Annotated in this window: 84 protein-coding genes; 49 read left to right on the top strand and 35 right to left on the bottom strand. The window is 71.8% G+C overall.

Features of this window, described 5'->3' with window-relative positions; all coding sequences use genetic code 11:
- Positions 1-84 precede the first annotated feature (84 nt).
- Positions 85-264, top strand: a complete 180-nt coding sequence (locus tag IEV65_RS05425) for a DUF5302 domain-containing protein (RefSeq protein ID WP_229734921.1) — start codon at positions 85-87, stop codon at positions 262-264.
- A gap of 81 nt (positions 265-345) precedes the next feature.
- Here IEV65_RS05425 and IEV65_RS05430 read toward each other — a convergent pair whose 3' ends face one another.
- The gene (locus IEV65_RS05430; protein ID WP_188428529.1) at positions 346-1,869 is read right to left on the bottom strand and encodes a leucyl aminopeptidase; all 1,524 of its coding nucleotides are present in this window, start codon (positions 1,867-1,869) and stop codon (positions 346-348) included.
- A 78-nt stretch (positions 1,870-1,947) separates the two neighbouring features.
- Between IEV65_RS05430 and gcvT the strand changes: the two genes are divergently transcribed.
- Positions 1,948-3,054: a glycine cleavage system aminomethyltransferase GcvT gene (gcvT, locus tag IEV65_RS05435; protein ID WP_188428530.1), complete on the top strand. Its 1,107-nt coding sequence runs from the start codon at positions 1,948-1,950 to the stop codon at positions 3,052-3,054.
- Positions 3,055-3,158: 104 nt separating this feature from the next.
- Here gcvT and IEV65_RS05440 read toward each other — a convergent pair whose 3' ends face one another.
- Together IEV65_RS05440 and IEV65_RS05445 are read right to left on the bottom strand one after the other, a co-directional pair.
- A complete protein-coding gene (locus tag IEV65_RS05440) occupies positions 3,159-3,713 on the bottom strand; it encodes a bifunctional adenosylcobinamide kinase/adenosylcobinamide-phosphate guanylyltransferase (RefSeq protein WP_188428531.1) in 555 nt (184 codons plus the stop codon).
- A 153-nt stretch (positions 3,714-3,866) separates the two neighbouring features.
- The gene (locus IEV65_RS05445; protein ID WP_229734922.1) at positions 3,867-4,514 is read right to left on the bottom strand and encodes a DUF937 domain-containing protein; all 648 of its coding nucleotides are present in this window, start codon (positions 4,512-4,514) and stop codon (positions 3,867-3,869) included.
- An 88-nt stretch (positions 4,515-4,602) separates the two neighbouring features.
- On the opposite strand from IEV65_RS05445, the gene IEV65_RS05450 reads away from it, so the two are divergent.
- The 4 genes from IEV65_RS05450 to IEV65_RS05465 are packed head-to-tail and all read left to right on the top strand — an operon-like array spanning position 4,603 to position 7,856.
- Complete coding sequence (locus tag IEV65_RS05450; protein ID WP_188428532.1) at positions 4,603-4,818, top strand: hypothetical protein; 216 nt, start codon at positions 4,603-4,605, stop codon at positions 4,816-4,818.
- 52 nt (positions 4,819-4,870) lie between these two features.
- Complete coding sequence (locus tag IEV65_RS05455; protein ID WP_188428533.1) at positions 4,871-5,455, top strand: DUF3043 domain-containing protein; 585 nt, start codon at positions 4,871-4,873, stop codon at positions 5,453-5,455.
- A 51-nt stretch (positions 5,456-5,506) separates the two neighbouring features.
- Positions 5,507-6,892: a dipeptidase gene (locus tag IEV65_RS05460; protein ID WP_188428534.1), complete on the top strand. Its 1,386-nt coding sequence runs from the start codon at positions 5,507-5,509 to the stop codon at positions 6,890-6,892.
- 4 nt (positions 6,893-6,896) lie between these two features.
- A complete protein-coding gene (locus tag IEV65_RS05465) occupies positions 6,897-7,856 on the top strand; it encodes a glutathione S-transferase family protein (protein ID WP_188428535.1) in 960 nt (319 codons plus the stop codon).
- A gap of 146 nt (positions 7,857-8,002) precedes the next feature.
- Here the strand turns inward: IEV65_RS05465 and IEV65_RS05470 are convergent, their stop codons facing one another.
- Positions 8,003-8,533, bottom strand: a complete 531-nt coding sequence (locus IEV65_RS05470; RefSeq protein ID WP_188428544.1) for a hypothetical protein — start codon at positions 8,531-8,533, stop codon at positions 8,003-8,005.
- Positions 8,534-8,721: 188 nt separating this feature from the next.
- Positions 8,722-9,210, bottom strand: coding sequence for a hypothetical protein (locus IEV65_RS05475; protein ID WP_188428546.1), 489 nt, complete (start codon positions 9,208-9,210; stop codon positions 8,722-8,724).
- Between the two features lie 195 nt (positions 9,211-9,405).
- Between IEV65_RS05475 and trpS the strand changes: the two genes are divergently transcribed.
- From trpS to IEV65_RS05510, 7 genes are all read left to right on the top strand, one after another.
- Positions 9,406-10,536, top strand: coding sequence for a tryptophan--tRNA ligase (gene trpS, locus IEV65_RS05480; protein WP_425571169.1), 1,131 nt, complete (start codon positions 9,406-9,408; stop codon positions 10,534-10,536).
- Between the two features lie 11 nt (positions 10,537-10,547).
- Complete coding sequence (locus tag IEV65_RS05485) at positions 10,548-11,642, top strand: glycerate kinase (protein ID WP_188428548.1); 1,095 nt, start codon at positions 10,548-10,550, stop codon at positions 11,640-11,642.
- A 118-nt stretch (positions 11,643-11,760) separates the two neighbouring features.
- Complete coding sequence (locus IEV65_RS05490; RefSeq protein WP_188428550.1) at positions 11,761-12,108, top strand: HesB/IscA family protein; 348 nt, start codon at positions 11,761-11,763, stop codon at positions 12,106-12,108.
- Positions 12,109-12,125: 17 nt separating this feature from the next.
- Positions 12,126-12,857 (top strand): leucyl/phenylalanyl-tRNA--protein transferase, encoded by a 732-nt coding sequence (gene aat / locus IEV65_RS05495; protein WP_188428552.1) that lies wholly within the window; start codon positions 12,126-12,128, stop codon positions 12,855-12,857.
- 40 nt (positions 12,858-12,897) lie between these two features.
- Complete coding sequence (ctaC, locus tag IEV65_RS05500) at positions 12,898-13,779, top strand: aa3-type cytochrome oxidase subunit II (RefSeq protein ID WP_229734923.1); 882 nt, start codon at positions 12,898-12,900, stop codon at positions 13,777-13,779.
- 19 nt (positions 13,780-13,798) lie between these two features.
- Entirely contained in the window at positions 13,799-15,568 is a 1,770-nt protein-coding gene (gene ctaD, locus IEV65_RS05505; RefSeq protein ID WP_188428556.1) for an aa3-type cytochrome oxidase subunit I, read from the top strand.
- A gap of 3 nt (positions 15,569-15,571) precedes the next feature.
- Positions 15,572-15,973, top strand: a complete 402-nt coding sequence (locus IEV65_RS05510; RefSeq protein ID WP_188428558.1) for a cytochrome c oxidase subunit 4 — start codon at positions 15,572-15,574, stop codon at positions 15,971-15,973.
- Between the two features lie 536 nt (positions 15,974-16,509).
- Here IEV65_RS05510 and trpD read toward each other — a convergent pair.
- Together trpD and IEV65_RS15600 are read right to left on the bottom strand one after the other, a co-directional pair.
- A complete protein-coding gene (gene trpD, locus IEV65_RS05515; RefSeq protein WP_229734924.1) occupies positions 16,510-17,613 on the bottom strand; it encodes an anthranilate phosphoribosyltransferase in 1,104 nt (367 codons plus the stop codon).
- A complete protein-coding gene (locus IEV65_RS15600; RefSeq protein WP_229734926.1) occupies positions 17,610-18,056 on the bottom strand; it encodes a response regulator transcription factor in 447 nt (148 codons plus the stop codon). Before IEV65_RS15600 ends, trpD begins: the two co-directional genes overlap by 4 nt.
- Before the next feature lie 126 nt (positions 18,057-18,182).
- Between IEV65_RS15600 and ctaE the strand changes: the two genes are divergently transcribed.
- The 6 genes from ctaE to IEV65_RS05545 all read left to right on the top strand — a co-directional run bounded on the left by ctaE (position 18,183) and on the right by IEV65_RS05545 (position 23,324).
- Positions 18,183-18,836 carry an aa3-type cytochrome oxidase subunit III gene (gene ctaE / locus IEV65_RS05520; RefSeq protein ID WP_229734928.1) on the top strand — a complete coding sequence of 218 codons (654 nt, stop codon included), beginning with the start codon at positions 18,183-18,185 and terminating at the stop codon, positions 18,834-18,836.
- A 58-nt stretch (positions 18,837-18,894) separates the two neighbouring features.
- Positions 18,895-19,698, top strand: a complete 804-nt coding sequence (qcrC, locus tag IEV65_RS05525; protein ID WP_188428562.1) for a cytochrome bc1 complex diheme cytochrome c subunit — start codon at positions 18,895-18,897, stop codon at positions 19,696-19,698.
- A 1-nt stretch (position 19,699) separates the two neighbouring features.
- Positions 19,700-20,773 (top strand): cytochrome bc1 complex Rieske iron-sulfur subunit, encoded by a 1,074-nt coding sequence (gene qcrA / locus IEV65_RS05530; RefSeq protein WP_188428564.1) that lies wholly within the window; start codon positions 19,700-19,702, stop codon positions 20,771-20,773.
- Positions 20,770-22,599, top strand: coding sequence for a cytochrome bc1 complex cytochrome b subunit (gene qcrB, locus IEV65_RS05535; protein WP_188428566.1), 1,830 nt, complete (start codon positions 20,770-20,772; stop codon positions 22,597-22,599). The genes qcrA and qcrB overlap by 4 nt, the downstream gene beginning before the upstream one ends.
- A 64-nt stretch (positions 22,600-22,663) precedes the next feature.
- Complete coding sequence (locus tag IEV65_RS05540) at positions 22,664-23,005, top strand: metallopeptidase family protein (RefSeq protein WP_371870162.1); 342 nt, start codon at positions 22,664-22,666, stop codon at positions 23,003-23,005.
- Between the two features lie 37 nt (positions 23,006-23,042).
- A complete protein-coding gene (locus tag IEV65_RS05545) occupies positions 23,043-23,324 on the top strand; it encodes an Lrp/AsnC family transcriptional regulator (protein ID WP_188428568.1) in 282 nt (93 codons plus the stop codon).
- A gap of 42 nt (positions 23,325-23,366) precedes the next feature.
- On the opposite strand, the gene IEV65_RS05550 is transcribed toward IEV65_RS05545, so the two are convergent.
- Positions 23,367-25,136 carry a DEDD exonuclease domain-containing protein gene (locus IEV65_RS05550; RefSeq protein WP_188428570.1) on the bottom strand — a complete coding sequence of 590 codons (1,770 nt, stop codon included), beginning with the start codon at positions 25,134-25,136 and terminating at the stop codon, positions 23,367-23,369.
- Positions 25,137-25,239: 103 nt separating this feature from the next.
- Between IEV65_RS05550 and IEV65_RS05555 the strand changes: the two genes are divergently transcribed.
- Complete coding sequence (locus IEV65_RS05555) at positions 25,240-25,545, top strand: hypothetical protein (RefSeq protein WP_188428572.1); 306 nt, start codon at positions 25,240-25,242, stop codon at positions 25,543-25,545.
- Between the two features lie 15 nt (positions 25,546-25,560).
- Here IEV65_RS05555 and IEV65_RS05560 read toward each other — a convergent pair whose 3' ends face one another.
- Entirely contained in the window at positions 25,561-27,354 is a 1,794-nt protein-coding gene (locus IEV65_RS05560; protein WP_188428574.1) for an AMP-dependent synthetase/ligase, read from the bottom strand.
- Positions 27,355-27,440: 86 nt separating this feature from the next.
- Here IEV65_RS05560 and IEV65_RS05565 point away from each other — a divergent pair, with 86 nt between their 5' ends.
- On the top strand, positions 27,441-28,487 hold the full coding sequence (locus IEV65_RS05565; protein WP_188428576.1) for an ROK family protein: 1,047 nt from the start codon (positions 27,441-27,443) through the stop codon (positions 28,485-28,487).
- Here the strand turns inward: IEV65_RS05565 and IEV65_RS05570 are convergent.
- Together IEV65_RS05570 and IEV65_RS05575 are read right to left on the bottom strand one after the other, a co-directional pair.
- On the bottom strand, positions 28,438-29,142 hold the full coding sequence (locus tag IEV65_RS05570; RefSeq protein ID WP_188428578.1) for an endonuclease/exonuclease/phosphatase family protein: 705 nt from the start codon (positions 29,140-29,142) through the stop codon (positions 28,438-28,440). The genes IEV65_RS05565 and IEV65_RS05570 overlap by 50 nt on opposite strands.
- 92 nt (positions 29,143-29,234) lie before the next feature.
- The gene (locus IEV65_RS05575) at positions 29,235-29,606 is read right to left on the bottom strand and encodes a hypothetical protein (protein WP_188428580.1); all 372 of its coding nucleotides are present in this window, start codon (positions 29,604-29,606) and stop codon (positions 29,235-29,237) included.
- Positions 29,607-29,696: 90 nt separating this feature from the next.
- Between IEV65_RS05575 and IEV65_RS05580 the strand changes: the two genes are divergently transcribed.
- Genes IEV65_RS05580 through IEV65_RS05595 form a run of 4 tightly spaced genes read left to right on the top strand, consistent with a single transcriptional unit; the run spans position 29,697 to position 33,572 of the window.
- Positions 29,697-30,533 carry a lysophospholipid acyltransferase family protein gene (locus IEV65_RS05580; protein WP_188428582.1) on the top strand — a complete coding sequence of 279 codons (837 nt, stop codon included), beginning with the start codon at positions 29,697-29,699 and terminating at the stop codon, positions 30,531-30,533.
- A gap of 20 nt (positions 30,534-30,553) precedes the next feature.
- Positions 30,554-31,924 (top strand): class II 3-deoxy-7-phosphoheptulonate synthase, encoded by a 1,371-nt coding sequence (locus IEV65_RS05585; RefSeq protein ID WP_188428584.1) that lies wholly within the window; start codon positions 30,554-30,556, stop codon positions 31,922-31,924.
- A gap of 3 nt (positions 31,925-31,927) precedes the next feature.
- Positions 31,928-32,971: a threonine aldolase family protein gene (locus IEV65_RS05590; RefSeq protein WP_229734931.1), complete on the top strand. Its 1,044-nt coding sequence runs from the start codon at positions 31,928-31,930 to the stop codon at positions 32,969-32,971.
- A 4-nt stretch (positions 32,972-32,975) separates the two neighbouring features.
- Positions 32,976-33,572 carry a molybdopterin-dependent oxidoreductase gene (locus IEV65_RS05595; protein WP_188428586.1) on the top strand — a complete coding sequence of 199 codons (597 nt, stop codon included), beginning with the start codon at positions 32,976-32,978 and terminating at the stop codon, positions 33,570-33,572.
- A 4-nt stretch (positions 33,573-33,576) separates the two neighbouring features.
- On the opposite strand, the gene pknB is transcribed toward IEV65_RS05595, so the two are convergent.
- The gene (gene pknB / locus IEV65_RS05600) at positions 33,577-35,571 is read right to left on the bottom strand and encodes a Stk1 family PASTA domain-containing Ser/Thr kinase (RefSeq protein WP_188428588.1); all 1,995 of its coding nucleotides are present in this window, start codon (positions 35,569-35,571) and stop codon (positions 33,577-33,579) included.
- 52 nt (positions 35,572-35,623) lie between these two features.
- Positions 35,624-36,889, bottom strand: a complete 1,266-nt coding sequence (locus IEV65_RS05605) for a lytic transglycosylase domain-containing protein (protein ID WP_188428590.1) — start codon at positions 36,887-36,889, stop codon at positions 35,624-35,626.
- A gap of 178 nt (positions 36,890-37,067) precedes the next feature.
- Between IEV65_RS05605 and IEV65_RS05610 the strand changes: the two genes are divergently transcribed.
- Positions 37,068-37,430 carry an Rv2175c family DNA-binding protein gene (locus IEV65_RS05610; protein ID WP_229734932.1) on the top strand — a complete coding sequence of 121 codons (363 nt, stop codon included), beginning with the start codon at positions 37,068-37,070 and terminating at the stop codon, positions 37,428-37,430.
- A gap of 13 nt (positions 37,431-37,443) precedes the next feature.
- Here the strand turns inward: IEV65_RS05610 and IEV65_RS05615 are convergent, their stop codons facing one another.
- Complete coding sequence (locus tag IEV65_RS05615) at positions 37,444-38,535, bottom strand: polyprenyl synthetase family protein (RefSeq protein WP_188428592.1); 1,092 nt, start codon at positions 38,533-38,535, stop codon at positions 37,444-37,446.
- 274 nt (positions 38,536-38,809) lie between these two features.
- Between IEV65_RS05615 and IEV65_RS05620 the strand changes: the two genes are divergently transcribed.
- The 7 genes from IEV65_RS05620 (at position 38,810) to IEV65_RS05650 (ending at position 46,770) form a co-directional block, all read left to right on the top strand.
- A complete protein-coding gene (locus tag IEV65_RS05620) occupies positions 38,810-39,187 on the top strand; it encodes a DUF6504 family protein (protein ID WP_229734933.1) in 378 nt (125 codons plus the stop codon).
- A 62-nt stretch (positions 39,188-39,249) separates the two neighbouring features.
- The gene (locus IEV65_RS05625; protein ID WP_188428594.1) at positions 39,250-39,699 is read left to right on the top strand and encodes an SAV_6107 family HEPN domain-containing protein; all 450 of its coding nucleotides are present in this window, start codon (positions 39,250-39,252) and stop codon (positions 39,697-39,699) included.
- 8 nt (positions 39,700-39,707) lie between these two features.
- Positions 39,708-43,715, top strand: coding sequence for a DNA polymerase III subunit alpha (locus tag IEV65_RS05630; protein ID WP_188428596.1), 4,008 nt, complete (start codon positions 39,708-39,710; stop codon positions 43,713-43,715).
- A complete protein-coding gene (gene dinB, locus IEV65_RS05635) occupies positions 43,709-45,019 on the top strand; it encodes a DNA polymerase IV (protein ID WP_188429501.1) in 1,311 nt (436 codons plus the stop codon). The genes IEV65_RS05630 and dinB overlap by 7 nt, the downstream gene beginning before the upstream one ends.
- 64 nt (positions 45,020-45,083) lie before the next feature.
- Positions 45,084-45,515 carry an SCO2097 family morphological protein gene (locus tag IEV65_RS05640; RefSeq protein ID WP_188428598.1) on the top strand — a complete coding sequence of 144 codons (432 nt, stop codon included), beginning with the start codon at positions 45,084-45,086 and terminating at the stop codon, positions 45,513-45,515.
- Entirely contained in the window at positions 45,482-46,081 is a 600-nt protein-coding gene (sigK, locus tag IEV65_RS05645; protein WP_229734936.1) for an ECF RNA polymerase sigma factor SigK, read from the top strand. Before IEV65_RS05640 ends, sigK begins: the two co-directional genes overlap by 34 nt.
- A complete protein-coding gene (locus IEV65_RS05650; protein ID WP_188428601.1) occupies positions 46,081-46,770 on the top strand; it encodes an anti-sigma factor in 690 nt (229 codons plus the stop codon). Before sigK ends, IEV65_RS05650 begins: the two co-directional genes overlap by 1 nt.
- Here the strand turns inward: IEV65_RS05650 and IEV65_RS05655 are convergent.
- From IEV65_RS05655 to IEV65_RS05670, 4 genes are all read right to left on the bottom strand, one after another.
- Positions 46,754-47,488: a class F sortase gene (locus IEV65_RS05655; RefSeq protein WP_229734937.1), complete on the bottom strand. Its 735-nt coding sequence runs from the start codon at positions 47,486-47,488 to the stop codon at positions 46,754-46,756. The genes IEV65_RS05650 and IEV65_RS05655 overlap by 17 nt on opposite strands.
- A 7-nt stretch (positions 47,489-47,495) precedes the next feature.
- Complete coding sequence (locus IEV65_RS05660) at positions 47,496-48,248, bottom strand: CHRD domain-containing protein (RefSeq protein WP_188428603.1); 753 nt, start codon at positions 48,246-48,248, stop codon at positions 47,496-47,498.
- A gap of 96 nt (positions 48,249-48,344) precedes the next feature.
- Positions 48,345-48,833, bottom strand: a complete 489-nt coding sequence (locus IEV65_RS05665) for a DUF456 domain-containing protein (protein WP_188428605.1) — start codon at positions 48,831-48,833, stop codon at positions 48,345-48,347.
- A gap of 103 nt (positions 48,834-48,936) precedes the next feature.
- Positions 48,937-49,152: a DUF7455 domain-containing protein gene (locus tag IEV65_RS05670; RefSeq protein ID WP_188428607.1), complete on the bottom strand. Its 216-nt coding sequence runs from the start codon at positions 49,150-49,152 to the stop codon at positions 48,937-48,939.
- Positions 49,153-49,373: 221 nt separating this feature from the next.
- Here IEV65_RS05670 and IEV65_RS05675 point away from each other — a divergent pair, with 221 nt between their 5' ends.
- Entirely contained in the window at positions 49,374-51,473 is a 2,100-nt protein-coding gene (locus IEV65_RS05675) for a DNA gyrase/topoisomerase IV subunit B (protein WP_229734938.1), read from the top strand.
- Positions 51,474-51,503: 30 nt separating this feature from the next.
- Here IEV65_RS05675 and IEV65_RS05680 read toward each other — a convergent pair whose 3' ends face one another.
- The 4 genes from IEV65_RS05680 to IEV65_RS15610 all read right to left on the bottom strand — a co-directional run bounded on the left by IEV65_RS05680 (position 51,504) and on the right by IEV65_RS15610 (position 54,808).
- The gene (locus IEV65_RS05680; RefSeq protein ID WP_188428609.1) at positions 51,504-52,415 is read right to left on the bottom strand and encodes a carbohydrate ABC transporter permease; all 912 of its coding nucleotides are present in this window, start codon (positions 52,413-52,415) and stop codon (positions 51,504-51,506) included.
- Positions 52,412-53,302: a carbohydrate ABC transporter permease gene (locus IEV65_RS05685; protein WP_229734940.1), complete on the bottom strand. Its 891-nt coding sequence runs from the start codon at positions 53,300-53,302 to the stop codon at positions 52,412-52,414. The genes IEV65_RS05680 and IEV65_RS05685 overlap by 4 nt, the downstream gene beginning before the upstream one ends.
- A 110-nt stretch (positions 53,303-53,412) precedes the next feature.
- The gene (locus IEV65_RS15605) at positions 53,413-54,111 is read right to left on the bottom strand and encodes a type 2 periplasmic-binding domain-containing protein (protein ID WP_229734941.1); all 699 of its coding nucleotides are present in this window, start codon (positions 54,109-54,111) and stop codon (positions 53,413-53,415) included.
- A complete protein-coding gene (locus IEV65_RS15610; protein ID WP_229734942.1) occupies positions 54,038-54,808 on the bottom strand; it encodes an ABC transporter substrate-binding protein in 771 nt (256 codons plus the stop codon). The genes IEV65_RS15605 and IEV65_RS15610 overlap by 74 nt, the downstream gene beginning before the upstream one ends.
- 273 nt (positions 54,809-55,081) lie before the next feature.
- Here IEV65_RS15610 and IEV65_RS05695 point away from each other — a divergent pair, with 273 nt between their 5' ends.
- From IEV65_RS05695 to IEV65_RS05705, 3 genes are all read left to right on the top strand, one after another.
- Positions 55,082-57,400: a DEAD/DEAH box helicase gene (locus IEV65_RS05695; protein ID WP_229734943.1), complete on the top strand. Its 2,319-nt coding sequence runs from the start codon at positions 55,082-55,084 to the stop codon at positions 57,398-57,400.
- A 210-nt stretch (positions 57,401-57,610) separates the two neighbouring features.
- Positions 57,611-58,975 (top strand): NADP-specific glutamate dehydrogenase, encoded by a 1,365-nt coding sequence (gdhA, locus tag IEV65_RS05700; protein ID WP_188428613.1) that lies wholly within the window; start codon positions 57,611-57,613, stop codon positions 58,973-58,975.
- Between the two features lie 159 nt (positions 58,976-59,134).
- Positions 59,135-60,688 (top strand): phytoene desaturase family protein, encoded by a 1,554-nt coding sequence (locus IEV65_RS05705; RefSeq protein WP_188428615.1) that lies wholly within the window; start codon positions 59,135-59,137, stop codon positions 60,686-60,688.
- Positions 60,689-60,757: 69 nt separating this feature from the next.
- On the opposite strand, the gene IEV65_RS05710 is transcribed toward IEV65_RS05705, so the two are convergent.
- The 3 genes from IEV65_RS05710 to aroQ form a co-directional block, all read right to left on the bottom strand.
- Positions 60,758-60,940, bottom strand: coding sequence for a methionine/alanine import family NSS transporter small subunit (locus tag IEV65_RS05710; RefSeq protein WP_188428617.1), 183 nt, complete (start codon positions 60,938-60,940; stop codon positions 60,758-60,760).
- Positions 60,937-62,490: a sodium-dependent transporter gene (locus IEV65_RS05715; RefSeq protein ID WP_188428619.1), complete on the bottom strand. Its 1,554-nt coding sequence runs from the start codon at positions 62,488-62,490 to the stop codon at positions 60,937-60,939. The genes IEV65_RS05710 and IEV65_RS05715 overlap by 4 nt, the downstream gene beginning before the upstream one ends.
- 70 nt (positions 62,491-62,560) lie before the next feature.
- The gene (gene aroQ, locus IEV65_RS05720; RefSeq protein WP_188428621.1) at positions 62,561-63,004 is read right to left on the bottom strand and encodes a type II 3-dehydroquinate dehydratase; all 444 of its coding nucleotides are present in this window, start codon (positions 63,002-63,004) and stop codon (positions 62,561-62,563) included.
- Between the two features lie 88 nt (positions 63,005-63,092).
- Between aroQ and IEV65_RS05725 the strand changes: the two genes are divergently transcribed.
- The gene (locus IEV65_RS05725; protein ID WP_188428624.1) at positions 63,093-63,953 is read left to right on the top strand and encodes a DUF429 domain-containing protein; all 861 of its coding nucleotides are present in this window, start codon (positions 63,093-63,095) and stop codon (positions 63,951-63,953) included.
- 77 nt (positions 63,954-64,030) lie between these two features.
- Complete coding sequence (locus tag IEV65_RS05730) at positions 64,031-64,432, top strand: hypothetical protein (RefSeq protein WP_188428626.1); 402 nt, start codon at positions 64,031-64,033, stop codon at positions 64,430-64,432.
- 6 nt (positions 64,433-64,438) lie between these two features.
- Here the strand turns inward: IEV65_RS05730 and IEV65_RS05735 are convergent, their stop codons facing one another.
- Positions 64,439-65,212 carry a helical backbone metal receptor gene (locus IEV65_RS05735; RefSeq protein WP_229734944.1) on the bottom strand — a complete coding sequence of 258 codons (774 nt, stop codon included), beginning with the start codon at positions 65,210-65,212 and terminating at the stop codon, positions 64,439-64,441.
- The gene (locus IEV65_RS05740; RefSeq protein ID WP_188428627.1) at positions 65,209-66,585 is read right to left on the bottom strand and encodes a UTP--glucose-1-phosphate uridylyltransferase; all 1,377 of its coding nucleotides are present in this window, start codon (positions 66,583-66,585) and stop codon (positions 65,209-65,211) included. The genes IEV65_RS05735 and IEV65_RS05740 overlap by 4 nt, the downstream gene beginning before the upstream one ends.
- A gap of 172 nt (positions 66,586-66,757) precedes the next feature.
- On the opposite strand from IEV65_RS05740, the gene icmF reads away from it, so the two are divergent.
- Positions 66,758-69,985, top strand: a complete 3,228-nt coding sequence (icmF, locus tag IEV65_RS05745; protein WP_188429509.1) for a fused isobutyryl-CoA mutase/GTPase IcmF — start codon at positions 66,758-66,760, stop codon at positions 69,983-69,985.
- A gap of 15 nt (positions 69,986-70,000) precedes the next feature.
- On the opposite strand, the gene IEV65_RS05750 is transcribed toward icmF, so the two are convergent.
- Positions 70,001-70,771, bottom strand: coding sequence for a helix-turn-helix transcriptional regulator (locus tag IEV65_RS05750; protein WP_188428630.1), 771 nt, complete (start codon positions 70,769-70,771; stop codon positions 70,001-70,003).
- Between the two features lie 153 nt (positions 70,772-70,924).
- On the opposite strand from IEV65_RS05750, the gene IEV65_RS05755 reads away from it, so the two are divergent.
- From IEV65_RS05755 to IEV65_RS05765, 3 genes are all read left to right on the top strand, one after another.
- Entirely contained in the window at positions 70,925-74,263 is a 3,339-nt protein-coding gene (locus tag IEV65_RS05755) for a DEAD/DEAH box helicase (RefSeq protein ID WP_188428631.1), read from the top strand.
- Positions 74,264-74,300: 37 nt separating this feature from the next.
- Entirely contained in the window at positions 74,301-74,999 is a 699-nt protein-coding gene (locus IEV65_RS05760; protein WP_188428633.1) for a VOC family protein, read from the top strand.
- A 216-nt stretch (positions 75,000-75,215) separates the two neighbouring features.
- Entirely contained in the window at positions 75,216-75,995 is a 780-nt protein-coding gene (locus IEV65_RS05765) for a tetratricopeptide repeat protein (RefSeq protein WP_188428635.1), read from the top strand.
- On the opposite strand, the gene lgt is transcribed toward IEV65_RS05765, so the two are convergent.
- The 3 genes from lgt to IEV65_RS05780 all read right to left on the bottom strand — a co-directional run bounded on the left by lgt (position 75,905) and on the right by IEV65_RS05780 (position 78,576).
- Complete coding sequence (gene lgt / locus IEV65_RS05770) at positions 75,905-76,771, bottom strand: prolipoprotein diacylglyceryl transferase (RefSeq protein WP_188428637.1); 867 nt, start codon at positions 76,769-76,771, stop codon at positions 75,905-75,907. The genes IEV65_RS05765 and lgt overlap by 91 nt on opposite strands.
- Complete coding sequence (locus IEV65_RS05775) at positions 76,768-77,574, bottom strand: NYN domain-containing protein (RefSeq protein WP_371870149.1); 807 nt, start codon at positions 77,572-77,574, stop codon at positions 76,768-76,770. Before IEV65_RS05775 ends, lgt begins: the two co-directional genes overlap by 4 nt.
- Positions 77,575-77,646: 72 nt before the next feature.
- The gene (locus tag IEV65_RS05780; RefSeq protein WP_188428641.1) at positions 77,647-78,576 is read right to left on the bottom strand and encodes an acyl-CoA thioesterase; all 930 of its coding nucleotides are present in this window, start codon (positions 78,574-78,576) and stop codon (positions 77,647-77,649) included.
- Positions 78,577-78,702: 126 nt separating this feature from the next.
- Here IEV65_RS05780 and IEV65_RS05785 point away from each other — a divergent pair, with 126 nt between their 5' ends.
- Genes IEV65_RS05785 through IEV65_RS05810 form a run of 6 tightly spaced genes read left to right on the top strand, consistent with a single transcriptional unit; the run spans position 78,703 to position 84,433 of the window.
- Positions 78,703-79,509 (top strand): L,D-transpeptidase family protein, encoded by an 807-nt coding sequence (locus IEV65_RS05785; protein ID WP_229734946.1) that lies wholly within the window; start codon positions 78,703-78,705, stop codon positions 79,507-79,509.
- A 33-nt stretch (positions 79,510-79,542) separates the two neighbouring features.
- On the top strand, positions 79,543-81,921 hold the full coding sequence (locus IEV65_RS05790; RefSeq protein ID WP_188428644.1) for a xanthine dehydrogenase family protein molybdopterin-binding subunit: 2,379 nt from the start codon (positions 79,543-79,545) through the stop codon (positions 81,919-81,921).
- A gap of 28 nt (positions 81,922-81,949) precedes the next feature.
- Positions 81,950-82,189 carry a hypothetical protein gene (locus IEV65_RS05795; protein ID WP_188428646.1) on the top strand — a complete coding sequence of 80 codons (240 nt, stop codon included), beginning with the start codon at positions 81,950-81,952 and terminating at the stop codon, positions 82,187-82,189.
- Positions 82,190-82,195: 6 nt separating this feature from the next.
- Positions 82,196-82,909 (top strand): TMEM164-related integral membrane acyltransferase, encoded by a 714-nt coding sequence (locus IEV65_RS05800; RefSeq protein WP_188428648.1) that lies wholly within the window; start codon positions 82,196-82,198, stop codon positions 82,907-82,909.
- Positions 82,906-83,451 (top strand): SLOG cluster 4 domain-containing protein, encoded by a 546-nt coding sequence (locus tag IEV65_RS05805; RefSeq protein WP_188428650.1) that lies wholly within the window; start codon positions 82,906-82,908, stop codon positions 83,449-83,451. Before IEV65_RS05800 ends, IEV65_RS05805 begins: the two co-directional genes overlap by 4 nt.
- A gap of 10 nt (positions 83,452-83,461) precedes the next feature.
- Positions 83,462-84,433 (top strand): quinone oxidoreductase family protein, encoded by a 972-nt coding sequence (locus IEV65_RS05810; protein WP_188428652.1) that lies wholly within the window; start codon positions 83,462-83,464, stop codon positions 84,431-84,433.
- Between the two features lie 10 nt (positions 84,434-84,443).
- Here the strand turns inward: IEV65_RS05810 and IEV65_RS05815 are convergent, their stop codons facing one another.
- The 4 genes from IEV65_RS05815 to IEV65_RS05830 form a co-directional block, all read right to left on the bottom strand.
- Positions 84,444-85,148 carry an enoyl-CoA hydratase/isomerase family protein gene (locus IEV65_RS05815; protein ID WP_188428654.1) on the bottom strand — a complete coding sequence of 235 codons (705 nt, stop codon included), beginning with the start codon at positions 85,146-85,148 and terminating at the stop codon, positions 84,444-84,446.
- 13 nt (positions 85,149-85,161) lie between these two features.
- The gene (locus IEV65_RS05820) at positions 85,162-86,100 is read right to left on the bottom strand and encodes an aldo/keto reductase (RefSeq protein ID WP_188428656.1); all 939 of its coding nucleotides are present in this window, start codon (positions 86,098-86,100) and stop codon (positions 85,162-85,164) included.
- A 63-nt stretch (positions 86,101-86,163) separates the two neighbouring features.
- Positions 86,164-87,354 (bottom strand): O-succinylhomoserine sulfhydrylase, encoded by a 1,191-nt coding sequence (locus tag IEV65_RS05825; RefSeq protein ID WP_188428658.1) that lies wholly within the window; start codon positions 87,352-87,354, stop codon positions 86,164-86,166.
- 23 nt (positions 87,355-87,377) lie between these two features.
- Entirely contained in the window at positions 87,378-88,634 is a 1,257-nt protein-coding gene (locus IEV65_RS05830; RefSeq protein ID WP_188428660.1) for a T3SS (YopN, CesT) and YbjN peptide-binding chaperone 1, read from the bottom strand.
- Positions 88,635-88,790: the final 156 nt, after the last annotated feature.

An 88,790-nucleotide genomic window follows, 5' to 3' on the forward strand; every position in this document is an offset into this window, starting at 1 on the left:
TGCCACGCGTAAACCACGAGACACGGGCAGGGGTGCCGTGCGAGAGTGGGCGGGTCGATGTCCCCGAGAGAGAGGAGGCCTGACGTGAGCGATTCTCCGGCGACGGACGACGTCAAGGCGAAGTTCCGCGAGGCCCTGGCCAAGAAGCGTGCCCACGCGGGCACCGACGTGTCGGACCACTCCGAGCACGGGAAGGTGGCCGGCTCCGCAGGTGCCAAGACCTCGGGGGCGCAGCAGATGTTCAGGCGCAAGAGCGGCGGCTGAGCCGACGCCACGTCAACGGAAAGTACGGAAAAGAGGGGCACCTTCCCGCTCGGGAAGGTGCCCCTCGTCCTACCTGAAGGTTCAGGAGGCGTAGCTGCGGGCCAGGGCCACGAGCGTGCGCACGCCGGCCCCGGTCGCGCCCTTGGGGTAGTAGCCCCACGGCGTCTTCTCGTTGAACGCCGGCCCGGCGATGTCCAGGTGCGCCCACGGGATGCGGGGTGCGTCCTCGCCCTCGCCGCGGGCGCCGACGAACTCCTGGAGGAAGGTCGCGGCGACGCTGGCCCCGGCGGAGCGCTCACCGGTGTGTTTCAGGTCGGCCACGGGGGTGTCGAGCGTCGGCCGGATCTCCTCGGGGAGGGGGAGCGCCCACGAGGTGTCACCCACCTCGTTGCCGAGCCGGGTGACGGTGTCGCGCAGCTCGGCGTCGTTGCTCATCACGCCGGTGGTGCGGTCGCCCAGGGCGATGATGCAGGCACCCGTCAGGGTGGCCACGTCGACGATCGCGTCGGGCTGCTGCTCGCTGGCCAGCGCGAGCCCGTCGGCCATCACCAGGCGCCCCTCGGCGTCGGTGTTGATGATCTCGACCGTGCGGCCACCGCGCATGGTCACGACGTCGCCGGGGCGCTGCGCCAGGTCCCCGGTCAGGTTCTCGGCGAGGCAGAGGTATGCCGTGACCTGGACGTTGAGCCCGAGCTCGGCGATCGCGAGCACCGCCGCCGCACAGGTGGCCGCCCCGGCCATGTCCATCTTCATGGTCACCATCGAGGCGCCGGGCTTGATGCACAGGCCGCCGGAGTCGAAGGTGATGCCCTTGCCCACGAGCGCGAGGTGCCGGGTCGCCCCCTCGGGGGCGTAGCGCAGGGTCACGAGGCGCGGACCGCGGCCCGAGCCCTGGCCGACGCCGAGGATGCCTCCGCACCCCTCGGCCGTGAGGCGCTCGACGTCCCAGACCTCGGCCTCGACCGAGGAGCCGGCGGCGCGCTGGGTGACCAGGTCGGCGAAGGACTCCGGGTAGAGCACGTTGGGCGGGGTGTTGACGAGGTCGCGGGTCAGCCGGACGGCGTCGACCACCGCGGTCGTGGCGGCGGAGAGCGCCTCGGCCTCGTCCGCGGACACCCCGGTCACGACCGCCTCGGCGAGGGGCGTCTTGGCCGAGGACGCCTTGCCGACGCCGTGGTGCGCGGTGAAGGCGTAGGCGCCCAGCGCCGCGCCCTCCGCGACGGCCGCGGCCTCCTCCGCGGACGCCTGGCCGAGCGCGAACACGGCGCTCGAGCGTCCGGTCAGGGCCCGGGCGGCGACGCCCGCGGCGCGGCGCAGCCGCTCGACGCGGGACGCGGTGCCGGCCTGCGGCATACCGACCACGAGGACGAGCGGCGCGGCGACGCCAGGCACCCCGGTGAGCCGGGTGACCTCCTCGGCGCCGGCCTCGACGGACAGGGCCGTCAGGGCCTCGCGCAGGTGGGCGACCGCCTCCTCCGGCAGGTCGTGGCCGTCGGCCAGCGTGAGGGTGTCGGCAGCCTTGGAGACGGCGAGGACCAGCGCGTCGGCGGCAGTCTGCGCCGCGCTGTCGTCGCTGAGTCGGAGGGTGGTGTCGGGTGCGGCCATCTGGCAGTCCTTCGGGTCGGAGCTTCGTCGATCTGCCCCCGACACTAAGGCACGAGGGACCGGGCTACGCTCACGAGCATGAGCGAGAACACGACGAAGACCTCACCGCTCCACGACAAGCACGTGGCGCTCGGTGCCAAGATGGCCGACTTCAGCGGCTGGTCCATGCCCATCGAGTACCCCGGCGGCGGCGTCGTCGCGGAGCACACCGCAGTGCGCGAGCGGGTCGGTCTCTTCGACGTCTCCCACCTCGGCAACGCCGAGGTCCGGGGCGAGGGTGCCAAGCACTTCCTGAACGCGTGCCTGACCAACGACCTCGACCGGATCGAGCCGGGCAAGGCGCAGTACACGATGTGCTGCGACGAGAACGGTGGCGTCGTCGACGACCTCATCGCCTACCTGCGCTCGGACGACGACGTGCTGCTCATCCCGAACGCGGCCAACACGGCCGAGGTCGTGCGCCGCCTCCAGGAGGCCGCGCCCGAGGGCATCACGATCGAGAACGTGCACGAGGACTACGCCATCCTCGCGCTGCAGGGTCCCAAGTCCGACGAAGTGCTCGACTCGATGGGGCTGCCGACCGGTCACGAGTACATGAGCTTCGTCGCCGCCGAGTGGGAGGGACACCCCCTGACGGTGTGCCGCACCGGCTACACCGGCGAGCGCGGCTACGAGCTGGTCTGCAAGGTCGAGGACGCCTCGGCCCTGTGGGACGCCCTCGTCGCGGCGATGGAGCCCTTCGACGGTATGCCGTGCGGGCTCGGCGCGCGCGACACCCTGCGCACCGAGATGGGCTACGCCCTCCACGGCAACGAGCTCTCCCTTGACATCACCCCGGTGATGGCGCGCACCGGCTGGGCCGTGGGCTGGAAGAAGGACACCTTCTGGGGCAAGGAGGCGCTCACCGCCCAGAAGGAGGCCAAGGAGAGCCGCCTCTCCGGCGGGCTGCTGGTGACCGGCCGGGGCATCCCGCGCTCGCACTACGCCGTCCTGGACGCCGACGGCAACAACGTCGGCGAGGTCACCTCCGGCACCTTCTCCCCGACCCTCAAGCAGGGCATCGCGCTGGCGCTGCTGGACCGCGAGGTCAACGAGGGCGACAAGGTCACGATCGACGTGCGTGGCCGTCAGATCGAGGCCGAGGTGAGGAAGCCGCCGTTCGTGCAGGGTGGCGCCAGCTCCTGAGCGAGGCTCATCGAGGCGCAGCGCGCCTCGTCCGAGCGAGATCTGCCCCGGGTGCCGCTGGTCGGCCCCGGGGCAGGTCTGTCTTCGTCAGACGCGCAGGTTCGTCAGACGCGCAGGCGGGGGGCGTCGCTGAGGTCGAGGACCCGGCCCGCGAGGATGGCGTGGACCCGGCCGGCGACGGCGGAGACGCGCTGGTTGACGTCGGAGAGCAGGTCGACGAAGAGCCGCTCCGCGGGGTCGTCGGGCAGACGCACCCAGGAGGCGTCGTGCGTCACCACGACGATGTCGTAGGAGAGGGCGGCGAGGGCGACCGTCAGCTCGTCGACACGCTCCTCGACCACCTGACGGGCCCGGTGCGGGTCGTCCGACAGCGAGCCGTGGTCGAGGATCCCCTGGACCCAGCTGCCGAGGTCGTCGATGAGCACCGGCTGGCGGGAGGCCAGCAGGGCCCGGGTGAGGTCGAGCGTCTCGATCGTGCGCCACTGACGGGGCCGCCGCTCCTGGTGCCGGGCGATGCGGGCCACCAGGTCCGGGTCCGCCGAGCGGTCCTGCAGGACGCGGGTCGCGACGTAGGTGACGGTCTTGTGGTCGGAGAGCAGCGCCTCGGCGTGGCGGGACTTCCCGCACCGGGGGCCACCGAGCACAAGGGTGGTCGTCATGAAGGCTCCTCCGTCAGGGTGGTCGGACGCACGAGGCAGGGGGACCCACGCGCCAGGGCGCCAGCATACCCACGTCGTCTGAGCGCGACGACGGCCCTGCGGACGACGCCGGTGGCCCCGCAGGAGGTCCCTGCGGGGCCACCGGGGCCCGTCCTAGCGGCGTCCTCCCAGGAGGCCGCCCAGGACGTCGCCGAGGATGCTGCCGCCGCCGGAGGAGGTGCGGCCGGTGGCGCTGCCCAGGGCCGAGCCGAGGATGTCGCGCAGGATCGACGTCCCGTCGATGCCGCTCGAGCTGTCGGTCGCCGGCGCGCTCTCGGGGCGACCCTGCCCGAGCGGGCCGTCGGGCTGGGAGACGGAGCCGCCGGGTGCGGTGCGGTCGGGCGACGCGGTGCCACGTCCCCCAGCACCGGCGCCGGTCATCTGCTTGGCCAGCCAGGACAGCACGATGGGCGCCAGGATCGGCAGGAGCCGGCGGACCAGGCCGCTGGTCTGAGCCCCGCCGAGGCCCCCGAGCTGGTTCGCGATCCCGTCGATGTTGTTGCCGAAGACGTGGCCCACGATCTTCTCGCCGTCGGTCGTGTCGACCGCGTCCAGGCTGACCTGGTCCGCGAGGCCGTTCTCGTGCTGCCCGAGCGCCTCCAGGAGCGAGCGGGCGCCCTCGTCCGACTCGCTGTTGGCGGCGAGGCCGCCGAGGAGCGCGGGGAGCGCAGCCTGGACCGCCTGCGTGGCGGTGGCCTCGTCGGTCCCGAGGGTGCGGGCGATCTCGTCGGTGGGGATGGCGCGCATGAGCTGGTCGATCATCTGATCACTCCTTGTCCCGGCCCCGGGCGGGGCCGTCGCTGATCCCCGAGCCTAGGACAGAGTCGGTGCCGCGTCCTACGGTACGACCATGAGCGAGACCTACACCTGGATCTTCCAGCAGGCCGACGGGACCCCGATGACGGACCTCGGGCTGGCCTCGAGCACCTTCCCGACCCAGGCGGACGCGGAGGCGTGGCTGGGCCAGGAGTGGCCCGCGCTCGCCGACGCCGGGGTGCAGGCCGTGACGCTGCGCCGTGGGGAGGACGACGTCTACGGCCCGATGAGCCTCTCGCCCGCGGACTGACCGCGTGCGGGAGGCGCCGGGGACGGCATACCGGCTCGCCTAGACTGGGCCGGTGCTGTTCTCGAAGAAGCCGACCGAGCCGACCCCCGCCCCCACCCCCGAGGCGGACGAGACCTCGCGCCCGGCCGGCAAGGGGCGTCCGACGCCGAAGCGTCGCGACGCGCAGGCCGCCAACCGGCGACCGCTCGTGGGGGCGGCGAGCTCGCCGGAGCTGAAGGCGCGCGCCCGCTCCGAGCGCGCCCACGCCCGGGAGGCCATGCTGCGCGGCGAGGAGAAGTACCTGCCTGCCCGCGACCAGGGCCCGGAGCGCCGCTTCCTGCGCGACTCCGTCGACGCCCGGCGCAGCGTGGGGGAGTACCTCCTGCCGGCCATGCTGGTCGTCCTGGCGCTGACCTTCGTCCCGGACAGCCGCGCCGGGGTGGCGTCCATGGTGGCGGCCTACTCGCTCATCGCGCTGACGATCCTCAACTCCTGGCTGCTTTGGCGCTCCGTGCGCGCCCAGTTCGCGCAGGCGTTCGGCCACGAGGCGCCCAAGGGCTCGGGGATGTATGTCGTGATGCGCTCCCTGCAGATGCGCGGCTCCCGCGTCCCGCGCCCGGCGGTGAACCGGGGCGACGCGGTCGTCCGCCGCCGCTGACGCCGCGCGGCGGGCAGGGCGGTCAGCCCGCACCTGGCTAGAGTCGGGCGGGTGACCGACCAGACCCAGAGGCCGACCGCCCAGACCGAGACCAACCCCTCCGACCTCGCCGCCCGCGTGGCCGACCTCATGCCGGGCGTGCGCTCGGACCTGGAGGCTCTGGCGCGCATCCCTTCGGTGTCGCTCGACTCCTTCGACCAGCGGCACGTCGAGGACAGCGCCCTGGCGGTGGCCGACCTGCTGCGCGGTGAGGGCCTGGAGGTCGAGATCGTCCGTGAGGGCGGCCGTCCCGCGGTCATCGGCCACCTGCCCGCGCCGGCCGGCGCACCCACCGTGCTGCTCTACGCCCACCACGACGTGCAGCCCCCGGGGGACGACACCGACTGGGACAGCCAGCCTTTCGAGCCGACCCTCGTGGGTGAGCGGCTCTACGGCCGCGGGGTTGCCGACGACAAGGCGGGCATCATGGCGCACGTCGCGGCGCTGCGGGCGCACGGCGGCCGCCCGCCGGTGGGGGTCACCGTGTTCGTCGAGGGCGAGGAGGAGGTCGGCTCCGAGAGCCTGCCGACGATCCTGGAGCGCCACGGCGACAAGCTGGCCTGCGACGTCATCGTCCTCGCGGACTCGAGCAACTGGAAGGTCGGCGTGCCGGCCCTGACCACCATGCTGCGCGGGCTGGTCCGCGTCGTCGTGGAGGTGCGGGCCCTCGACCACGGCGTCCACTCCGGCATGTCCGGCGGTGCGGTGCCCGACGGCCTCACCGCGCTGTGCCGGCTGCTGGCCACCCTGCACGACGACGCCGGCGACGTGGCCGTCGCCGGCCTGATGAGCTCGGAGGCTCCTGACCTGGACTACTCGGAGGAGGACCTGCGCAGCGAGCACGCCCTGGCCGAGGGCGTGTCACCGATCGGCACCGGCTCGATCCTGTCCCGCCTGTGGACCAGGCCGTCCATGACCGTCATCGGCATCGACGCACCGTCGGTCGACCGGGCCGCCAACCTGCTCACCCCGGTCGGACGGGCCAAACTGTCGATGCGCATCCACCCCGCCGAGGCGCCGGAGACGGCATACCTCGCCCTCAAGGAGCACCTCGATGCGAACGCACCGTGGGGGTGCCAGGTGAGCGTCACCCTCGACGACGAGGGCGCCGGCTTCGCCGCGGACGCGCAGGGGCCGGTGTATGACGTGGCGCGCGCTGCCTTCCGCGACGCGTGGGACGGCGTCGAGCCGGTCGACATGGGCGTGGGCGGGTCGATCCCGTTCGTGGCGGCGTTCGCCGAGAAGTTCCCGCAGGCGGCGATCCTGGTCACCGGCGTCGAGGACCCGGACAGCCGGGCGCACGCCGCCAACGAGAGCCTCCACCTGGGAGAGTTCGAGCGGGTCTGCCTCGCCGAGGCGATGCTGCTGCAGCGGCTGTCGACGATCGAGAAGGAGTGAGGACGTGAGCGAGGAGAAGGGCAAGCAGGGCAGCTACGTCAGCGGGGAGGGCAGCTACGAGCGCAAGACGCGCTACATCCCGACCCGCATCACCCGCGACGGGCGCGACGGGTTCGCCGTGGAGCCGGGGCGCTACCGGCTGGCCGTGAGCCGGGCCTGCCCGTGGGCGCACCGCACGATCCTGACGCGTCAGCTGCTGGGGCTGGAGGACGTGCTGTCGATGGCGGTCGCGGGGCCGGTGCACGACGAGGACTCGTGGACCTTCGACCTCGACCCGGGCGGGGTGGACCCGGTGCTGGGCATCCCGAGGCTCAAGGACGCCTACGACGCGCGGCCCGGCGGCTACCCGGAGTCGGGAGTGACCGTGCCGGCCATCGTCGACACCACGACCGGCCAGGTCGTCACCAACGACTTCCACCAGATCGTCAAGGACCTGGTCACCGAGTGGACCGACCACCAGCGCCCCGACGCGCCCGACCTGTGGCCCGAGGCGCTGCGGGAGGAGATCGAGGCGATGTCGGACCGCAACTACACGGAGGTCAACAACGGGGTCTACCGGTGCGGCTTCGCCGGGAGCCAGGAGGCCTACGACGAGGCCTACGACCGGCTCTTCGCGCGGCTGGACGAGCTCGAGGAGCACCTGGCGACGCGGCGCTACCTCGTGGGGGAGCAGCTGACGCTCGCCGATGTCCGGCTGTGGCCCACGCTGGTCCGCTTCGACGCGGCCTACCACGGTCACTTCAAGTGCAACCGCAACAAGCTGACCGAGATGCCGGTGCTCTGGGCCTACGCGCGCGACCTGTGGCAGACGTGGGACTTCGGCTCGACGGTGAACCTGGAGCACGTCAAGGCCCACTACTACGCGACCCATCTGGACATCAACCCCACCGGGATCGTGCCGAAGGGGCCGGACACGTCCGGGTGGGAGGTGCCGGCCGGGCGCGAGGCGCTCGGGCCGAAGTAGGGCGCGTCGGCGTGAGGCGTCCCGTGGATAGCGTCACGTAGGAGTCGGGAGGGGTCCGGACTTCTACGTGACGATCCTTGCGGGACGCTCTTGCGGGTATGCCGAAGGGCCGGTCCGAGGCGGACCGGCCCTTCGTGCGTGCTGGGTCAGAGTGCCGCAGCAGGGGTGCAGTTCTCGCAGGGAGGCGTGCTGGCAGCGCTGAAGTTCACGATGCCGGAGCCGGACAGGCCGCTCGACGAGGTCCAGGTGAACGGGATGACGCCCGAGATGCTCACGTTGGCGCTGTTGGGCTCGCCCTCGACGGAGATGACCACCACGTCGCACTGCGGGACCGGCAGCGTCTCGTCGTAGTTGATGGGGAGCGGGTCGGGCTGGACGTCCCACCCGGTGGTGGCGGGAGCGCCCCCGAGCGACACGGTCGCATCGGCGAAGCTGATCAGGACGTCGCTGCGCACGTTGCTGCACAGGCGCAGGGCGATCGCGTAGCCCTTGGTCACGCCCCGGTCCTTCTCGCACGAGGCACCTGGCAGCTTGCAGGCGCTCTGGAGGTTCTCGAACCACACCTCCTGCGAGGCGGCGAAGGCGGGCGCGGCGCCGGCCACGGCGACGACGGGCACGCTCCAGGCGGCGCCCTTGACGAGGGTCCGGCGGGTAGGCCGGGTCACGGAACTGGTCATGGGCTGGATGCCCCTTTCCCCGAGTCAGGCCGCCCCCTGCGAAGTCCTCCCGAGACCCCATCCGTGCAGCGGACGCACGCCGAACGTGATGTCGGCACTGTCGAACCGTACCGCACCTGAGAGGTGGCTGAACAGAGGGGAGACGCCGAAGGCCCGATCCGTGGCGGACCGGGCCTTCGGGTACTGCGTCAGTTCAGGGGGATCGCGTCGGCAGGCGGCACGATCGGGCAGATGGCGGAGTCACTGATGTTGTCGGACTTCATCGTCGTGAACTGGAGCGGACCGCCAGCGACGCGGAAACCCACCACCATGTTCACCGTGCAGTTGCTGACGCCCTCGAGGTACACCGTGATGGTGCCCCCCTCGTTCGTGCACTGGCTTGGCTTGACGCTTGTCTTCTCGACGGAGCCGTTGGGCGGCGTCACCGACTCGATGCAGATCGACTCGCCACCGGCGATGCAGTTGTTGGCGTCCGTGACGATGATGTCGACCTTCATCGTCTTGTACGGACCGCTGCAGCACTTGACTGAGGTGGGTGCGGCCGTGAAGACGGGGATGCAGCTGGCCCCGGCGAGGGCTGCGGGAGCGGTAGCCGCGATCACAGGCACGCTCCAGGCGGCGCCCTTCACGAGGGTGCGGCGGCTCGGCGTGCGGGTACTGCTGGTCTGAGAAGTCATGAGGCCCCCTAGGGTCACGGGTCTGTCCGGCGAGTCGCCGACTGAGTTGTCGACCACGCACCGGTGTTCGATGACATGGCCGTGCCGCGAGCACGGATGGCTCGACCTAGCTCACGGCCGGCGACCCCGGGACCCCGTCGGGGAAAGCACGCCTGCGGGCAGCATACTGCACGGCGTCAAGTAGGATCGCCCGACGTGACCGCCCCTACCGACGTGATCCTGGACGACTCCTCCGACGCCCTCGCCGACTCCACCTCCGACGCCTCGCTGGCCCGCAGCGTCGCGCGCAGCCGGGAGATCGAGCGGCAGCTCGAGACCGACCCGAGCGTCTTCCGGATGCTGACGGGCGACCGGCCGACGGGGCACCTCCACCTGGGCCACTACTTCGGCAGCCTGCGCAACCGCGTCGCCCTGCAGGACAAGGGCGTCGACACCTTCGTCCTCATCGCCGACTACCAGGTCATCACCGACCGCGACGAGGTCGACAGCATCCAGGAGCGCGTCTACTCGCTGCTCACCGACTACCTGTCGATCGGCCTGGACCCCGAGCGCACCACGATCTTCACGCACTCGGCGATCCCGGCGCTCAACCAGCTCATGCTGCCCTTCCTCTCCCTGGTCACCGACAGCGAGCTGCGCCGCAACCCCACCGTCAAGGCGGAGCAGGAGGCCACCGGCGGCCGGCCGATGAGCGGCCTCATGCTCACCTACCCGGTCCACCAGGCCGCGGACATCCTCTTCTGCAAGGCCAACGTGGTGCCCGTCGGCAAGGACCAGCTGCCGCACCTGGAGCAGACCCGGGTCGTCGCCCGCCGCTTCGACGAGCGCTACGGCCGCGCCGGTGACAAGAGCGCCCCCGTGTTCCCCCAGCCCGACGCGCTGCTGTCCGAGGTGCCCAACCTGCTCGGCACCGACGGCACGAAGATGAGCAAGTCCAAGGGCAACACCATCGAGCTGCGGATGAGCGCCGACGACACCGCGCGGGTGCTCAAGAAGGCGGTCACCGACTCCGACCGTCACATCACCTTCGACCCGGTCGGGCGCCCGGAGGTCTCCAACCTGGTCCTCCTCGCCGCCCTCACCAGCGGCCGCGACCCGCACGACATCGCCGCGGAGATCGGCGACGGCGGGTCCGGCGCGCTGAAGAAGCTCGTCACGGAGTCGGTCAACGACTACTTCGCCCCCTTCCGCGCCCGCCGCGCCGAGCTTGAGGCCGACCCGGCGGAGCTGCGGCGGATCCTCGCCGCCGGCAACTCCCGCGCGAACGAGGTCGCCGAGGCGACCCTCGCCGAGGTGCGCGAGGCCATGCAGATGGTCTACGCCTGACCGGCCCGGGTATGCCGTCCGCGTCCGGTCCCCGCGTGGTCGTCGTCTCCGACGGCCTCGCGGACCTGCCCGCGCACGAGGCCGCGAAGGCTGTCGCCGAGGGGTGGTCGGCGGCGGCCCCGCACGTGACGGTGGAGACCTTCGCCTCGCACGACGGGGGAGCGGGCTTCGGCGACGTCGTGGCCCGGTCGCTCGGCGCCGTGCGTCACCCGGTCCTCGTCCCCGGCCCGACCGGTGAGGACGTGCCAGCGGAGATCGCCGTGGTCGAGGCGACGGGCACGGCATACCTCGACAGCGCGCAGGCGTGCGGGCGGCACCTGGTCGGCCCGGACCGGCTCGCAGACCCCTCAGGTATGTCGAGCGCCGGCGTGGGCAGGCTGCTGCGCCTCGCGCGCGACCTGGGTGTGCAGCGCATCGTCGTCGGGGTCGGTCCGCTCGCGTGCCACGACGGGGGAGCGGGTCTGCTGGCCGAGCTCGGCGCCGGCGACGACCTGGAGCGCCTGGCCGGGGTGCGGCAGGAGTGGGCCGGCGTGCGCCTGGTGGCCGCCGTCACCGGCGACGGCCCGCTCCTGGGCTTCCACGGGGCGTCCGCCACCCTCACCGAGGAGCACGGCGTCGCGCCGGAGGTCAGCCAGCGCCTGGAGACCGCCTTCGGCGAGCTGAGCGACCGCGTCAACCGCGTCCTTCCCCCGGTGCGCGACCTGCTCACCGGACTCCCGCGGCGGCCCGAGCGGGAGCAGGGCTCGGGAGCCGGCGGAGGCGTGGGCTACGCCCTGCAGCTGCTCGGGGCCCGCACCGAGACCGGCGCGCGGCTGCTGCTGGACGAGCTCGGCATCCGCGCCCGGCTGCCCGGTGCGCTGCTGGTGCTGGCGAGTCCCGCCTACGACGGGCGCACCGTCCACGACGGCGTGCTGGCGGACACGGCGCAGGCGGCGCTGGAGACCGCGACACCCACGGTCGTGCTGGCGGACAGCGTGGCGGTCGGCCGGCGTGAGGGGATGTCGCTCGGGGTGAGCGGGTCCTACGAGCGGCGCGGGGGAGAGACGGCCGGCGAGCTGGCGGCGCGCGTCGCCCGGACCTGGACGCCGGCTCCGCCGTCCGCCTAGCAGCGGGGCGTCGTCGAGCAGCAGCGCGGCGGGCGTACCCTGGATGAGGCGGGAACAACGCCAGCCCCTGCGGAGTTGCCCACCCGTGACGACTTCCCTCACCCGAGAGGACACCGCGATGAGCGAGACCACCACCCAGACCCACGGCGTCCAGCTGACCGACGTCGCCGCGACCAAGGTCAAGAGCCTGCTGGAGCAGGAGGGCCGAGACGACCTGCGCCTGCGCATCGGCGTGCAGCCAGGTGGCTGCTCCGGCCTCATCTACCAGCTCTACTTCGACGAGCGCAGCCTGGACGGCGACCTGTTCCGTGACTTCGACGGTGTCGAGGTCGTCGTGGACCGGATGAGCGCTCCCTACCTCGACGGCGCGACGATCGACTTCGCCGACACCATCGAGAAGCAGGGCTTCACGATCGACAACCCCAACGCGGGCAGCTCCTGCGCCTGCGGCGACAGCTTCAGCTGATCCCAGCGGCCCACCGCGTGCCCGTCGAGCCCCCGCCGTCCCGGTGGGGGCTCGACGCGTCCGGGGCCGAGCCGGGGGAGGACCTCGTCGGGGTGGGAGCCGACCTCGAGCCGGGCACGATCCTGCAGGCCTACCGGCACGGGCTGTTCCCCATGGGCCTCGGTCCCCAGGGCGGACCGCCGCTCGGCTGGTGGTCGCCGGACCCGCGCGGGGTGCTGCTGCCCGGTGACCTGCACGTCAGTCGCTCGCTGCGTCGGTCCCTGCGCGGCTTCGAGATCCGCTACGACACGGCGTTCGCCGACGTCGTGGCCGGCTGCGCGGACCCCGAGCGGGACGGCAGATGGATCACTCCCCGCATCGTGCGCGCCTACACGAGCCTCCACGAGCTGGGCTGGGCCCACAGCGTCGAGACGTGGCGTGACGGGGAGCTGGTCGGCGGTCTGTACGGCCTGGCCATCGGCCGCCTCTTCGCGGCGGAGTCGAAGTTCCACCGCGTCACCGACGCGTCGAAGGCGGCCGTCGTCGGGCTGGTGAGGGCCATGGAGGAGGACGGGGAGCCGTGGCTGGTGGACGTCCAGTGGCGGACCGATCACCTCGGCACGCTCGGCGTACGGGAGGTGAGCCGCGCGGCATACCTCCAGGGCGTCGCGGAGGCGGTCCGGGGGGAGCTTCCGGTGCGCTGGCGGGCGACACCTGTCGCACGTGTCGCCCGCGTGACAGAATGCGGCAGAGGTGACGGTATGGTTTGACCCTGTCATGGCGGGTAGTCGGAAAGTGCGAGGTGTCCCAGTGCAACGGCGTCAGGATTCCCGGCCCACGGCCGGAAAGCGGGTGGGGCTGGTCGCCGTCGCGGCGACGACGGCCCTCGTGCTGAGCGGTTGCGGTGAGGCCTTCACGCGGGGCTACCTTCCCGAGCCGGTCACCGAGGCCGGCACGGACGTCGTCCACTTCTGGAACGCCGTGTGGATCGCCGCGCTCGCGGTCGGCATCCTCGTGTGGGGCCTGATCCTGTGGAGCCTGTTCGCCTACCGGCGTCGCAGCGACTCCGACTTCCCGACGCAGTTCCGCTACCACGTGCCGCTGGAGATCCTCTACACGGTCGTGCCGGTGCTGATGGTCGCTGCCATCTTCGGCAAGACGGTCGAGGTGCAGAACACCCTGCTCGAGCGCCAGGAGAACCCGGACGTCGTGGTCAACGTCGTCGGGAAGAAGTGGAGCTGGGACTTCAACTACGTCAACGAGGACGTCTACGAGTCGGGGGTCCAGGCCCAGGACCTCAACGACGGTGAGCCCGGGTTGCGCGAGACGCTCCCGACGATGGTGCTCCCCGTGGACAGCCGCGTCGAGTTCGTGCTGACCTCGCGTGACGTCATCCACTCCTTCTGGGTGCCCCAGTTCCTCCAGAAGCTGGACATGGTGCCCGGGCGCGTCAACATCTTCCAGGTGACGACGACCGAGGAGGGCACCTTCGACGGCAAGTGCGCCGAGCTGTGCGGTGCCTACCACTCCGAGATGCTCTTCAACGTCAAGGTCGTGCCCCAGGCGGAGTACGACGCCTACATCCAGAGCCTGCGCGACGAGGGTCAGACGGGCCAGCTCGGCCCGGAGTTCGACCAGTACGAGCTGCAGCAGGACCAGCAGGACAAGCTCGTCCAGCCGAACGGCCGATGAGGATAGGGGAACGAGACTGATGGCGATTGCAACCAGGCCGCGTCACGAGGCCCGCACACTCCGGCCCGTCCAGGAGCGCAGCTCCTTCGTCCGCCAGCTGGTCAGCGTGCTGACCACGACCGACCACAAGGTCATCGGCAACCTCTACTTCGCCACCACCATGGCGTGGTTCATCGTCGGTGGCCTCATGGCGCTGATCATCCGCTCCGAGCTGTTCCTGCCCGGGCTGCAGGTCGTGATGAACCCCGAGCAGTTCAACCAGCTGTTCACCATGCACGGCACGATCATGCTGCTGATGTTCGCGACGCCGCTGTTCGCCGGCTTCGCCAACGCTCTGGTGCCGCTGCAGATCGGCGCGCCCGACGTGGCGTTCCCGCGGCTGAACATGCTCGCCTACTGGATGTACTTCTTCGGCAGCCTGATCGCCGTCGGCGGCTTCCTCACCCCCGAGGGCGCGGCGAGTTTCGGCTGGTTCGCCTACCAGCCGCTCGCAGGTCCGACTCACAGCCCCGGCCTCGGTGGTGACCTGTGGGTGCTGGGCCTGGCGCTGACCGGTTTCGCGACGATCTTCGGCGCGGTCAACTTCATCACCACGATCGTCTGCATGCGTGCTCCCGGCATGACGATGTTCCGGATGCCGGTGTTCACCTGGAACATCCTGGTGACCTCGATCCTGGTCCTCATGGTCTTCCCGGTCCTGGCCGCCGCCTTCTTCGGCATGGCCGTCGACCGCATCTTCGGCTGGCACATCTACGACCCGGCGCACGGCGGTGCCATGCTCTGGCAGCACCTGTTCTGGTTCTTCGGCCACCCCGAGGTCTACATCATCGCGCTGCCGTTCTTCGGCATCATCACCGAGATCCTGCCGGTGTTCAGCCGCAAGCCGGTCTTCGGCTACAAGACCCTGGTGATGGCGACCGTCGCGATCGCGGCCCTGTCGGTCTCGGTCTGGGCGCACCACATGTTCGCCACGGGTGCCGTCATGCTCGAGTTCTTCGCCATCATGACGATGCTCATCGCGGTGCCCACCGGCGTGAAGTTCTTCAACTGGACCGGCACCATGTGGCGCGGCTCGATCAAGCTGGACACCCCGATGCTGTGGGCCATCGGCTTCCTCGTCACCTTCCTCTTCGGGGGTCTGACGGGTGTCATCCTGGCCAGCCCGGCCCTTGACTTCCACGTCACCGACTCTTACTTCGTCGTGGCCCACTTCCACTACGTGGTCTTCGGCACCGTGGTCTTCGCGATGTTCGCCGGCTACTACTTCTGGTGGCCGAAGTTCACCGGGCACATGCTCGACGAGCGCCTGGGCAAGATCCACTTCTGGATGCTCTTCCTCGGCTTCCACGGCACCTTCCTCATCCAGCACTGGCTGGGTGTCATCGGTATGCCGCGTCGCTACGCCGACTACATGCCGGACGAGGGCTTCACCTGGATGAACCAGCTCTCCACGGTCTCCTCGTTCCTCCTGGCCGCGTCGATGCTGCCCTTCTTCTACGCGGTGTGGAAGAGCTTCCACACCCCGAAGGTGACCGTCGACGACCCGTGGGGCTGGGGCGGTTCGCTGGAGTGGGCGACGTCCTGCCCGCCGCCGCGGCACAACTTCAACTCCATCCCGCGCATCCGTTCGGAGCGCCCGGCGTTCGACCTGCACCACCCCTCGGTCGGCACGCTGGAGTCCCCCGAGCCGGACAAGTCCATCGCCGAGGAGCTGCTGGGCGGACCGGACACCGACCCCCAGGGGCGCATCGGCACCGAGACCGGTGGCGACACCGGAAAGGAGCACTGACCCATGGGTGTCGAGTCCAAGCTCTTCGGCTTCCTCGTCCCGTTCTTCGTCGTCGTGGCGGTGATCTACGCCTTCGCCACCGACTTCAACGAGTGGGTCGGGATCGTCGGCCTGAGCCTGACCGCGGCCATGTGCGCCTTCGTCGCCTGGTTCTTCTGGCTCTCGGGCCGCAACGTGGACGCCCGCCCCGAGGACGACCTCGAGGGTGAGATCGCCGACCAGGCCGGTGACTACGGTCACTTCGCCCCGCACTCCTGGTGGCCGCTGTGGCTCGGCCTGTCGACCTCGATCCTGGTGCTCGGCGTCGGCGTGGGCTGGTGGCTGGTCGTGGTTGCCCTGCCGTTCGTGCTGATCTCCGTCCTCGGCTGGACCTTCGAGTTCTTCCGCGGCGAGAAGCCCATCTGACTCTTCCTCACCGACAGCACGACCCCCGGTACCGCTTCAGCGGGCCGGGGGTCGACGCATTCAGCCCATATCTACCCCTCTCAACGACCGGACAGGCGTTAGTGCCGCTCCGGTCGTGGGTGCGAGTGACCGGACAGGCGTTAGTGCCGCTCTCGTCGGGGGGTGCGAGTGACCGGACAGGCGTTAGTGCCGCTCCGGTCGTGGGTGCGAGTGACCGGACAGGCGTTAGTGCCGCTCTCGTCGGGCGGGCCTAGGGCAGGACCGGGCAAGACGGCCGGTTGGTCGGGGCATGGAGCGGCACTACGGCCTGTCCGGTCGGGGGTGCCAGCGGCACTACGGCCTGTCCGGTCGTGGGAGGGAGCCGAGGGGTGGCAGTAACGCCTGTCCGGTCGGGGGGGAGCGAGCCGAGGTGCGGCACTAACGCCTGTCCGGTCGGGGAGGAAGCCGAGGGGTGGCACTAACGCCTGTCCGGTCGGGGGGAGGGCGCCCAGGGGCGGCACTAACGCCTGTCCGGTCGGAGGGTGGGGTGGGCTCGGTCAGGCCTGAGGGAGGGCCTGGCTGCTGGCGACCCAACGCTCGACGAGCCGCTGCGCAGAGCCGTCGTCGAGGACTGCCGCGGCACGGTCCATCCCGGCCCGGACCGCGGCGTGCAGCGACGCCTCGTCCGCGGGGTGCTGGCCGGCCTCGCCGGAGGCCAGGAGCGCCAGCGCGGCGCCGGCGTTGAGCAGGACCGCGTCGCGCACGGCCCCGGTGGAGCCCGCGAAGAGCTGACGGGCCACGTCGGCGTTGTGCTCGGCGTCGCCGCCGCGCAGCGCGTCGACCGGGTGGAGCTCCAGGCCCAGTCGGCGGGGGTCGAGCGTCCACGCCTGGATCGCGCCCGTCCCGTCGCCCCACCAGACCTGGCTCGTGGTGGCAGGGGTGATCTCGTCCAGGCCGTCGTCGCCCCGGAAGACCAACGCGCGGGTGCCCCGCGCGGCGAAGACGCCGGCGATGAGCGGAGCCATCCGGGCATCGGCCGAGCCGACCACGGCATACCGGGGCTGGGCGGGGTTGGTCAGGGGACCGAGGAAGTTGAACGCCGTCGCGATGCCGATGTCGCGACGCACGACGGAGGCGTGCCGCATCGAGGGATGGAAGACGTTGGCGAAGGCGAAGGTGATGCCGACCTCGCGGGCGAGCCCGGCCACTTGCTCCGGCGAGAGGTCCAGCCTGACCCCGAGCGCCTCAAGCATGTCGGCGGACCCGGAGCGGCTGGAGGAGGCGCGGTTGCCGTGCTTGACCACGACCGCCCCGGCCGCCGCCATCACGATGGCGGACATCGAGGAGATGTTGACCGTCATCGCGCGGTCACCGCCGGTGCCGACGATGTCGATCGTGGGGCCGTCCACGGTGAAGCGTCGCGCGTGCTCGAGCATCATGCCCGCGAGCCCGGACATCTCCTCGACCGTCTCTCCCTTGCTGCGCAATGCCGTCAGGAACGAGGCCAGCTGGGCGGGGCTCGCCTCTCCGGACATCACCCGGTCCATGGCCCATGCGGCCTGGGCCGAGTCCAGGTCCTCGCCCTGGATGAGGGAGGTGATCAGGTCTGGCCAGGTGTAACCGGCGTCGTTGCCGGGAAGGGGCGTCGGCTCGCCGCTCACCGGCGCACGAGGTCGACGACCGCGGCGGAGAGCCGCTGCGGGTCCAGCGGGCGCGGGACCGCAGCGTCCGCCAGCGACCAGGTCGCCAGCCAGCCGTCGACCGGCCGTCCCGTCAGCAGGACGACGGGCGGGCAGTCGAAGATCTCGTTCTTGAGCTCGCGGCACACGCCCATGCCGCCGTAGGGCTGGGCCTCGCCGTCCAGGACGAGGACGTCGAAGTCCTCCTCGCGTACCGCGGACAGCACCGCGGCCGGGGTGGCGCACTCGTGCCAGCGGGTGACGTGCACGTCCGCCGCGGGCTGGTCGCCCACGCTCAGCCGGACGCTGTCTCGCACTGCGGCGTCGTTGCTGTACAGCAGGACAGAGATGTCCTGGGCGGCGCGTCCGGCGACGTTCGCGGTCTCGGGCGTGGGGCCGTCGTGGAGGTCCTGGGTCGCGGTCATGCGCACGATGGTATTCCAGTCGCGGACGCACCAGACGACCGCGTGGCGCGCCGCGTCGGGGAGGGGCGCGCCTCCGGGCTCTCCATGGGCCATAATGTGCGGGTGGCGACGACTTCAGTGACGACGATGACTGACGCGGAGCGCTTCCATGCGACCGCACACGGGCCGGCGACCAGGCCGAACATGACCGGCGTGGGGACGATGGTCTGGCTCTCCAGCGAGATCATGTTCTTCGCCGGACTGTTCGCGATGTACTTCACGATCCGCTCGACGGACCCGGGGATGTGGGCCGAGCGCACGGAGTACCTCGATCTGACCTTCGCCTCCATCAACACCCTGATCCTCGTCATCTCCTCGGTGTGGTGCCAGTTCGGCGTCTGGAAGGCCGAGCGCGGCATCCCGCACCGGACCGGCAGCCTGTTCCACATCGGCAACCCGCTCGGCGCCACGGGGTGGGGCATGCGCGAGTGGTACGTCCTGACCTATCTGTTCGGTGCGACCTTCATCGCCGGCCAGGTGTGGGAGTACGCGACCCTGACGAGCGAGGGGCTCACGCCGACCGCGGACTCCTACGGCTCCGTCTTCTACATCACGACCGGTTTCCACGGGCTCCACGTCACGGGCGGCCTGATCGCCTTCCTGCTCATCATCGGCCGCAGCTTCACCGCCAAGCGCTACACCCACGCGCAGGCGACGGGAGCGGTCGTCACCTCCTACTACTGGCACTTCGTCGACGTCGTCTGGATCGCGCTGTTCTTCGTGATCTACGTGCTCCGGTGAGCTCGATGACCGACCAGCCCCTGACCGACTGCCCGACCCGATCCGGAAGGACCGACGAGTGAGTTCCCCCGCCGCACTTCGCCGCAGCCCGCTAGCGCTGCTGGTGGTGCTGTTCCTGGGCCTGTGCTTCACCGGCACCGCCTACGCCGCCCTGCAGCCGAGCGCCGCTCCCGGCACCTCCGCAGCCACGATGTCCGCCGAGGACGTCGCCGCCGGCAAGAAGCTCTTCCTCGGCAACTGCGCCACGTGCCACGGGACCAACGGTGAGGGTGTGGACCCGATCGGCCCGTCGCTCGTCGGGGCGGGTGCGGCTGCGGTCGACTTCCAGGTCTCCACCGGGCGTATGCCGCTGCCGGCACCCGGCGTGCAGGCCGACCGCAACGCCTCGCAGGTGAAGTTCTCCGAGGAGGAGATCAGCCAGCTGGCGGCCTACGTCGACTCCCTGGGTCCCGGCCCGGACGTCCCGGCGGCGGAGTACACCGACCTCCAGGGGGCGGACATCGCCGCCGGCGGTGCGGCATACCGGACCAACTGCGCGATGTGCCACAACTCCTCCGGCACCGGTGGCGCGCTGACCCGCGGCAAGTACGCGCCCACCCTGATGGGTGTCGAGCCGCAGCACATCTACGAGGCCATGCTGACGGGCCCGCAGTCCATGCCGGTGTTCAACGACAACAACCTGACGCCGCAGGACAAGGAGAACATCATCGCCTTCCTCAAGAACATGGAAGAGGGCGGCAACTCCTACGGTGGGGCCGGCATCGGCAGCTACGGCCCGGCGGGCGACGCGCTCTTCGTCTGGACGCTCGGCATCGGCACCTTGATCGCTCTGGCGGTCTGGATCGGACGGAAGGCGGCCTGACGTGAGCACGCACCACGACAACCTCCCGGCCACGGCGGAGCCCGCCGAGGACCGGTTCACCAACCCCGGCTTCCCGCCGCACACCCCGCGTCGCTCGGACGTGGACGAGCGGGCGGCCCGGCGGGCGTCCGTCCAGGTCGTCACCCTCTTCACCATCTCGGCGCTCGCGTCGATCGCCTTCCTGGTCGCCTACTACGCGATCGACCCGGAGCTCAAGGGCTCGATCATCGGGATCGGCGAGGTCAACCTCTTCCATGTCGTCCTCGGCCTGACCATGGGCCTGTCCCTGCTCGGGATCGGTCTGGGTGCCGTGCACTGGGCCAAGACCCTGATGCCGGACGAGGAGTCGGTGGAGGAGCGTCACACGATGGCCTCCGCGCAGGAGGACCGCGACGCCGTGGGCCGTCAGCTGTCCCACGGCTGGCGCAGCACCCACCTGAACCGCCGCAGCGCGCTCCTCGGCTCGGCCGGTGGCGCCCTCGGGCTGTTCGCGCTCCCGCTGGTCGTCCCGGTGCTCGCGGGCCTCGGTCCGCGCCCGCGGGGCGAGCTCTACACGACCAACTGGGAAGCCGGTAAGCGTCTGATGATCGATCCCTCCGGCGCGCCGATCCGCGCCGCGGACGTGACGCAGGGCTCGGTCTTCCACGTCATGCCCGACGGGTTCGTGGGGGCCGCCGCGCACGAGCTGGACCCGCAGGACATGATGACGTCCAAGGCGAAGGACCAGGTCATCCTGGTCAAGCTGGACCCGGCGAAAATCAAGAGCCAGAAGCAGCGGGACTGGGGCTACGACGGGATCGTGGCGTACTCCAAGGTGTGCACCCATGTCGGGTGCCCGGTCGCGCTCTACGAGCAGCAGACCCACCACCTGCTGTGCCCGTGCCACCAGTCGACGTTCGACATGACCGACGACTGCAAGGTCATCTTCGGCCCGGCCAAGCGGCCGCTGCCGCAGCTGCCCATCACCGTCGACGACGAGGGCTACATCGTCGCGGTCGACGGTTTCCGTGAGCCGATCGGTCCGAGCTTCTGGGAGCGCAAGCGGCCCGGCATCCTGATGGAGGACGAGGGATGAGCACCAACCACGTGCCCCAGGGGGCAGGCCACCTGCGCGCCGAGACGGCGACCGCCGGCGCCGCCACCGCGACCGCACCGCAGCCCGGCTGGTCCCCGGACCAGGGGTCGAAGGACGCCACCTTCCCCAAGGCTCTCGTCGGCGTCGACGAGAGGCTGGGCGCCGCGAAGATGATGCGCTGGGGTCTGGGCAAGGTCTTCCCCGACCACTGGAGCTTCCTGCTCGGCGAGATCGCCATGTACTCCATGATCATCGCGCTCATCACTGGCACCTTCCTGACCCTGTGGTTCGTGCCCAGCATGGGCCACGTGGTCTACGACGGCTCCTACGTGCCGCTCAAGGGCGTCGCGATGTCGGAGGCCTACGCGTCCACGCTGGACATCAGCTTCGAGGTCAAGGGCGGACTGCTGATCCGTCAGCTCCACCACTGGTCGGCCCTGTTCTTCATCGTCGGCATCGCCGTGCACGCGGCGCGCGTCTTCTTCACCGGCGCGTTCCGCAAGCCGCGCGAGATCAACTGGGTCATCGGCGTCGTGATGTCCCTGCTGGCCTGCATCGAGGGCTTCGCCGGCTACTCCCTGCCGGACGACCTGCTGTCGGGCACCGGTATCCGTGCGATGAACGGGTTCATGATGTCGGCCCCGGTCATCGGCACCTGGATGACGTTCTTCGTCTTCGGTGGCGAGTTCCCGGGCGAGTCGATCATCACTCGCCTCTACATCGCGCACGTGCTCCTCATCCCGGCCATCCTCGTCGGGTTGTTCGTGGCGCACCTCATCCTGATCGTGCTGCCCAAGCACACCCAGTACCCCGGCCCGGGTCGGACCAACGACAACGTGGCGGGCTTCCCGGTGATGCCGGTGTATGCCGCGAAGGCCGGCGGTTTCTTCTTCGTCGTGTTCGGCATCACCGCCCTGGTCTCGGCCCTGGTGCAGATCAACCCCGTGTGGGTGTTCGGCCCCTACGACCCGACGCAGGTCACCGCGGGCTCGCAGCCGGACTTCTACATGTGGTTCTCCGACGGCGCGCTGCGTCTCCTGCCGGGCTGGCTGGAGTTCGAGCTCTGGGGCACGACGTGGAGCTTCAACATCTTCCTCGGCTCCCTGCTCCTGCTGCCGCTCGTGTGGCTGATCCTGGGTGTGTACCCGTTCGTGGAGGCGTGGATCACCGGCGACAAGCGTGAGCACCACCTGCTCCAGCGCCCCCGCAACGCGCCCGTGCGCACGGCGGTCGGCATGGCGGCCATCTCGATGTACCTGGTGCTCGCCCTGGCCTGCATCAACGACATCCTGGCGATCAAGCTCCACCTGTCGATCAACGACCTGACCATCCTGTTCCGGGTGCTGTTCTTCGTCCTCCCGGTCGTCGTGTTCTTCGTCGTCAAGCGTCTGTGCCTCTCGCTGCAGCGGCACGACCGCGAGACCGTGCTGCACGGGTGGGAGACCGGTCGCGTCGTCCGCACCGAGGAGGGTCGCTTCTTCGAGGTGCACGCTCCTCTCGACGAGTACACCCGGTGGAGCCTGGTGGAGTACGAGACGCCGCGACCGCTGGGTCAGCTCGACGGTGCGCCCACGGACGAGCACGGTGTGCGTCGTCCCGCGGGTCCGCTCACCGGGCTCCGCAACGCGCTGTCCTCCTTCTACTACAAGGACTCGATTACTGCCGTCACCCCGTCCGAGCTCGCTGCCGCGCACCACCACGGCGAGCACGAGGCGCTCGAGACGCCGGAGGAGGCCGCGCGCATCGACCAGCACGGTGCTCCGGTGTCCGAGGCGCCCGGTGACGACTACTACACGAAGGGTCTGAAGGCTGGTCGCCACAGCTGACCCGCCGGTCCCGGACGACGAGCGCCCCGTTCCTCCCTCGGAGGACGGGGCGCCGTCGCTCCATCTGACCCGGGCCGAGTTCGAGGACGCGGTGGGCGACGCCCTGGACCTCGTCCCGCCCGAGCTGATGGACCAGCTGGACAACGTGGTCTTCTTCGTCGAGGACGAGCCGCCGGAGGACGACCCTGAGCTGCTCGGCGTCTACGACGGTGTGCCCCTGACCGAGCGCGACCTCACCTGGGGCGGGCAGCTGCCCGACCGGATCACCATCTTCTCCGGACCCCTCCAACGGATGTGCTCGGACCGCGAGGAGCTGCTCGAGGAGATCGCCGTGACGGTGGTGCACGAGATCGCTCACCACTTCGGGATCGACGACGAGGCCCTGCACGAGCTGGGCTGGGGCTGACCCCCGCGGGTGCGGCTCGCCTCGCTAGAGTGACGGGGTGATATCCGCCATCGTCCTGATCAAGGCAGAAGTCAGCCGCATTCCCGAGGCAGCCCGAGAGATCGCGCAGATCAAGGGGATCAGCGAGGTCCACTCCGTCACCGGCGACACGGACATCATCGCCGTGGCGCGTGTGCCGCGGCACGAGGACTTCCACGACGTGATCGCCGACCAGCTCAACAAGGTCCCCGGCGTGCTGGAGACGAGCACGCACATCGCCTTCCGGACCTACAGCGATGCGGAACTGGACGCCGGCTTCGCCCTCGGCCTGGACGACTGACCCTACTTCTCGATCGGCCCGCGCGGTGGTTGCGCGCAGTCGCTAGGCCACGCCCTCGTGCAGGGCCCCGGCCGGTCGTTCGAGCGGGGTGGCGACCGACACCTCGCCCGTCGACACCTCGTGCCAGCGGGCAGCCGCCGGTTCCAGGACCGCGCGGCTGGCGCCGGCGCCGTCGACCGGGCACGTCCAGCGTCCCTGCAGGTCGACGAGCCGCACGCCGGGCGTCTCGAGCCAGCGCAGGATCAGCTCGGTCTCCTCGGTGAGCACGGGGTTGCCGCCGCTCCCCGGAGGTGGAACCACCTCGGCGGTCTCCCGCAGGGCGTCGATGTAGGGCAACGGGTCCGCACCTGGTGGCGTCACCGTGGTCCCCGCCAGGCGGCCGTGGCGTACGGTCACGATCTCCCAGCCGCCGCTGTCCCGGCGGCGCGCTGCCACGAGCTCGGGGGCCTCGGACAGCGGGCGCAGCCGCTGCACGCGCGCGGCGGCCCGGACGAGCGCCATCATCCGGTCGCGCAACGTCGCCGCCTCCTCGAAGCGCTCCTGCGCCGCGAGGGCGTCCAGCCGCTCCCGCAGTGCCGCCATGACGCTGCGGGAGCTGCCGGTCAGCACCTCGGCGGCCTGCTCAGCGACGTGCGCGTAGTCCGCCGCGCTCTGGGCGCCGACGCACGGACCTCCGCACCGGTTCATCTCGAGGAGTGCGCAGGCGGACTTCTTCGTCGCGCTCAGGCTGAGCCGTGGGGTGCACTGCCGCAGCGGGACGACCTCGTAGAGCGCGATGACAGCCGCCTCGGCGGTGCGGCGGCTGCCGAACGGGCCGGCATAGTGCGCTCCGTCGTCCTTGACCGACCGCACGATCGAGAGCCTGGGGAAAGGTTCGTCGGTGAGCTTGACCCAGACCGACTTCTCAGGGAAGCGTGAGCGGCGGTTGTAGCGAGGTTTGTGGGCGGCGATCAGGCGCAGCTCGCGGACCGACGCCTCGAGCGGGGTCGCGCAGACGATCGGCGTGATGGACTCGGCCAGTCCCACCATCTCCGTCATCCGTCGCCGCGTCTCCGAGGCGGTGAAGTAGGTGCGGGTGCGCCGTCTCAGGTCGGTCGCCGTCCCGACGTAGAGCGGCTCGCCGGACCCGTCCCGGAAGACGTAGACCCCGGGAGCGGACGGCATGGCGTCAGCGAGGAAGCGCTTGCGACGCTGTGCGGTGCTCACCCGCGAGCTGTAGGACTGCAGCTCCTCCAGGGTGTGCACGCCGAGGTTGCCGACCCGCTCGATCAGCCCGTGCAGCACGTCGACGGTGGCCCTCGCGTCGTGCAGGGCCCGGTGGTCCGGCGTCGTCGTCGCGGAGAAGAGGCGCGCCAGGCTGGACAGCTTGTGGTTGGGTGCCTCGTCGCGGTGCACCAGCTGGCGGGCCAGCCGCACCGTGTCGATCACGGCGAAGCCTGGCCAGACGTGGCCGGTCTCGGCGGCCGCGGCCTTGAGGAAGGAGACGTCGAAGCCCGCGTTGTGGGCGACCAGAACCGATCCTGCCGCGAACTCCAGGAACTGCGGCATGACGGTGCGGATGCTCGGAGCGTCGGCCACCATCGCGTTGGTGATCCCGGTCAGCACGGTGATGAACGGCGGGATCGGTGTGCTCGGCCGCACCAAGGTCTGGAACTCTCCGATAACGGCTCCGCCGCGCACCTTGACGGCGCCGAACTCGGTGATCTGCGACCCGGCGGGGGAGCCGCCGGTGGTCTCCAGGTCGACGACGACGAAGGTGACGTCGGACAGGGCTGTCCCCAGGTCGTCGAACGTCTCCTGCACCATCTGCATGTCCTGACCGTAGGTGCGAGGACCGACAGACCCCCGCAGGCAGGCCGCACGGGCGGGTCTGTCGGTGCTCACCCCTAGCGTCGCCAGTGAAGGAGGTCAAGAGATGACCACGACCATCAGTACGACGATCGACTGCGACACCTGCCCGGTCCGTGGCAGGCACTGCGGTGACTGCTTCGTGCCCGTCCTGGGGCGCCTCTGGCTCGGGAACCCAGGAGACCCCGGGCGACCTGACACGGCGGCTCAACCGCGAGCCGCAGAGACGCCGCCCGTCTCCACGACGGTCGCGCTCGACAGCGACGAGCTCGCCGCGGTGAGCGCCTTCGTGCGCGCCGGCCTGGTCGACCCCGAGGAGGCGGGCGGTCTGAGGGCCCGGCTGACCCTGTCGACCGGGTATGCCGTGGGCTGACACCCGGAGTCCCCTTCAGGCCCGTGCGTAGAGCCTCTCGATCTCGTCCTGGAGCGCGTCCGTGATCCGCTGGCGCTTCAGCTTCATCGACGGGGTCAGCATGCCGTTGTCGATGGTGAAGTCCTCCGCGAGCAGGCGGAAGGACCTGATCGACTCGGCCCGGCTGACCGCCGCGTTCGCCTCGTCGACCGCTCGCTGGACCTCGGCGAGGACCTCCTCGTCGGTCACCGCCTCGGAGACCGTCAGACCCGGCCGTCCGCGCCCGGCCGCCCAGGTCGGGAGCATCTCGGTGTCGAGCGTGACCAGGGCACCCACGAACGGGCGACCGTCGCCGACCACGATGCACTGTGAGACGAGCGGATGCGCGCGCAGGCGGTCCTCCAGCGGACCGGGCGAGACGTTCTTGCCGCCTGCGGTCACCAGGAGCTCCTTGGTCCGGCCGGTGATGGTCAGGAACCCCTCCGGGTCAAGTGCACCGAGGTCGCCGGTGCGCAGCCAGCCGTCCTGCCGCGCCTGGGCGGTCGCCTCCGCCTGCCCGTGATAGCCGCGGAAGACGTTGATGCCGCGGACCCAGACCTCGCCGTCGTCGTCGACCCGCACCGCCACACCCGGCAGCGGCCGCCCCACCGTGCCGATCCTGATCATGTCAGGGGTGTTCACGGTGGCCGGGGCCGTGGTCTCCGTCATGCCGTAGCCCTCCAGCACCACGAGCCCGATCCCGCGGAAGAAGTGACCGAGGCGTTCGCCCAGCGCGGCCCCGCCAGAGATGGCATAGGTCACCCGGCCACCCATCGCGGCCCGCAGCCTGGCGTACACCAGGCGGTCGGCGATGGAGTGCTGCGCCCGGAGGGCAAGGCCAGGACCGCCGTCGGACAGGGCTTGGCTGTAGTCCCGAGCGACCCGCGCGGCCCACCGGAAGACCTGGCCGCGCCCCGCCGCCTGCGCCTTCGACTCCGCCCCGTTGTAGATCTTCTCGAAGACCCGGGGCACGGCCAGCAGGAAGGTGGGTCGGTAGGTCGCGAGGTCCTCCAGCAGGTCCGCGGGGTCGGGGGTGTGGCCCACCCGGAGCCCGGCGTGGACCGCGAGCACCTGCACGAGGCGCGCGAAGACGTGGGCGAGGGGGAGGAAGAGCAGGGTGGAGGCGCCGGGAGCCCGTGCGATCTCGGGCAGGCGTTCGGCGGTGTTCTCCGCGAGGGCCATGAAGTTGCCGTGAGTGAGCTCGCACCCCTTCGGGTCTCCCGTGGTCCCCGAGGTGTAGATGATCGAGGCCAGGTCGGACCGGGACACCGCGGCCCGTCGCGCCTCGACGAGCGCGAGGTCCACGTCAACGCCGGCGGCGCTGAGCTCGTCCAAGGCGCCGGCCTCGATCTGCCAGACGTCGTGCAGGTCGGGCAGAGCGTCGTGGAGCGAGGAGACCAGCGCCGTCTGCGCCTGCTCCTCCACGATGGCCGCCACCGCGCGACTGTCGCGCAGGATGTGCTCCACCTGGGACCGCGAGCTGGTCTCGTAGACGGGCACCGGGACGGCACCGACCATCCACAGGGCGAAGTCGGCCAGCGCCCACTCCATACGCGTGCGGCTCATGATCGCCACCCGGTCACCCGCCTCGATCCCGGCGGCGACGAAGCCCCGCGCCAGGCCCACCACCCGCTCGTGCAGCTCGGCCGCCGAGACGTCGGCCCATCCGTCGGCCGTCCTGACGGCCATCATCGGTCGACCGGGCTCGCGCTCGGCCCAGCCGACCACGTAGTCCGCGATGTTGCCCTCCGTCCGCGAGGGGACGAGCGGGGGGACGGACGTCTCGGTCACGGACAGCTCCTGGTGAGGACGGGCAGGGCGCCCTCACGATACCCGCGCCCCCGAGGGCGAGCCGCGGAGGACGGCATACTGCGTCCGTGACGAACACCGCGCCGCCGGGCGGCGGGACCGCGCCCCGGGAGAACCCCCTGCCCGAACCGCTCACGATCGGGGTCGACGTCGGCGGGACACGGATCAAGGCCGGGCTCGTGGCGGGCGACGGCAGCCTCCGGGCGACGCGGGTGAGGGACAGCCCGGGCGACTCGGCGGAGGCGGTGGCACAGGCGGTGGTCGACGTGGTGGGGGACCTGCGGTCCGCAGCGGGCGACACGGAGGTGGCGGGCGTCGGTGTCGCGGCGGCCGGGTTCGTCGACCACGCCGAGGGCGTCGTGCTCTTCGCACCGCATCTGCCCTGGCGCGAGGAGCCGCTGCGCGACCGGCTCTCCGCGCTGCTGGACCTGCCCGTCGGGGTCGACAACGACGCGAACGCCGCGGCGTGGGCCGAGCATCGCTTCGGGGCCGGCCGCGGCCAGGACGAGATGGTGATGATCACCCTGGGGACCGGGCTGGGCGGCGCTCACCTCGCCGGCGGCCGACTCCAGCGGGGCCGGCACGGCCTGGCGGGGGAGTACGGCCACATGGTGGTGGTGCCCGACGGCCGTGACTGTCCCTGCGGACGGCGTGGCTGCTGGGAGCAGTACGCGTCGGGCACCGCCCTGCGGCGCGCAGGTCGGGCGGCGCTCGCGACAGGAGGGGCGTCGGCCGAGGCGCTCCTGGGTGCCTGCGGTGGTATGGCGTCGCGCCTCCAGGGCGAGCACGTGACGCGTGCCGCGCTGGCCGGCGACCTGCTCTCGGTCGGCCTCCTGGCCGAGACGGGCCGGTGGCTGGGCCTCGGGCTGGCCAACCTGGCCGCCGCGCTCGACCCGGCATGCGTCGTGGTGGGTGGTGGCGTGATCGAGGGCGGGGAGCTGGTCCTCGGGCCGGCGCGGGAGGCGCTGACGGCCGGGGTCCCGGGGGCCGGTCGCTGGCCGGTCCCGGAGGTGCGGTCCGCGGCGCTCGGCAACTCCGCGGGCCTGATCGGGGCGGCCGACCTGGTCAGAACGTCAGGTCGACCCACACCGGCAGGTGGTCCGACGCCGCCCTGAGGTCGAGTCCCTCGAGCAGTGCGGGATCGCCGGGACGTGCCTGGTGATGCCCCCGGCTGAAGAGGGCGTCCAGACGGTGTTGAGGGCGGCTGGCCGGGAAGGTGAGCCGGTCGTCGCTGACCTCGACCAGCTCGCCGGCGACGATCTTCCAGGCCTCGCCCTCGTGGTTCTCGTTGAGGTCGCCGCCCACGACGAGGGCGCCGTCGTCGGGCACCCGCGGGTCGTCGGCGAGCTCGGCCAGGACGGTGCGCACGTGGTCCACGCGCTGTGCCCCGACCAGCGAGAGGTGCACAGAGACCACGGTGACCCACGGGCCGCCCACCTGACGCACCTGCGCGAGGGTGTAGCTGCGGGGGTTCTCCCTCAGCCCCACCTTCAGGCGTCGATCCTGGGAGTCCGTCGACTCGACCCGCAGGTGGGTCATCAGGCTGGTGCCGCTCACCAGGCGCGTCCGTCCCGACCACAGCAGGCCGGCCTGCCGGGCGAAGGAGGAGATGGCATAGCTCGAGCCGGGGTAGCGCGGCACCTCCTGGAGCAGGAGGACGTCGGGGTCCAACCGCCGCACCACCGCTGCCGCCGCGGCGGGGTCGTCCTTCAGCCCCCGCAGGTTGTAGGTGACGACACGCAGGGTGGAGGGGCTCGCGGTGCGGGACATGGGACCCATTTTCGCCCACGTGCGCAGGTGCTCCTGCACGCTGTCCGGCTCCCGGCCACGCACCGGGTGCGTGCGCGGCATACCGCCCGGGATCAGACCCGCGCGCCCCAGTCGCCGTCACGACGGCGGGGGAGCCGGAGGACGAGCAGGACGAAGCCCGCGAGCGTGAGCAGCACCCCGACCGTCGTCCACACGCTGCTCAGGAGCGGGACCACCGCGGACAGCGCGACCAGGAGCGGACCCAGCACCAGCCCGATGACGATCGCCCAGAAGTGCAGGTCCCCAGCAGGCAGGGGCGGCGGTGGCGGGGGGACGAAGTGCTCGTCGTCCTCGTCCTCGGGGGGCTCGTAGGAGCGGTGGTCGGTCGCCATACCCTCGGGCGTGCGGGGCTCCAGCCCGGCCACGATCTCCCGGAAGCGCCGGTCGATGTCCTCGGGGTCGTGCCGGTCGGGCGGCTGGGTCACGTCTTCATCCTCGCACGCCACACCGCGGGTAGAGTCGGTGCGACCGAGCCACCCGGGGAGACCGCCCGCGCCGGAGAGAAGGACACCGCCGTGATCTACTGGATCCTCAAGCATCTCGTCGTCGGCCCGCCCGTGCGTCTCGTCTTCAGGCCGAAGGTCGAGGGGTTGCGCCACATCCCCGCGGACGGTCCCGCCATCCTGGCCAGCAACCACCTCAGCTTCTCCGACTCGATCTTCCTTCCGTTGGTGGTCAAGCGGAGGATCACCTTCCCTGCCAAGTCGGAGTACTTCACCGGCAAGGGCGTCAAGGGATGGCTGACCAAGCAGTTCTTCACCCTGACCGGGCAGATCCCGATCGACCGCACGGGGGGCAAGGCCTCGCAGGTCGCGCTGGAGAAGGGCCTGGAGGTGCTGCGCAAGGGTGAGCTCTTCGGCATCTATCCCGAGGGGACGCGCTCGCCCGACGGTCGTCTCTACCGGGGCAAGACGGGTATGGCGCGCCTCGCCCTGGTGGCGGGCGTCCCGATCATCCCGTGCGCGATGATCGACACCGACAAGGCGCAGCCGACGGGGCAGAAGATCCCCAACGTCGTGCGGGTCGGGGTGCGGATCGGCGCCCCGATGTCCTGGCCGCAGTACGCCGGGATGGAGGACAGGCGCGAGGTCCTGCGCGAGATCACCGACGACGTGATGCGCGAGCTGCAGCGGCTCTCCGGGCAGGAGTACGTCGACGAGTACGCCGCGACCGTCAAGGAGCGGCTGGCCACGGCGGCGCGCTCGGGGCTGGAGCACGCCAAGGGCGGGCTCACGCAGGTCCGTGAGGGTGCGGCGGAGGGCCTGTCCCACGCCCGGGAGGGGCTGAGCCACGCACGCGAGGGACTGGGTGCTGCCAAGGACCGGCTGACGCCGCGTCAGAAGGGCGACTGAGCGACAACTACGATGGGCGGGTGAGCACCGAAACGACCGGTCTGGCGACCGCCAGCGGCACCGACATCACCTGGCCCGACCTTCCTGCGCAGCAGCAGCCGACCTGGCTCGACCCGGCCGAGCTGGCGCAGGTCCTCTCCGTGCTCGCCACCTATCCGCCGCTCGTCTTTGCCGGCGAGTGCGACCTGCTCCGCACCCGGATGGCTGCGGTGAGCCAGGGCCGCGCCTTCACGCTGCAGGGCGGCGACTGCGCCGAGACCCTGGCCGACGTCACCGGCCCCAACATCCGCGACCGGATCAAGACGATCCTGCAGATGGCCGTGGTCCTGACCTACGGCGCGGGGATGCCGATCGTCAAGGTCGGGCGCGTCGCCGGTCAGTTCGCCAAGCCGCGCAGCTCGGACACCGAGACCCGGGACGGCGTCACGCTGCCGGCCTACCGCGGTGACATGGTCAACGGCTTCGAGTTCACGCCCGAGGCCAGGCGGCACGACCCGGACCGGCTGCTGCGGGCCTACCACGCCAGCTCGGCGACCCTCAACCTCGTCCGCGGCTTCACCAGCGGTGGTTTCGCGGACCTGCGCAGCGTCCACGCCTGGAACAAGGGCTTCATCCAGGGCCCGGCCCAGGCGCGCTACGAGCAGATGGCCTACCAGATCGACCGCGCGGTGCGGTTCCTCGAGGCGTCCGGCGTGGCCGACGCCGAGGAGATGCGGCGGGTCGAGTTCTTCTCCGCGCACGAGGCGCTGGTGCTGGACTACGAGCGCCCGATGGTGCGCCGCGACCACCGCACCGGCCTGCTCTACGACACCTCGAGCCACTTCGTCTGGGTCGGCGAGCGCACCCGCGACCTCGACGGTGCCCACATCGACTTCGTCTCCCGGGTGCAGAACCCCATCGGCATCAAGCTCGGCCCCACCGCCGACCGCGACACCGTGCTGCGCCTCATGGACAAGGTCGACCCGGACCGCGAGCCCGGCCGGCTGACGTTCATCACCCGCATGGGCGCGTCGACGATCCGTGAGGTCCTCCCCGGCCTGCTCACCTCGCTGGGTGACGAGGCCAGCCGCGTGAGCTGGATCTGCGACCCCATGCACGGCAACACCTTCACCTCCCCGTCCGGCTACAAGACACGCCGCTTCGAGGACGTCGTGGAGGAGGTGCGTGGCTTCTTCGCGGCGCACGAGGAGGCCGGCACCCACCCCGGCGGGCTCCACGTCGAGCTGACGGGCAACGACGTCACCGAGTGCGTGGGCGGGACCACGGCCGCCATCGACCTGGAGGACCTCGGCCTGCGCTACGAGACGCTGTGCGACCCGCGGCTCAACCACCAGCAGAGCCTCGAGCTCGCGTTCATCGTCGCGGAGATGCTCGAGCGGAAGGGCCGCTAGACGGTGGTCACCGCCGACCTGCGCTCCGACACCCTGACGCGTCCGACCCTGGCGATGCGGGCCGCCATGATGGAGGCGGAGGTCGGCGACGACGTCTACGGCGAGGACCCGACGGTCGCTCGGCTCGAGCGCCGGGTCGCCGAGCTGCTCGGGCACGAGGCGGCCCTGTTCATGCCGACCGGCTCGATGGCCAACCAGGTGGGGCTGCGGCTGCACGCCGGTCCCGGCCAGGAGGTCATCACCGACCACCTCGCCCATGTGCTGCGGGCCGAGCTGGGCGCTGCCGCGGCCTTCTCCGGGATCACCACGCGCAGCTGGGTGGCCGAGCGTGGCCGGCTGGACGTGGACACCGCGCTCGCCGTGATGGTTCCGGACGGCGGCGCCTACCAGGTGAGCACCGCCTGCGTCGTCGTCGAGAACACCCACAACTTCGGCGGCGGCACCGTCCAGCCCGTCGAGGACATGCGCCGCCTGCGGGAGGCGACCCTCGCGGCCGGCGTCGGCGTGCACCTGGACGGCGCCCGCCTCTGGAACGCCCACGTGGCGAGCGGTGTACCGCTGGCGGACTACGGCGCCTGCGCCGACACGGTGTCCGTGTGCCTGAGCAAGGGACTGGGTGCCCCGGTCGGCTCGGTGCTCGCGGCGTCGGCCGAGCGCATCGCGCAGGCGCGGGTATGGCGCAAGCGTCTCGGTGGCGGGATGCGGCAGGTGGGCCTGCTGGCGGCCGCGGGCCTGCACGCGATCGACCACCACGTCGAGCGGCTGGCCGAGGACCACGCCCGCACCCGCCGCACGGCCGAGGCCCTGGCGGCGGTGGTGCCCGGGGTCGTCGACCCGGCGGAGGTGCAGACCAACATCCTCGTGCTGGACGTGGGTGCGGCCGGCTGGGGGTCCGCCGAGCTGGTGTCCCGCGCCGGTGACGCCGGTGTGCTGGGCTACCCGACGGACGCCCGCCACGCCCGCTACGTCTGGCACCTGGACGTCGACGACGACATGACCGACCATGCCGAGAGCGTGCTGCTCGAGCTGCTCGGCTCGCGCCGCTGAGGCCATGGACACGGGGGAGCAGCACTGGCGCGACAGCGCGCTGCCGCCAGGGCAGCGTCGCGCCGGGCGCTGGCGTCCCTCGACCTACGGCCGCGTGCCGCACCTGGACCCGCTGACCTGGACGGTCGCCGTCGGGGGCGCCACCCGCGACGGTGCTCTCCAGCTCCTCGACCGTGACGCCCTCGAGCGACTGCCCCGCGTCGAGGTGGTCGCGGGTCTGCACTGCGTCGACCGCCACACCGTCCCCGACCTGACCTGGTCCGGCTGGCGGATGGCGGACATCGTGGCGGCCGCGCCCCCGGCGCCGGACTGTGAGCACGCCCTGCTCGCCGCCGCGCGCGGCTACTCAGCCGCGGTGCTCCTGGAGGACCTGCTGCACCCGCACGCGCTGCTCGCCACGCATGTCGACGGCCAGCCCCTCACCGCCGAGCACGGGTGGCCCGGGCGGGTCGTCCTCCCGCACCTCTACGGCTTCAAGGGGCCCAAGTGGTTCGTGGAGCTGACCTACCACCTCGAACGCCCGAGCGGCTACTGGGAGTCGCACGGCTACCATCCGCGCGGGCGTGTCGACCTCGAGGAGCGCTGGGCCCACCAGGAGTGAGTGCTCAGACGACCGCGAGCACGATCCGGGTGCCCGGCGGCACCTTCTCCCCGGGCTTGACGGACTGGTCCCGCACGGTGCCGAAGAAACCGCCCCGCACGTCCTCCCGGACGACCTCCAGGCCGAGCTGCGTCAGCTCCTCCGCCGCACGGTCGAACTGGCGCCCGACCACGTCGGGGACCTCGACGAGCTCGGGCCCCTTGGAGATGACGATGCGCACCGTCGTCCCGCGCTGGGCCTGACCCGGGCCGGGGTCCTGGCTCACCACCGACCCCTCCGGCACCGCGTCGTCGAACACCCGGTCCGGGGCGACCTCCACGGTCAGCTGGGCCTGCTGGAGGGCAGCGGTCGCCTCCTCCTGCGTCCGGCCGCGCACGTCCGGCACGTCGACCGGAGCGGGGCCGTCGCTGACGACGACGGTCACGGGGGAGCCCGGCGGCAGCGGGGTGCCGGCCTCCGGGTCGCTGCGCACGACCACGTCCTTGGGCACCGCGTCGCTGAACTCGCGGAGCTGCTCTCCGAGAGTGAGCTGCTCCTCCTCGAGCTCGGCGCGCACCTGGTCGAGCGTCAGACCGTCGAGCCGCGGCACGGCATACCGCTCCGGGCCGCGCGAGACCGTGAGGGTCACGTCCGTCCCGTGCCTCAGCTCGGTGCCCGGATCCTGGTCCGCCGCCAGCACGACACCGTCCGGCACCGTCTCGGAGTAGGCGCGGCGGACGACCGGATCGAGCTCCTCGCCATCGAGCGCGGTCCGGGCCTCGTCCTCGGTGAGCCCGACGACCACGGGCATGGGGGAGTGCACGGCCGGCCCGGAGGTGAGGTACCAGTAGCCGTAGCCGGCGGCCGCCAGCAGGAGCAGGAGCAGCAGACCGAGCACCCATCCGGCGGCGCGGCCGCCCCGCCGCGGCCGGTCGGGGCGTCGGGAGGGCACCCGGTTGCCCGTCGTGCGGGCGTAGCCCCCGTCACGCCCCGCGTGCACGGGTCCGCCCGGCCCGGCGGATGCTGGACGGGCGGGAGGTATGCCGTGGGTGCGCGGCAGCTGGCGCGTGTGCGAGGCGCCGGGCCCCCCGACCAGCTGGGTCAGGTCGTCCGTGGCCGGGACGGTGATCGTCTCCTCGCGCACGGGTGCCGCATCGAGCTCGGCGTCGGACAAGGAGCGCTCGAGCTGGCGCAGCTCGGCCAGGAGTGCGGTCCCGTCCTCGGGCCGGTCACCGGGGTCGGAGGCGCTCGCGCGGAGGATGAGGCGCTCGACGGCGGCGGGGACGCTCGGCACCAGGTCGCGGACGTGCGGGACGCCGCCGTGGACGTGCTCGTAGGCGACCCGCACGGGGTCTGCGCCGGGAAAGGCCTTGCGACCGGTGAGCAGCTCGAAGAGCAGCAGACCCACGGCATACACGTCGGTGCGGGGGTCCGAGGTCCCGTGCTCGACCTGCTCCGGAGCCAGGTAGGCCACGGTCGCCCAGAGCAGCTCGGTCGTCGCGTGACCGGCACCCTCCACGCGAGCCAGCCCGAAGTCGGCGACCTTGACCGTGCTCCGGCTGGAGGGCCCGTAGCCGAGCAAGACGTTCTCGGGCTTGACGTCGCGGTGCACCATGCCGACCGCGTGCGCCGCGGCGAGCGCCTCGGCCACCGGGACGAGCAGCCGCAGGGCGGCCCGGGTCGACAGCGGGGCCCCGTCGCGGATGACGTCGCGCAGGGTCCGGCCGTCGACCAGCTCCATGGCCAGGAACACCGTGCCCTCGTCCTCGCCCTGGTCGTAGACGCTGACGATGTGCGGGTGCTGGAGGCGCGCGGCCGCGCGGGCCTCGTGCACGAACCGGCGCACGAAGGTGTCGTCCCGGGCCAGGTCGCCGCGCATGACCTTCAGCGCGACCGGGCGGTCCAGGCGCAGGTCGCGCGCCCTGAAGACGGTGGCCATGCCGCCCCGGGCGAGCTCGTCGTCGACGCGGTAGCGCTGGTCGACGACGCGCCCGAGCAGCGGGTCGACGAAGGAGGTCACCCGGTCACTCTACGGAGCGCCCGGGCTCGATCGTGGGAGGCGACGCGCGGGGTCAGACCCACTTCATGTGCGACTTGATGTTGGCGACGTAGCGCTTGGTGTCGGGGAAGAGTCCGTGCTCGCGGACGCTGCCCAGGCCCTGGTAGTAGCCGCCCACCGCGTGCTCGAACCTGTCCGTCGAGCGCTGCAGGGCGCGCATGATGGCCACGCCTGCCTCCACGTTGTCCTTGGGGTCGAGCAGGTTGAGCTCGCGACCGACGAGCGCGCTGGCCCACCGGCCCGAGGAGGGGATGACCTGCATGGCGCCGATGGCGTTGGCCGGGGAGACGGCCCGGTGGTTCCAGCCCGACTCCTGGTAGGACAACGCCAGCATGAGCGTGGGGTCGACCCCGTGCCGCTTGCTCGCCGCGACGATGAGCTTCTTCATCTGGGCCTTGCTGGGGACGTCGACGGAGGCGAGGTACTCACGGTTGGCGGCCGCGGAGCGGGCGACGCCGTCGCTGTAGCGGTAGTGGAGGAAGGTGTCGTCTACCTTCTCGCCGGACTTGTAGTCGCCGATGTTGTGCTCGTCGTAGGGCTCGGTCCGCGGCGTGGTGGCCCGGGAGCCGCCGGGCAGGCGCAGCTTCTGGCCGGGGTAGATGTAGGACCCGGAGGAGATGCCGTTGGCCTTGGCGATGGCCGCGACGCTGGTGCCGTGGCGGGCCGCGATGCCGGACAGGGTGTCGCCCGCCCGGACCGTGTATGTCGTGCCGGCGCCGCTCGTGCCGCCCGAGGAACGGCTCGCCTTGGACGTCGCCTTCGAGCTCCCCGTGGAGGCGGGCGGCTGCGAGCCGCCGGGCAGGGTGAGCCGCTGACCGGGGTAGATGAGGCGGGCGTCCTTGATGCCGTTCGCGCGGGCGAGGGCGGACACGCTGGTGCCGTGGCGCAGGGCCAGGTCCGAGAGGGTGTCGCCGGCGCGCACGGTGATGGTGCGACCGGCCGAACCCGATCTGCCGCGCGAGCCGGAGCCGGTCGAGGCGTCCCGGGACGTCGCCGTGGAGGGCGGGGCCACCGTGACGGAGCCGCCCTTGGTCCCCGGCATCCGCAGCACCTGGCCGGGCATGATCCAGCGCCCACCGTCCTTGAGGCGGTTGGCCTTGACCAGCGCCTGGGCGCTCACGCCGTGCTCGGCAGCGATGTCGTAGACGGTGTCGCCGGACCGCACCGTGTGCGAGTCGGCGCCCCGTGGGGACAGCAACGCGTTGACCTGCGCCGCAAGGGGCGCGTTCACCATCGTCGGCAGGTCGGCCGGCGGAAGGGCGGCGAAGAGAGGGCTCACAAGGACCTCCTAGGAGGGACAGCTCGAACGTCCGGGCGCCGGGACGCGCGCCCGCACCTCGTGGCCGGATGTGACATGTGTGGTGCAGATAGACCTATGAGGCAGGAGGGACGTTACAGCCCCGAGGCAACTTCTGTCACCTGCGTGGCGTGTCGCATTGTGTGATTGACTTGATGATGTGCTAAGTGACACCGATGTAATTCCCGAAAACCAGTGGCTCGCCGTGCCGGACATCATGGAGCGGACGGGCGCGCGGCTGACCGACGTGCGCCGTTGGCTGCACGACCGAGAGCTCATCGGTCAGCGGCGTGGACCCAACAACGCGGTGATGGTCCCGGCCACCTTCCTCGTGGAGGACGGGCCGCTCCCGTCACTCCGCGGCACGGTCTCGGTGCTGGCCGACAACGGCCTGACGGACGAGGAGATCATCGGGTGGCTGCATGCCGCCGACGACTCGCTCACCGGTGGGAGCGCGATCGAGTCGCTCCGCGCCGGTCAGAAGACCGAGGTGCGTCGCCGCGCGCAGGAGCAGGCCTTCTAGCCGGCCAAGGGTCTCAGGTCTGCCGGTCGGTGCAGATGGCGACGAGGGCGTCCAGGGCCTCGCGCCCGGCGTCGGTCAGGGTCGGGGCCGCCGCGAGCGCTCTGCGCGCGCTCGCGGCACCGGCCTCGATCATGGCCTCGGTGGCGCCGAGCGCTCCCGAGCGGACCAGCACCTCTCGGCAGGCCCGCACCGTCTCGTCGTCGAGGTCGGGGTCGCCGAGGGCGGCGGAGATCAGCTCCGCCCCCTCCTCGTCGGCCAGCTCCAGGGCGTGGGCGACGAGGGCGGTGTGCTTGCCCTCACGGAGGTCGTCGCCGGCGGGCTTGCCCGTCTGCTCGGGGTCACCGAACACGCCCAGCACGTCGTCGCGCAGCTGGAAGGCCTCGCCGAGGTGGAGCCCGTAGGTCGTCAGGGCCGCGAGCGTCCCGGGGTCGGCGCCTGCCGCGCGGGCGCCGATCAGGAGGGGGTGAGACACGGAGTACTGCGCGCTCTTGTAGCGGATGACCGTGCGGCAGCGGTCGAGGCGCTCGGCATACCCGAGGTCTGCCCAGCCGCGGGCTCCCTCGAGGATGTCGAGGTACTGCCCGCCCATGAGCTGGGTGCGCATCCGGTCGAACTCCGGCCGGGCCCGCGCCAGGGCCTCGGGTGGCAGGCCGCTGGTGGTGAGCACCTCGTCGGTCCAGTTGAGGCAGAGGTCCCCGGCGAGGATGGCGGCGGCGTGGCCGAACCGCTCGGGGTCGCCGTTCCAGCCTCGGTCCGCGTGCAGGGCGGCGAAGGTGCGGTGAGCGGTGGGGCGGCCTCGCCGTAGGTCGCTGTTGTCCATCACGTCGTCGTGGAGCAGCGCGGACGCCTGGAAGATCTCCATGGCGCTGCCGGCCCGGACCGCAGCGTCATCGTCAGGCCCGCCGCAGGCGCGCCACCCCCAGTAGAGGAAGGTGGCCCGCAGCCGTTTGCCTCCGGCGAGGAGCTCGGCGATGACGTCCACGAGGGGCGCGACCTCGTCGCCCAGCTCGGCGAGCACCTCGCGCTGCCGGGCCAGGTGCTCGTCCAGCGCTCGTTGGACCCTGGCGCGCAGGTCGACGCCGTCCAACGGGTGGGTAGGGGGCACGGGCGCTCCTGGGGCAGCGGTCAGCAGGTCTGGGGGCAGACGGTCGGCCGTCTCGGTGAAGCCTATCCCGAGCCGGTCGCGCCCCGGCTCCCCGGTGCGGCCCGGCCCGGGCCATCCCCGCCATGGCCCGGACCGGTTCTCATCATGGCCGGACCGGCTCGGACGTCCTCCTCGTTGTCCACAGGGAGAGCTCGACGGGTTGAGCCTGTCGGTGCAGGCTCGTACAGTTGTCCGTATCGAACACAAGTTCGATAAACGGACGGAGGACGGTCCCGTGAGCAGGCGGTACCAGGATCACGTAGAGGTCAGGCTCGGCGACCCGGTGGAGCACCGGGTGCGGCTGGAGCCCGGCTGGCGACGCGGGGCCGGCCCGGTCCAGGAGGAGGTGCCGACGACCTTCCTGTGGAAGGGCCGCGTCCACCTCGTCCGGGGTGTGCTCGCGCAGTGGACGCAGCGGCTGCCCTGGTGGCAGGAGCTGGGGTCCGGTGGGGGACCGGTCGGTGAGGACGGGGTGGAGCACCCGCTCCCCGCCGCGCCACCCCTCGAGCACGAGGTCTGGCGGGTCGAGGCCACCGCCGGCCGGGCGCACGCCACCGGGGTCTACGACCTGGTCCGTGGCGAGCGCTGGCTCCTCGAGAAGGTCAGCGACTGAGGCCTCGGCAGAGGTCGATAAGGACACCCCAGCCCACCAGTGCACCAGAAGGGACAGACATCATGAGCACCATCACCCAGGCCCCCGTAGCGGGACCCGGCGGACCGGTCAGCACAGTCCTCGACCTGCTCGAGCGCTCGCGCGGCGGGCTGCTGCTCGCGTGCCACAGCAGCACCGCGCCGGAGCGCTACACCCAGGCGCACCTCGCCGCACTGCGCGCTGGAGCAGCGCTGCTCGCCGCCCGCAGCACCCCCAGCCGGCGCACCAGGCCGCGGAGCGTCTGGGAGGTGCTGCCCACGGTCGCGCCCGAGCTGACCGAGTGGGCGGTCTTCTTCGCCGAGTCAGGACGCCGACGGCTCTCCCTCGAGCGGGGGGCCATCTCGGTCACCGCCCGGGACGCCGACGACCTGGTGCGGGCGGGGGAGCGATTCCTGGAGCTGGTGCGGGCAGCGCTGCACCTGCCCTGCGGGACGCCCCTGCCCACCCAGCTCACCCCGGTGGGGCGCGGCTGAGGTCAGTCATGTCCGACGACTTCGTGCACCTGCACGTCGCCTCCAGCGCCTCGATGCGCTACGGCGCCTGCCACCCGTCCGAGCTCGTGGAACGGGCGGCGTCGCTGGGGCAGTCCGCGCTGGCCCTCACCGACAGGGACGGTCTCTACGGTGCGGTCCGCTTCGTGCGGGCGTGCGCCGGCTCCGGGATCGCTCCGGTGCTGGGCGTCGACCTGGCTCTGGGCGGTAGGGACGGTGACCCGGGAGCGGTGCGGGTGGCGCTGACCGGTGACGCCGCCCTCGGCCGGCTGCCCCAGGAGGACGGGCGCGACCGACCGCACGCGCCCGGCTGGGGCGCCGGAGAGTCTGCCTGGGTGGCCGAGAGCACGGGAAGGAGCATCGGTACGTCGGCGTGGGGACCGGCCGGCGCGCCGCAGCGGCGGGGGCGCGTCCAGCCCGTCAAGGGCGGCACCCTCGTCGATGACCAGCGGCCGCGGGTCGTCGTGCTGGCCCGCGGGCAGGGTGCGGGGCTGGAGCCCGGGGTCGGCTGGGCGCGGCTGTGCCGGCTGGTGACCCAGACCCATCTCGCGGGGGAGCGCGGCAGTCCGCGGACCAGTCCTGCCCTCCTCGCCCGGGCGGCCACGCCCGTCGACGGCCGGGCACCCGTCGTCGTGCTCCTCGGGCCCGACTCCGACGTGGGTCGGGCGGTGCTGGCCCGCAGGCACGGTCACGCCCGCGCGCTGCTGAGAGCCTGGCAGGAGGCTCTCCCGGACGACTCGCTGCGCGTCGAGCTGGTCTGCCACGGCGGTCCCGAGGGCACGCCGGCCAGCCTGGGCCACGCGGCCCGGATGTGGGCCCTGGCGCGCGAGTGCGGCGTCCCGGCAGTGCTCACCGCCGCGGTGCGTCATGCGGTGCCCGAGCAGGCCCGCGTCGTCGACGTGCTCGACGCCGCCCGGCGGATGGTCGCCCTCGACGAGCGCCACCTCGACCGGACCAGCACGGCCGGCCACCTCGCCGACACCCCGACCATGCACGCCGTCGCCCGACGCCTCGAGGAGGCGACCGGGAGCCCAGCCCGCGCGGCGGACCTCCTGGGCGACACCCTCGCGCTCGCCGGCCAGTGCCACCAGGACCTGCGCTCGGACCTGGGCATCGGTGCCGTCCACCTGCCGGAGCCGGAGATCCTCGGGGTCAGCGGCGTCGGGCAGGCCCATCGCGTCCTCACCGAGCGCTGCACCGCGGCGGTGGGCACCCGCTACCCGGGAGCGGGCACGGCCTACCTGGAGAAGGTCCGCAGCCGCCTGGACGAGGAGCTGGGGGTGATCGCCGGGCTGGGGTACCCCACCTACTTCCTCACCGTGGCTCAGGTCTGCGACCTGATCCGGGACAACGGCGTACGGGTGGCGGCCCGCGGCTCCGGGGCCGGCAGCCTGGTGACCTACCTCCTCGGCATCAGCGGGGTCGACCCGATGGAGCACGGGCTGCTCATGGAGCGGTTCTGCTCGCCGTTGCGCGCCCAGCTGCCCGACATCGACGTCGACGTGGAGTCAGCCCGACGCACCGAGATCTACGAGCGGATCCTCGAGCGGTTCGGTTCGGAGCGGGTGACCTGCGTGTCGATGGCCGAGACCTACCGGGTGCGGCACGCGGTCCGCGACGTCGCCGCCACGCTGGGTCTGCCACCTGGGGAGATCGACGTGATCGCCAAGGCGTTCCCGCACATCCGTGCACGCGACGCCCGCGCGGCCGTCCGCGACCTTCCCGAGCTGCGCCGACAGGGTCTGGACGCACCCCGGATGCAGCTGCTCATGGAGCTGGTCGAGTCTCTCGACGGGCTGCCCAGGCACATCGCCATGCACCCGTGCGGTGTCATCCTGTCCAACACGGGCCTGCTCGACCGCACCCCGGTCGAGGCCAGCTGGCTGGGCTTCCCGATGAGCCAGTTCGACAAGGACGACGTCGAGGAGCTCGGCCTGCTCAAGCTCGACGTCCTCGGCATCCGCATGCAGTCGGCGATGGCCCACGCGGTCGAGGAGATCGAGCGGGTCGACGGGGTCAGGATCGACCTCGACGACCGCGACCAGGTGCCGCTCGACGACTCGGAAACCTTCGCGCTGATCCAGTCCACGCGGACGCTCGGCTGCTTCCAGATCGAGTCGCCGGGCCAGCGCGAGCTGGTAGGCAAGTTCGCCCCGGAGAACTTCACCGACATCATCATCGACATCTCCCTCTTCCGTCCTGGGCCGGTGAAGTCCGACATGATCCGGCCGTTCCTGCACGCCCGTCAGGGCTGGGGCGAGCCCGACCACCTCCACCGCAGCCTCGTGCCCTACCTCGAGGAGACCTGCGGGGTCGTCGTCTTCCACGAGCAGGTCCTGCAGATCGTCGCCGAGACCACCGGCGTCAGCCTCGCGCAGGCCGACGAGGTCCGCCGGGCGATGGGCACGCCACAGGGGCGTGACGAGGTCGAGGTGTGGTGGCGCCAGGCTGCGGCCGACCGCGGCTACCGGCCGACCGACGTCGAGCGCATCTGGGAGGTGCTGGCCGCCTTCGCCTCCTTCGGTTTCTGCAAGGCGCACGCAGCGGCGTTCGCGCTGCCCACCTACCAGTCGGCCTGGCTCAAGACCCACCACACGGCGGCCTTCCTCGCCGGGGTCCTCACCCACGACCCCGGGATGTACCCCAAGCGGCTCATCCTCGACGAGGCCCGCACGATGGGCGTCCACGTTCTGGGGCTGGACGTCAACGCCTCTCGGGAGGTCTACCGCGTGGAACGCGTTCACCCCGCGCCCGGGGAGCCGCACGGGATCGTCGCCCCGCTGCCGGCGCGGCCGGGACTGCCCGCCGTCGACCGGGTCGACGAGGTGATGGCCGCCGTGGAGCGTCGCGCGGGGGAGTACGGCATCCGGCTGTCGCTGGCCGAGGTGCGCGGGATCAGCGACGACGAGGTGACCCGGATCGTGGCCGGACAGCCCTACGCCTCGCTCGCCGACCTGTGGCAGCGGGCCCGGCCCAGCCGGCCGACGGCCGAACGTCTCGTGCTGGCCGGAGGCTTCGACAGCGTGCACCGGGTCGGACGGAGCGGACGCGAGGTGCCCGACCGGGGCGGGCTGACCCGGCGCGACCTGCTCCTGCACGTCCGCGAGCTGGACCGGTGGAGCCGACACGCGGCGACCGGCGCGGGACGCAGCCGGGCTGGTCGTCGCCTGGTCCCCCCGGCGCTCGCGCCGGCAGGCCAGGAGCTCGGCGGAGAGGTGGCGGCCCGCACCCGGGAGCAGGCGGTGGGCAGACGCACGTGGCACACGCAGCACGCCACCCCGACCCAGCTCACCCTCCAGCTCGGTGACGAGCCGGCCCCGGTGACCGGGAGCGGACTGCCGGAGATGACCGAGCACGAGCAGCTCCAGGCCGAGCTGGAGGTGCTCGGCCTGGACGTCAGCCAGCACGTGGTGGAGGGCTTCGGTCCGATGCTCGCCGACCTGGGCGTCACCCGCTCGCGAGACCTGCTGTCCCGGCGCAACGGCTCCGAGGTCCTCATCGCGGGTGCCAAGGTCGCGACGCAGACACCGCCCGTCAGGTCAGGGCGCCGGGTGGTCTTCCTCACCCTGGACGACGGCAGCGGTCCGGCCGACGCGACCTTCTTCGAGGACGTGCAGGGACCGTTCGCCGCGACCGTCTTCCACTCCTGGCTGCTTCTTGTGCGTGGTGTGGTCCGGCGCACCGGGCCGCGGGGGCTGTCGGTCCGTGCGACCGGTGCCTGGGAGCTCGGCGGGTTGCTCCAGGCCTGGGAGCAGGGGGGTGCGCCGCAGGTGCGGGTCGAGATGCTGCGGGTCGAGGAGCAGTCCCGGGCGCTGCTCGAGGAGACCGCGGCACTGCAGCAGCCCGGTGCGGAGCAGTCCGGCCGCCGGGTCCTGGTGCACGCCTCGGGCTACCGGCAGTCTCCCTACGCCGACGTCCGCCCTGCGGGCGGGGACACCCGGGCCGGCGTCCCCGGGAGCAAGCTGTGGCACGCCAGCCCCGGGAGCTCGGGATGGTGACCCTCACCGAGAGCCGCCCGCACGACCCTGATCAGCTGGCCCCGGCCGAGGACGACGTCACCGTGCTGCACGTCGACATGGACGCCTTCTACGCCTCGGTCTCGCTCATCCAGCGTCCCGAGCTGCGCGGGCTGCCCGTGGTCATCGGCGGCGGGTGGCGCAGCGTCGTGCTCTCGGCGACCTACGAGGCCCGGGCCTACGGCATACGCTCCGGGATGCCGATGGCGACGGCGCGCCGCCTGTGCCCCGCCGTGGTGGTGGTGCGGCCGGACGCGGACAGCTACAGCCGGGTCTCCGAGGCGGTGATGGCGATCTTCGCGGAGGTGACCCCTGTCGTCGAGCCCGTCTCCCTGGAGGAGGCCTTCCTCGACGTGTCCGCGGCGCGGCGGCAGTGGGGCGGGCCGGCCAGGATCGGTCAGTGGATCCGGGACACCGTCGCCGACGAGCAGCAGATCACCTGCTCCGTCGGTGGTGCGCCCAGCAAGGCGGTGGCCAAGATGGCCTCGCGAGCCGCCAAGCCGGACGGTATGCGGCTGCTCACCCGGGGGGAGGTCGTCCCCTTCCTGCACCCGATGCCTGTCGGGGCGCTGTGGGGTGTGGGCGAGGCGACGGAGGCCGAGCTGAAGCGCCTGGGACTGCACACGGTGGCCGACCTGGCCCACCTCCCGGTGGAGACGCTGCGCCGGGCGATGGGTGATCACGCCGCCTCGCACCTGCACGCGCTCGCCTGGGGGCTGGACACCGAGCCGGTCACCCCGCCCCGGGTGGAGCGCAGCGTCGGTTCCTCCGAGACCTTCTCCCACGACGTGGACGACCCGGAGCTCGTCCGGCGCCAGCTGCTCCACCTGGCAGAGCGCACCTGCACGCGGATGCGCCACGGCGGGGTGCTCGGACGCACGGTCGTGATCACCGTCCGTTTCTCCGACTTCACGACCATCACCCGCTCGCGGACCATCCCGGTGCCGACCGACGTGACGCGCGAGGTGCACACCGTGGCCGTCAGCCTGTACGAGGCGCTGGGCCTGCAGCGGGCGAGGATCAGGATGCTCGGGGTGCGGGTGGAGGGCATCACCGAGGCCGGCCACACCCTCGTCCAGGGGCGGCTCGACGAGCCAGAGCACGGGTGGCGGGAGGCAGAACGGGCGATGGACCGGGCGGCCGCCCGGTTCGGCGACCACGTCGTACGGCCGGCCAGCCTGATCCGGCCGAGGCGACACAGGCCGGACCACGCGTCGGGACGACCGACCGGAGTCAAGACGACCGGAACTCTGGCTAGTGCTTCGCGCGTTACCGGCATATCCTGAAGTCCTAACGAACGGCGTCCGGCCACCCGGCGCACAACGAGTGATGAAACCCCCGGAGGTCACCGTGCCGCTCTCCGAACACGAGCAGCGTGTCCTCGAGCAGATGGAGCAGGCGCTCTACGCCGAGGATCCCCGTCTGGCCAGCACGCTCAAGAGCAACGCGCGCGGTGTGTCGGCGCTGGAGCGTCGCAAGGTCGTCCTCGGGGTGCTCGTGGCCCTCGGTGGGCTCGCCCTCGTCGTGGTCGGCGTGATGACCCAGCTGATCTGGGTCGGGGCCGTCGGCTTCCTCGCCATGGTGCTGGGCGGAGCCTGGGCGGCCACGCCGAGCCGGCACGGCAAGGCGCACCTCGGCGTCGTCGGACCTGACGGAAAACCCCGCCGTGGCCCGTCCGGCGGCAGCCGTCCCCACCGCAGTCCCCGCAAGCCGGGCGGCGGCACCTTCATGCAGCGCATGGAGCAGCAGTGGGACCGGCGCAAGGAGCAGGGCCCCTACTGAGCCCCACCGACAGCAACGTCGAGCTCTCCCTCCTGCTGCGCCGTGTCGCAGCGCAGGACCAGAGCGCCTTCGCCGACCTGTACGACCAGGTCTCCCCGCGCATCTACGGTCTGGCTCTCCGGGTGCTCCGCAACCCCTCGATGGCCGAGGAGGTCACCCAGGAGGTCCTGCTCCAGGTATGGCGTGAGGCCCGCACCTTCGACCCTGCCCGGGGATCAGCACTCGCCTGGCTGATGACGATCGCCCACCGACGCGCCGTGGACCGCGTCCGCTCGGAGGAGGCCCAATCCGCCCGGCTGCACCGCTACGAAGCACGTCAGGAAGCCGTGCCCTACGACTCCACGGCCGAGGAGGGTGAGATGCGGATCGAGGCCTCCCGCGTGCGTCGCGCGATCGACGCCGTCGGCGAGCCCCACCGCACCACGTTGCTGCTGGCCTACTTCGAGGGCCTGACCCACCGGGAGGTGGCTGAGCGGACACAGGTCCCGCTCGGGACGGCCAAGACACGGATCCGCGACGGACTTCTCAAGATGCGCACAGCGATGGCACCAGGAGGTGAGCAGTGATGAGTGACGACCACCAGATCCACGAGCTGGCGGCCGCCTACGCGCTGGACGCCGTCGACGACCTGGAGCGGGCGCGCTTTGAGGCGCACCTGCCCCGCTGCTCCCGCTGCACCGAGCTCGTCGCCGCGCTGAGGGAGGCCGCCGTCGACCTGTCCTCGGGTCTCGAGACAGCGCCACCGCCCGACCTCCGTCGGCGCGTGCTGGCGGCCGTGGAGACCGAGGCGACCCCGCCGCGCCGGGCACCCCGCCGGGCGCCCCGCCGGGCACCCCGGTGGATCGCCGCTGCCGCTGCTGCCGCCCTGCTGGCCGGGACGTGGGGGGTGGTCCAGCTGCGCGAGGGGGACCCTGCCCGGCAGATCGTGTCCGCCGACGACGCGCGGGAGTTCACCGCGAGCACCGAGGTCGGGACCGTCGAGGTGGTCCTGTCCACCGCGCATGACGCTGCGGTGCTCCGGCTCCCCGACGAGGTGGGGTCGCCCCCCGAGGGCCAGACCTACCAGGCGTGGTTCGTCTCCGCCGACGGCGCTGCCCGCTCGGCCGGACTCATCGACGCGGGTCTGCTCGACGACGGTGACGTCGTGCTCGAGGGGTCTCCGCACGGTGCGGTGGCCGTCGGCGTGACCGTCGAGCCGGCGGGCGGCTCGGCGCAGCCCAGCACCGAGCCGTTCGCCGTCATCCCCCTGGGCTGAGCACGCGAGCGAAGACCACCACGTTGTCCACGTGGTGGCCGACCGCCTCGTCGAACGCTCCGCCGCAGGTGATCACCCTGAGCTCAGGACCCTCCGTGGGTCCGTAGACGGCGACCGTGGGGAAGTCGTCCTTGGCGAAGCGCTCCACGCGGTAGACCTCGTAGGCCACCGTCCGTCCGTCCTCGCGGTCGACCTCGATCCGGTCGCCCGTGGCGACCTCACCGAGGGCGAAGAACACCGACGGGCGACCACCCGGGCCGGTGACGTGGCCCTCCACCACCGTCGGGCCCGGCTCACCCGGGGTGGGTGAGCCGGAGTACCACGCGGCCTGGTCGACCAGTGCCCCGGTCGGCACCTGCAGCGTGCCGTCGGGGGAGAGGCCCAGGGAGTGCAGCCGGCTGGTCACGCCGATGGACGGCAGCCGCACCTCGACGGGCCGCGACGCCTCGAGCTCTGGGTATGCCGTCTGTCCCGCCTCCGTCTCGGGCAGCGCCTGCGGTGGGCGCACCGACGGTGCCGGCACCGTGTGCGCGGCCGACGACGACCCGTCGGCGCTCGGCGACGGCGCTGGCGTGGCCACCTGTGGGGCCGGCGGTGCGGGGACCTGGGCGGTGACGCCGCAGGCGGCCATGGCCATGCCGGCCACGAGCAGCACGGACGCCCACGCGCCCGGGAGGGCCGGGACCCGGCGGTCCCGACCCTCCTGGTGGTGTGACATCTGCCCGTCAGTCCCGCGCGCGGCGACGCGCGAGCAGGCCGGCGGCGCCGACGGCCGCCAGCAGGGCACCGCTGACGAGGAGGGCCGGCTGCTCCAGACCCTCGCTGCTGGCTCCGCCGGTCTGGACGCCACCGCTGGGTGCGGCCATCGGGGCGAGGTCCAGCGTCCCGCAGAGCGCGGGGTCCGTGGCCTCGGTCGGCAGGCTCGGGTCGAGGTCGGACATCTGGTCGCCGTCGTAGGTGCCACTGCCGTCGTGGTCGACACCGTGGACGACCACGACACCGTCACCCGCACCGATCTGCGCCGCGACCTCGTCGCTGACCGTGAAGGTCCGCTCGTAGGTGTAGCTCCCGGTGGCCGGGAAGTTGGCGACGTCGAGCGCGTGGTCCGGGTGCGTCATACCGCCGTCGGTGGTGAGGGAGACGGCGACCGGCCCGTAGGAGTCGACGGCGTCGGTGGTGCGGATGGCCCCGCCGGGGCCGGTGCCCTTCTGGGAGGGGTCGGGGCAGCTGTTGGTGCCGCCGATGTGGATGTGCTGCGCGTGGGGCGCGCCGTCGAGCAGGCCCTCGACCTCCATCGACAGCCAGACCTCGTTGCCGGTCACCTTGGCCCAGACGGTGCCGCTGCCGCCGGAGTCGTTCAGCTCGCCGAGGGTGGCCATGAGCTCGGTGTGGTCCTCGGCGCTGGAGGCCAGGGCCATCGGCCCGGCCAGCAGCGCGGGCACGGCCAGGGCGGCCAGGGCGGCGGTGAGCTTCTTCATCGCGATCTCCTTGTGGGGTGCACCCGGCGGACGGGTTGTCCGTGCGGTGTCACCGGGGGTTCGCGGCGAGGGCCGGGCTGGATGGCTGGATGTGACCTAGTTCACATCGAGGAAGATCACGGTCACCGCATACGCGGCGATGATGCTGAAGGCGGTCGCCAGCTCGATGAGGATGTTGGCGCCCACGGCGCGCAGCGCGTGCTTCGTCGCGCTCCAGGCCTGGCCACCGTCTCGGGTGCGGGCGAGCGAGACGAGGAAGATCCCCAGGGGGAAGCCGAGGAAGAGCCCGACGACGGGGATGACGAACGCCGCGGCGATCGCGGTCGCCACGCCGGCCAGCAGCGTGGTCGTCCTGACGCCGGCGCGCTTCATGCGCCGGCCGGGGACGAGCCACTGCAGGACCGTCCCCGCCAGGTAGAGCGTCACCGTCACCGCCAGCAGCACCCAGCCGAGGGTCGACTGCTCGGTCAGCGCCCAGACCACCACGGCGGCGACCACCAGCAGCAGACCCGGGAGCACCGGGATCACGATGCCGAGGACGCCGACGACCATCAGCAGGGCGAGGATGATCTCGATCGCGCTCACGGGCGTCCAGTCTGCCAGCACGCGGCCGCCCACCTGCCCATCCATGCACGGACGCCCGCCTCCGCTCGTGCGGGGGCGGGCGTCCTTCGGGTCGGCGGGGCCGTCAGAGAGCGGGCGTCTCCTCGGCGTGGAGGCGGTGGGTCTCGTCGAGGATGTCGACGTCGTCCAGCCCGCGCAGCTTGTCGAGGTGCTCGCGGCCGTGGTGCGCGCAGAAGTGGAGCGACAGTCCGTCGGCGAGACGGGCGCGGATGTAGGCCTGGGCGCCGCAGCGGTCGCAGCGGTCGGCCGCGGTCAGCTCGGGGGTGAGGGTTGCGTTCACGGTCCGGTCTCCTCTCGTGCTCCAGGTGGTCCGGTCAGGGTGACCGCCACCCGGTGCGACTCAGTCAAGCACGACAACTTCCTGACCCCCTTCTTTTGTGCCCGGTGCGCCTCCCGTTTCGCTCACCGCGTAAGTCCTGGCCGTCCGCGGGCGAGCCTGAGGGGAGGTGTGGGTGCGCGGCATTACCCTGCCTGTGTCCCCCAGAGAAGGAGCTCTACCCCGTGGCACAGGACTACTCGGCCAGGCACCTGCAGGTCCTCGAGGGCCTGGAGGCAGTGCGCAAGCGTCCGGGTATGTACATCGGCTCCACCGACTCGCGGGGCCTCATGCACTGCCTCTGGGAGATCATCGACAACGCGGTGGACGAGGCACTCGGGGGGCACGGCGACCGGATCGAGGTCATCCTCCACGAGGACTCCTCGGTCGAGGTGCGGGACGTGGCGCGCGGCATACCGGTCGACATCGAGCCGCGCACCGGGCTCAGCGGCGTCGAGGTGGTCTTCACCAAGCTGCACGCCGGCGGCAAGTTCGGTGGCGGCTCCTACGCCGCCTCCGGCGGCCTGCACGGGGTCGGCGCCTCCGTCGTCAACGCGCTCTCGGCGCGCCTGGACGTCGAGGTGGACCGCGGCGGCAAGACCTACGGCATGAGCTTCCGGCGGGGTGAGCCCGGCACCTTCGGTGACGGCCGGTCCGCGCCCTCTCCCGAGTCCCCCTTCACCCCGTTCGAGCGCAGCAGCGAGCTCGCCGTCGTCGGGAAGGCGAGGCGGGGCGTGACCGGCACCCGCATCCGCTACTGGGCCGACCCGCAGATCTTCATCAAGAACGCCCGCTTCGAGTACGACGAGCTGATCGCCCGTGCCCGGCAGACCGCCTTCCTCGTGCCGGGGCTGACGATGGTCATCCGCGACGAGCGCCGACTCCCGGACACCCCCGGCGCGGACGGCCCCCACGAGGAGGTCTTCGCCTACTCGGGCGGGATCACGGAGTATGCCGAGTACCTCGCCCCGGACGCGGCCGTCACCGATGTGTGGCGGCTGCAGGGCACGGGCAGCTTCACCGAGACGGTGCCGGTGCTCGACGAGCGTGGGCACATGGTAAGCCGTGAGGTGCAGCGCGAGTGCGAGGTCGACGTGGCGGTGCGGTGGGGGACCGGTTACGACACGACCCTGCGCAGCTTCGTCAACATCATCACCACGCCCAAGGGTGGCACCCACGTCGCCGGCTTCGACCAGGCGCTGATGAAAGTGTTCCGCAAGCAGCTCGAGGTCAACGCCCGACGCCTGAAGGTCGGCAACGACAAGGTCGACAAGGACGACATCACCGCCGGCATGACCGCGGTGGTCACGGTGCGGCTGGCCGAACCGCAGTTCGAGGGGCAGACCAAGGAGGTGCTCGGCACCAGCGCGGTGCGCGCGATCGTGTCGCGGGTCGTGGAGACCGAGCTGAGCGCCCGCCTGACGTCGACGCACCGCGGGGACAAGGCGCAGGCCTCCCTCCTGCTGGAGAAGGTCGTCTCGGAGATGAAGTCGCGCATCTCGGCCCGGCAGCACAAGGAGACCCAGCGTCGCAAGAACGCCCTCGAGTCCTCCTCCCTGCCGGCCAAGCTGGCGGACTGCCGCAGCAACGACACGGAGCGCAGCGAGCTGTTCATCGTCGAGGGTGACAGCGCGCTCGGCACCGCCAAGCTGGCCCGCTCGAGCGACTACCAGGCGCTGCTGCCGATCCGCGGCAAGATCCTCAACGTCCAGAAGGCCTCGGTCTCGGACATGCTCTCCAACGCCGAGTGCGCCTCGATCATCCAGGTGATCGGCGCGGGCTCGGGACGCACCTTCGATGTCGACATCGCCCGCTACGGCAAGGTCATCATCATGACCGACGCCGACGTCGACGGCGCTCACATCCGCACCCTGCTCCTCACCCTCTTCTTCCGCTACATGCGGCCCCTGGTGCAGGCGGGGAGGGTGTATGCCGCGATGCCGCCGCTGCACCGGATCGAGGTCGCGGGCGGACGGGGCGGCAAGGAGTACATCTACACCTACACCGAGGCGGAGATGCGCCGGACGGTCGCAGCCCTCCAGAAGAAGGGACGCACCGTCAAGCAGCCGCTCCAGCGCTACAAGGGCCTCGGCGAGATGGACGCCGACCAGCTCGCGGAGACCACGATGGACCCCCGTCACCGGACCCTGCGTCGGATCACGCTCGCCGACGCGGCGCGCGCCGACGAGGTCTTCGAGCTGCTCATGGGCACCAACGTCGCCCCGCGCAAGGACTTCATCGTCGACTCGGCGCACGAGCTGGACCGCGAGCGCATCGACGCCTGAGCTGTCGTCGCCTGAGCTGTCGTCGCCGTCTCAGCCCTTGGTGCCGCCGGTGGCGATGCCGGCGACGAAGTGGCGCTGCCCCAGGAAGAAGAGGACGATCATCGGCACGGTCGTGATCACGCTCGCGGTCACGATGATCTCCCAACGGAACTCCCCGCCAGAGCCGAACTGATCCACGAGCGCCTTGAGGCCACGAGGGATGGTGAAGTGCGAGGAGTCCCTCAGGTAGATCAGCGGGCGCATCAGATCGGTCCAGGCCGCCTGGAACTCGAACAGCAGGGTGACGACGAGGGCCGGCCGGCACAGGGGTAGGGCGATCCGCCAGAACATCGCCCAGTGGCCCGCACCGTCGATCTTGGCCGCCTCGAAGAGCTCCCGCGGCAGTCCCAGGAAGAACTGCCGCAGCAGGAAGATGTAGAACGCGCTGCCGAAGAGGTTGCCGGCCCACAGCGGGGTCAGCGTGTCGACCTGGCCGAGGGAGTTCCAGATGAGGAAGACGGGGATCATCGTCACGGCACCGGGGAGCATCATCGACCCCAGCACCAGGGCGAAGAGCAGCGTGCGCCCGCGGAAGCGGTAGTAGGCGAACCCCCAGGCCACCATGGCGCTCGAGAGGGTCACCGCCAGCGCCGCGAGCACCGTGACCAGGAGCGTGTTCCCGAGCCACAGCAGCATCGGCGCCTCCTGCCAGACGGTCACGTAGTTGCGGAACGTGACCGTCTCGGGGATCAGCCGGTTGTCGAAGACGTCCGAGCGCGGCTTGAGCGAGGCGCTGACCAGCCACACGAAGGGGTAGAGGAAGACGATGCTGAAGCCGATCAGCAGCGCGACCACCACGCCCCGGCCGACCCGACTGCGCAGGGGACGACGGGCAGCGGGTGCGGCGGTCTCAGCGGCGAGCCCTCCGGGCAGGGTGGGCGCGGAGGAGGTCGGGACGGTCACTGGTCCCCCTGGTAGAACACGAGCCGTCGAGAGACGAGCAGCTGGAATGCCGTGATGATCATGATGACGACGAAGAGCACCCACGCCAGGGCGGAGGCGTATCCCATCTGCAGGAACTCGAACGCCTGCCGGAAGACGTGGATGACGTAGAACTCGGCCGCATCGTTGCGGTAGGTGGTGTTGCCGACGCCGAAGAAGGCGGTGTAGGCCTCGGTGAAGGACTGGAGCGCGGCGATGGTGTTGACGATGAAGACGAACAGGAGCGACCCGGAGATCATCGGGACCGTCACGCTCCAGGTCCGACGAAGGAAGCCGGCCCCGTCCACGCGAGCCGCGTCATACAGCTCCTCGGGGACGTTGCGCAGCGCGGCCAGCAGGATGATCACGGACCCGCCCACGCTGAGCAGGCTCATGAGGATCAGTCCGGGTTTGACCCACCTGGGGTCACTGGTCCAGTTGGGCCCGTCGATGCCGACCCAACCGAGCGCCTCGTTGACCAGGCCGTTCTGCCCGTAGAAGAGGAAGAGCAGCAGGACGCCGGTCGCCACGGGGGGCGTCATATTGGGCAGGAAGAAGACCGTCCGGAAGAACCCGGACGCCCGGCCCGCCTGGTTGAGCAGCATCGCCAGCCCGAGGGAGACCAGGACGTAGAGCGGCACCTGGATCACCGTGTAGTAGAGCGTGTTCGACATCGCCCGTCGCGCTGCCGAGTCCTGCGCCACCTGCCGGTAGTTGTCCAGCCCGACGAAGGCCGGGTCGTTGATCACGTCGTAGTCCGTCAGGGACAGGTAGAAGGTGTAGACGACCGGCCAGGCGGTGAAGACGAGGAACCCGATCAACCAGGGAAGCAGGAAGAGCATCGCGGGCGCGAGGTCGCCGCGCCTCACCGGCTCCGATACCCCTCGCCGCCGCCTCCTCCGCCCGGTGGGTCCGAGAGGCTCCTGCGCCACTGCCCAGGGCGGGACAGCGGCACCCGGCCGCCCTTCGAGCGCAGCCATCAGCGTCCCTGCTCGTCGTCCCAGGCCTTCCACGCCTTGTCCAGGGCCGCCTGAGCCTCTTCCTGGGCCTGCGCCATCGCCTTGTCGGCCTTCTGCTGGCCGTTGAGCACCCGGTTGACGGCGTCCTGCCACGCCTGCTTGAACTCGGCGTCGGCGGGGTTGGCCGGGAAGGCCACCGTGTTGTCGTTGGCCTCGTAGAGCACCTCGACGGCGTGGTCCCAGTTCTCCTCCCCGCTGGGCTCGACGAGCTCGTCGTGGATGCGCTGGTCAGCCTCCGTGTTGCCTGTCAGCAGGCCCGTGAACTGCTGACCTGCCTCCTCCCGGGCCGCGACCCGGGCCTGCGCCGCCTCCATCCAGCTCTCCGTCTCCACCATGGTCGTGGCAAACGTGCAGGCGGCCGCGGGGTTGTCGCTGCCCACCGGGATCGCCCAGGCCGCTCCGTTGGCGAAGGCGATGGTGCTGCCCTCGCGGTCCCGCACGGTGTCGAAGGCCAGCGGCGCGTCGGGCGACACCTCGTTGAGGACGTTGACGTACCACTGCTCCATCGGCATGGCGCCCAGCACATCGGTGGCGAACTGGTTGGTGTCTCCGAAGAAGTCGGGGATCTCCCGGGCCGCCTTGACGTCACCGAAGCCGCCCTGGGCGTCGTAGATGGACACCGCCCACTCGAGAGCCTCGATCACCTCGGGGCTGTCCATGGGTCGCGGTGCGTCCGTCCTCGGAGATCATCGAGCCACCGTTGGCGCGCACCCACAGCGGCAGGAACTCGGGCAGCTTGCTGTCGTACCCGATGACCTTGATCTTCCCGCCCTCACTCTTGGCGAGCTTCTCGTTCGCCGCGGACAGGTCCTCCCAGCTGGAGCCGTTGACGTCCTCGATGGTCAGGCCCGCCTCCTCCAGCAGGCTGCTGTTGGCCATGGTCAGCTGCACGGTGTTGAACTCCGGTATGCCGTAGACCTCGTCCGCGAAGGTGACCTGCCCCAGTGCCGACTCGACGAACTGGGAGGTGTCGACGCCGCGCTGGTCCAGGCAGCCGGTGAGCGGCATGATCGCGCCTCGAGAGGCCAGCGTGCCGATCTGCGCGCGGTCGGCGTTGATGATCCCCGGCACGTCGCCGGAGGCCACCGAGGAGAGGAACTGCTGCATGTCCAGCTCGCCCTCGACGAGCTTGACCTCCGTGCCCTCCAACGCGGCCTTGGCCCGGTCGAGCCGGGTCTGGGCGATCTCGTCGTCAGCGGTGCCGAAACCCATGACCGTGAGCGGGCCCTCGGACGTGGCGGTCTGGGCGAACTCGTCCGACGACAGGGGCCCGGCGTCCCCGCCGCCGGAGCCGGAGGCGCAGCCCGCCAGGCCCAGGAGGGAGGTCGAGACGATGACGATCAGTGTGGGGCGCATCAGGCTCACATCTTTGTTGGTGATGACCTCTTCTCCTGTGAGGAGAGCACCGCCTCTCGGCACCTGCAAGCCAGAACGGCCTGCGCGTCGCCGGCTCCACATCCGGTAGACTAGAAAAGTTGCGCCCCGGGACAGGGGCGGCACAGCCCCGGGACAACCCGCTCCCGGAGGCCCATGCGGGTGCCACGAGGTGCACCTGGAGGTAGTTCCGGTCACGCTCAGGAAGCGTCGAGGCGAGAACGCACCTCGACCAACTGAAATGAGTGAGCCGCTGTGGCTACCCCTGGAAAGAAGCCCCGACACACCGCCGACCAGAAGAAGGCCGCCCGACAGGCCCGGGAGAAGGCCGCGCGCGCTCAGCTGAAGGGTCGGCGCAACGACCCGCGCGGCGACCGCCGTCCGGAGTTCCCCCGCGAGGGGGAGCGCGGCGAGAAGAACCGCTGGCGTGACCGCGACGCCGCGGACCCCCGTGGCCGTGGTGAGCGCGCCGAGCGTCGTGAGTTCTCCCGCGGTGAGGACCGTGGTGGTTTCCAGCGCCGTGATGACCGCGACCGTGGCGGTTTTCAGCGTCGCGACGACCGCGACCGCGGTGGTTTCCAGCGTCGCGACGACCGCGACGGTGGCTACCAGCGTCGTGATGACCGTGACCGCGGTGGTTTCCAGCGTCGTGACGACCGGGACCGTGGTGGTTTCCAGCGTCGTGACGACCGGGACCGTGGTGGTTTCCAGCGTCGCGACGACCGGGACCGTGGTGGTTTCCAGCGTCGCGACGACCGCGACGGTGGTTTCCAGCGTCGTGACGACCGCGACGGTGGCTACCGTCGCCGCGACGACGAGCGCGGCGGCTTCCAGCGGCGCGAGCACACGTGGCGGACGCACCGGGAGGACCGCGAGGGGCGCCCGGGGGAGCGGGGCCGCCACGAGGGCCGCAGCTGGTCCGAGGACCGCCGTCGTGATGGCCGTCGTTTCGACGACGACCGCCGGGGACGTCGCGACTGGGACCGCCAGCCGGCCGTCGACCCGCAGGACGCCTTCGTCGAGGCCGAGGCCGAGCGCGAGGCGGCGGACGCGGCATACCAGAACCGCCAGGTGACCGGCCGCGCCGAGAACGAGGCCGCCACGGTCGAGGCCGACAACGGCTTCGCCGCGCTCGGGCTCGACCCCAAGCTCGTCGAGACGCTGGCGCGCGTCGGCATCACCCAGCCGTTCCCGATCCAGGCCGCGACCATCCCGGACGCGCTGGCGGGCAAGGATCTGCTCGGTCGCGGCCAGACCGGCTCCGGCAAGACGATGGCCTTCGGGCTGCCGACGCTGCACCGGCTCGCGCAGCGGCCCCGCGCCGTGCCGCACCGCCCCCGCGCGCTCATCCTGACCCCGACCCGCGAGCTCGCCATGCAGATCGTCGACGCCCTCGCGCCGCTCATGCGGGCCGTCGACCGGCGCTTCCTGCTCGTTGCTGGCGGTATGTCGTACACGCCCCAGCTGGCGGCGCTGGAGAAGGGCGTCGACGTGCTCGTCGCGACCCCCGGCCGGCTCATCGACCTCATCGACCGCTCCGCGGCGGACCTCTCCGAGGCCGAGGTGGTCATCCTCGACGAGGCCGACCACATGGCGGAGATGGGCTTCGTCGAGGCGATCAGCCAGGTCCTCGACCTCGCGCCGGCCGACGGGCAGAAGCTGCTCTTCTCGGCCACGCTCGACCACGGTGTCGACCAGGTCGCCAAGACCTACCTCAAGGACCCGGTCACGCACTCGACCGACGACGCGACCGCGAGCGTCGCGACGATGGAGCACCACGTCTTCCTCGTGCACCCGCACGACAAGAAGCCGATCACCGCGGCGATCGCCAACCGTCCGGGGCGCACCGTCGTCTTCTGCCGGACCAAGCTCGGCGCCGACCGCATCGCCACCCAGCTGCGGGAGTCCGGCGTCTTCGCGGCGGCCCTGCACGGAGGTCTCAACCAGGCCCAGCGGACCCGCGTCCTCGACGCGTTCAAGAACGGCACCCTGCCCGTGTTGGTCGCGACCGACGTGGCCGCCCGCGGCATCCACGTCGACGACGTGTCCCTGGTGCTCCAGGTCGACCCGCCGGCCGACCACAAGGACTACCTGCACCGCTCGGGCCGCACGGCGCGCGCCGGCGAGGACGGCGTCGTCGTGACCCTCGCGCTGCCGCACCAGAAGCGCCAGCTCTCGCGTCTGCTCGACGCGGCGGGGGTCGAGACCGAGCCGCAGCAGGTCGGTCCGGAGGACGTCGCGGTGATCGAGACCGCCGGCGGCTCCGTGCCGACCGGTGGCCCGATCCTGCAGGAGCAGCTCGACGAGATCCTGCGCCCCCGCCGGCCGCAGGGACGCGGACGGCGTCCTGGTGGCTACGACCGCGACCGCGGTCGCGGCGGTGACCGGGGCGGCTACCGGGGTCGTGGCGGTGACCGTGGTGGCTACGGCGACCGGGACCGCGGCGGCGACCGGGGCCGTGGTGGCTACGGCGACCGCGACCGTGGTGGCTACGGCGACCGGGACCGCGGGGGCGACCGGGACCGTGGTGGCTACCGCAAGGACTCGCGGCCGGACTGGCGTCCGCGCGGCTGATGCCTCGGGCCGGCGCCAGCTCGGCATACCTATGCGATGCACGGCATACGCTGCCGCGTCGCAACCCGCTCGGTCGGGAATTCAGCGCGAAGGTGACCCGTCTCATGCGGAAGGCTCTGTATAGGTATGCATGATCCGGCTTAGGATGCCGACTGGTGCGCCGGTCCCGCCCGCGCGGCACCGTCCCGTCCACCCCGTCCCGGAGGCAGCATGACGACGCTCGCGACTGAGACCACCATCGACCCCGCCCTGCAGAGCGCCTACGACGAGGTCCTCCGGCGCAACCCGGGCGAGCATGAGTTCCACCAGGCGGTCGAGGAGGTCCTCGGGAGCCTGGGGCCGGTCGTGCGGCGCCACCCGCACTACCTGGAGGCGAGCGTCATCGAGCGTCTCTGCGAGCCCGAGCGCCAGATCATCTTCCGGGTGCCGTGGACCGACGACGCCGGCCAGGTCCAGATCAACCGCGGTTTCCGGGTCGAGTACTCCTCGGTCCTCGGTCCGTACAAGGGCGGGCTGCGCTTCCACCCCAGCGTGATGCTCGGGACCGTCAAGTTCCTGGGCTTCGAGCAGATCTTCAAGAACGCCCTGACCGGTATGCCGATCGGCGGCGGCAAGGGTGGGTCCGACTTCGACCCCAAGGGGCGCTCGGACGCCGAGGTCATGCGGTTCTGCCAGTCGTTCATGACCGAGCTCTACCGTCACCTGGGCGAGTACACCGACGTGCCGGCAGGTGACATCGGGGTCGGCGGCCGCGAGATCGGCTATCTCTTCGGTCAGTACAAGCGCATCACCAACCGATACGAGGCCGGCGTGCTCACCGGCAAGGGCCTGGCCTGGGGCGGCTCGCGGGCCCGCACCGAGGCCACCGGTTTCGGCACCGTCTACTTCGCCCGCGAGATGGCTCGGCACGCCGGGCTGAGCCTCGAGGGCACCCGCGTCGTCGTCTCCGGCTCCGGCAACGTGGCCATCTACGCGATCGCCAAGGTGACCGAGCTCGGCGGCACGGTGGTCGCCTGCTCCGACTCCTCGGGGTATGTCGTGGACGAGGCCGGCATCGACCTGGAGCTCCTCAGGGAGGTCAAGGAGGAGCGGCGCGAGCGCATCTCGGCGTATGCGGCGCGTCGCCCGGGCGCGACCTTCGTCGCCGCGGGCAGCATCTGGGACGTCCCCTGCGACGTCGCCCTGCCGTGCGCCACGCAGAACGAGCTCGACGAGGCGGCCGCCCGCCAGCTCGTCTCGCACGGCCTGGAGATCGTCGCCGAGGGCGCCAACATGCCCTGCACACCGGGCGCCGTGCGGGTCTTCCGCGAGGCGGGTGTGCTGTTCGGGCCCGGCAAGGCGGCCAACGCCGGCGGCGTCGCGACCTCGGCGCTGGAGATGCAGCAGAACGCCTCGCGCGACAGCTGGACCTTCGAGCACACCGACGCACGGCTGGGCCAGATCATGACGAGCATCCACGAGCGCGTCGTCACGACCGCCGAGGACTACGGCCGCCCCGGCGACTACGTCTTCGGCGCCAACGCCTCCGGCTTCACCCAGGTCGCCGACGCGATGCTGGCGATGGGCGTCATCTGACCGTCCCGGTCGACCGCGTGCGCGACCCACTCATGGGAGTGGCGCGCGCACGCCATACCGGCAGATCGCGTGCCCGACCCACTCACAGGAGCGGCGCGAGCACGCCATACCTGCAGAGTGTGAGCGGGCAGGACGCAGGGGCGCCCTAGGATCGCGAGCATGTCGACCAGTCACGACGTCGTGATCGTGGGCGGTGGCCACAACGGTCTGGCCGCCGCCGCCTACCTCGCGCGGGAGGGGCTGTCGGTCCTGCTCCTCGAGCGGCAGGACGAGCTGGGCGGGGCCACCGTGAGCGCGGACGCCTTCGACGGGATGGGGGCGCGGCTGTCGCGCTACAGCTATCTGGTCAGCCTGCTGCCGCAGCGCATCGTCGAGGATCTCGGGCTGCGCCTGCGGCTCGCGCGGCGACGCTACTCCTCCTACACCCCGGTGCCCGGCGGCGACGTGGGTCTGCTCGTCGACCGCGGGGACGCCGGCGCCACGTCCCGGTCCTTCGCGGCTGTCGGGGCGGCGGGCGACCTCGAGCCGTGGACGCGTTACTACGGGCGGACCGGGCGGCTGGCGCGCGCGGTGTGGCCGACCATGACCGAGCCGCTCCTGCGCCGCAGCGAGATCGTCGCACGGCTCGGTGACCCCATCCTTGCGGAGGACTTCCTCGAGCGGCCGCTGGGCGAGGTCGTCGAGGGCACGTTCGAGCACGACCTGGTGCGCGGGGTGGTGCTGACGGACGCGCTGATCTCGACCTTCGCCAGTGCTCACGAGGCGGACCTGCGCCAGAACGTCTGCTTCCTCTACCACGTGGTGGGCGGCGGGACCGGGGACTGGGACGTCCCGGTCGGCGGCATGGGCGAGGTGTCCGGCCAGCTGGCCGCCGTGGCCCGGCGGGCAGGAGCCGAGCTGCGCACGGGCGCCACCGTCGTCGGTGTGGAGCAGGGGGGCGTGACCTGGACGGACGACGCGGGTATGTCGCACCGCGCCACCGCGCGCGACGTCCTGTGGGCGGCGGCGCCGGCGGTGCTCGACGGCCTCATGGGGCGGGAGGGGGAGCGGGTCGAGGGCGCCCAGGTCAAGGTCAACCTGCTGCTGTCCCGGCTGCCTCGGCTGCGCGAGCAGGGCGTGGCGCCGGAAGCGGCCTTCGGCGGCACCTTCCACATCAACGAGACCTACAGCCAGCTGGAGACGGCCTACGGGGAGGCGCTCGCCGGTCGGGTGCCGGCACCGATGCCCGCCGAGATCTACTGCCACTCCATCAGCGACGCCAGCATCTTGTCGCCGGGTCTGCGCGAGCGAGGGGCGCACACGCTCACGGTCTTCACGCTGCAGACACCCGACCGGCTCCTCGACGGTGCGGAGTCGCTCGACGGAGCCCGGGCCGACCTGGAGCGGGCCGTGCTCGACTCGCTGAGCTCGGTCCTGGCCGAGCCGATCGAGGACGTCGTCCTGCGCCGTCCCGACGGGAGCCTGTGCGTGGAGACGAGGACGACCCGCGACCTGCAGGACGCCCTCGCCATGCCCGGCGGCAACATCTTCCACGCGCCACTGACCTGGCCCTGGGCCGAGGACGACGACCCGCTCGACACCGCCGCGCGCAGGTGGGGCGTGGACACGGCATACCCGGGTGTCCTGCTCGCCGGAGCCGGGTCGCGCCGCGGCGGGGGTGTGAGCGCGCTCGGCGGCTACCACGCCGCACGGGCTGTCCTGGAGAGCCGCTGAGCCCTGGGACGCGGACGGGCCCGGACCTCCGCGAGGGGAGACCCGGGCCCGTCGTGAGGCGACGACCGATCAGGTGTCGCGGGTGGGGTGCGCCTGGTGGGCGCGCTGCTCGTCGTCGAGGACGAGGTCGGGGTCCTCGTGCGGCCCCCCGACGACCTCGGGGTTGCGGCGCAGGAAGAGGATGCTGGCGATCAGCCCTCCCCAGACGATGATCATCGCGACGATCATCATGGCGATCGAGATGCCGGTCATCGGTGCTCCTCCTCCAGCTCGGGCCACGGCCGGAAGTCCGCCTGGTCGCGTCCCTTCCACGGTATGGCGGTCAGGATGGCCGCCATGACGATCACGAACACGACGGTGCCCCAGCCGAACAGGCCGACGTACCAGCCGGGGTAGCCCTCGTAGCCCTCGCTGACGAGGCTGACCAGCTTCTGGACCAGCATGATCACCAGGAAGACCGGGCCGACGAAGCCGATGAGCACGATCCACCACTTGCCGACCTTGAAGGTGGACACGGCGTTCAGGTGCTGGCGGAGCAGCTCGCCGCGCCGGTAGACCCAGACGAGCAGCACCGTCATGACGATCGCCGAGAGGACGATGCCGACGTTGTTGGCGAACTGGTCCACGGTGTCGAGCGCGATGAGGCCCGAGGTGGTCGAGAAGAGGCCGATCGACAGCACGGCGCACACGGCGCTCACGCTGACGGCGGAGGTGCGCCACCCCAGGCCGAACTTCTCACCGACCGATGCGGCCACGCCGAGCAGGATGGAGATGATCGAGGTGAAACCGGCCATGATCAGCGAGGCGAAGAAGACGACGCCGAAGATGGTGCCGCCGGGCATCTCGTTGATCACTGCGGGGAAGGTGACGAACGACAGGATCGGCCCCGTCAGCCCTTCCAGCTCGGACACCTGCGTGGACTGCTGGTGCGCCATGAAGCCCAGCGTCGCGAACACGCCGATGCCGGCGAGGAGCTCGAAGCTGGAGTTGGCGAAGGCCACCACGAGGCCGGAGCTGGTCATGTTGGCCTTGCGCCGCTGGAACGAGGCGTAGGTGACCATGATGCCGAAGGCGATGGACAGCGAGAAGAAGATCTGGCTGTAGGCCGCGATCCACACGTCGAGGTCGCCGAGAGCCGCCCAGTCCGGGGTGAAGAACTCGGTCAGGCCGTCCAGTGCGCCGGGCAGGGTCAGAGCCCGGATGACCAGGCCGATGAAGGCCACGAACAGCAGCGGGATGAAGAGGACGTTGACCTTCTCCACGCCCTTGGCCACGCCCAGGGCGATCGCGATCAGGACCGCGACCCACGTGATGACCAGCGGTATGGCGATCCCTGGGACGATGGTCGTCGAGATCTCGGGGTCACCGACCTGGAGGTAGTCACCGACGAAGAAGGCCAGCGTGTCCTGACCCCAGCTCAGGTCGAAGGCGAACACGAAGTAGCTCATCGCCCAGGCGATGACCGCGGCGTAGTAGACGGCGATCACGAACGAGAGCAGGATCTGGAACCAGCCCAGCGCCTCGGCGGGCTTGCGGATGCGGCGGTAGGCCAACGGTGCCGCGGCACGGTAGCGGTGACCGATCGCGTAGTCGAGGAACAGGATGGGGATGCCCGCGGTGAGGAGGGCGCAGAGGTAGGGGATCATGAAGGCCCCCCCGCCGCTCTCGTAGGCGACCCCGGGGAACCGCCAGATGTTGCCCAGGCCGACGGCGGACCCGACAGCCGCGAGGATGAACCCGGTGTTGCTCGTCCAGGTCTCGCGGTTCTCGGTCGCGACCGGGGCGTTGGATGGTGTCGCCACGGCAGGACCTCCTTTGGTGTTGACGAATACAGACGCCCGAGCCTAGCGACAAACCACGAGGTGCCGCTGGTTACGCGTGGCGCGTCGCCAAGAGGTCGACCGCGTAGGCGTAGCCCTGCACGCCCGCCCCGGCGATGACCGCCACCGCTACCGGCGAGAGGTATGACGTGTGGCGGAACTCCTCGCGCGCGTGCGGGTTGCTCAGGTGCACCTCGACCACGGCCAGCCGGGTCGCCTTCACCGCGTCGAGGAGGGCGACCGACGTGTGCGTGTAGGCGGCGGCGTTGAGGACGACCCCGACCACCCCCGGGTCCGCAGCGGCCTCGTGGAGCAGGTCCACCAGCCCACCCTCGTGGTTGCTCTGGTGGCAGCTCACGCCGAGCCCGTGCTTCGCGGCCGTCTCGGCGCACAGGACCTCCACGTCCGCCAGCGTGGCGGTGCCGTAGATCTCGGGCTCCCTGGTCCCCAGGAGGTTGAGGTTGGGCCCGTTGAGCACGACGATGCGCGATGTCATGCGGCCAGGGTGGCACATGCCGCCGACCGCCCGGCCGACGACGCTCGTGCTCCCCACGACCTGGGCGGGGTCGTCCTAGAGTGGAGCCATGAACTCCACGACGTGGTGGCGCAAGCTGACCGGCATCCTCAGTCCCCAGAGCGGGCCGGTCAAGCGGTCCGGTGGCGGCGGGGGAACGGCCACCAGCAGCGGCGCGAGGGCCAGACGTGAGCGTGCCGCGCACACCCAGCCCACCAGCGGGCCGGGCAGGCGTGGGACGGTCGATCCGGAGCTGCCCGTGCTGGGCCTCGTCGTGACCCGCCACGGCTGGGTGGGCGCTGTCCTGGACGCCTCGGGCCACGGCACGCCCACCATCGTCGAGGGCGCGACGCTGGACGACGTGGTGCAGGCCGCCGGACCGGTCACGGTCGTGGCCGTCGACGTGCCGATCGGGCTGCCCGACGCCGGCCGCCGCCAGGCCGACACGCTGGCTCGCAAGGAGCTCGGTGAGCACGCCTCGGTCGTGCTCACCACGCCCGTGCGGGAGGCGGTGTATGCCGCGACCTTCGGCGAGGCCAACGCGCTGAGCCGCGAGAAGGTCGGCGCCGGGCTCTCGCAGCAGGCCTACGACCTGCGTCGTCGCATCATGGAGGTCGACGCCTACCTGCGCCAGGACCTGCCGTTCGTCCTCGTGGAGGTCGTGCCCGAGCTGGCCTGCGCGCAGCTCGCCGGCGCTCCGCTCTCGACGCGGCGCCGCTCGGCCGAGGGCTCCCGCGAGCGGCGGGAGGCGCTCGCGAGCGCGGGGGTGCACGCACCCGGCCAGGCCCCGGTCGGCGTGGCCACCGAGCACATGCTCGACGCCTGCGCGGCCGCGTGGACGGCCCACCGGGTCAAGACCGGGACGGCCCGCACCCTCCCCGACCAGCCCGAGGTCTTCTCCGACGGCATCGGCGCGGCGATCACCGTCTGAGCGACGGGACGGCCATCTTCGGCCGCGCGGTCAGGTCGATCGCCGAGCCGCTGCTCAGGTCTGGGAGACTGGGCGCCATGAAGAACTCTGCCGTGTCCCTCACCGTCGTCCAGATCTCCGCCGTCGTCGCCTCGCTGCTGGCGATCCTGCAGGCGCTGCTGGGCTTCGGCGTCGTGCAGGTGCGCGGGCTGCACGGCACGCTCGGCAACGCCCTCTTCGTCGTCATGCTCATCGCGGCCGTGGCCGCCTTCCTGTGGTCGCGGACGAGCGGCAACAAGGGCCTGTTCATGCACGCTGCCGGCATGGCCGTGCTGGCGATCGTGCAGATCGGCCTGGGCGAGATGGGGCAGCGCAGCGTGCACATCGCCGTGGGCATGCTCTTCCTCCTGGGTGTCCTCGCGCTCGCCACCCTCTCCTTCCGCAAGCCGGGCACCGCGCTCGACACCGCGCCGGTGGACCGGTCCCGCCTTCGCGGCTGACCCCCCTCAGCGCGCGAGCGCGTCCAGGCTGGCCCGGGCCTCGACCATGGCCGGGCCGTACCAGGTCAGGAGCCGGCCGCTCACGAGCGCCGTGCGCGTCCGTGCGAAGGCCTCCGGACCGTCCTGCGGGGTGAACACGTAGGGCTCGTCCGGCAGCAGCACCACGTCCGCACCCGCCCCGTCGATCTCCTCGATATCGACGTGCGGGTAGCGCTCGCGGTGGTCGCCGAAGACGTTGACCAGCCCGGCACGGGCCAGGAGGTCGGCCGTGAAGGTGCTCGAGCCGACCACCATCCACGGGTCCCGCCAGATCGGCACCGCGACACGTGCGCGCGCCGGAGCGGCCGGGCCGGCCCAGAGCCGCTCGACCTCGAGCAGCCAGGCGGGCTCCGCCCACGCCAGCACCTCGACGATCAGGGTGCGCAGCACCCGGAGGGCGTCGTCCACCGACTCGACCCGCCCCACCCAGACCGGCACCCCGGCCTCGCGGAGCCTGCGCACGTCGAGCTCGCGGTTCTCCTCCTGGACGCAGACGACGAGCTCGGGGCGCAGGTCGGCGACGGCGGCGCGGTCGGGGTTCTTCGTCCCCCTCACCCGCGGTATGTCGAGCCCCTCCGGCCGGGTGCACCAGTCGGTCGCTCCCACGAGAGCCTCAGGACGCGTCGCGGCGAGCGCCTCGGTGAGCGAGGGCACGAGCGACACGACCCTCGTCACCGCCCCCGCCGGGAGCGGGACCTCGGCGCCGAGGTCGTCGCGGACCAGACGCCGGTCGGGCGTCACGGGAGGGTGGCCCCGTCGGGGACCTGCCCGCCCTGCTCGTCGAGGACCGCCTCGCCGCGGACGCGGACGTCCGCGCCGAAGGTCCAGTCACCCTCGACCTGCAGGCGCGTCGCGTCGACCAGGGAGGGGGCGCCGGCGGGGAACCGGGCGTCGAAGTCGCTGATCATCGCGTAGTGGTCCTTGACCAGGTCGACCACGGGGGAGGGCTCGACCGTGCGGGTCAACCGGTAGGTCTGCGGGTCGAGGCGGTAGGCGTCGGAGCGCAGCAGCAGGAGCTCGTTGGTCGTCTTGACCGGGGCGAAGCGCTCGCGGCTCACGCCCACGGACACGGCGTCCTCGAAGAGCTCCACCGCCCCTCCCATCGCGCTCTCGATCTGGATCACGGGGGTCGAGGCCTTGTCCGTGGGGTCGACCGTCTTGGCGTTGCGGATCAGCGGGAGGTCCATGACACCGCCCCGCTCCTCGAGCATCGCGCGCAGCCGCTCGAGGTCGAACCAGAGGTTGTTGGTGTTGACGTAGGGGTGCTTCTCGCCGTCCATGAAGTGCACCAGCTCCTCGGGAGCGGTCTGGGCGGTGTCGCGCAGCACCAGCCGCCCGTCGGCGCGGCGGCGGACGAGGTGTCCGCCCTTCTTGTCCATCTCGGTGCGGCGGCAGACCTCCGCGGCATACCCCGCGCCGCTGCCCGCGAACCACGCCGCGAGGGCGGGGTCCGGCACGGCGCCGAGGTTGTCGACGTTGGAGACGAAGGCGTAGCGGTAGCCGTCGGCGAGGAGCCGGTCGAGCAGGCCGCTGGCCAGCAGGGAAGGGTAGAGGTCGCCGTGCCCGGGCGGGCACCACTCCAGCCGCGGGTCGGCCGGCCAGTCGACCGGCGTCAGGTCGTCGGCGCGCAGCTTGGGCTCCTGGCTCTGCAGGAAGTCCAGGGGCAGGTCGCCGACCGGCAGGTCGGGGTAGCCGGCGAGGACCTCGAGCGTCGCGTCCTGGGTCGAGAAGCTGTCCATCAGGAGGAGGGGGAGGCGCACGCCATACCGCGCGCGCAGCGCCAGGACCTGGCGGACCGTGATGTCGAGGAAGGTCAGTCCGTCGTGGACCGGCAGGAGGGACTTGGGGCCGGCCAGGCCCATCGACGTGCCGAGGCCGCCGTTGAGGGTGATGACCACCGTCCGGTCCAGCGCCTCCCGGGCGGCCGCCTCGTCCCGCGGCAGGTCCTCCTGCAGCACGGCCGGCAGCGCCGGCTCGACGTCCGCCTCGGCGATGAGTCCGGTCGCCCCCTCCGCGAGCTTGTCGTAGTGCGTCACGAACGTGTCGATGGCAGGCCTGCTGACCCCTGCCGAACGCATCCGCTCGACCGCCTGCTCGCGCCCTTGAGTGCTCATGCGCCAAACCTACAGACCGCCCGCGCGCGACCGTGCGCGCCGTGGGTTGACCTTCACGTCAAGCCGTTGCGCCCGGTCCACTACGATCGACGGAGGACCCGACTCGACGAGGAGACCTCAGGTGAAGAACGACCAGTCGACCGCGCCCGCGGCCAGCGGTGAGCGCCCCGCGATGCACACGCCCACCAACCCGGTGCGGATCGTGACGGCGGCGAGCCTGTTCGACGGTCACGACGCGTCCATCAACATCATGCGGCGGATCATGCAGTCGCAGGGCGCCGAGGTGATCCACCTGGGGCACAACCGTTCGGTCCAGGAGGTCGTGCAGGCCGTCCTCGACGAGGACGCCAACGGGGTGGCCGTCTCCTCCTACCAGGGCGGTCACGTCGAGTACTTCGAGTACCTCGTCCAGCAGCTGGCCGCGGCGGGCGCCGGCCACGTCCGGGTCGTCGGCGGCGGCGGCGGTGTGATCGTTCCCGAGGAGATCGCCCGGCTGCGCAGCTCCGGCGTGACGATCTTCAGCCCCGAGGACGGTCAGCGCCTGGGCCTGCCGGGCATGATCAACAGCGTCATCTCCGACTGCGACTACGACCTGTGGGAGGTGGGCGCGGCCGACGTCGACGCGGTGCTGCGCGGCGACCGCACGGCGGTCGCGCGCGCGATCACCGGTGCCGAGCTCGGCCGCCTCTCCGCCTCGGACCGGGACAGGTATGCCGAGGCCGCCGCCGCTCGGTCCGTGCCGGTCCTCGGGATCACCGGCACGGGCGGGTCGGGCAAGTCCTCGCTCACCGACGAGCTCGTGCGCCGCTTCCGCCTCGACCAGGGCGACCGGCTCCGGATCGCGGTCGTGGCCATCGACCCGACGCGCCGTCGCGGGGGTGGTGCGCTGCTGGGTGACCGCATCCGGATGAACTCCATCGGGGGCGACCAGACCTACTTCCGCTCCCTCGCCACCCGTGGCGACAAGGAGGTCCCCGAGGCCCTGCCGGCGACCGTCGACATCCTCAAGGCCGCGGGCTACGACCTCGTCGTCGTCGAGACGCCCGGCATCGGCCAGGGCGACGCCGGGATCGTGCCGTTCGTCGACACCTCGCTCTACGTCATGACGCCGGAGTTCGGTGCCGCCTCGCAGCTGGAGAAGATCGACATGCTCGACTTCGCCGACGTCGTGGCCATCAACAAGTTCGAGCGGCGGGGGGCGATGGACGCGCTGCGCGACGTGGGCCGCCAGCTGGTCCGCAACCGGGAGGCCTTCGGCAAGAAGCCCGAGGACATGCCGGTCTTCGGCACCTCGGCGGCCACCTTCAACGACGACGGCGTGACCGCTCTCTACCACGAGCTGCGCACGCTCCTCGCCGACAAGGGCCTCGCGGTCGATGCCGAGGGCGGGGCGCTGCCGAGCACCGGGGTGCGGCACTCCTCGATGATCCGTCAGGTCGTCCCGGCCAAGCGGGTCCGCTACCTGGCCGAGATCGCCGACACCGTCCGCGGATACCACGACGACACCGAGCGCTACGCGCAGGCCGCGCGCCGGGTGGAGCGCCTGGCGGCCGTCGACGACGAGCTCGCCGCCGCGGGTCGTGAGGACCACGGCGTGGACGAGCTGCTGGAGGCGGCCCGCCGTGAGGTGCCGACCGAGGTGCAGGAGCAGCTGGAGCGCTGGCCGTCCGTGGTGGAGTCCTACTCCGGCGACGAGCAGGTGGTCCGGGTCCGCGACCGCGAGCTGCGCACGAGCCTGACGAAGGAGTCGCTGAGCGGCAACCGCATACCTCGCGTCGCTCTGCCGACGTATGACGAGGCCGGCGCACTGGTGCGCTACTGGCGCAAGGAGAACCTGCCCGGCTACTTCCCGTTCACCGCGGGGGTCTTCCCTTTCAAGCGGGACAACGAGGACCCGGCGCGGATGTTCGCGGGTGAGGGTGATCCCTTCCGCACCAACCGACGCTTCAAGCTCCTGTCCGAGGGGCAGCCCGCCACGCGCCTGTCCACGGCCTTCGACTCCGTCACGCTGTACGGCCAGGACCCCGCCGAACGACCGGACATCTACGGCAAGGTGGGCACCTCGGGCGTCTCGATCGCGACGCTGGAGGACATGAAGGCCCTCTACGACGGGTTCGACCTCCTCGCGCCGACCACGTCGGTGTCGATGACGATCAACGGTCCGGCTCCCACCGTGCTGGCCTTCTTCCTCAACACCGCGATCGACCAGCAGCTCGACGCCTTCCGTGAGCGCGAGGGACGAGAGCCGTCCGGTGCCGAGGCGGAGGAGCTGCGGGCCTACGCCCTGCAGAACGTCCGGGGGACGGTGCAGGCCGACATCCTCAAGGAGGACCAGGGCCAGAACACCTGCCTGTTCACCACGGAGTTCTCGCTGCGGATGATGGGCGACATCCAGCAGTGGTTCATCGACAACGGGGTGCGCAACTTCTACTCGGTGAGCATCTCCGGCTACCACATCGCCGAGGCGGGGGCCAACCCCATCAGCCAGCTCGCGTTCACCCTGGCCAACGGGTTCACCTACGTCGAGTCCTACCTGGCCCGCGGGATGGACGTCAACGACTTCGCCCCCAACCTCAGCTTCTTCTTCTCCAACGGCATGGACCCGGAGTACTCCGTCATCGGCCGGGTGGCGCGGCGGATCTGGGCGGTGGCGATGAAGGAGAAGTACGGCGCCAACGAGCGCAGCCAGAAGCTGAAGTACCACGTCCAGACGTCGGGACGCTCCCTGCACGCGCAGGAGATGGACTTCAACGACATCCGCACCACCCTGCAGGCCCTGATCGCGATCTACGACAACGCCAACAGCCTGCACACCAACGCCTACGACGAGGCGATCACGACCCCATCCACCGAGTCGGTCAGGCGTGCGCTGGCGATCCAGCTCATCATCAACCGCGAGTGGGGCCTGGCGATGAACGAGAACCCCAACCAGGGCTCGTTCATCATCGAGCAGCTCACCGACCTGGTCGAGGAGGCGGTGCTCACCGAGTTCGACCGGATCTCTGAGCGTGGCGGGGTGCTCGGCGCCATGGAGACCGGCTACCAGCGGGGACGCATCCAGGACGAGTCGCTGCTCTACGAGCACCGCAAGCACGACGGCACGCTGCCGATCATCGGCGTCAACACCTTCCGTCGGCCGGCCGAGGAGGGAGCCGAGGAGCACACCGTGGAGCTCGCACGGGCCACCGAGGAGGAGAAGCGCTCCCAGCTCGAGCGGGTCGCGGACTTCCAGGAACGGCACTCGGCCGAGGCCGAGGAGGCGTTGCAGCGACTGCGTCAGGCGGCGATGGACGGGGACAACGTCTTCGCCGTCCTCATGGACGCGGCACGGGTGTGCTCCCTGGGCCAGGTCACCGAGGCCTTCTTCGAGGTCGGCGGGCAGTACCGCCGCAACGTCTGAGCGGCCCGGCGCCGGTCAGGTCGGCGCGTCCTGGCCGACCGGGATGAGGCCGAGCTGCCGGCCCCGGTTGACCGCGGACAGCCGGTCACCGACCGCCAGCTTGGCGTAGATGTTGGCGAGGTGGTGGTGCACGGTGCGCGGGGAGATCTGCGCGAGGTGCCCGATGCGCGCCGCGGTGTGGCCCTGGGCCAGCAGGTCCAGCACGGTGGCCTCACGCTCGGTCAGGTGGACCAGCCGTGCCGCCGGCTCCGGGAGCGCGGCGGGGTCAAGGATCGCGAAGAGGTAGACCAGCACCGGCTGCACCCCCCTCAGCAGGTCCAGCTCGTCGGGGGAGAAGTCCTCGCCCAGGCGGCCGACGAAGACGGTGACGAACTCCGGGCCGACCCGCACCGGCACGGAGGCGATCTGGTTGACCCCCCAGACCCGGCGGATCTCCTCGGCCCGTAGGGAGGAGGACCATCCTGGTCCCACGGCTCGACCGAGCGTGGTCACGGTGTCGTCCCCCTGCAGGACGGGCCACAGCAGGGGATCCCGCGCGGCGAGCACGCGCAGGACCGGTCGCTCGGGGGTCGGTGTGCCCTGCCCCACCGAGCTCTCGAGGACGCGCACGTCCCACCCACCGTCGTGCCCGGTGACGAGCATTCCCAGCGTCCCCTGCACCGTCGTGCACACGGCGTCCACCGCACCGCCCATCCTGCTGATCGAGGTGCCCTGCCCCGAGGCGACGCGGCGGAGGACCTCGAGGGCGACGTTGTAGGCGTGGCCCTCGGAAGCCACCACACTCATCTCCCCACTGTCCCACCACGGACGTGCTGAGTAAACCGCTTTGTGGCGCCGATCTGCGCACAGTGGCGCCCTGGGGCTACGCGTGGGCAAAGACCGGCGCGCGGCTGTGGATAACAGAGGGTGCCGTCGGTGGCACGACCTACGCTCGTACTCATGCCGACCGACCTGACCGCCGCCACCTGGGTGCTGTCCCTGAGCCAGCTCGCCCTGCGCGCCCAGGTCGGCGCGGGGGCGCTCGAGCGCGGCCTCGAGTATGCCGAGACCGGTCGGGTCGGGACCCTGGTCGCCGCACCGTCCGGCACGCCGCTCATCGGCACGGTGGCCGGTTCGGCCCGCCAGAGCTACACCACGATCGTGCACCGCACCGGCGACGGCCCGCGCGACTGGCAGAGCCGGTGCACCTGCCCGATGGGCCAGGACTGCAAGCACGTGGTGGCGGTGATCCTCAGCGTGCAGCAGCGGCTGTCCGGTGCTCCCGCAGGGCACCCGACGGGCCAGCCGTCGTGGGAGAAGGTGCTCGCACCGTTGCTGCGCGTCCCGGCACCGGGCTCGGCTCCGGGCGAGACAGGGGGCGGCGGCCTGACCCCTGCGAACGAGGTTCGCCTGGGCCTGCTCGTGGGCCTGGAGCACCTGGCCTGGCAGCGCGACCGCTCCCTGTCCGTGCAGCTGCGCCCGGTCCGACCCGGTCGGGGCCGCCAGGGCGGATGGGTGCGCAGCGGCGTGGCCTGGCGCGACCTGTCCAGCAGGTGGTCCTCCCCGGACGTGCGCGCCGACCATCGCTCGGCCCTGTCCCAGCTGCACGCGGTGGCGCGCGGCTCGGACGCCCACGGCTACTGGTCGGCCGAGGAGCTGTCGCTCGGGGAGCTGGGTCCGGTGGCGTGGCCCTTGCTCCGTCGGTGTCTCGCCCTCGGGATCGAGCTCGTGCCTGGGCAAGGTGTGACGCAGGTCAGCCTGGGTGAGGGAGGGGCCGTGCTCACGCTGGACCTGTCACGCGAGGAGGACGGCGACCTGGTGCTGCGCCAGCGGCTGCTCGCCGAGCCGCTGCCCGGTCCTGGACAGGTCCTGCCGCTCGGCCGCCCCGCGCACGGCGTCGCGCACCTGTCCGAGGAGGGCGCGCTCACCCTGTGGCCGCTGGACCACGCGCCGTCGGACACCGTCCTGTCGGTGCTGGAGGGGCACGGGTCGCTCCGGGTGCCGGCCCACGAGGTGGGCCGCTTCCTGGCTCTCTACTACCCGGTCGTCGCCCGGCACGTCGCTCTCAGCTCGGCCGACGGCAGCGTGCCCGCCGCCGCGGGCACGCGCCCCGTCCTCCACCTGCGCCTCACCCCGGAGCCGGGCCACGGTCTGGGCCTGGCCTGGTCGTTCCGGTATGCCGTGCCCGACAGCTCCGGTCGCGGCGCCGACCACGTCCTGGTGGCCCTCGACGACCGCACGCAGCCCCGCGACACCGCGGCCGAGCAGGAGACGCTGGACCGGGTCGTGCCGCTGCTCGAGCACCTCCCGGGGCTGGTCGAGCGCCTTCCTGCGGGTCAGACGCGTCCGGCGCCCTACCCGAGGCTCTCGCTGTCGGGCACGCGGACGGCGCGGTTCGTCGCGGAGGTGCTGCCCGTGCTGCGCGAGGACGAGGAGGTCGAGGTCGAGGTCGTCGGCGAGCTGCCCGACTACGCCGAGGCTGACGAGGCCCCGGTGGTCCGGCTGAGCACGACGAGAGGAGAGGTGGACGACTGGTTCGACCTCCACGTGCGGGTGACCGTGGGCGACCAGGAGGTGCCTTTCGAGGACCTCTTCGCCGCGCTGGCCCGCGGGGACGAGGTGCTGCTCCTCGCGTCGGGCACCTGGTTCACCCTCGACCGCCCCGAGCTGCAGGCGCTGCGTGACCTCATCGCCGAGGCCCGCGAGCTGCAGGACGCGCCGCCCCGCGACGCGACGGTGCGACTCACGCCATACCAGGCCGGGCTCTGGGGTGAGCTGGTGCGCCTCGGCGTGGTGGACGCGCAGGACGCACGCTGGCAGGACTCGGTGGAGGCGTTGCTCAGCCTCGGTGACGCGGACCACGGGCTGGTCCGCCAGCCCGAGAGCCTGCGGGCCGACCTGCGGCCCTACCAGCTCGAGGGCTACCGCTGGCTGAGCGCGCTGTGGGACGCGGGGCTGGGTGGGGTGCTCGCGGACGACATGGGTCTGGGCAAGACCTTGCAGGTGCTCGCGACGGTGGTGCGGGCGGAGGACCGGGGGGACCTCGCCGACGGGCCCGTGCTCGTGGTGGCACCGACCAGCGTGGTGTCGGGCTGGGTGGAGCAGGCGCAGCGGTTCGCACCGCACCTGCGGATCGCCGCCGTGGCCGCGACCCGCCGACGCCGCGGGCTGGACCTTGCGGAGGCGGTGGGTGCGGCCGACGTCGTCGTGACCTCCTACACCCTGCTGAGGCTGGAGGCCGACGACTATGCGCGGCTGCCCTGGGGCGGGCTCGTCCTGGACGAGGCGCAGTTCGTCAAGAACCACCGGTCCGCCACCTACCAGGCGGTGCGCCGGCTCGCCGGACCCAGGAGCTTCGTCGTCACCGGCACCCCGCTGGAGAACAACCTCATGGAGCTGTGGTCGATGACCTCGTTGGCTGCACCGGGGCTCTTCCCCCGCCCCGAGCTCTTCGCCCAGCGGTACCGCCGCCCCATCGAGGCCGGTGGGGCCCCGGAGCTGCTCGACCGGCTCCGCCGTCGGCTGCGACCGTTCATGCTGCGGCGCACCAAGTCAGAGGTGGCCTCCGAGCTGCCCCCGAAGACCGAGCAGACCGTGCACGTCGCGCTGCACCCGGCGCACCAGCGGGTCTACGACAAGCATCTCCAGCGCGAGCGTCAGCGGGTGCTGGGTCTGCTGGCGGACCTGGACAAGAACCGTGTCGCGATCTTCCGGTCGCTCACGGTGCTCCGGCAGCTCGCGCTGGACCCCTCGCTCGTCTCGGACGAGCACCACGGCCTCGCGACGTCGGCGAAGGTGACCGCCCTGATGGAGCAGATCGTCGAGCTGGCCGCGGAGGGGCACCGAGCCTTGGTGTTCTCCAGCTTCACCGGGTTCCTGTCCCGGGTGCGCGCGGCGCTCGAGGCCGCCGGAGTGGGCTACAGCTACCTCGACGGCAGCACCCCGGGGGAGCAGCGCGCACAGCGGATCGCGGCCTTCCGGGAGGGGCAGGACCCGGTCTTCCTCATCAGCCTCAAGGCGGGTGGTGTGGGGCTGACGCTCACCGAGGCCGACTACGTCTTCGTCCTGGACCCGTGGTGGAACCCGGCCGCCGAGGCCCAGGCCGTGGACCGCACGCACCGGATCGGCCAGACCCGACCGGTCAACGTCTACCGGATGGTCTCCACGGGCACCATCGAGGAGAAGGTCGTGGGTCTGCAGGAGCGCAAGCGGCGCCTCTTCGCCTCGGTGGTCGACGCGGGGGAGTTCCGTAGCGGGCAGCTCACGGCGGACGACATCAGGGATCTGCTCGAGGGGTGAGGGCCTGCGCCTGACCGCGATGGGCGATGCTGTCGGCATGGCTGCCTCCCTCGACCACGTCGTCCTCGTCACGCCCGATCTGGAGGCCGGGACCGCGGCCCTGGCGGCGCTCACCGGCGTCCAGCCGGTCGCCGGAGGTGCGCACCCGGGGCTGGGCTCACGGAACGCGTTGGTCGGGCTGCGCTGGCGCGGGCAGCGACGCTGCTACCTGGAGCTGCTGGCCCCGGACCCTGCCCAGCCCGACGTGCCGGAGGACGCCATGATGCTCGACCTCGGGCGGGCGCTGGCGGGGGTGCCGGCCGCCTCCACGGGCACGGAGGCGGACGAGGCGTCCGCACGACGTGCCCTGCTCGGGCACACCTGGGCGGTCCGGCCCGACGATCTGGACGCCGCCCTGGCCAGCGCCGCAGAGGTGGGCCTCGACGTCGGCACGCCGGTGGCCGCCCGACGCATGACGCCGTCCGGCGTCCAGCTCTCGTGGCGCCTGGCGGTCCCGCGTCCACTCGGTCTGGGCGGCGTGCAGCCGTTCCTCATCGACTGGGGCGGCGGAGCGCACCCGAGCGACGCGGGCCTTCCCGTCGTCGACCTGATCGAGCTGGAGCTGGAGCACCCCGAGCCTCGGCGTGCCGGCGAGGTCCTGCGTGCCCTGGGTGTGGAGGTGCCGGTCCGACCCGGCCCGGCGCCGCGGCTGAGGGTCGTGCTGGACACGCCGCGCGGGCGGGTGCGGGTGGGCTGAACTCTCCTGCGCCTCTCCGCCGTCATCGCGCGATCCGTCCTGACGACACGCCCGACGAGGACCGACCAGCGGGTGCATGTGCGCGCTCGGGCCGACGCCACGGGGCGTGTCACCGGGACAGATCCGCGACCTCCCGCGGTGGATCCGGCATGACTCCGACACGGGAACGTGCAGAACAGGCTTCCGTCACCCACGCGGAGGTGGTTGGCTCCCCCTATGAGCGACGACGAGCCCGTCGACCTGCGGGTGTTGTGGGACTTCGACGACCCGGCCGGCAGCGAGGCGCGCTTCCGCGACCTGGCGGACCGGTCGTCGGGGGAGCAGCGAGAGCTGGCGCTCTCTCAGGTCGCCCGCGCACTGAGTCTGCAGGAGCGGTTCGAGGAGGCGTATGCCGTGCTCGACGACCTGGGCTGGCCCTCGCCTGAGGTCCAGGCCAGGCGCTTCCTGGAGCGTGGCCGGCTCCATCGCGCCGCGGGCGACCCAGAGGCCGCAGCCGAGCCGTTCATCGCGGCCGCGCTGCGCGCTGCGGGTGCCGGGCTGGAGGAGCTCCACGTCGACGCCCTGCACATGCTGGCCCTCGTCGCGCCGCCCGAGGAGCGGGTGCATGCCCACGAGGTCGCCCTCGCGATCGCCCGGGCGGCCACCGACCCCCGCGCCCGCGACTGGGACGCCTCGCTGCTGAACAACCTCGGGATGGTGCACGCGGAGGAGGGGGACCTCGGTCGCGCTCTCGAGACCTTCGAGCAGGCTCTCGCGGCCCGGGAGCGCATCGGTGACCCGGCGAGGACGCGCGTCGCGCGCTGGATGATCGCGTGGACGCTGCGCCAGCTCGGCCGCCTCGACGAAGCCCGCGCCATCCAGCTCACGCTCCGTGAGGAGCACCGGGCGGCCGGGACGAGCGACGTCTACGTGGAGGAGGAGCTCGCGCTGCTGGAGCCCTCGGCGGGGTCGACACCGGGCCCGGGTCCCACCGAGGGGGCCACGCCGGAGCGGTAGGCCGACCACAGCAGGTAGGCCCCGAAGAGCACCATGGGCACCGAGAGCAGCTGCCCCATCGTCAGCCAGTCCAGCGCGAGGTAGCCCAGGTGGGCGTCCGGCACGCGCAGGAACTCCACGAGGATCCGGAACACGCCGTAGAGCACCAGGAACATGCCGGAGACGGCGCGGACCGGCGGCCGGCGCGAGGCGTAGAGCCACAGGACCGTGAAGAGCACCAGCCCCTCGAGCAGCGCCTCGTAGAGCATGGTCGGGTGGCGCGGCTCCGGACCCCCGGTGGGGAAGACCATGGCCCACGGGACGTCGCTGGGCTTGCCCCACAGCTCGCCGTTGATGAAGTTGCCGATCCGGCCGAAGAAGAGCCCGAGCGGCACGAGCGGGGCGACGAAGTCGCCCACCTCGAAGTAGCGGCGGCCGGTCCTGCGGGCGTAGAACCACATCGCGGCCAGGACTCCGAGGAGACCGCCGTGGAACGACATACCCCCCTCCCAGACGCGGAGCACGCTCAGCGGGTCGTCGGCCACCTTGCCGAGGCCGTAGAAGAGGATGTAGCCCAGCCGGCCGCCCAGCACGACGCCCAGCGCGCACCACAGGATGAGGTCGCTGACCTCGTCGACCTCCCAGCCCGAGCCCGCACGCCTGGCGCGGACGGTCCCCAGCCACCAGGCCAGCACGAAGCCGACGGCATACATGACGCCGTACCAGTGGATCGTCAGGGGACCGAGGTCGAAGGACGGCGAGATGTCGGGGTAGGGGATCTCGGTCGGCAGGATCATGCGTCGTTCTTCCGGGTGGCGCCACGGGAGGCCGTGGCCTTGGTGGACGGACGGGCAGCGCTCTTGGCGGTGCGCTGGCGCAGGCGCACCTGCCGGTGCGTCCCCTCGGTGCGCGTGTCGAGGTAGGGCTGCTCGTCGACGAGGGTGCTGAGCTTCTGGTGGCCGAAGTCGCGCGGGTCGAAGTCGGCGTGGGCGCGGCTGAGGTGCTGACCCACCGTGCTCAGGGTGCTCCAGCCGTCATCGCCGGAGGTGGCGTTGATCGCCTTCGTCAGCGCGCTCTGCAGGTTGATGCGGCTCGCCTGCGGCTCGTCGGCGGCGGGTGCCTCCGCCTCGCCGACGGGGTCGTGGCTCGCCGGGTCCTGGAGGACCTCCAGGTAGATGAACTGGTCGACGGCCCGCCGCAGCGACTCGGGGGTGTTGCGCCGGCCGAGCCCGTAGACCCGCTTGCCCGACTCCCTCAGGCGGGTGGCCAGCCGGGTGAAGTCGGAGTCGGAGGACACGAGCGCGAAGGCGTCGACGTTGCCCTGCCAGAGCAGGTCCATCGCGTCGATGATGAGGGCCGAGTCCGTGGAGTTCTTGCCGACCGTGTTGGCGAACTGCTGGACGGGCTGGATCGCGTTGCGGAGCAGCTCGGGCTTCCACCCCGTCAGCTGGCTGGTCGTCCAGTCGCCGTAGGCGCGCTTGACCGTCGGGACACCGTAGGTGGCCAGCTCCTCGAGGACCGCCCCCACGTGCCGCGCGGAGACGTTGTCAGCATCGATGAGCACGGCGATCCGGGCGGAGCCGGAGGGGTCGGAGTCCACGGGCCCGACTCTAGCGACCCGCCGGACGCTCACCCCCATCGACCTGGGTCGTCCCGGAGCCCTGAGTCAGGTCTACTCCCCGAAGCGTTCCCTGACGGCCACGAGCTCCACCGCGTGGGCGTCGAGGGCCCGGTCCTCCTCGCTCACCGGCTCCCACACCGGCACGGTGGCGGCCCTCCGCTCCTCGTCGAGCACCACGAAGACCGTGCGGCAGAACGTGGTCAGCTGCAGGTCGCCCGTGGCCGGGTCGCCGGAGCGCACGTGGACCCCGACGTGGACGGCGTGCTCCCCGGTATGCAGCAGACGAGCCTCGACCTCGACGAGGTCACCGATCCTCAAGGGCTGGTAGAAGCGCACGCCGCCCGTGAAGATGGCGACGTTGCGCGGGTCGCCCGCCCAGCGCGTCACGAGCACGTGGGCAGCCTCGTCGATCCAGCGCATGACGATGCCGCCGTGGACCTTGCCGCCCCAGTTGACGTCGGTCGGTGCCGCCAGGAAGCGCAGCACCTCCCGGGGAGCGGTGCCCGCGTCGGTGTAGGTCTGCCGCTCCATCGCGGCCTGGACCTCCGCCCGCAGCTCCTTGCGGCGCTCCGCCCACTCCGCGAGCAGCCGCTCCTCCATGGAGCGGGGCTCGAGGGCCGGCACGGGAGTCGGACGACCGTCGGCGTCCACGGCGACGAAGATCATCAGGCACTGGGTCGCCGGCTCGAGCCCGCCGGTGGTGGGCGGCCCGGAGCAGACCTGCACCGTGACGTGCATGCTCGAGCGTCCCGTGAGGACGACCCGGGCCCTGGCCTCCACCAGGTCACCGACCTCGACCGGCCGGCTGAAGCGCACGTTGCCGACATAGGCGGTGACGGTGTAGCCGGAGCTCCACCGGGCGGCTGCGGCATACCCGGCCTTGTCGATCCACTCCAGGACGCGGCCGGCGCTCACGCTGCCGGACTGACCCGCGTCGGTCGGCGCGGCGAGGAAGCGCAGCGTGATCTCCGGGTCGTGCACGAGGTCAGCGTAGGCCCGAGGTGGAGGTGCAGATCACGAATCGGCAACGGTCGCGTGTCGCGAGCAACAGCTGACGGGGTGAGCGGCGTCTAGTAGGTCAGAACATCGAGACCCAAGGGGATGCGGATGATCGGGGTACGGAGGGCCGACCCACCGGGCGGCCAGCTGCTGCAGCAGGTCGTCATGCACCGCCGCACGGTGCTGCGCGGCGGTGTCGGGCTGGTGATGGGGGCCGTCGTGGGCGGACTGCACGACACCCTCGACACCTACGCCGTCGCCGAGCCCGCGCCCCCGCCCGTGGCCGCCCCGCAACCACCGCCACCTCCACCCGCGCCGCCCACGCAGTTCGGTCGCGGTGACGCAGGTGAGGCCGTCTGGTCCCTCCAGGAGCAGCTCGGGGCGGCCGGCTTCTGGTGCGGCACCCCGGACGGGGGCTTCGGTCACCTCACCGAGCAGGCGGTCTTCGCCGTGCAGAAGACCCACGGTCTGGTCCGCGACGGCATCGCCGGACCGGCCACCCTGGGCGCGCTGGCCACCGCTGCGCGCCCCACGCCGGTCGCCGGTGGGGACCATCTCGAGGTCCACCTCGCCCACCAGCTGATCCTGGTCGTGCGCGGCGGCGCCACCCAGATGACCCTCAACACCTCGACCGGCAACGGGGAGCCCTACACCTTCGAGGGTCACGACTACATCGCGCACACGCCGACCGGCGACTTCGCGGTCTGGTTCACCGACAGCTCGGGGTGGCGCGAGGGCGAGCTCGGGCGTCTCTACCGCCCGATGTTCTACGACGGCAACTACGCGGTCCACGGATCGGACTCGATCCCGCCCTGGCCCGCCTCGCACGGCTGCGCGCGGGTGTCGACGGCCGCGATGGACATGATCTGGGCCCAGGGGCTGCTGCAGATGGGCGGACGGGTGCTCGTGGTCTGAGCGGTCCCCGGACCGACCAGGCAGGATGGGACCATGACGTCAGCGCTCCGTGCAGGATCCATCCTCGGCACCGAGGTCCGTCGCGTGGAGGACCCTGACCTGCTCCGCGGCCGCGGCCGCTTCATGGACAGCATCGACCTGGACGACCCGCAGGTCTGCCACGCCGTCTTCGTCCGCAGCCCGGTGGCGCACGCCCGGGTCGTGGGCGTGGACACGACAGCCGCGCTGGCGGCTCCGGGCGTGGTGGCCGTGCTGACCTCGGCAGACCTGGGTGACACCCCGGTGCCCCTCTTCAGCCAGATCAACGACGACGTGCCGCGCACGGCGCTCGCCGTCGACAAGGTGCGTTACGTCGGTGACCCGGTCGCGCTCGTGGTCGCCACGTCGCGCGCGGCGGCCGTCGACGCCGCCGAGCTGGTCGACGTGGACTACGACGACCTGCCGGCGGTGGTCGACATGGAGGCCGCGCTGGAGCCGGATGCCGCGCCCCAGTTCGAGGCGCTGGGGTCCAACGTCGCACTGTCCGTGACCAACGCCGCCGACCAGCCCGACCCCCTGGCCGGTGCGGCCCGGGTGGTGCGCCTGCGGATGGAGAACAACCGGATGGCGGCCAGCCCCATCGAGGGGCACGGCATCCTGGTCCGGCCCGTCGTCGGGGACGACGGCGCGGTCGCGCTCGACATCCACCTCGGCACGCAGCACCCCCACATCGCCCGGAGCCTGATCTGCCGGCTGACCGACCTGCCCAAGGAGGCCGTGAGGGTCCGCGCGCCCCACGTCGGCGGTGCGTTCGGGGGCAAGGCCGGGATCATCCCCGAGCATTCCGCGGTCGTCCGGGCGGCCCGGCTGCTGCGGCGCCCCGTCAAGTGGATCGAGACCCGCAGCGAGTCGATGATCTCGATGTCCAGCCGAGGCCAGGTCCAGTATGTCGAGCTCGGCCTGTCCGAGGAGGCCGTCATCACCGGCCTGCACGCGCGGGTCGTGGGCGACTGCGGCGCCTATGCCGGGTTCGGCGGGAGCTTCGCCTCCGGGTCCACGCGCACGATGTCGGAGGGCGCCTACGCCATACCCAGGGTCCGGTATGACGCGGTGTCCGTGATGACCAACACCGCCCCCACGGGCGCCTTCCGCGGGGCGGGTCGGCCGGAGGCGGCAGCGATGCTCGAACGGCTGATGGACCACGCAGCACGGGAGGCCGGCCTGACCCCCGAGGAGTTCCGCCGCCGCAACTTCGTGCGTCCGCAGGACTTCCCGCACACCACCACGTTCGGCGCCAGCTACGACACGGGGGACTACGAGGTGGCGCTCGCCGCCGCGCTCGAGGCCGTGGACGCGGAGGGTGTCCGCGCCGAGCAGCAGCGGCGGCGCGCGGCCGGCTCGACCTGGCAGCTGGGCCTGGGGATCGCCAGCTACGTGGAGATCACCGGGTTCGGGGGCAAGGAGTACGCCGGGATCCGCGTCGCCGAGGACGGCACGCTGACCCTGATGGCCGGGACCTCGGCCCACGGCCAGGGGCACGCGACGGCCTTCTCGATGCTGGTCGCCGACCAGCTCGGCGTGCCGATGGAGGACATCACCTTCGTCCAGTCCGACACCGACGTCGTCCGCACGGGTGGTGGCACCGGCGGGGCGCGGTCGATGCAGCTCGGCGGGACCGCCGTCCACAAGGCGTCCGTCGAGCTGCGGGCCCAGGCCCTCGAGGTGGCGGCCGACCTGCTGGAGGTCGCGGTCGACGACGTCGAGCTCACGGACGGCAGCTTCGGGGTGCGGGGCGTGCCCGGCAGCGCAGTGACCTGGCAGCAGGTGGCGGCGCACGCGCACCAGAAGGGCGACGGGCTGAGCGTCGACACCGACTTCCAGCAGGACGGGTCCACCTTCCCGTTCGGGACGCACGCCAGCGTGGTCGAGGTCGACGTCGAGACCGGCGCGGTGCGGCTGCTGCGCCACGTCGCCGTGGACGACTGCGGCACGGTGATCAACCCGCTCCTCGTGCGCGGCCAGCAGCACGGCGGCTCGGCGCAGGGGATCTCCCAGGCGCTGTGGGAGGAGTTCCGCTACGACGACGAGGGCCAGCCGATCACCTCGACCTTCGCCGACTACACCCTCCCCTCGACGGCCGACCTCGTCCCGCTCGAGACGCTCTCGACAGTCACGCCGACCGACCGCAACCCGTTGGGCGCCAAGGGGATCGGGGAGGCGGCGACCATCGGCTCGACCCCCGCGGTGCAGAACGCCGTCGTCGACGCGGTGGCGCACCTGGGCGTGCGCCACGTGGACATCCCCTGCACGCCCGAGCGGGTCCACCGCGCCATCCAGGAGGCCGCCCGCGGCGAGCACGAGCCGTGGCGCACGCCGCCGGCCTACTTCGCGTCGATCCGCGCCAGCGCCGAGATCGGCGACGTCGAGGTCTGAGAACCATCACGCCGAGAAGGAGCCGCGCATGAGCAGGACATCCCCGAACCGACCCGCCGACCGGTCCTCCGACCCGTCGCCCTTCGCCTGGATCATGGCCGCGGCGGTGGCTGCCGTGGGCGTGGGCGGTGCGCTGGCCTCGAGGCGCCGCCGCCGGGCGGAGCACGAGCTGTGGGCCGCCGCCGACGAGCCGTCGCCCGGTCACGGGCTGCCGGGCACGACCGACGTGGGCGGGTCGGCGGGGTCCGACCTCGAGGACCGCGCCTGAGGGCCCGTGGAGTCCTTCCTCGATCCCCACCCGGAGTGGATCACGATCGGTGGTCGTGACCACCTGATCTACGCGACCGGCCTGGTGCTGCTCGCGGCTGCGCTCCTCGGCTGGCGCGAGCGGGTCCGCGCGCACGCCGGGCAGGTCCGCACGGTGCTCCTGGTCGTCGTCGTGCTCCAGCAGCTGACCCTCTACGGCTTCTACGCGGCCACGGGGTGGGACAACGCCGAGTCGCTGCCGCTGCACATCTCCCGGGTCTCCGCGCTGCTCAGCCTCGTCTACCTCGCCACGGGCAGCCGGCGGGTGATGGACGTGCTGTTCTCCTTCGGCCTGTGGGCCTGGGCCAGCTTCGCCTACCCGCAGAACATCCAGCCCGTCGACAACATCCTGGGCTGGAGCTTCTTCGTCAACCATGCGGTGACGCTGCTCATGCCGGCCTTCGCGTGGATCACGACGGACTGGCGGCCCACGGTGAGCGGGCTGCGGAGGGCGCTCGGCTGGTTCGCCGTCTACGTGGCCGCCGCGGTCGTCGCCAACGCGCTCACCGGCGGCAACTACTTCTACCAGCGGGAGAAACCGCTCCTGCCCTGGCTCGACCAGCCCTACTACCTGCTCGCCTCCGTGGCCGCCACCGTCCTGCTCTTCTGGCTCGGGTATGCCGTGTCTCGGCTGGTCCGCGCGCCCGATGCTGCGCCTGAGCCGCAGGAGGAGGTGGCGTGAGCCCACGCGGCTACGTCGGCGTCGTCGGTCCGGGGGAGGCGTCCCCCGAGCTTGAGGCGGTCGCCGAGGAGGTCGGCAGGCTGCTCGCCGCCCACGACCTGGTGGTCGTCTGCGGCGGGTTGGGCGGGGTGATGGGTGCCGCCGTCCGCGGGTGCCACGGGGCCGGTGGGACCAGCCTGGGGCTGCTGCCCGGTGCGGACCGGCGCGACGCGCACCCGTTGCTCACGCTGAGCGTGCCCACCGGGCTGGGGGAGATGCGCAACGCCCTGCTCGTGCGCTCCTGCGACGCCGTGATCGGCGTCGGGATGAGCTGGGGGACGCTGAGCGAGGTCGCGCTGGCCGTGCGGACCGGGGTGCCCGTCGTGCTCGTCGGGACGGGTACGGGTGACGAGGCGCCGGACGTCGCCGACGTGGCAGCGGTGGTCCCGCCTCAGCCAGGTGTCGTCCCCCCAGTGCTGGTGGGCGGTCCGCAGGCGGCGGTGGAGCGGGTGCTGACCATGGCTCGGCCGACCCGACGTCAGGCGCTCGGAACGGGCCACTAGTCTCAGCCCCATGCGTGCAGTGATGGTGGAGCAGACCGGAGGGCCGGAGGTCCTCACCGTCGTCGAGCGGGAGACCCCGGTGCCTGGACCCGGGCAGGCGCTCGTGGACCTGGCGGCGGGCGGGGTCAACTTCATCGACATCTACCAGCGTGAGGGGCGCTACCCGATGGAGCTTCCCTTCGTGGCGGGCAGCGAGGGCGCGGGGACGGTGTCGGCGGTCGGTGACGGCGTGACCGACGTCCAGGTGGGCGACCGGGTCGCCTGGGCGATGGTGCCCGGGACCGGCTACACCGAGCAGGCGCTCGTGCCGGCCGACAAGCTGGTGCCCGTGCCGGAGGGTGTCGAGCTGGAGACGGCGGCGGCGGCCATGCTGCAGGGGATGACCGCCCACTACCTGGTCAACTCGACCTTCGAGGCCACCGAGGGCCACACCGCCCTGGTGACCGCGGCGGCCGGCGGTGTCGGCCTGCTCATGTGCCAGATGCTGAGGGCCAAGGGCGTGCGCGTCATCGGCACGGTGAGCACCGAGGAGAAGGCCGAGCTGGCCAGGGCCAACGGCGCCACCGACATCGTCCTCTACCGCGACGTCGACCTCGAGACCGAGGTGCGTCGGCTCACGGACGGGGCGGGCGTGGACGTCGTCTACGACGGTGTCGGCAAGGACACCTTCGACGCCGGGCTGGCCATCCTCAAGCCTCGCGGCCTGATGGTCCTCTTCGGCGGGGCCAGCGGTGCCGTGCCGCCGATGGACCCCCAGCGCCTCAACTCCGCCGGCTCTCTCTTCCTCACCCGGCCGACCCTTGCCCACTACCTCCTCGACCGCGAGGAGCTGCTGTGGCGGGCCGGCGACGTGCTGGGCGGGATCGCCGACGGCTCCCTGGCGATCCGCATCGGTGGGCGCTACCCCCTGGCGGACGCCAGCCGCGCCCACGCCGACCTCGAGGGCGGCGGCACCACCGGCAAGCTGGTCGTCGTCCCCTGACCTCGCTCCGTCATCCCGCGTGCGGCGGGAAGGCGCGCCGCATCGGCGCGGCCGCCCGCCGCAGCGCGGACGGGAGGGCCTCGATCCCGGGCGCGTAGCGCTCCGGGGCCCGGTCGGGGGCGGCTGCGGGCCGCGCCCGCTCTGCGACGGCGAGGGCCTCCAGGTCGGTATGGCGTGCGTCCGCCAGACCGAGGGCGTCCGCCTCGTCCGCGCTCAGGACGTGCCTCCCGTCCAGGAGCCGCTCGACCTTCGCGGGTCCGACCAGCCGGTCCAGCCGCCAGCGGGTGAGACCGTCGAGGATCATGCCCAGGTCGCCGAAGGGGAGGACCAGAGTCGCGTCACCCAGCAGCACCCTGCGGTCGCAGGCCGCCATGATCTCCACCCCTCCGCCGGCCGCCCCGCCCTCGACGACGGCCACGACCTCACGCTCCACGAGGTGGATGGCCAGGAGGGCGCGCACGACGGCGTCCACGAAGACGTCCGAGTCGGACGGTGACTCACGGGCGTGGCGGAGGGCATCGAGGTCAGCCCCTGCGCAGAAGTAGCCCCCTGCCCCCAGGAGGTAGAGCGGGTCCCTCTCCGCACCGGCTCCGTGCGCCAGCACCTGGTCGCCGAGCTCGAGCCACATCGCCAGGGTGAGGGCGTTGCGCCTCGCTGGCCGGTCGAGGACCAGGGTGTCGCCCAGCACCGAGCGGGTCAGCCTGACGTGCGTCATCCGCGCGCCGTGCTCAGAAGCCGTCGGAGGCGGCGTCGAGCGCCGCGACGTCCGCCTCGGACAGCTCCAGCGAGGCCGCGGCCATCAGCGCCGGGACCTGCTCCGGACGGGACACGGACGCGATCGGCGCGGTCACCCCCTTGGCGAGGAGCCAGGCGACGGCCACGGTGCCGGGCGCCACGCCATACCCCTCAGCGACGCGGACCAGCGCGTCGACCACCCGGAGCCCACCGGCCTCCAGGTAGCGCCTCGCGGCGCTCCCGCGCGGCGCGCCCTCGAGGTCGCTCTCGGTGCGGTACTTGCCGGTGAGGAAGCCCGAGGCCAGGGCCGGGAAGCTGAACACCAGAGGACCGAAGTCGGCGAGGACGGGCGCGAGGTCCTGCTCGTAGTCGGCCCGGGACAGCAGGGAGTAGCGGGGCTGCACCGCCGCCGGGACGGTCAGTCCCTCGCGCACCGCGGTCTCGAACCACTCGCGCATCCGCGCCGGGGTGAAGTTGGACAGCCCGACGGACCGCACCCGACCGCTGCGGACCAGCGCGTCCATGGTGCGCACCTGCTCCAGGACCGGGACCTCCTCGTCGTCGTAGTGCAGGTAGCACAGGTCGAGGTGATCGGCCTGAAGGCGCTGGATCGACTCCTCGACCGCGGCCCGCACGGTCTCGGGCTGCAGGCCCTTGCGGTCCGGCTTGGCCCCCACCTTGGTCGCGACCACGACCTCGTCGCGCAGGCGCCGGTCGGTCAGCCAGCGGCCGATGATCTGCTCCGACTCGCCGCCGGTCCCGCCCTCGATCCAGGCGCAGTAGGCGTCCGCCGTGTCGATGAAGGTGCCGCCTGCGGCGTGGAACGCGTCCAGCACCGCGAACGAGGTCTCCTCGTCGGCCGTCCAGCCGAACGCGTTCCCGCCCAGGTTCACGGGAAAGATCTCGACGGCGCTGCCGGGCAGGGTGGACATGGGGCTCCTCGGGTCGGGGCGCTGGCGTCGGGCCGGCGTGCCGCCGACCCCGCCCCAGGGTAGTCAGCCGAGGGCGGCCGCGAGACCCCGCAGGAGGTCCTCCCGCAGGTCGTCCACGTCCTCCAGCCCCACCGAGAGGCGGATGGTGCCGTCCTCGATGCCGGCCGCGGCACGCTCCTCGGGGGTGAACCGCCGGTGCGTCGTCGTGGCCGGGTGCGTGGTCAGTGACTTGGCGTCGCCGAGGTTGTTCGAGATGTCGACGAGCTCCAGGGCGTTGAGCAGCGCGAACGCCTCGTCCTTGCCTCCGTCGACCGTGAAGGTGACCACGGTCCCGCCGCCGGTCATCTGGCGGCGCGCGAGCTCGTGCTGGGGGTGCGAGGGCAGCCACGGGTAGAAGACGCGGGTCACCCGCTCGTCGGCCTCGAGGAGCTCGGCGACCGCCAGGGCGTTCTCGGCCATCTTGGCGACCCGCAGCCCGAGGGTCTCCAGCCCCTTGACCGTCACCCAGGCGTTGAACGGGCTCAGCGACGGACCGGTATGCCGCTTCAGCGTCCGGATCGGACCCTCCACGAGCGCCTCCGAGCCCAGGATCGCCCCGCCCATCACCCGCCCCTGGCCGTCGATGTGCTTGGTCGTGGAGTAGACGACGATGTCGGCGCCGAGGTCGAGGGGACGGGAGAACACCGGGGTGCCGAAGACGTTGTCGACGACGACCGGGGTCCCGGTCCGGTGGGCGATCTCGCTGACCGCGGCGATGTCCACGAGCTCCTGGGTGGGGTTGGAGGGCGTCTCGAAGAAGACCGCGGCCGCGGGCTCCGCCAGGGCGGCCTCCCACTGGTCGAGGTCCCGGCCGTCGACGAAGACGGGCTCGACACCCCAGCGGCGCAGCACCTCGTCGATGATCACGTAGCAGGAGCCGAAGAGCGCCCGGGAGGCGACGATCCGGTCACCCCGTCCGGCGAGGCCGCCGAGCGCGCAGAACACGGCAGCCATGCCCGAGGCGGTGGTCTGACACGCCTCCGCGCCGTGCATGAGGCGCAGCCGTTCCTCGAGCATGCTCACGGTCGGGTTGTTGTAGCGCGAGTAGACGAACCGCTCGATCTCGTCGGAGAAGGCCGCTTCCGCCTCTTCTGCGGTCGAGTAGACGAAACCCGAGGTCGGGTACAGCGCCTCTGCAGTTTCGTCGAAGGAACTGCGCATCAGACCGCCACGGATGGCGAGAGTGTCCGGATTCCACGCAGATTCGGTCGTCATGGCCGAACAATCTACGTCATTGATCACGATGAGTCTGCATCCGGACCCGGCCCGAAGGAGACCAGGTGCCGCAGCGCGGCGCGCAGGTCCTTGACCGTGGACTGCCACCCGCGCAGCTCGCCCGTCGCGGCGCGCGCGGCGTCCACGTCACCGGTGCTCCGGGCGGCCTGCACCGAGCGCCGACAGCTGATGGTCTGCTCCTCGGCCAGGCGGACCAGGCGAAGGATCAACGCGCGGTCCCGGTGACAGACCTCGGCCACGACAGCCGGTGCGACCCCGGTCCCGTGCGCGTCCATCTGCAGCAGGGTGAGCAGCTCCTGCGGGAGGGGTGCCTCGTCCTGGTGCGTGGGCAGGTCGGGGGCATCCTGCTCGGGGCCCGTCGGCGGCGCCGGGGACCCCGACATCACGTCGAGCCAGCGGCGGCCGTGCACCAGCAGCGCGAGGTCGTCGTCGAGGGCGTCGAGCTCCCGCCCCACCAGCTCGACCATCCCCACGAGGTGCCTGGGCACGAAGGGAAGGCTGGGGATCGCCACGCTGGCGATGATCTGCCGCCCCACGAGATGGAACTTGGTGAACACGGACCGGCGGCTCAGGATCAGCACCTCGCGCCTGGCCGCCTCCAGGTCGCCGACGTCCTGCACGACGATCGCGAAGATGCTGACGACCGGTTGCGAGTCGGCGGTGCGGACGTAGACCAGGGCGCTGCCGTAGAGGATGGGGATGTCGCCGTCGGCGTCACGACGGGGTGGGTGCCCGAGCGCGGCGTGCAGCGTGGTCTCGACCGCCTCGCGCAGCTCCGCCGGACTGTCGACCAGGACCGCCTGGTCCAGGTCGATCTGGGGCCGTGGCGCCTCCTCCGCCGGCTGCGGCTCGTCCGGCGCCGAGATGGACAGCGCCCCCGCGTCCAGGAAGGCAGGGTGGGGGGTGCCGACGACTTCCTGCAGCGTGTCCGTCAGCACGGCCGCGAGCAGGTGCGCGTGGGTGCGGGGGAGCTGCATGCGGTATGCCGTGCCGCCCTCCGTCGCCTGCCAGCCCAGGCTGAGCAGGTGGTCACGCCGCGCCGGGTCGGGCCACTGCACGACGCCCGACGGCGCGAGGAGCGTGGCGTGCAGGACGTCCTGGTCCGCCACGACCTGCACCACCGGCGAGGCGATGTCGTCGGTCGTCATCGGGGTGATCCGCAGCGGCTCTTCCGACCCGCTCAGGTGCTCGGCGAGCCGGGACAGGAAGCTGGCCCAGTCCACCTCGATCGAGCGGTCGAGGTCGAACTCGTCGTCCATGAACCGACTCTAGTGCGGGGCTCCTGGGGTGCGGTGCCCACGCGCCGGACCGGACGGGCACGACCGCCTGTCCGGTCCGTCGGGAGCGGGCAGGATCGCCTGTCCGGTCCGTCGGGAGCGGGCAGGATCGCCTGTCCGGTCCGTCGGGGGGGGGGG

Source organism: Ornithinimicrobium tianjinense, assembly GCF_014636495.1.
GTDB lineage: Bacteria > Actinomycetota > Actinomycetes > Actinomycetales > Dermatophilaceae > Ornithinicoccus > Ornithinicoccus tianjinensis.

Bases quoted from the DNA above. Each gene is read 5' to 3' on its own strand.
- IEV65_RS05830 (WP_188428660.1), bottom strand. From the start codon at position 88,634: ATGGACGACGAGTTCGACCTCGACCGCTCGATCGAGGTGGACTGGGCC.
- IEV65_RS05450 (WP_188428532.1), top strand. From the start codon at position 4,603: ATGAGCGAGACCTACACCTGGATCTTCCAGCAGGCCGACGGGACCCCG.
- IEV65_RS15600 (WP_229734926.1), bottom strand. From the start codon at position 18,056: ATGACCGCGACCCAGGACCTCCACGACGGCCCCACGCCCGAGACCGCG.
- IEV65_RS05730 (WP_188428626.1), top strand. From the start codon at position 64,031: ATGAAGAACTCTGCCGTGTCCCTCACCGTCGTCCAGATCTCCGCCGTC.
- IEV65_RS05625 (WP_188428594.1), top strand. From the start codon at position 39,250: ATGAGCACCATCACCCAGGCCCCCGTAGCGGGACCCGGCGGACCGGTC.
- icmF (WP_188429509.1), top strand. From the start codon at position 66,758: ATGCACACGCCCACCAACCCGGTGCGGATCGTGACGGCGGCGAGCCTG.
- IEV65_RS05440 (WP_188428531.1), bottom strand. From the start codon at position 3,713: ATGACGACCACCCTTGTGCTCGGTGGCCCCCGGTGCGGGAAGTCCCGC.
- dinB (WP_188429501.1), top strand. From the start codon at position 43,709: ATGGTGACCCTCACCGAGAGCCGCCCGCACGACCCTGATCAGCTGGCC.
- lgt (WP_188428637.1), bottom strand. From the start codon at position 76,771: ATGATCCTGCCGACCGAGATCCCCTACCCCGACATCTCGCCGTCCTTC.
- ctaD (WP_188428556.1), top strand. From the start codon at position 13,799: ATGGCGATTGCAACCAGGCCGCGTCACGAGGCCCGCACACTCCGGCCC.
- IEV65_RS05570 (WP_188428578.1), bottom strand. From the start codon at position 29,142: ATGTCCCGCACCGCGAGCCCCTCCACCCTGCGTGTCGTCACCTACAAC.
- IEV65_RS05595 (WP_188428586.1), top strand. From the start codon at position 32,976: ATGGACACGGGGGAGCAGCACTGGCGCGACAGCGCGCTGCCGCCAGGG.
- IEV65_RS05765 (WP_188428635.1), top strand. From the start codon at position 75,216: ATGAGCGACGACGAGCCCGTCGACCTGCGGGTGTTGTGGGACTTCGAC.
- IEV65_RS05550 (WP_188428570.1), bottom strand. From the start codon at position 25,136: ATGCAGATGGTGCAGGAGACGTTCGACGACCTGGGGACAGCCCTGTCC.
- IEV65_RS05485 (WP_188428548.1), top strand. From the start codon at position 10,548: ATGCCGTCCGCGTCCGGTCCCCGCGTGGTCGTCGTCTCCGACGGCCTC.
- qcrB (WP_188428566.1), top strand. From the start codon at position 20,770: ATGAGCACCAACCACGTGCCCCAGGGGGCAGGCCACCTGCGCGCCGAG.
- IEV65_RS05470 (WP_188428544.1), bottom strand. From the start codon at position 8,533: ATGACCAGTTCCGTGACCCGGCCTACCCGCCGGACCCTCGTCAAGGGC.
- IEV65_RS05795 (WP_188428646.1), top strand. From the start codon at position 81,950: ATGAGCAGGACATCCCCGAACCGACCCGCCGACCGGTCCTCCGACCCG.
- IEV65_RS05510 (WP_188428558.1), top strand. From the start codon at position 15,572: ATGGGTGTCGAGTCCAAGCTCTTCGGCTTCCTCGTCCCGTTCTTCGTC.
- IEV65_RS05445 (WP_229734922.1), bottom strand. From the start codon at position 4,514: ATGATCGACCAGCTCATGCGCGCCATCCCCACCGACGAGATCGCCCGC.
- IEV65_RS05555 (WP_188428572.1), top strand. From the start codon at position 25,240: ATGACCACGACCATCAGTACGACGATCGACTGCGACACCTGCCCGGTC.
- IEV65_RS05725 (WP_188428624.1), top strand. From the start codon at position 63,093: ATGAACTCCACGACGTGGTGGCGCAAGCTGACCGGCATCCTCAGTCCC.
- IEV65_RS05655 (WP_229734937.1), bottom strand. From the start codon at position 47,488: ATGTCACACCACCAGGAGGGTCGGGACCGCCGGGTCCCGGCCCTCCCG.
- ctaE (WP_229734928.1), top strand. From the start codon at position 18,183: ATGACTGACGCGGAGCGCTTCCATGCGACCGCACACGGGCCGGCGACC.
- IEV65_RS05490 (WP_188428550.1), top strand. From the start codon at position 11,761: ATGAGCGAGACCACCACCCAGACCCACGGCGTCCAGCTGACCGACGTC.
- IEV65_RS05430 (WP_188428529.1), bottom strand. From the start codon at position 1,869: ATGGCCGCACCCGACACCACCCTCCGACTCAGCGACGACAGCGCGGCG.
- gcvT (WP_188428530.1), top strand. From the start codon at position 1,948: ATGAGCGAGAACACGACGAAGACCTCACCGCTCCACGACAAGCACGTG.
- IEV65_RS05820 (WP_188428656.1), bottom strand. From the start codon at position 86,100: ATGTCCACCCTGCCCGGCAGCGCCGTCGAGATCTTTCCCGTGAACCTG.
- IEV65_RS05785 (WP_229734946.1), top strand. From the start codon at position 78,703: ATGATCGGGGTACGGAGGGCCGACCCACCGGGCGGCCAGCTGCTGCAG.
- IEV65_RS05740 (WP_188428627.1), bottom strand. From the start codon at position 66,585: ATGAGCACTCAAGGGCGCGAGCAGGCGGTCGAGCGGATGCGTTCGGCA.
- IEV65_RS05810 (WP_188428652.1), top strand. From the start codon at position 83,462: ATGCGTGCAGTGATGGTGGAGCAGACCGGAGGGCCGGAGGTCCTCACC.
- IEV65_RS05705 (WP_188428615.1), top strand. From the start codon at position 59,135: ATGTCGACCAGTCACGACGTCGTGATCGTGGGCGGTGGCCACAACGGT.
- IEV65_RS15610 (WP_229734942.1), bottom strand. From the start codon at position 54,808: ATGCGCCCCACACTGATCGTCATCGTCTCGACCTCCCTCCTGGGCCTG.
- IEV65_RS05630 (WP_188428596.1), top strand. From the start codon at position 39,708: ATGTCCGACGACTTCGTGCACCTGCACGTCGCCTCCAGCGCCTCGATG.
- IEV65_RS05815 (WP_188428654.1), bottom strand. From the start codon at position 85,148: ATGACGCACGTCAGGCTGACCCGCTCGGTGCTGGGCGACACCCTGGTC.
- IEV65_RS05660 (WP_188428603.1), bottom strand. From the start codon at position 48,248: ATGAAGAAGCTCACCGCCGCCCTGGCCGCCCTGGCCGTGCCCGCGCTG.
- gdhA (WP_188428613.1), top strand. From the start codon at position 57,611: ATGACGACGCTCGCGACTGAGACCACCATCGACCCCGCCCTGCAGAGC.
- IEV65_RS05825 (WP_188428658.1), bottom strand. From the start codon at position 87,354: ATGACGACCGAATCTGCGTGGAATCCGGACACTCTCGCCATCCGTGGC.
- IEV65_RS05710 (WP_188428617.1), bottom strand. From the start codon at position 60,940: ATGACCGGCATCTCGATCGCCATGATGATCGTCGCGATGATCATCGTC.
- IEV65_RS05475 (WP_188428546.1), bottom strand. From the start codon at position 9,210: ATGACTTCTCAGACCAGCAGTACCCGCACGCCGAGCCGCCGCACCCTC.
- IEV65_RS15605 (WP_229734941.1), bottom strand. From the start codon at position 54,111: ATGGACAGCCCCGAGGTGATCGAGGCTCTCGAGTGGGCGGTGTCCATC.
- IEV65_RS05760 (WP_188428633.1), top strand. From the start codon at position 74,301: ATGGCTGCCTCCCTCGACCACGTCGTCCTCGTCACGCCCGATCTGGAG.
- IEV65_RS05755 (WP_188428631.1), top strand. From the start codon at position 70,925: ATGCCGACCGACCTGACCGCCGCCACCTGGGTGCTGTCCCTGAGCCAG.
- IEV65_RS05750 (WP_188428630.1), bottom strand. From the start codon at position 70,771: ATGAGTGTGGTGGCTTCCGAGGGCCACGCCTACAACGTCGCCCTCGAG.
- IEV65_RS05790 (WP_188428644.1), top strand. From the start codon at position 79,543: ATGACGTCAGCGCTCCGTGCAGGATCCATCCTCGGCACCGAGGTCCGT.
- IEV65_RS05650 (WP_188428601.1), top strand. From the start codon at position 46,081: ATGAGTGACGACCACCAGATCCACGAGCTGGCGGCCGCCTACGCGCTG.
- aroQ (WP_188428621.1), bottom strand. From the start codon at position 63,004: ATGACATCGCGCATCGTCGTGCTCAACGGGCCCAACCTCAACCTCCTG.